This is a genomic window from Tomitella cavernea (assembly GCF_016599145.1).
GTDB classification, from domain to species: domain Bacteria; phylum Actinomycetota; class Actinomycetes; order Mycobacteriales; family Mycobacteriaceae; genus Tomitella; species Tomitella cavernae.
Window position 1 is genome coordinate 1 of sequence record NZ_JAENKO010000008.1, and the last position, 96198, is coordinate 96198.

Annotated in this window: 83 protein-coding genes, 2 tRNA genes and 2 pseudogenes; 58 read left to right on the forward strand and 29 right to left on the reverse strand. The window is 71.4% G+C overall.

Going from position 1 to position 96198, the window contains the following annotated elements:
- Window positions 1-56: 56 nt before the first annotated feature.
- Window positions 57-224 (reverse strand): hypothetical protein, encoded by a 168-nt coding sequence (locus tag JJ683_RS04895; protein ID WP_200171804.1) that lies wholly within the window; start codon window positions 222-224, stop codon window positions 57-59.
- A gap of 154 nt (window positions 225-378) precedes the next feature.
- Between JJ683_RS04895 and JJ683_RS04900 the strand changes: the two genes are divergently transcribed.
- On the forward strand, window positions 379-810 hold the full coding sequence (locus JJ683_RS04900; RefSeq protein ID WP_200171806.1) for an SRPBCC family protein: 432 nt from the start codon (window positions 379-381) through the stop codon (window positions 808-810).
- A 23-nt stretch (window positions 811-833) separates the two neighbouring features.
- Here JJ683_RS04900 and JJ683_RS04905 read toward each other — a convergent pair whose 3' ends face one another.
- The 5 genes from JJ683_RS04905 to JJ683_RS04920 form a co-directional block, all read right to left on the reverse strand.
- Entirely contained in the window at window positions 834-1154 is a 321-nt protein-coding gene (locus JJ683_RS04905) for a hypothetical protein (protein WP_200171808.1), read from the reverse strand.
- A 2-nt stretch (window positions 1155-1156) separates the two neighbouring features.
- Complete coding sequence (locus JJ683_RS19415) at window positions 1157-1291, reverse strand: hypothetical protein (RefSeq protein WP_277952078.1); 135 nt, start codon at window positions 1289-1291, stop codon at window positions 1157-1159.
- 198 nt (window positions 1292-1489) lie between these two features.
- Entirely contained in the window at window positions 1490-1726 is a 237-nt protein-coding gene (locus JJ683_RS04910) for a hypothetical protein (protein WP_200171810.1), read from the reverse strand.
- Between the two features lie 212 nt (window positions 1727-1938).
- The gene (locus JJ683_RS04915) at window positions 1939-2445 is read right to left on the reverse strand and encodes a hypothetical protein (RefSeq protein WP_200171812.1); all 507 of its coding nucleotides are present in this window, start codon (window positions 2443-2445) and stop codon (window positions 1939-1941) included.
- Between the two features lie 297 nt (window positions 2446-2742).
- Window positions 2743-4326, reverse strand: coding sequence for an adenylate/guanylate cyclase domain-containing protein (locus JJ683_RS04920; protein ID WP_207279947.1), 1584 nt, complete (start codon window positions 4324-4326; stop codon window positions 2743-2745).
- A 61-nt stretch (window positions 4327-4387) separates the two neighbouring features.
- Here JJ683_RS04920 and nucS point away from each other — a divergent pair, with 61 nt between their 5' ends.
- Together nucS and JJ683_RS04930 are read left to right on the forward strand one after the other, a co-directional pair.
- On the forward strand, window positions 4388-5047 hold the full coding sequence (gene nucS, locus JJ683_RS04925) for an endonuclease NucS (protein WP_200171816.1): 660 nt from the start codon (window positions 4388-4390) through the stop codon (window positions 5045-5047).
- A gap of 31 nt (window positions 5048-5078) precedes the next feature.
- Window positions 5079-5378 carry an Rv1322 family protein gene (locus tag JJ683_RS04930; protein ID WP_200171818.1) on the forward strand — a complete coding sequence of 100 codons (300 nt, stop codon included), beginning with the start codon at window positions 5079-5081 and terminating at the stop codon, window positions 5376-5378.
- A 12-nt stretch (window positions 5379-5390) separates the two neighbouring features.
- On the opposite strand, the gene JJ683_RS04935 is transcribed toward JJ683_RS04930, so the two are convergent.
- Both JJ683_RS04935 and mce read right to left on the reverse strand, forming a co-directional pair.
- Entirely contained in the window at window positions 5391-6461 is a 1071-nt protein-coding gene (locus JJ683_RS04935) for a coiled-coil domain-containing protein (RefSeq protein WP_200171820.1), read from the reverse strand.
- A 124-nt stretch (window positions 6462-6585) separates the two neighbouring features.
- A complete protein-coding gene (gene mce / locus JJ683_RS04940; RefSeq protein WP_200171822.1) occupies window positions 6586-7059 on the reverse strand; it encodes a methylmalonyl-CoA epimerase in 474 nt (157 codons plus the stop codon).
- A gap of 218 nt (window positions 7060-7277) precedes the next feature.
- On the opposite strand from mce, the gene JJ683_RS04945 reads away from it, so the two are divergent.
- The 3 genes from JJ683_RS04945 to JJ683_RS04955 all read left to right on the forward strand — a co-directional run bounded on the left by JJ683_RS04945 (window position 7278) and on the right by JJ683_RS04955 (window position 9945).
- A complete protein-coding gene (locus JJ683_RS04945; protein WP_200171824.1) occupies window positions 7278-8468 on the forward strand; it encodes an acetyl-CoA C-acetyltransferase in 1191 nt (396 codons plus the stop codon).
- 127 nt (window positions 8469-8595) lie between these two features.
- Window positions 8596-8991: a DUF3817 domain-containing protein gene (locus tag JJ683_RS04950; protein ID WP_200171826.1), complete on the forward strand. Its 396-nt coding sequence runs from the start codon at window positions 8596-8598 to the stop codon at window positions 8989-8991.
- 75 nt (window positions 8992-9066) lie between these two features.
- Window positions 9067-9945 (forward strand): tetratricopeptide repeat protein, encoded by an 879-nt coding sequence (locus JJ683_RS04955; RefSeq protein ID WP_200171929.1) that lies wholly within the window; start codon window positions 9067-9069, stop codon window positions 9943-9945.
- Between the two features lie 36 nt (window positions 9946-9981).
- On the opposite strand, the gene JJ683_RS04960 is transcribed toward JJ683_RS04955, so the two are convergent.
- Entirely contained in the window at window positions 9982-11496 is a 1515-nt protein-coding gene (locus tag JJ683_RS04960) for a neutral zinc metallopeptidase (RefSeq protein ID WP_200171827.1), read from the reverse strand.
- Between the two features lie 8 nt (window positions 11497-11504).
- Window positions 11505-13736 (reverse strand): 1,4-alpha-glucan branching enzyme, encoded by a 2232-nt coding sequence (gene glgB / locus JJ683_RS04965; RefSeq protein ID WP_200171829.1) that lies wholly within the window; start codon window positions 13734-13736, stop codon window positions 11505-11507.
- Window positions 13737-13868: 132 nt separating this feature from the next.
- Here glgB and JJ683_RS04970 point away from each other — a divergent pair, with 132 nt between their 5' ends.
- From JJ683_RS04970 to JJ683_RS04990, 5 genes are all read left to right on the forward strand, one after another.
- Window positions 13869-14690, forward strand: a complete 822-nt coding sequence (locus JJ683_RS04970; RefSeq protein ID WP_182348560.1) for an ABC transporter ATP-binding protein — start codon at window positions 13869-13871, stop codon at window positions 14688-14690.
- Window positions 14691-14767: 77 nt separating this feature from the next.
- Entirely contained in the window at window positions 14768-15574 is an 807-nt protein-coding gene (locus JJ683_RS04975) for an NUDIX hydrolase (RefSeq protein WP_200171831.1), read from the forward strand.
- Window positions 15575-15628: 54 nt separating this feature from the next.
- On the forward strand, window positions 15629-16408 hold the full coding sequence (locus JJ683_RS04980) for an enoyl-CoA hydratase/isomerase family protein (RefSeq protein WP_200171833.1): 780 nt from the start codon (window positions 15629-15631) through the stop codon (window positions 16406-16408).
- Window positions 16409-16431: 23 nt separating this feature from the next.
- Window positions 16432-17412 (forward strand): class I SAM-dependent methyltransferase, encoded by a 981-nt coding sequence (locus JJ683_RS04985; protein ID WP_200171835.1) that lies wholly within the window; start codon window positions 16432-16434, stop codon window positions 17410-17412.
- Window positions 17413-17422: 10 nt separating this feature from the next.
- A complete protein-coding gene (locus tag JJ683_RS04990; protein ID WP_200171837.1) occupies window positions 17423-18622 on the forward strand; it encodes a THUMP-like domain-containing protein in 1200 nt (399 codons plus the stop codon).
- Window positions 18623-18736: 114 nt separating this feature from the next.
- Here JJ683_RS04990 and JJ683_RS04995 read toward each other — a convergent pair whose 3' ends face one another.
- Entirely contained in the window at window positions 18737-20143 is a 1407-nt protein-coding gene (locus JJ683_RS04995) for an outer membrane protein assembly factor BamB family protein (protein WP_200171839.1), read from the reverse strand.
- A gap of 115 nt (window positions 20144-20258) precedes the next feature.
- Here JJ683_RS04995 and JJ683_RS05000 point away from each other — a divergent pair, with 115 nt between their 5' ends.
- Window positions 20259-20996 (forward strand): acyltransferase, encoded by a 738-nt coding sequence (locus tag JJ683_RS05000; protein WP_200171841.1) that lies wholly within the window; start codon window positions 20259-20261, stop codon window positions 20994-20996.
- Between the two features lie 42 nt (window positions 20997-21038).
- Window positions 21039-22412: a GDSL-type esterase/lipase family protein gene (locus JJ683_RS05005; protein ID WP_200171843.1), complete on the forward strand. Its 1374-nt coding sequence runs from the start codon at window positions 21039-21041 to the stop codon at window positions 22410-22412.
- Between the two features lie 36 nt (window positions 22413-22448).
- Here the strand turns inward: JJ683_RS05005 and JJ683_RS05010 are convergent, their stop codons facing one another.
- From JJ683_RS05010 to JJ683_RS05020, 3 genes are read right to left on the reverse strand one after another with little or no spacing between them, the layout of a single operon-like run.
- On the reverse strand, window positions 22449-23717 hold the full coding sequence (locus tag JJ683_RS05010; protein WP_200171845.1) for a glycosyltransferase family 4 protein: 1269 nt from the start codon (window positions 23715-23717) through the stop codon (window positions 22449-22451).
- Window positions 23714-25291: a 1,4-alpha-glucan branching protein domain-containing protein gene (locus JJ683_RS05015; RefSeq protein WP_200171931.1), complete on the reverse strand. Its 1578-nt coding sequence runs from the start codon at window positions 25289-25291 to the stop codon at window positions 23714-23716. Before JJ683_RS05015 ends, JJ683_RS05010 begins: the two co-directional genes overlap by 4 nt.
- 32 nt (window positions 25292-25323) lie before the next feature.
- Complete coding sequence (locus JJ683_RS05020; protein WP_307810686.1) at window positions 25324-26148, reverse strand: class I SAM-dependent methyltransferase; 825 nt, start codon at window positions 26146-26148, stop codon at window positions 25324-25326.
- A gap of 239 nt (window positions 26149-26387) precedes the next feature.
- On the opposite strand from JJ683_RS05020, the gene JJ683_RS05025 reads away from it, so the two are divergent.
- The 5 genes from JJ683_RS05025 (at window position 26388) to JJ683_RS05045 (ending at window position 31875) form a co-directional block, all read left to right on the forward strand.
- Entirely contained in the window at window positions 26388-27173 is a 786-nt protein-coding gene (locus JJ683_RS05025; RefSeq protein WP_200171849.1) for an electron transfer flavoprotein subunit beta/FixA family protein, read from the forward strand.
- Between the two features lie 46 nt (window positions 27174-27219).
- Window positions 27220-28179, forward strand: a complete 960-nt coding sequence (locus tag JJ683_RS05030; protein WP_200171851.1) for an electron transfer flavoprotein subunit alpha/FixB family protein — start codon at window positions 27220-27222, stop codon at window positions 28177-28179.
- Between the two features lie 137 nt (window positions 28180-28316).
- Window positions 28317-29657 carry a cysteine desulfurase family protein gene (locus tag JJ683_RS05035; protein ID WP_200171853.1) on the forward strand — a complete coding sequence of 447 codons (1341 nt, stop codon included), beginning with the start codon at window positions 28317-28319 and terminating at the stop codon, window positions 29655-29657.
- Window positions 29654-30745 carry a tRNA 2-thiouridine(34) synthase MnmA gene (mnmA, locus tag JJ683_RS05040; RefSeq protein WP_200171855.1) on the forward strand — a complete coding sequence of 364 codons (1092 nt, stop codon included), beginning with the start codon at window positions 29654-29656 and terminating at the stop codon, window positions 30743-30745. Before JJ683_RS05035 ends, mnmA begins: the two co-directional genes overlap by 4 nt.
- The gene (locus JJ683_RS05045) at window positions 30742-31875 is read left to right on the forward strand and encodes a uroporphyrinogen decarboxylase/cobalamine-independent methonine synthase family protein (protein WP_307810687.1); all 1134 of its coding nucleotides are present in this window, start codon (window positions 30742-30744) and stop codon (window positions 31873-31875) included. Before mnmA ends, JJ683_RS05045 begins: the two co-directional genes overlap by 4 nt.
- A gap of 93 nt (window positions 31876-31968) precedes the next feature.
- Here JJ683_RS05045 and JJ683_RS05050 read toward each other — a convergent pair whose 3' ends face one another.
- A complete protein-coding gene (locus JJ683_RS05050; RefSeq protein WP_200171857.1) occupies window positions 31969-33204 on the reverse strand; it encodes an MFS transporter in 1236 nt (411 codons plus the stop codon).
- A 115-nt stretch (window positions 33205-33319) separates the two neighbouring features.
- Here JJ683_RS05050 and JJ683_RS05055 point away from each other — a divergent pair, with 115 nt between their 5' ends.
- Together JJ683_RS05055 and ligA are read left to right on the forward strand one after the other, a co-directional pair.
- Window positions 33320-33685 (forward strand): ArsR/SmtB family transcription factor, encoded by a 366-nt coding sequence (locus JJ683_RS05055; RefSeq protein WP_200171859.1) that lies wholly within the window; start codon window positions 33320-33322, stop codon window positions 33683-33685.
- 47 nt (window positions 33686-33732) lie between these two features.
- On the forward strand, window positions 33733-35829 hold the full coding sequence (gene ligA / locus JJ683_RS05060; RefSeq protein WP_200171935.1) for an NAD-dependent DNA ligase LigA: 2097 nt from the start codon (window positions 33733-33735) through the stop codon (window positions 35827-35829).
- A gap of 46 nt (window positions 35830-35875) precedes the next feature.
- On the opposite strand, the gene JJ683_RS05065 is transcribed toward ligA, so the two are convergent.
- Window positions 35876-36532 carry an ACT domain-containing protein gene (locus tag JJ683_RS05065; protein ID WP_200171860.1) on the reverse strand — a complete coding sequence of 219 codons (657 nt, stop codon included), beginning with the start codon at window positions 36530-36532 and terminating at the stop codon, window positions 35876-35878.
- A gap of 225 nt (window positions 36533-36757) precedes the next feature.
- Between JJ683_RS05065 and gatC the strand changes: the two genes are divergently transcribed.
- Window positions 36758-37057, forward strand: a complete 300-nt coding sequence (gatC, locus tag JJ683_RS05070; protein ID WP_200171862.1) for an Asp-tRNA(Asn)/Glu-tRNA(Gln) amidotransferase subunit GatC — start codon at window positions 36758-36760, stop codon at window positions 37055-37057.
- Window positions 37054-38538, forward strand: a complete 1485-nt coding sequence (gene gatA, locus JJ683_RS05075) for an Asp-tRNA(Asn)/Glu-tRNA(Gln) amidotransferase subunit GatA (protein WP_200171864.1) — start codon at window positions 37054-37056, stop codon at window positions 38536-38538. Before gatC ends, gatA begins: the two co-directional genes overlap by 4 nt.
- A 114-nt stretch (window positions 38539-38652) precedes the next feature.
- Here gatA and JJ683_RS05080 read toward each other — a convergent pair whose 3' ends face one another.
- A complete protein-coding gene (locus tag JJ683_RS05080) occupies window positions 38653-40038 on the reverse strand; it encodes an alpha/beta-hydrolase family protein (RefSeq protein WP_200171866.1) in 1386 nt (461 codons plus the stop codon).
- Window positions 40035-40820 carry a hypothetical protein gene (locus JJ683_RS05085; RefSeq protein ID WP_200171868.1) on the reverse strand — a complete coding sequence of 262 codons (786 nt, stop codon included), beginning with the start codon at window positions 40818-40820 and terminating at the stop codon, window positions 40035-40037. Before JJ683_RS05085 ends, JJ683_RS05080 begins: the two co-directional genes overlap by 4 nt.
- 333 nt (window positions 40821-41153) lie before the next feature.
- Between JJ683_RS05085 and JJ683_RS05090 the strand changes: the two genes are divergently transcribed.
- The 5 genes from JJ683_RS05090 to gatB all read left to right on the forward strand — a co-directional run bounded on the left by JJ683_RS05090 (window position 41154) and on the right by gatB (window position 46926).
- Window positions 41154-42344: a sensor histidine kinase gene (locus JJ683_RS05090; RefSeq protein ID WP_372435243.1), complete on the forward strand. Its 1191-nt coding sequence runs from the start codon at window positions 41154-41156 to the stop codon at window positions 42342-42344.
- A gap of 4 nt (window positions 42345-42348) precedes the next feature.
- A complete protein-coding gene (locus tag JJ683_RS05095) occupies window positions 42349-43011 on the forward strand; it encodes a response regulator (protein WP_200171872.1) in 663 nt (220 codons plus the stop codon).
- A 284-nt stretch (window positions 43012-43295) separates the two neighbouring features.
- Complete coding sequence (locus JJ683_RS05100) at window positions 43296-44159, forward strand: glycine-rich protein (protein ID WP_200171874.1); 864 nt, start codon at window positions 43296-43298, stop codon at window positions 44157-44159.
- Between the two features lie 150 nt (window positions 44160-44309).
- Complete coding sequence (locus JJ683_RS05105) at window positions 44310-45344, forward strand: ATP-dependent 6-phosphofructokinase (protein WP_200171936.1); 1035 nt, start codon at window positions 44310-44312, stop codon at window positions 45342-45344.
- 73 nt (window positions 45345-45417) lie between these two features.
- Entirely contained in the window at window positions 45418-46926 is a 1509-nt protein-coding gene (gene gatB / locus JJ683_RS05110; protein ID WP_200171876.1) for an Asp-tRNA(Asn)/Glu-tRNA(Gln) amidotransferase subunit GatB, read from the forward strand.
- Between the two features lie 27 nt (window positions 46927-46953).
- Here the strand turns inward: gatB and JJ683_RS05115 are convergent, their stop codons facing one another.
- The gene (locus JJ683_RS05115; RefSeq protein ID WP_307810689.1) at window positions 46954-48120 is read right to left on the reverse strand and encodes a PQQ-dependent sugar dehydrogenase; all 1167 of its coding nucleotides are present in this window, start codon (window positions 48118-48120) and stop codon (window positions 46954-46956) included.
- A 113-nt stretch (window positions 48121-48233) separates the two neighbouring features.
- On the opposite strand from JJ683_RS05115, the gene JJ683_RS19600 reads away from it, so the two are divergent.
- Window positions 48234-49208 carry a DoxX family protein gene (locus JJ683_RS19600; RefSeq protein WP_200171880.1) on the forward strand — a complete coding sequence of 325 codons (975 nt, stop codon included), beginning with the start codon at window positions 48234-48236 and terminating at the stop codon, window positions 49206-49208.
- 130 nt (window positions 49209-49338) lie between these two features.
- Here the strand turns inward: JJ683_RS19600 and ilvD are convergent, their stop codons facing one another.
- Together ilvD and JJ683_RS19605 are read right to left on the reverse strand one after the other, a co-directional pair.
- Complete coding sequence (gene ilvD / locus JJ683_RS05125) at window positions 49339-51180, reverse strand: dihydroxy-acid dehydratase (RefSeq protein ID WP_200171882.1); 1842 nt, start codon at window positions 51178-51180, stop codon at window positions 49339-49341.
- A gap of 82 nt (window positions 51181-51262) precedes the next feature.
- On the reverse strand, window positions 51263-51772 hold the full coding sequence (locus JJ683_RS19605) for a PH domain-containing protein (RefSeq protein ID WP_200171884.1): 510 nt from the start codon (window positions 51770-51772) through the stop codon (window positions 51263-51265).
- Between the two features lie 370 nt (window positions 51773-52142).
- Here JJ683_RS19605 and JJ683_RS05135 point away from each other — a divergent pair, with 370 nt between their 5' ends.
- From JJ683_RS05135 to ilvC, 3 genes are all read left to right on the forward strand, one after another.
- On the forward strand, window positions 52143-54134 hold the full coding sequence (locus JJ683_RS05135; protein WP_200171886.1) for an acetolactate synthase large subunit: 1992 nt from the start codon (window positions 52143-52145) through the stop codon (window positions 54132-54134).
- Window positions 54131-54634 (forward strand): acetolactate synthase small subunit, encoded by a 504-nt coding sequence (gene ilvN, locus JJ683_RS05140; protein ID WP_182348531.1) that lies wholly within the window; start codon window positions 54131-54133, stop codon window positions 54632-54634. Before JJ683_RS05135 ends, ilvN begins: the two co-directional genes overlap by 4 nt.
- Window positions 54635-54736: 102 nt before the next feature.
- Window positions 54737-55750, forward strand: coding sequence for a ketol-acid reductoisomerase (gene ilvC, locus JJ683_RS05145; RefSeq protein ID WP_182348530.1), 1014 nt, complete (start codon window positions 54737-54739; stop codon window positions 55748-55750).
- A 113-nt stretch (window positions 55751-55863) separates the two neighbouring features.
- Here the strand turns inward: ilvC and JJ683_RS05150 are convergent, their stop codons facing one another.
- Window positions 55864-56535: a S1 family peptidase gene (locus JJ683_RS05150; RefSeq protein ID WP_200171888.1), complete on the reverse strand. Its 672-nt coding sequence runs from the start codon at window positions 56533-56535 to the stop codon at window positions 55864-55866.
- A gap of 273 nt (window positions 56536-56808) precedes the next feature.
- On the opposite strand from JJ683_RS05150, the gene serA reads away from it, so the two are divergent.
- The 6 genes from serA (at window position 56809) to JJ683_RS05180 (ending at window position 62551) form a co-directional block, all read left to right on the forward strand.
- The gene (gene serA, locus JJ683_RS05155; RefSeq protein ID WP_200171890.1) at window positions 56809-58404 is read left to right on the forward strand and encodes a phosphoglycerate dehydrogenase; all 1596 of its coding nucleotides are present in this window, start codon (window positions 56809-56811) and stop codon (window positions 58402-58404) included.
- A 121-nt stretch (window positions 58405-58525) separates the two neighbouring features.
- On the forward strand, window positions 58526-59533 hold the full coding sequence (locus JJ683_RS05160; protein WP_200171892.1) for a 3-isopropylmalate dehydrogenase: 1008 nt from the start codon (window positions 58526-58528) through the stop codon (window positions 59531-59533).
- Window positions 59534-59639: 106 nt separating this feature from the next.
- Window positions 59640-60440 (forward strand): fumarylacetoacetate hydrolase family protein, encoded by an 801-nt coding sequence (locus tag JJ683_RS05165; RefSeq protein ID WP_200171894.1) that lies wholly within the window; start codon window positions 59640-59642, stop codon window positions 60438-60440.
- A gap of 74 nt (window positions 60441-60514) precedes the next feature.
- Complete coding sequence (gltX, locus tag JJ683_RS05170; protein WP_200171896.1) at window positions 60515-62005, forward strand: glutamate--tRNA ligase; 1491 nt, start codon at window positions 60515-60517, stop codon at window positions 62003-62005.
- Window positions 62006-62200: 195 nt separating this feature from the next.
- Window positions 62201-62272: transfer RNA gene (locus JJ683_RS05175), tRNA-Gln, on the forward strand.
- 203 nt (window positions 62273-62475) lie between these two features.
- Window positions 62476-62551, forward strand: a tRNA-Glu gene (locus JJ683_RS05180).
- Window positions 62552-63033: 482 nt separating this feature from the next.
- On the opposite strand, the gene JJ683_RS05185 is transcribed toward JJ683_RS05180, so the two are convergent.
- Window positions 63034-63735: an IclR family transcriptional regulator gene (locus JJ683_RS05185; protein WP_200171898.1), complete on the reverse strand. Its 702-nt coding sequence runs from the start codon at window positions 63733-63735 to the stop codon at window positions 63034-63036.
- 92 nt (window positions 63736-63827) lie between these two features.
- Here JJ683_RS05185 and leuC point away from each other — a divergent pair, with 92 nt between their 5' ends.
- The 3 genes and pseudogenes from leuC to JJ683_RS05200 all read left to right on the forward strand — a co-directional run.
- Window positions 63828-65270, forward strand: a complete 1443-nt coding sequence (leuC, locus tag JJ683_RS05190; protein WP_200171900.1) for a 3-isopropylmalate dehydratase large subunit — start codon at window positions 63828-63830, stop codon at window positions 65268-65270.
- Between the two features lie 64 nt (window positions 65271-65334).
- Complete coding sequence (gene leuD / locus JJ683_RS05195) at window positions 65335-65940, forward strand: 3-isopropylmalate dehydratase small subunit (protein ID WP_200171901.1); 606 nt, start codon at window positions 65335-65337, stop codon at window positions 65938-65940.
- 180 nt (window positions 65941-66120) lie between these two features.
- Window positions 66121-66843: pseudogene (locus tag JJ683_RS05200) on the forward strand (HU family DNA-binding protein); the annotation flags it as partial.
- A gap of 279 nt (window positions 66844-67122) precedes the next feature.
- Here JJ683_RS05200 and JJ683_RS05205 read toward each other — a convergent pair.
- The 3 genes from JJ683_RS05205 to JJ683_RS05215 all read right to left on the reverse strand — a co-directional run bounded on the left by JJ683_RS05205 (window position 67123) and on the right by JJ683_RS05215 (window position 71231).
- Window positions 67123-68043 carry an NUDIX hydrolase gene (locus JJ683_RS05205; RefSeq protein ID WP_372435244.1) on the reverse strand — a complete coding sequence of 307 codons (921 nt, stop codon included), beginning with the start codon at window positions 68041-68043 and terminating at the stop codon, window positions 67123-67125.
- A 75-nt stretch (window positions 68044-68118) separates the two neighbouring features.
- Window positions 68119-70395, reverse strand: a complete 2277-nt coding sequence (locus JJ683_RS05210) for an RNA degradosome polyphosphate kinase (protein WP_200171903.1) — start codon at window positions 70393-70395, stop codon at window positions 68119-68121.
- A 44-nt stretch (window positions 70396-70439) separates the two neighbouring features.
- A complete protein-coding gene (locus tag JJ683_RS05215; protein ID WP_200171904.1) occupies window positions 70440-71231 on the reverse strand; it encodes a CofC family guanylyltransferase in 792 nt (263 codons plus the stop codon).
- A 167-nt stretch (window positions 71232-71398) separates the two neighbouring features.
- Here JJ683_RS05215 and JJ683_RS05220 point away from each other — a divergent pair, with 167 nt between their 5' ends.
- Together JJ683_RS05220 and JJ683_RS05225 are read left to right on the forward strand one after the other, a co-directional pair.
- Window positions 71399-72397 carry an NAD(P)H-dependent glycerol-3-phosphate dehydrogenase gene (locus JJ683_RS05220; protein ID WP_200171905.1) on the forward strand — a complete coding sequence of 333 codons (999 nt, stop codon included), beginning with the start codon at window positions 71399-71401 and terminating at the stop codon, window positions 72395-72397.
- 40 nt (window positions 72398-72437) lie between these two features.
- Window positions 72438-73571 carry a D-alanine--D-alanine ligase family protein gene (locus tag JJ683_RS05225; RefSeq protein ID WP_200171906.1) on the forward strand — a complete coding sequence of 378 codons (1134 nt, stop codon included), beginning with the start codon at window positions 72438-72440 and terminating at the stop codon, window positions 73569-73571.
- Window positions 73572-73627: 56 nt separating this feature from the next.
- On the opposite strand, the gene JJ683_RS05230 is transcribed toward JJ683_RS05225, so the two are convergent.
- Window positions 73628-74311, reverse strand: coding sequence for a DUF3515 domain-containing protein (locus tag JJ683_RS05230; protein WP_200171907.1), 684 nt, complete (start codon window positions 74309-74311; stop codon window positions 73628-73630).
- A 216-nt stretch (window positions 74312-74527) separates the two neighbouring features.
- Here JJ683_RS05230 and JJ683_RS05235 point away from each other — a divergent pair, with 216 nt between their 5' ends.
- Genes JJ683_RS05235 through JJ683_RS05245 form a run of 3 tightly spaced genes read left to right on the forward strand, consistent with a single transcriptional unit; the run spans window position 74528 to window position 76820 of the window.
- On the forward strand, window positions 74528-75589 hold the full coding sequence (locus JJ683_RS05235; protein ID WP_200171908.1) for a thiamine-phosphate kinase: 1062 nt from the start codon (window positions 74528-74530) through the stop codon (window positions 75587-75589).
- Between the two features lie 17 nt (window positions 75590-75606).
- A complete protein-coding gene (locus tag JJ683_RS05240; protein WP_200171910.1) occupies window positions 75607-76128 on the forward strand; it encodes a gamma carbonic anhydrase family protein in 522 nt (173 codons plus the stop codon).
- On the forward strand, window positions 76125-76820 hold the full coding sequence (locus JJ683_RS05245) for a uracil-DNA glycosylase (RefSeq protein ID WP_200171912.1): 696 nt from the start codon (window positions 76125-76127) through the stop codon (window positions 76818-76820). Before JJ683_RS05240 ends, JJ683_RS05245 begins: the two co-directional genes overlap by 4 nt.
- An 80-nt stretch (window positions 76821-76900) precedes the next feature.
- On the opposite strand, the gene rpmB is transcribed toward JJ683_RS05245, so the two are convergent.
- Window positions 76901-77092 (reverse strand): 50S ribosomal protein L28, encoded by a 192-nt coding sequence (rpmB, locus tag JJ683_RS05250; RefSeq protein WP_182348511.1) that lies wholly within the window; start codon window positions 77090-77092, stop codon window positions 76901-76903.
- Between the two features lie 326 nt (window positions 77093-77418).
- On the opposite strand from rpmB, the gene JJ683_RS05255 reads away from it, so the two are divergent.
- The 13 genes from JJ683_RS05255 (at window position 77419) to JJ683_RS05315 (ending at window position 95411) form a co-directional block, all read left to right on the forward strand.
- The gene (locus tag JJ683_RS05255) at window positions 77419-79080 is read left to right on the forward strand and encodes a DAK2 domain-containing protein (protein ID WP_200171914.1); all 1662 of its coding nucleotides are present in this window, start codon (window positions 77419-77421) and stop codon (window positions 79078-79080) included.
- 42 nt (window positions 79081-79122) lie between these two features.
- Entirely contained in the window at window positions 79123-81489 is a 2367-nt protein-coding gene (gene recG, locus JJ683_RS05260; RefSeq protein WP_200171916.1) for an ATP-dependent DNA helicase RecG, read from the forward strand.
- Window positions 81490-81551: 62 nt separating this feature from the next.
- Window positions 81552-84956 (forward strand): pyruvate carboxylase, encoded by a 3405-nt coding sequence (locus tag JJ683_RS05265; protein WP_200171918.1) that lies wholly within the window; start codon window positions 81552-81554, stop codon window positions 84954-84956.
- Window positions 84953-85516 (forward strand): 16S rRNA (guanine(966)-N(2))-methyltransferase RsmD, encoded by a 564-nt coding sequence (gene rsmD / locus JJ683_RS05270; protein WP_200171938.1) that lies wholly within the window; start codon window positions 84953-84955, stop codon window positions 85514-85516. The genes JJ683_RS05265 and rsmD overlap by 4 nt, the downstream gene beginning before the upstream one ends.
- The gene (coaD, locus tag JJ683_RS05275; RefSeq protein ID WP_200171920.1) at window positions 85513-86001 is read left to right on the forward strand and encodes a pantetheine-phosphate adenylyltransferase; all 489 of its coding nucleotides are present in this window, start codon (window positions 85513-85515) and stop codon (window positions 85999-86001) included. The genes rsmD and coaD overlap by 4 nt, the downstream gene beginning before the upstream one ends.
- Before the next feature lie 247 nt (window positions 86002-86248).
- Window positions 86249-87004, forward strand: a complete 756-nt coding sequence (locus JJ683_RS05280) for a DivIVA domain-containing protein (protein ID WP_200171921.1) — start codon at window positions 86249-86251, stop codon at window positions 87002-87004.
- Between the two features lie 204 nt (window positions 87005-87208).
- A complete protein-coding gene (locus tag JJ683_RS05285) occupies window positions 87209-87898 on the forward strand; it encodes a YceD family protein (RefSeq protein ID WP_372435242.1) in 690 nt (229 codons plus the stop codon).
- A gap of 3 nt (window positions 87899-87901) precedes the next feature.
- Window positions 87902-88084, forward strand: coding sequence for a 50S ribosomal protein L32 (gene rpmF, locus JJ683_RS05290; RefSeq protein ID WP_143908691.1), 183 nt, complete (start codon window positions 87902-87904; stop codon window positions 88082-88084).
- On the forward strand, window positions 88081-88833 hold the full coding sequence (gene rnc, locus JJ683_RS05295; RefSeq protein ID WP_200171922.1) for a ribonuclease III: 753 nt from the start codon (window positions 88081-88083) through the stop codon (window positions 88831-88833). The genes rpmF and rnc overlap by 4 nt, the downstream gene beginning before the upstream one ends.
- A 15-nt stretch (window positions 88834-88848) precedes the next feature.
- Window positions 88849-89832, forward strand: a complete 984-nt coding sequence (mutM, locus tag JJ683_RS05300; RefSeq protein WP_200171923.1) for a bifunctional DNA-formamidopyrimidine glycosylase/DNA-(apurinic or apyrimidinic site) lyase — start codon at window positions 88849-88851, stop codon at window positions 89830-89832.
- Between the two features lie 514 nt (window positions 89833-90346).
- A complete protein-coding gene (locus tag JJ683_RS05305; RefSeq protein ID WP_200171924.1) occupies window positions 90347-91258 on the forward strand; it encodes a MarR family transcriptional regulator in 912 nt (303 codons plus the stop codon).
- 40 nt (window positions 91259-91298) lie between these two features.
- A complete protein-coding gene (gene mutM, locus JJ683_RS05310) occupies window positions 91299-92138 on the forward strand; it encodes a bifunctional DNA-formamidopyrimidine glycosylase/DNA-(apurinic or apyrimidinic site) lyase (RefSeq protein ID WP_200171925.1) in 840 nt (279 codons plus the stop codon).
- 180 nt (window positions 92139-92318) lie between these two features.
- Window positions 92319-95411 (forward strand): hypothetical protein, encoded by a 3093-nt coding sequence (locus tag JJ683_RS05315; protein WP_200171927.1) that lies wholly within the window; start codon window positions 92319-92321, stop codon window positions 95409-95411.
- A gap of 376 nt (window positions 95412-95787) precedes the next feature.
- On the opposite strand, the pseudogene JJ683_RS05320 reads toward JJ683_RS05315, so the two are convergent.
- Window positions 95788-96063 (reverse strand): annotated as a pseudogene (locus JJ683_RS05320) (ATP-binding protein); the annotation flags it as partial.
- Between the last annotated feature and the right edge of the window lie 135 nt (window positions 96064-96198).

Here is a 96198-nt window from a genome sequence, read left to right on the forward strand (position 1 = left end):
CCTCCCTGGAAGGCTGGTGTGTGGTCAGAGACCACCAGCATCCAGGGAGGCCCGCCTCATGCGACGGAGCGACCCAGACTGGGGAATTTCGGTGAGCACAACTGGGGAATTTCAACGAGCGTCATCACCAGCGCGGTGTCGGCGCTGTCGGCTGCCGCAAGGATGACGGGCAGGTCCGCCAGACGCAGATCTCGGCGGTACCAGATGATGGCACAGGTGGTCATTGCTGCAGTATCGTCCCCAAACTACAGGCGCCGGTAGATCCGGTACGGCGACAGCCGGGGCTTGGGGCCGGATCCTTCAGGCGACCCTGGCAAGGGCTCAGGCCGCCTGCGGCGGCGGCTTGCCTGGGCTGCAGATCACGTCAGGGGTTCTTTGATGATCACGATGCACCGAACCGTCAGCACACGTACCGCGCCGAAGGCGGTGTTCGACTACCTCGCTGACTTCACCACGACCACCGAGTGGGAGCCCGGCACCGTCACGACTGTGTTGCTCGACGGCGATGGCGGTGTCGGCACCCGCTACGCCAACACGTCGCGATTCGCCGGACGCACCTCCAAGCTCGTGTACACCGTAGTGGCGATCACTCCTGGCCGACTGATCGCGCTGCGCGGGGAGAACGCGGCAGTGACTGCCTACGACACGATCACCGTCTGCGCTGACGGCGCAGGATCCCAGGTGCAATACAAGGTGGAGTTTGCCTTCCACGGGGCCTTGCGGTGGATCGAGATACTTCTGCGTCCCGCTGTCGCCTCACTGCTCGCAAAAGGCGCACGCGGGCTGCGGGAAAAACTGGAGGCGTTATAACAACAGCGCTGGCGGCGAGGCGGTCAGGCGACGTCGGTGCGGGCGGCGATGCGGCGTAGGCGTTCGGTTTCACTGGCGAGATGGTCGATGGCGTCCTTCAGCGATGTGCCGCGTTCCGCAGCGAGGGCGTGGAGTACCCATCCGCGGATCAGGGCACTTGTGGGGACGCCGGCCTCTTCGGCACAGTGCTCGATTTCGGTGAACGCGTCCGCAGGCAGGCGCACCGATTGCACCACCGACCGCGGCGCACCGCGCCGTTCGCCCTTGGTGTCAGCCGGTAGCGTCTGGTCACGCGTGTTTTCCGATTCCGCCTGCACGAGACGTACATCTTCTGGTGTACCCACTGCTACTCGCCTTCTTCGTGCCGCCGTCGATCACTGCTGTTCGATGCCCAGCCGTTGGCGCCGTAGTAACTGCTGCCGTGGCGGTGGACCAGGATCACCGTCAGCACCTGCCGACGGGTGTGGCTGTATCCGAGCACTCGAACTCCCAGACCGGACGTGCTGGCTGGGTCTGGGGCAAACCGCACGGCGGCGACATCGGCAATTGCTTCGTCGGCCTCAGCGGTCCGTACCTGGTGACGTTGCCACATGTGTTCGCTACGGTGCCGCCAATCCGCCGTGACAATACTACAAATCTACTACATCTGTGAGGTGCATGATGTGCACTAGTGTCGTTCTCAGAAGTCGGCTGCACGGATGTCAGAAGTGCTCTGCACACGCCCTGTTGTCGCTGCCTCCTCGTCGAGGATGGCTAGGGTGCGTTCGAGGATCTCGTCGGCTCGTGTGCCGATGTCGTCGATGAGTTCGTCGAGTCCGGCCAGGCGGGCGGCTCGCCGAGCATGGAGCAGTTCCCGACCGCGGCTTCGTGGAAGGTATTCGTCGGCGTAGGCGCTCTGGCCGCGGATGTCGTTCACGGGGAGGACATTGGGGTGTGGGCGGGCACCGTCGGGATCGTGTCAGGGGCGCGATGCAAGTCCATGGTCCGTCGGATTGCCAACGCAGCGCTGGCGGTCGTGTTCGCGTCGACGGTCGGACGCATGCAGGCGCCGTCAACTGTCACTCGTCGCCCACTGCGCAATTGTATCGGCGGCGCTGGCTGGGCATTCCGTGACGATGCGGAAGAAGCTCAGTGCGCAGCGCGGCGGCGCCCCTCGGCCAGCATCAGGAGCTCGGCGCGTGCCAGCGCGAGAGGGTCGTACCCGCCGGTGGCCGCGTGGATGTCCCGGGCGAGCTCGACGAGGTCGAAGTTTTCGGTGACCCCCGGTCCGTCCGCCAGCGACAGGAGCGCGGTCAGGCGTGTGCGGCATCCCGCGAGGCTCTCCTCGTCGAAGAGCGCCAGGTCATATTCGTCGTCTATCGAGGCGTCGCCGAGGCCGCAGTCCTCGTCGACCTCGTAGAGGATGGGAAGCCAGCGGTTTCCGGCCAGCGCTCCACGATGTGCGGACCAGTCGACCCGGGCGTCGCGACGCGCGATGCCCTCGAACGTCAACCACAGCAGGCCCGGGTCGCTGGCGGGCGAGGCGGTGCCGGCGGCCAGCTCGGCCGAATACTGCGCCAACATGAGCTCGTAGAACGCGGTGTTGGATGCGGTGCCGTAGTTGTAGCCGGTCCCCGCGTCGATCTCGAAATCCATGAGGCTTCCTCCCGAGGCCGTAAGCTGCCGCCCGCACCGTCGTCGGCCCGACGGCGTCGGACCGCTGCCGCCGTGGCGATCCTGCACGAGCGAGGCGCAATGCGATGCGGGGCGGCACATGTCCCGGCAACGCTGTACGTCCCGACTGGGCTGCAGGCGCCGAGAACGGCGCAGGCATCGGTATCGGGCGGCGACCGGCCGGCCGCCTTGGTGTCTATGAAGTAGATTGTGCACCCCGTCACCGACAGAATGTCCGTATCGGTTCCCGAATCGGGGAGTCGATGTCAGCCGAACGGCCTAATCGTTGGTCCGGGCTCCGCCGTCGCACGGAACGAACAGTGCGGTGGGGGCCGTGCGCCCGCGCAGTGCGGTCTCACCGGCCGCCCGCCAGAGTCGCTGCTCGGCGGGGTTCGCCTCCTGCCACGACGCCTCCGCCGCGACGGTGTGCGGATTGAGGCGCTTCGCGTACTCCGACAACCGGGCGGCCTCGTTCACCGCGTCGCCGATCACCGTGTACTCATAGCGGCGGTGCGCGCCGATGTTCCCGGCCACCGCGGAGCCGTAGGAGACTCCGATGCCGGCGGCCAGCTCGGGCACCTCGGCGCGGAGGCGGTCGCCGATGGTCCGCGCGGTCTCGAGGGCCGCCGTGCACGGGTCAGCGACAGGTGCCGGGGCGCCGAACACCGCCAGGGCGGCATCCCCCTCGAACTTGTTGATCAGTCCGCTCCGAAGGTCGACCTCGTCGACGACAACGGCGAAGAAGCGGTTGAGCAGCGCGACCACCGTGGCCGGCGGCCGGTGCGCCGCGAGTGCGGTGGACCCGATGAGGTCGACGAACAGCACGGCGACCTCGACCTCGCGCCCGGCCGCGTCGAAGTCGCCGGACAGCGCGAACGCGGCGACCTCGTGCCCCACGTGCCGCCCGAACACTTCGCGGATGCGCTCGCGCTCGCGCAGTCCGCGCGCCATCTCGTTGAAGCCGCGCTGCAGCTCGCCCAGTTCGGTGCCGTCGAACACGACCGCCTCGGCGTCCAGTCGCCCGCGCTCGACCTCCGCCATCGCCGAGCGGACCGAATTGATCGGGGCGAGGGTGGACGCGCACACGAGCAGGGTCAGCAGCAGTCCCACCGCGAGTGTGACGCCGCCCAGGGCGAAGACGGGGATCGCCAGGTCGGCCACCGACCGGGAACCGACGGTGAGTGTGGTGACCGCGATGATCATCAGTCCCAGCACCGGGATGCCCGTGCCGATCAGCCATGCGGCCACCATCCGCGTGGTCACGCCGGTGCGGCGCACGCGCGTGGGCGGGGCCGACGCCAGGGCCTGGGCGGCGGTGGGGCGCAGGGCGAACTCGCTGAACAGATAGCTGGTGGCGCACGTGACGGTGCCGGAGAAAACGACGGTGAATGCGATCGGGGCGATGTAGTCGAGGTCTCGGGTGGCGTAGGCGGCCGTGATGATCGCCGCGCTCGCGTACCACAGCACCGCCTGCCGCACAGTGATCCGGAACGGCATCGCGAGGGTGGTCCGCAGGTCCCGCGCGGTGGCGGGTTCGCCCCGGATGGCCCACCGCAGTCGCCGCAGCGAGCCCCGGGTGATCCAGACCAGCCCGATCACGAACGCGGCGACCGTCACCGCGGGCACGAGCGCGAAGTCGAGCAGCCACAGCCGTGAGGCGAAGACGGGCGGGCCGGGGACGACCACGGCGATGAGCACGATCGCGGTGGCCGCGCCGACGAGATTGCAGGTGAGCAAGACGACGGTGAGCAGTGTCTGAACCCGGATACGGCGTCGCGCGATGGACTCGTCGCCCGAACCGAGGATGCGCGACCCCAGCGGCGCCCGCGCTCGCCGCCTGATGCTCACCCGCCCCGCCTGCATGATTGCCGAGCATAGGGGAGCGGGTCCCGGTGTGCGGGGCGGCGGGACTTAAGGTGGTCGGGTGCGTCTCGTCATCGCCCGGTGCCAGGTCGACTACAGCGGCCGGCTCACCGCCCATCTGCCCATGGCCCGTCGCCTGCTCATGCTCAAGGCCGACGGCTCGATCAGCGTGCACGCCGACGACCGCGCGTACAAGCCGCTCAACTGGATGACGCCCCCGTGCTGGATCACCGAGGCGGACGGCGAGTGGACGGTGGTGAACAAGACGGGTGACACCCTGCGCATCCTCATCGAGGAGATCGAGCACGACTCCACGCATGAGCTGGGCGAGGATCCCGGCCTGATCAAGGACGGCGTCGAGGCCCATCTCCAGGAGCTGCTGGCCGAGCATGTGACGACACTCGGCGACGGGTACTCGCTGGTGCGCAGGGAGTTTCCCACAGCGATCGGCCCTGTGGACCTGATGTGCCGGGATTCGGGGGGCGGATCCGTCGCGGTCGAGATCAAGCGCCGCGGGGAGATCGACGGGGTCGAACAGCTCACGCGCTACCTCGAGCTGCTCAACCGCGACCCCCAGCTGGCCCCGGTGCAGGGCGTCTTCGCTGCACAGCAGATCAGGCCGCAGGCGCGCACGCTCGCCGAGGACCGGGGGATACGCTGCGTCGTCCTCGACTACGACGAGCTCCGCGGCATCGAAAGCGACGAGTTCCGGCTGTTCTGAGCGCGCGGCGCCGGACGGTTACACTCGGCCCGTGTCCAGGAGGAAGCATCGTCGTGGTGCGGCGCGGCCGGCGGCTCCGCTGCGCGTCGACGCGTTCGCGCACGTCGAGCCCGGCCCGGACGGCGCTGATTTCCACGTCCGGCGGATCCCGGCCGCGCGCGCGGTCAAGCGCTACCGGTGCCCGGGGTGCGACCACGAGATAGCGCCGTCGGTGGCACACGTCGTGGCCTGGCCGGAGGACGCCTTCGGCGGGGCCGGCGAGCGCAGGCATTGGCACTCCGGCTGCTGGCGTTCCCGCCGCACCCGCGGCGTCACCCGTCGCTGGTCGTGACGGCCGACCTCGTCAGCGGCGCGCGGAGGTGGCCGTGGCGATGGTGCGGGTGGACGGTTCGTCGCCGCCCGAGTCCCCGTCCTTGTCGCCGGGGGTGCGCGGTTTCCGGCCCGTGGACGTTCCGGGGCCCGGTGCGGTCCGATCATCCACGCGGGTCGGAGCCGGCGCGTTCTGCCCGCCGGGCTCCTGCACCGTTGATGCCTTCGCTGGGGCATCCTGCACCGGGGAGACCTGCGCTGCCGCTTCCTGCCCGGCGGGCTCGGCGGCGTTCTGTTCGTACCAGTCGAAGTCGGATTCGGCCGGAGCGCGCTCGGTCCGGACCCGCTGATGCACGGCGGCGACGTCGTCGAGCGAGGTCCGCACCTCCATGAGCTGCTCCAGGGCGTGCGAACGCATGGTGCGGAGCGTTTCGAAATCGGCCCGCGCGCGGGTGATCCGCCGGCCGGCCTCCTGGGTGGCCGCCTTGATGCGCCTGTCGGCCTCGGCCGCCGCGACGCGTTTGGTCTCCTCGATGTGCTTCTGCAGGTCCTCGTAGGTGCGATCCCTTCGCACCCGGGCCTCCTCGTCGAGCCGGTCGCGCTCCGCCTCGGCCGCCTCGAGGGTGCGGCCGGCCTGGGTGCGGGCGAGCTCCATGGTGTGCTCGTGCTCCGACTCGAGCGCCTCACGGCGGCGTTCGAGATCACGCAGACGGCCCTCGTGCCGCTTCTGCAGCTCGTCGGCGTCCTGGGCGGCCACCGAACGGATCTCCGCGGCCTCCGCCTCCGCGCGGGCGCGCATCTCCGCGGTCTCGTCCGAGGCGAGCCGCAGCATGCGCGAGATGCGGTCGCTCATGCCCTCCGCCGTGGTGGGAGGCACTGAGAGTCTGTCGATCTCGCTGCGCAACTGGTCGATCTCGTCGCGCGCGTCGTCGAGTTGCGCGGCGAGGTCGCTCGCCTGCGCGGCCGCGGCGTCCCGGTCGGTGGCGGTGAGGCGCAGCTCGGCGTCGAGGCGGCGCAGAAACTCGACCACCTGGTCGCGATCGTAGCCCTTGCGCACGACGTCGAAGCGGTTGGAGAAGGCCGACGGATCTGGCGAGTACGACATGCCTGCCACGGTACCGCCGGGAGGCGCGGCGGCGCCGGAGGCGCGTGCGGATCGCCGGACGGGGCGGGAAGACCGTGACCTCGCCGTGCCTGCCCCGTGACCGGCCTGTACCCGGCGCGGCGGTTCAGTGCGCGGCGGCCGCCGGCTCCACGAGTTCGATGAGCACGCCGCCGCCGTCCTTGGGGTGGATGAAGTTGATGCGCGAGTCCGCGGTGCCGTGCCGCGGGGCGTCGTAGAGCAGACGGACCCCCGCTGCGCGCAGCTCGGCGGACAGCGCCTCGACGTCGGTGACCCGGTAGGCGAGCTGCTGCAGGCCGGGCCCGGAGCGGGCGATGAACTTCGCGATCGCGCACTCGTCGTCGAGGGGCGCCAGGATCTGGATCGCGGTGTCGGTGCCGAACGCGGTGCCGGCGGGCGAGAGCATTCCCTCGCGGACGCCCTGCTCCTCGTTGATCTCCTCGTGGGCGAGGACGAGGCCCAGGTGATCGCGGTGCCACTGGACGGCGGCGTCGAAATCGGGGACGGCGATGCCCACGTGGTCGATGGCGGTGACGTAGCGCCCTGTGATGCTGCCCGCGGTGGCGGTGTTCTCTGTCATGGCCCCGACGGTATCGTGGCGGGTGGGGCAGTCGCGCGCGCCCACCCGCGTTCCGCGGTCGAGCCCGGCCCGGACGAACGATCCAAGCCCGGACGGACGATCCAAGCCCGGACGGACGATCCAAGCCCGGACGGACGATCCAAGCCCGGACGGACGATCAGGGAACGACCCCTCCGGTGCCGCGCCGCGGCCGCAGTCGAAACACGAGAGGATTCTTCGTGAGCAGTTCAGTCATCGTCGCCGGGGCCCGCACCCCGGTGGGCCGCCTGATGGGCGCCCTCAAGGATTTCTCGGGGGCCGATCTCGGCGGAATCGCCATCGCCGGGGCGCTCGAGAAGGCGCGTGTGCGCCCGGACCAGGTCGAGTACGTGATCATGGGGCAGGTGCTCACGGCGGGCGCGGGGCAGATCCCTGCGCGCCAGGCCGCGGTCAAGGCCGGTATCCCGATGAACGTCCCCGCGCTGACTGTCAACAAGGTCTGCCTGTCCGGGCTGGACGCGATCGCGCTGGCCGGTCAGCTCATCCGCGCCGGGGAGTTCGACGTCGTCGTGGCGGGCGGTCAGGAGTCTATGAGCCAGGCCCCGCACATGCTGCTGGGCAGCCGGTCCGGGGTGAAGTTCGGGGACACCGCGCTGGTGGACCACATGAACCACGACGGCCTCGAGGACGTGTTCACCGACCAGTCGATGGGCCTGCTCACCGAGCAGAAGAACGATTCCGACCCCATCGCGCGTGCGGACATGGACGCCTTCGCCGCGGCGTCGCACCAGAACGCGGCCCGCGCGTGGAAGGACGGGCTCTTCGCCGACGAGGTCGTTCCGGTCTCGGTGCCGCAGCGCAAGGGCGAGCCGCTGGAGGTCCGCGAGGACGAGGGCATCCGGGCGGACACCACAGCGGAATCGCTGTCGCGGCTGCGGCCGGCGTTCCGCCCCGAAGGCGCCATCAGCGCGGCCACCGCCTCGCAGATCTCCGACGGCGGCTGCGCCGTGGTGGTCATGAGCAAGGAGAAGGCGCAGCAGCTGGGGCTGAGCTGGATCGCGGAGATCGGCCGCCACGGCGTGGTTTCGGGGCCGGACGATTCGACGCTGCAGCAGCAGCCCGCCAACGCGATCGCCAAGGCCTGCGCCCGGCAGGGGATCGAGCCGGGGGATCTCGACTTGGTGGAGATCAACGAGGCGTTCGCGGCGGTCGGCATCGCGTCCACGCGGCAGCTGGGCATCGACCCGGCGAAGGTCAACGTCAACGGCGGCGCCATCGCCATCGGCCACCCGCTGGGCATGTCCGGAGCGCGCATCGTGCTCTCGCTGGTCAACGAGCTGCGTCGCCGCGGCGGCGGCACCGGCGCGGCAGGCTTGTGCGGCGGGGGCGGGCAGGGCGACGCCCTCATCGTGACGGTTCCCGCGCAATAGCTCCGACCGCACGGCCGCGATACCGCTCGCACAGCCGCCCGCCGCGTACGGCGGGCGGCCGTGCGTTGACGCACATCACACGCCGGAGGCGTATCCGGCCCGAAGCCGGCCGGGCACAATGGACGCCATGGCCGAATTCTTTGACCTCTCGACCCCGGCGAAGCGTTTTCGCCTCGTCGCCTTCTGGGAGGCGGTCACCTGGCTGGCCCTGCTGGTGGCGATGGTGTTCAAGTGGGGGTTCGGATACGACGAAGCCGTCAAGATCCCCGGGATGCTGCACGGGATCACCGGCTTCATGCTCTTCGTGCTGGTCACGTTGGCCACTGCACGCGCGCTCAAGTGGAATGCCAAGGTGACGCTGCTCGCGCTGATCTCGTCGGTACCGCCGTTCGGCACCATCGTGTTCGAGCGCTGGGCGGTGCGCAACGGGCTGCTCGCCGAGCTGTCGCTCACCACGCCGCAGGGCGCCACGGGCGAGCAGGACGGTGACGCGCAGAAGGACCAGGCCGGGGCGCGCGCCTGAGCCGGCGCTCGTGGCAGACTGGCATCCGTGACTAGTCCAGGTTCCAGGCCCCCGTCCGCGTCGATGGCGGCAGCGATGTCCGGCGCTGTGGATCTCGCCGGGCTCGCCCAGCCGCAGCGTCCCCCGCAGGAGCAGCCCCCGGCGGGCGCCGATGGCATTCGCCCGGTCGTGGCCGTCGGCGAGGCCGACTTCGAGACGGAGGTCCTGCAACGCTCCATGCAGGTCCCGGTGGTCGTGTCGATCGGCGCGGCGGAGTATCCGCAGTCCGTGCAGCTTGACGCGACGCTGGAGCATGCGGCGGTGGCCGCCGCGGGCCAGTGGGTCCTGGCCACGGTGGACATCCGCAGCGCGCCGCGCATCGCGCAGGCGTTCGGGGTGCAATCGGTGCCGACGGTCCTCGCCGTCGCGGCGGGACGGCCGGTGGACGCGTTCGCCGGGATGATCTCCGAGGCGGAGCTGGACCAGTGGATCTCCGGGATCCTCGACGCCACCGCGGGCCAGCTCTCCGGCCTGCCCCAGGCGGAGGAGGAGGGCGAGCCCGCCCGCGACCCCCGGCTGGTCGCCGCAGAGGAGCTCATGGACGCGGGCGACCTGCCCGGCAGCATCGCGGCCTATGAACAGGTCCTCGCCGACGAGCCCGGCCACGGGGAGGCGACCGCGGCCGTGCGGCAACTGCGTTTCCTCGTGCGGGCGCAGGAGGCTCCCGGCGACGCCGTCGCGACGGCGGACGCCGCGCCAGGCGAGGTGGACAAGCAGCTGCGCGCGGCGGACGCCGAGCTGCTCGCGCAGCAGCCGGACGCCGCGTTCGGCCGGCTCATCTCGGTGGTGCGCACCGGTGCACCCGAGGACAAGGCGACGGCCCGGACGCGGCTGCTCGAGCTCTTCGACCTGTTCGACCCTGCGGACGAACACGTCATCCGAGCGCGGCGGGGCCTGGCCAACGCCATGTACTGAGCGGAGCCCCGGCGTCGAGGGTCGCCATCGTGGGCGTCACGGATAGATCGTGCGGCATGTGTGCACGCCTCCGGTGAAGCCGTCGCGGAACGCGTCGAGCCGGGCGAACGCGCTCGGCACGGTGGTGCCGTCGATGTCGGCGGCGATGAGCCCGCCGTCGAGCAGCCCGGCCACCGCCTCGTCCAAGTCGCCGGGGCGCAGTCGGAGCCCTTCGCCCCGGGGCGCGCCGCCTGCCTGCGGCCCGCCGGCGCTCGTGGCCGCGCCTCCTGAGGTCTGTCCCAGATAGGCGGACCAGGCGCCGGTCGTGCAGGCCGTGCGCAGGGCGGCCCGGCCACCGGCCAGCGTGGCACCGCGCGCGTCGGCGGCGGCCAGCGCATACCGGGACACGACGGCGCTGAGCGCGGTGAAGTCGCCGCCGAGCCCCTGCGGCCCGCCGTCGGCCAGCGCGGCCAATGCGGGCAGGTCCGCGGCGACGGCGCCGGTGGAGGCGCAGAAGGTCGCCGGCGAGGTGGACCGGTCGCATCCGCCGGTGGGGTCGTCGGTGTCGGGCTCCGGGAGCCGCACATCGGGGAGCCGTGAATCGGAGAGCATCGCCGCGAACGACGCGGCGACGGCGTCGAGCACGGCCTCGTCGACCGGCCGCGGGGCGGGGTCACCGGCCCCGAGCGCCGCGAGCGGCACCGCCACCCGGCGCGCGTCCACGTCCGCGGCGTCGAGTTCCGCGCACGCCGACGCGGAACCGCTGAAGCCCTCCTGGAACGCGGTGATCCGTTCGAAGGCGGACCCGTGCTCGGAGCCGCCGAACCCCGCATCGTCGGGCGCATCGCGGATACCGACGAGCACCGCCAGCGCGGACTCCAGGCCGTCGGTGGTGTTCATGGTGAAGTGCGTGGAGCCGCCCTCGGCGACGTGGCGCAGGAACACCCCCGCGTAGCAGTCCGCCTGCTGCTCGAGCACGATCGTCGGCGCCTGCGTGGTGCGCACCCCGGTCTGGTACTGCACCACGTGGCCGTATTCGTGGGCGAGCACCACCACAGGGGCGAGGTCGCCGTACTGAGCGACGAGGTCCGATAACAGCGGCCCGCGGTCCCAGCCGATCTCATTGCGGGAGAGGCAGAAGCCGGCGTTGGCGACGCCGTCGGTGGGGTCGCCGCAGAACAGCGGTCCCGGCGCCTGCGGGTCCGCCGAATCCCACGAGACGAACCGCGCGACCGGGGTGAACGGGCGGTGGAAGGCGCGGGGGAACGTCTCGGCCCAGAATCTGCCCAGGTCGTCGACAGCGTCCGCGGCGAGCGTGTCGATGCGGCCGTGCGTGCCTCCGGCCACCTGCACCTGCGGGGCGGGCGCGTCGGCACGGGGGCCGCTGGGACCGTCAGTGACCGGCATGCCGGCGACGGTGTCGGTCGATGCGGCCTGCGGGCGGGCCGAGCCGTCGGTGGTGACGGTGCACGCCGATCCCGCGGCGATGAGGGCGCACGACGCTGCCGCCGCCGCGGCCGCACGGGCCGACGGGCGCCGCGGACGGCGGGCTCGCGGGGGCCTCGTCGGCATGGTGCTCCTCAACGGGGTGATCGGCCCGCCGGGTCGCGGACCAACCACACGGTACTGCGGGCGGGCAGGGCGACGCGGATCCGGAGCGCCCCCGCCTCGTCCGCGCCATCGCCGCTGTCGACTTCCCCGTCGATGCGGACACGGGCGGGCTCGCGGTGTCCGGTGTCGACTGCGACCCGCCAGGCGCCGGCGAAGGGGGACCGGATCCGCGTGTCCACGGGGAGGTCCGACAGGTTCGCCACGCAGATCACCGAGGACGCGAGCGCCGGGGCGTGCGCGGTGTGGCGGGCGAAGGCGAGCACCCGGGGGTCCTCGGCCGCGGTGAGACGGGCGACGCCGCCGGGCGTGCCGTCGTCGAGCCACAGCGCAGGGATCGACCGGTACAGCGCGTTGAGCCGGGCCACCAGCGCGCGCACGCCGTCGTGGAGCGGGTCGCGCAGTTGTCCCCAGTCGGGGCCGTAGAGGTCGGACCACTCCGAGGCCTGGCCGTATTCCTGCCCCATGAACAGCAGCTTTTTGCCCGGGTGCGCCCACATGGCCGCCAGCAGCGCGCGGACCCGCTCCGCACGTTGCTCGGGCGGTCCGGAGAACCGTTGCCACGGCGTTCCTTTGCCGTGCACCACTTCGTCGTGGCTGATCGGCAACACGTAGTGCTCGTCGCAGGCGTAGTCGAGGGTGCGGGCGGCGCGGGCGGGCGGGCCTCCACCGGGCAGCGGTCCGCCCGCACCCAGGGTGTCGTGCATCCACCCGAGGTTCCACCGGAAGGTGAACCCCAGGCCGCCTCGCGCGGCGGGGGCCGTGGTGCCCGGCCGCAGCGACGAATCCTCGGCGATGAGGCTCACCCCGGGGTGCAGGCGGGAGACAGTGGCGGTGAGCTCGCGCAGGAAGCCGGCCGCCGCGAGGTCCTCGCGGCCTCCGCGCGCGTTCGGCGTCCAGCGCCCTGCCCGGCGCGAGTAGTCGCGGTAGATCATCGACGCCACCGCGTCGACGCGCAGGCCGTCGAGGTGGAACCGTTCGATCCAATACAGCGCGGAGGACAGCAGGAACGCGCGGATCTGGGGACGGGCGAGGTCGAAGGTGAGCGTGCCCCAGTCCGGATGGTCGGCGCGCAGCGGATCGCCCGGCTCGTACAGTGCCTCGCCGTCGAAGCGGGCGAGTGCCCAGCCGTCGCGCGGGAAGTGCGCGGGGACCCAGTCGGCGATCACCCCGATTCCGGCCGCGTGGAAGGCGTCCACCAGCCTGCGGAGGCCGTCGGGGTCGCCGAAGCGGGCGGTAGGAGCGAACTGCGAGGTCACCTGGTAGCCCCACGAACCGCCGTAGGGGTGCTCGGCCACCGGCAGCAGCTCCACGTGGGTGAACCCGAGGTGTGCGACATACGGCACGAGTTCGGCGGCCAACCCGTCGTAGTCGAGGCCGGGGCGCCACGAGCCCAGGTGCACCTCGTAGACGGACATCGGGCGGCGCCGCGGATCGACGGCGGCCCGGCGCCGCAGCCACGCGTCATCGCGCCACCGGTGCCGCTCCGCGGTCACGCGCGACGCCGTGTTCGGCGGCGCCTCCGCCCACCGGGCCATCGGGTCGGCACGGTCGGCGAGGGTCCCGTCGGGGGCACGGATGCGGAACTTGTAGAGCTCGCCCGGGCCGACGCCGGGGACGAACACCTCCCACACCCCGGTGCCCGGCAGGCGGCGCATGGGGGCGCCGAGCTCCGACCAACCGTCGAACCCGCCGATGACCGCGACCCCCCGTGCATGCGGGGCCCACACGGCGAAGGCGGTTCCGGACACCGCGCCCGTGGGCGTGCCCATCATCGTCGGGCGTGCACCCAGGGCCTCCCACAGCCGGCGGTGCGTGCCCGCGGCGAGGCGGCGGGGCGTGTCCCCCGGGACGGTGGTGGGCATGGTGTATCCGTCGGGCGTCACATAGGTGCGGCCCGGCGGATAGGTGACGACGAGCCGGTAGTCCTCCCCGGCTGCCACCGGGAGGACCGCGGCGAACGTGCCAGGATGCGGGCCGCCGCGCCCGTCGGCGGGGCGCGGGTCGACGGGCGCGAGCGGGTGCAGCGCGTCCGCGGTGCGCACCGACACCGCGGTGGCGCCCGGTTTGAGCACCCGCACGACGGTCCCGCCGGGGTGCGGGAAGGCGCCGAGCACGGCGTGCGGATCCGGGTGCTCGAGGCGCAGGACGCGGAGCAGCGCGGCGGCGTCGCCGGGCGGGGGCTCTGCGGGCGGGCGGGTCATGTCGGTGCGCTTCCGGGTGCGGACGGGCGGGTGCGGTCGAACGGGGGCTGGCACGGCGGCGGGTGAGGGGGGCGACACGTGCAACCGGGCACCGTCCGCGCCGCCGATTCCGTACTGGTCCAAGATGGGGGTGTGCGTGAACCTGATCCCGATCTTCTCATCGACCTGCAGGACGTCCACCTGCGCCGCGGCGGTGCCACGCTCGTCGGCCCGCTGAGCTGGCGCGTGGAGCTGGACGAGCGCTGGGTGGTGCTGGGCCCCAACGGCGCCGGCAAGACCTCTCTGCTGCGGCTGGCGGCGGCACAGGAGTTCCCCTCCGCCGGCTCCGCGCACATCCTCGGCGAGGTGATGGGGCGGGTCGACACCTCCGAACTGCGCCCCCGGATCGGGCTGTCGTCGTCGGCGCTGGCGGCCCGCATCCCGGGCGAGGAGACGGTCTTCGACCTCGTCATCTCCGCGGGCTATGCGGTGCTGGGGCGGTGGCGCGAATCCTACGACCGGATGGATGTGGACCGCGCGCACGAGCTTCTCGAGAGCCTGGGCGCCGAGCATCTGGCGGACCGCATGTACGGCACGCTGTCGGAGGGCGAACGCAAGCGCGTCCTCATCGCCCGCGCGCTGATGACGGACCCCGAGCTGCTGCTGCTGGACGAGCCGGCGGCCGGGCTGGACCTGGGCGGGCGCGAGGACCTCGTGGCGCGTCTGGCAGTGCTGGCCGCGGACCCGGACGCGCCCGCGACGGTGCTCGTCACCCACCACGTCGAGGAGATTCCGCCGGGGTTCAGCCATGCGCTGCTGCTCAGCGAGGGCGGCGTGGTGGCCCAGGGGCTGATCGACGACGTGATCACCGCCGAGAACCTTTCGGCCGCGTTCCGGCAATCCATCGCGCTCGACGCGGTGGACGGCCGCTACTTCGCCCGCCGCAGCCGGGTGGCCGGCCGCCACCGGGCGTGAGCCGCGCGGGCCGGGCCGCCGCGCGCGGATCACCGCACGGCCCGCGAGACGGATCGGACTCCAGAGGAAGGTGCCACATGTCACTGCCGCTCAACGTCGACGCGGACGCCCCCGTCCCCGAGCCCAAGGACGCCTCCACCGTGATGCTCCTGCGCGACGGTGCGGCGGGCATCGAGGTGTTCCTGGTGCGCCGGGTGGCGGGCATGGCGTTCGCGGGCGGGATGACGGTGTTCCCCGGCGGCGGGGTGGACGGGTCGGATTCCGACGCCTCGCTGGCATGGGCCGGCCCGGAGGCGCACTGGTGGGCCGGGCGGCTGGGCGTGGACGAGGCACGCGCGCGCCGGCTCGTGTGCGCCGCGGCGCGCGAGACATTCGAAGAGTGCGGCGTCCTGCTGGCGGGCGCGGAGCCGGGCACGGCCGTGGTGGACACGGCCCCCTACGCCGGCGCGCGCCCGGAGCTGGAGGCGCACAGCTACGGTTTCGCCGAGTTCCTCACCCGTGAGGGCCTGACCTTCGACACCGAACTGCTGCGGCCATGGTCGCACTGGATCACCCCGATCGGCGAGAAGCGCCGGTACGACACCTACTTCTTCGTCGCGGCGCTCCCGGACGGGCAGCAGGCGGACGGCCAGACGTCCGAGGCGGCGGAGGTGCTGTGGAGCACACCGGCCGCGGCCATCGACCATTGGCGGGCCGGCGGTTCGATGCTGCTGCCGCCCACCTGGTCGCAGCTGGACACGCTGGCGCAATTCGACTCGGTCGCCGCGGTGATGGCCGCGGAACCCGAGATCTCCGCCGTCCAACCGGACCTGGTGCGCACCGACACCGGGTGGCGTGTCGACTTCGACGGCGGTGAGCGGTACCTGGCGGCGATGCCGCGTTGAACGTGCCCGCGGGTACCGGAAAGCCGCCCCGGCGGCGGCGGGTAATCTGCGTGCATGGCTGAATTCGTAACGCTCGAGGTCGACGCCGGCATCGGCACCATCCGGTTGCACCGACCCCCGATGAACGCACTCAACCGCCAGGTCCAGCGCGAGCTGGTCGCGGCGGCGCGGGAGGCCGACGAGCGTGACGACGTCGCCGCCGTCATCGTCTACGGCGGCGAGAAGCTCTTCGCCGCCGGCGCCGACATCAAGGAGATGGACGGCATGACGGCTGCGGAGATGGACCGCCTGGCGCTCGGTCTGCAGCGCGCGATCGGCGTCGTCTCCGAGATCGCCAAGCCCACCGTCGCCGCCGTCACCGGGTACGCCCTGGGCGGCGGTCTCGAGGTGGCGCTGAGCGCGGACCGCCGCATCGCCGGCGACAACGCCAAGTTGGGCGTGCCGGAGATCCAGCTGGGCATCATCCCCGGCGGCGGCGGCACGCAGCGCCTGGCCCGGCTCGTGGGCCCCGCGAAGGCCAAGCAGATGGTCTTCACCGGCAGGCACGTGGGCGCCGAGGACGCGCTGGCGATGGGGCTGGTCGACGAGGTCGTCGCCCCCGACGACGTCTACGAGGCCGCCCGCCGCTGGGCGGGGCGGTTCGTCGGTGCGGCGGGCCGTGCGCTCGCCGCCGCCAAGGCTGCCATCGACGAGGGGCTCGACACCGACCTCGAATCGGGGCTGCGCATCGAGGCGCGCCTGTTCGCCGCACTGTTCACCACCGAGGACCAGAAGATCGGCATGCAGTCGTTCGTCGAGAACGGTCCCGGAAAAGCCGAATTCACCGGGCGCTGAGCGCCGCCGAGGAGGGTGAAAGCATGACAGTGGATTCCATCGCCGGCGCGTCCGACCCGGCTCCCAATCCGCACGCCACCGCCGAACAGGTGGAGGCCGCCTATCAGGACACCAAGCTGGCCCAGGTGCTCTACCACGACTGGGAGGCCGAGACCTACGACGACAAGTGGTCGATCTCCTACGACGAGCGCTGCATCGAGTACGCGCGGGGGCGCTTCGACAAGGCGGTGCCGCAGGCCGAGCTGCCGTACGGGCGCGCCCTGGAACTGGGCTGCGGCACTGGGTTCTTCCTGCTCAACCTGATGCAGAGCGGCATCGCGGAGAAGGGCTCCGTCACCGACCTGTCGCCCGGCATGGTCAAGGTGGCCCTGCGCAACGCCGAGAACCTGGGGCTGGACGTCGACGGACGCGTGGCGGATGCGGAGACGATCCCGTACGACGACGAAACCTTCGACCTGGTGGTGGGCCATGCAGTGCTGCACCACATTCCGGACGTCGAGAAGTCGCTGCGCGAGGTGCTGCGGGTGCTCAAGCCCGGCGGGCGGTTCGTCTTCGCCGGCGAACCGTCCACGATGGGTGACTTCTACGCGCGCTGGCTCAGCCGCGCCACGTGGGCCGCGGCCACCAACGTGACCCGCCTGCCCGGGCTGGGGCAGTGGCGGCGCACGCAGGAGGAGCTCGACGAGTCGTCGCGCGCCGCGGCGCTCGAGGCGGTCGTGGACATCCACACCTTCGACCCCGCCCACCTGGAGGCTCTCGCACGCTCGGCGGGCGGCGAGGACGTGCACGCGGTCACCGAGGAGTTCGCCGCGGCGATGCTGGGCTGGCCGGTGCGCACCTTCGAGGCCGCCGTGCCCGCGGGGAAGCTGGGCTGGGGCTGGGCGCGGTTCGCCTTCGGCGGATACAAGCGCCTCACCTGGCTGGACGAGAACGTCCTGCAACGGTTCGTGCCGCGCGCGTTCTTCTACAACGTGCTCATCACCGGCGCCAAGCCGCAGGGCTGACACCGCACCGGTGGGATTCGCGTTCACCGGCGACGATGTCGCCTATCTGCGCTCAGACGAGGGCGGCGACGCGCTCGCAGAGGTGGCGCGGCACCCGTTGACCACGCGCACGCACCTGGCCGACCTGGCCGCGGTGCGTGCGCGTTTCGGTTCCCGGGCGCCCGCGCTGATCGAGACGGTGCGCCTGCGCCGCAAGGCGACGGTGAAGTTGGAGCAGGCGGACCGCTGGCTGCTCACCGACGACGCGCTGCAGCAGGCGACACCGCATCCGGTGGCAGCGGCACGGGCACACCGGCTCGCCGGGCGCCGGGTGCACGACGTCACTTGTTCGGTGGGCGCCGAGCTGGCCGCGCTCGCCGGGCGGTGCGCGTACGTCGTCGGCAGCGATATCGACCCGGTGCGGCTGGCGATGGCGCAGCACAATATCGGCTCCGTCCCCGCCCCCCGTGCCGGTGCCGGTGCGGATATCGCCCTGCTGCGGGCGGACGCGCTGGCGCCCGTCACCGCGGGCACCGTGGTGCTGGCCGACCCCGCCCGCCGCGCGGGCGGGCGCCGGAAGCACGACCCGGCGGCCTTGACGCCGCCGCTGCCGGAGCTGATCGACGTGTACGCCGGCCGCGACCTCGTGATCAAGTGCGCGCCGGGGCTGGATGCGGAGGCGCTCGGCTGGCGGGGCGAGGTCGAGGTGGTCTCGCTCGACGGCGGCGTGCGCGAGGCATGTCTGTGGTCGGAGTCGCTCGTGGAGCATGGCGTGCGCCGCAGGGCGACGGTGCTGCGCAGCGTCGGCGCGGACGAGCGGTACACCGACGCCATGCCCGACGGCATCCCGGAGGCGCCGCCCGGTCGGTGGATCGTCGACCCCGACGGCGCCGTGGTGCGTGCCGGGCTCGTCCGCCACTACGCCGCCGCGCACGGGCTGTGGCAGCTGGATCCGCGCATCGCCTATCTCACCGGCGACGCCGTGCCGGACGGGGTGCGTGGGCACCGGGTGCTCGAGCATGTGCGGTTCGCGGACAAGCCGTTGCGGCAGGTGCTGCGGGCGCACGACTGCGGGGCGCTGGAGGTTCTGGTGCGCGGGGTGGACGTCGACCCGGACGCGTTGCGGCGCAGGCTCAAACCCCGCGGATCACGGTCGCTGAGCCTGGTGGTGACCCGGGTCGGGCGCGCCGCGACGGCGTTCGTGTGCGAGCCCACGGTGGGCGGGAACTGACCGGAGTGCGTCTGGCCGGGCAGACCAGTCCAGCAGACCAGCCCAGCAGACCAGCCGTGCCGCTCAGAACCAGCCGCGCCGCTCCGAACCAGGCGCGCCGCTCAGGGGCCGGCTCTACTCGAAGGTGGAGACGAGTCCGCCGGCGCCGACGACGACGACCCGTCCGGCATTGGTCACGACGACGACGCCGCTCGCCCCGGTGCCCGGCGCGAGCGGCGCGGTGGACAACGTGCTGCCGGCACTCAGGTCGAGGACCGTCAGCGCGGTCCGGCCCTCGTCCGTTCCGGTGACCAGATAGCCATGGCCGTTGCCGGAGATCGCGACTGGGCCGGTGGCCCGGATCTCCGGACGCTGCCAGGCGACGCGCGCGGCGTCGCCCTCGTCGCGCACCGCGATCACCGCACCGGCTCCGGATCCGGCGCCCGCTTCGGCGTCGGCGGCCGCCTCTTGTCCGGTGCCCGTGCCCGCAGGCCGTTGCGGGGCGGCGAGCACGAGCCCGTCGGGTGACACCGACACGGTGGACGGCTCTGTGAGGTGCAGCGGCGTCCGCCAGCGCGGGGAGCCGTCGTCGGCGCGGAGCGCCCACAGCGTGCCGCGCCCGTCGAGCACGTAGACGGTGTCGCCGTCCGGCGACAGCGCGGGGGCCGACGACACGCCGCCGGGGAGGGGGTGCGAGCGCCACAGCTCGGCGATGGTCCCGTCGGCGTCGGCGTTGCTGTCGGAGCGGTTGATGTCCGCCTCGTGCCCGGCGCCGGGCGTGTAGTTCATCGCGACGAGCGCCGCGCCGTCCACGCCGGGTGCGCGGAAGGGGAAGTAGAAATCGTCGGTCCGGGTGTCGACGGCCGGTGCGAACGCGACAGGGCAGCCGGGGCCGGCAGTCGCGCAGTCCGCCAGGCCTTGGTCGGGCGGCGGCGGCCAGTCCGTCGGTGCGAGTGCGACGGAGGCCGCGAGCTTGCGGCCCGTGACGGTGCTGAGCACATTGACCTGTCCCAGGTGCGTAACGGCGAGCACCGCGCGGTCGGCCAGGAACTGCAGCGGCTGCGGCGTGCCGATGACGGGGGTATGCCATCGGACCGACCCGAACACGTCGAACGAGTCGGCGCTGCCGATGTTGCCCGTGTACACGCCCGCCATCTGGTCGACCAGCGGCGACATCGACCCGGCTCCGATGTTCTGCCAGGTGCACCACTGCTTGCGGCCGGTGTCCAGGTTGAACGAGAACATCTGGCAGCCGGTGTCTGTGTGCGCGGAGACGATGAGCTGCCCGTCCGGACCCGACGCGGCGAATCCCGTGGGCTGCGCACCCACGTCGCGGGACCACTGGAAGGCGGGTGCGCGCGGTGCGTCCACCCGCACGGCGTTGGAGCCGTCGGCCTGGCCGTGCACCGCCGACCACCCGTCCTGGTAGGCGGGGATCGGTTCCGCCACATCGGCGCACGCGCCCGTCAGCAGGACGACGCCGGCCGCGGCCAGCGCGGAGACGACGGCACGTGCGGCCGGGCGGTGCGACAATGGCGGCATGCAGGGCTCCTCGGACGGCGGCAATGCGCAGTGAGCCTATCGCGCGGGGGTCGCCGGGCTTCCGGACGTGGGCGTGTGGCGGCCGGACGCGGCAGTGGGTTTAGGCTGGCGGACCATGACGAGCATGTGGGGCGCACCATTCCGTACGCGTTGGCAGGGTACGCGGCGCGGTGATCCGCAGCAGGCGCGCTTCCTCTCCCCGGCCTCGCTGCGCTGGGTTCTGCGCAACAAGGCCTACACCCCCTGGTATCTGGTGCGGTACTACCGGCTGCTCCGGTTCCGTCTGGCCAACCCGCACGTGGTGCTGCGCGGCATGGTGTTCCTGGGCAAGAACGTCGAGATGCATTCGATGCCGGGCCTGTCGCGCCTGGAGATCGGCAGGTGGGTGCACATCGGCGACGGCAACGCGATCCGTTGCCACGAAGGTTCGCTCCGCATCGGCGACAAGGTGGTCTTCGGCAAGGACAACGTGGTCAACTGCTACCTGGACATCGAGATCGGCGCCTCCACGCTGGTGGCCGACTGGTGTTACATCACCGATTTCGACCACGTCACCGAGAACATCCACCTGCCCATCAAGGACCAGGGGATCGTGAAGTCGCCGGTCCGGATCGGCCCCGACAACTGGCTGGCGGCCAAGGTGTCGGTGCTGCGCGGGACCATTGTGGGCCGCGGCTGCGTGCTGGGCGCCCACGCCGTGGTCAAGGGGGAGATCCCGGACTTCTCCATCGCGGTGGGTGCGCCCGCGCGCGTGGTGCGCAACCGGGTGCAGGACTGGGAGGACGCTGCGGACAAGCGTGCTGAGCGCGCGGCGGCGCTGGCGGATATAGAAAGGAAGAAGTCCGCGAGGTAGCGGCGCGGCAGGGGTCGCTGCCGACCCGGAGAGGAGCGCGGCATGTCGCGAGTTCTGCGCCGAACGGCGATCACTGCGGCCTGGATCGTGCTCATCGTGGGGGTCGCCGCGGGGGCGATCGCAGTGGCACTGTGGCTGACACCGATGCAGCAGGTCAGCGCAGCGGGGCAGACGGTCCGGGTGGGCGTGACGGCCCCGTCGTGGTCGCTGTCCGGTCCGGGCGAACTGGACTTGTTCGGCCAGCGGATCGCCACGGCGATCGACTTCGCCGGCCCCGTGCGTCCGCGCTTGGCGCTCGACCGGATCACCATGGGGGCGCAGCTGAGTCAGTTCGTCGGCGATCCCGCCGCGGCAGCCGGGCGGCTGCAGGACGCGCTGGTGGACGGGTGGAAGCGGTTCTTCGTCTGGCAGGTCGTCGTGGCCGGGCTGGCCGCGCTGGTGCTCTTCGGCGCGCTGGCGGGGTGGGCGCGGCGTGGGTGGCGGCGCAGCGTGGCCCTAATCGTGGTGGGCCTGGCGGTGACGGAGGGCCTCAACCTGGGCGCGATCATGGTGACCGCCTACAGTGCGCCGGAAAAGCTGCGGCAGGTCGATTCGCTCACCGCGCTGACGGGGGCAGTGCCGTTGCCCGAAGTGGCCGGGCCCCCGCAGCCCGTGGGCGAGGAGGTCTCCCGGGTCGCGGTGATCGGCGACTCCACCGCTGCCGGCCTGGGAAACCCGCCGCTGCAGAACCCGACCGCGGCGGACACGGCCTGCGGGCGCAGCCGCAACGCGTTCGCGGTCAGCCTGGCGAGCGCGGACGGCTGGGATGTGACCAACCTCGCGTGCTCGGGCGCGACGATCCGCGCGGGACTGCTCGGGCCGCAGCAGGCGGGCGGAATGAACCTTCCCCCGCAGGTGAGCGCGGACGCGGTGGCGCGCGCGGACCTGGTGGTGGTGAGCGTGGGGGCGAATGACGTGAACTGGTCGTGGATGCTGCGCCTGTGCGCGGGCACCGGCGACTGCGCCAGCAGCGCGCTGCAGGCCTACTACCAGCAGCAGCTGGCCGACTTCAGCCAGGACCTGCTGCAACTGGCGGCGCAGCTTCAGCAGCTGCCGCGCCATCCGGCGGTGATCATCAACGAGTACTACGACCCGTTCTCGGGCGGCACCGACTGCCTCAAGGGGCTCGGGGTGACCGACGAGAAGGTGGACGCGCTGCACAGCGACCTCGACGCGCTCAACCAGGTGCTGTCCAAGGCGGCCGCGGCCGCGGGATTCCGTACCGCGTCGCCCGATTTCGGCGGCCACGGGGTCTGCAGCTCCCAGCCGTACGTTCAGGGCGTCGACGATCCGGCGCCGTTCCACCCCACGGCGGCGGGGCAGCTGGTCATCGCGCTCGCCGTGGAGCAGGCGCTGCGCACGGCGCCGGGCGGCTGACCGTGTCCCGGCGGTCGCCCGGCGCGGTGCGCAGCGTCACCGGTCGGGCAGCGGCCGGGCGACGATGACCGGCCGGCCCAGCGGCTTCGGTGCGTGCCACGCGGCGGCGGCGTAGACGTCGGATGTCTGCGCCGCCACGTGCTCCCAGGTGAACTCGGTGGTCAGGCGCACGTGGGCGGTGCGCGCGAGGTCCTGGGTGCGTTCGGGGTCCTCCAGCGACCGGCATACGGCCTTGGCGAGGTCGTCGGGGTCCGAGGGGGCGAACGAGTAGCCGGTGCGCCCGTCCACCACCGCCTCGCCCAGGCCCCCCGCGGTGGAGGCGACCAGCGGCGTGCCCGTGGCCGCCGCCTCCAGGGCCACGATGCCGAAAGGCTCGTAGCGACTGGGCAACACCGCTGCGTCGGCGGCGTGCAGCTGCTCGAGGAGCTCTGCGTGGTCGAGCCTGCCGAGGAACCGCACCGCGTCCGCCACGTCGTGTTCGGCCGCGCAATCGGCCAGCCATTGGCGCTGGGTGCCCTCGCCGGCGATGGTCAGCGTGGTGCCGGGGTGTTCGTCGTGGATGGCGGGCAGCGCGGCGATGGCGTCCTGCACGCCCTTCTCGTACTCCAGGCGTCCCACATACAGCAGGCGTGGCGGGCCCTCGGACGCGGCGGACCGGCAGCGGGGCCGGAACGACCACGTCTGCAGGTTGATGCCGTTGCGGATCGTGGTGATCTCCGGCAGGTCCGGACCGAAGAGCGTGGTGACCTCGTCGTGCATCGACTCCGAGCAGGTGATGAGCGAGTCCGAGGCGTTGGCCAGCCACCACTCGACCGAGTGCACCTGCCGGTTCATGTTGGACGAGACCCAGCCCGCGTGGCGTCCGGCTTCGGTGGCGTGGATGGTGCTCACCAGTGGCACCCGGAAGTCCTCGGCCAGCGCGATCGCCGGGTGGGCCACCAGCCAGTCGTGCGCATGCACGATCTGCGGGGTCCAGGGCGCGCCGGCGCGAGGCCCGTCCAACAGGCCAGCGCCCAGGGCCAGGCCCGCACGCACCATGGCGTGCCCCATTGCGAGGGTCCAGGCCATCATGTCCTCGCCGAACACGAAGTGCGGCGGGTCCTCGGCCACCGCCACCACGCGCACGCCCTCCGCGGTGCGGTCCACGGTGGGGTGCGAGTGCGCGTCGGTGCCGGAGGGGTGTCGCGAGAGCACCACCACGTCGTGCCCCTGGGCGGCCAGGTGCGTCGCCAGGTGGTGGACGTGCCGGCCCAGCCCACCGACGATGACAGGCGGATACTCCCACGAGACCATGAGGATCCTCACCGCGCCGCCTCCTGTGCGCGTGCGGCCGCAGGCGCGGCGGCGGTCGCCGCCGTGTGCCGCAGCCGGCGCGCGTCGAGGTCGGGGAAGAGGCCGTCGGCGTTGCGCCAGGCCGCGGCCAGCGCCGCGGCCCGCCGGTCGTCGCCCGCGGCGGCGGCAGCGGCGATCTCCCGCATCGCGTGCGCGTGCTTGTGTGCCCGGTCGCGCGCGTAGCCGGCGGCGGTGTCCTTGCTGACCATGAACGCCCAGTCGCTGGCGATGGCGAGCAGCGCCTCGCGTACCAGTTGGTCGGAGACCGGGTCCCGGCGGCGCAGGCGGGCGGGCATGGCGTCGATGTGGGCCAGTGCCTCGGACACCACTTCCGCATTGAGGGCCACCAGGTCGCTCACCTGGTCGCCGGCCCACACCCGCCAGTCCTTGCCGGAGCCCCAGGACGATTCGGGCAGGTCGATGGGCTCGCCCACGTAGCCTTGTGCGCGGGCGTCGGCGAGGGTGCCCACGCGGATCCCGGCCTCCGGCAGCGCGCGCAGCAGCTTCTCCAGCCACATCGGTCCCTCGTGCCACCAGTGCCCGTACAGTTCCGTGTCGAAGGCGGCGACGACGAGCGCGTCGCGGCCGATGCGCGCCGACTCGGAGCGCAGCCGGGCGCGGATCACCTCGATGAAGTCGGCGACGTGCTTGTCGACCGCGGCCGCGGCCAGCGCGGGATCGTAGGGCTTCTTGTCCGGTGGCGGTGTCGTCTTGCCCGTCACGCGCGCCGGCTTGAGGCCGGTGTCGTGGTCGTAGGTGTGGAAGTCCCGGTACGCGCCGTGCCCGGGATATCCGGACTTGGGCGACCACACCTTGTAGCTGACGGTGAGGTCGCGGCCGAAGGCGACGACGTCGGTGCCGCGGACGGGGCGCCCCAGCGCCGTGTCGCCGCGCAGCGACGGCCCGTCCACCATGAAGTGGTCGATGCCGCTGCGCGCGTAGTCGCCTTCCATGCCGGGGGTGAAGGCGCATTCGGGGGCCCACAGGCCCCGCGGGCGGTGATTCCAGCGGCGGTGGGCGTCTTCGAGGCCCTCCTCCAGGGAGAACGTCCGCATGCGCGGGTCCAGCAAGGGCTGGAACGGGTGCGCCAGCGGCCCGCCGAGCAGCTCGATCACCCCGGACTCCACTAGCGGCCGGATCACGGGGGAGGCGCCGTGCCGCCAGCGCGATTCGAATTGGCCCAGGGCCCAGTCGGATGCGCGATGTTCCCGGGTCCCGAGCTCGCGCAGTGCGGCGACGCTGCTGGCGGTGCCGGCCGCTCCCGCCGCGCTGTCGATGAGGGCGGCCTCGTGGGCGCGCAGCTGCCAGTTGCCCAGCCAATGGTGCATGCCGGTGAGGCAGTGGGGGTCGTCGAGCTGCGCGGCGAGCACGGGCGTGATGCCGAAGGTGAGCAGGTTCGTGTGCCCCTCGTCGGCCAGGCGGCCGAGCGCGTCGAAGACGGGAAGGTACGACGCCGACCACGACTGGTAGAGCCACTCTTCGCCGACAGGCCAGCGGCCGTGATGCGCCAGCCAGGGCAGGTGGCTGTGCAACACCAGCGCGAACATGCCCGGCTCGGTCGCCGGCGCCCCGGCGCCCGTCACGGCGCCTTCACCGCCGTCGCCACCAGGTCCAGGCTGGCATCGATGCTCGAATCGCCGCCGCTGTCGCGGTTGTCCCTGTCGTCGTCGGGGCGCAGGACGAAATCGTCTGCGGCCACCCCCGCCACGTCGGCGCAGAGGTCGGCGGGCCACGGCTCGCCGGCGAGCGCACGCTCGATCTGCGCGTCGATGATCGACCCGCCGTACTTGGCGTCGAGGGTCGCGAGGCGGGGCCCGTGGTGCACGCCGCGCATCGACTCCACCGTGAAGCCGGCGTCGGTGAGCAGCGCGGTCAGCTCGGCGGCGTTGAGCTCGCGGGTGTGGAACGGGTTGAGGGGGGTGTCCCGTCCGGGGGAGAACGTGATGCGGTTGGGCGTGCTGATGTGCAGGCGTCCGCCGGGGGCGAGCACGCGGTGGCACTCGCGCAGGAACTGGTCCTGGTCCCACAGGTGCTCGATGACCTGCAGGTTGACCACGGCTCCCACCGCGTCGTCGGCGAGGGGCAGCGCGGCGAGGTTGCCGCGGGTGGCCTGGACCAACGGGTAGCGGCGCGCCACGTGGGCGGTGGCGGAGTGGTCGTAGTCGACGCCGATCACGCCGGCGGCGACGCCGGCGAGCAGTGCCGCCCCGTAGCCCTCGCCGAAGCCGGCGTCGACGACGACGCGCCCGCGGCACGCTTCGACGAGGTCGAGGTAGACGACCTCGTGCCGGCGGAACCAGTAATTCTCCTCGGCGAGGCCGGGCACGGTGCGCTCACCGGTGAGGGGGAGTGCGGGCGGGGCGCCGGCAGCGGCGCGCGCCGCATGATCTGCAGAGTCGGTCACTCGTTGCACGCTAGTAGGTCCTCGGCTTCCGGGTGATTCAAGGTGTCGCACGTACGGCGATCGGGGGTTGCAATCATGTTACCCATCGGTAACATATGGGTGGGGGTTGCGTGGCGGAAAGACTGTGACATGCGCTAGAACTGGCAGTGGCAGTTTCACCCCACCGGCACGCCCGCGCAGGCGTTCAACCATGCGGTGCGAGGGTGACCGCAGACACCACAGGAGGTCGGAGAAGACCGATGCCAAACATTGTCGTACTGATCAAGCAGGTTCCGGACACCTGGTCCGAGCGCAAGCTCTCCGAGGGCGATTTCACCCTGGACCGTGAGGCTGCGGACGCCGTGCTGGATGAGATCAACGAGCGCGCGGTCGAGGAGGCCCTCCAGATCAAGGAGGCGCAGGGCGGCGAGGTCACCGTGCTGTGCGCCGGTCCCGACCGCGCCACGGAGGCCATCCGCAAGGCGCTGTCGATGGGCGCCGACAAGGCCGTCCACCTCAACGACGAGGCCCTGCACGGCTCGGACGCCATCCAGACCTCCTGGGCGCTGGCCGCCGCCATCGGGCAGATCGAGGGCGCCGAGCTCATCATCGCCGGCAATGAGGCCACGGACGGCCGCTCCGGCGCCGTGCCGGCGATCATCGCCGAGTACCTGGGCATCCCGCAGCTGACGCACATGCGCAGCCTCACCGTGGCCGACGGGAAGGCCACCGGCGAGCGCGAGACCGACGAGGGCACCTTCGAGCTCGAGGCCGCCCTCCCGGCGATCGTGAGCGTCACCGAGAAGATCAACGAGCCGCGTTTCCCGTCCTTCAAGGGCATCATGGCCGCGAAGAAGAAGGAAGTGCAGGTCTTCTCCCTCGCCGACATCGGCGTGGACCCGGATACGGTCGGCGTGGCCAACGCGGGCTCCGCGGTGACGGCCTCCACCCCGAAGCCGCCGCGCACCGCCGGCGAGAAGGTCGCGGACGAGGGCGAGGGCGGCAACGACGTCGCCAAGTACCTGGTCGGCCAGAAGATCATCTGATCACGGCCCTCGCCACACCACCAGACCGTTCAAGGAGTTAACGAAAATGGCAGAGGTACTCGTCCTCGTCGAACATGCCGATGGTGCACTGAAAAAGGTCACCACCGAACTGCTCACCGCGGCGCGCGCGCTCGGTGAGCCCGCCGCCGTCGTCGCCGGGCCCGCGGGCACGACAGACGCGCTGGCCGACGCGCTCGCGGCCGCGGGCGCAGAGAAGATCTACTCCGCCGAGTCCGACACCGTCGACGGCGTACTCGTCACGGCCAAGGTCGACGTGCTCGCCGGGCTCGCCGAGTCCGCGTCCCCGGCCGCGGTGCTCATCCCGGCCAGCGTCGAGGGCAAGGAGGTCGCCGGCCGGCTGGCCGCGCGCATCGGCTCCGGCCTGCTCGGCGACGTCGTCGAGGTCAAGGGCGACGGGTCCGTCGTGCACTCGATCTTCGGCGGTGCGTTCACCGTGGATGCCAAGGCCACGGGCGACCTGCCCGTGATCACGGTCCGCCCCGGCTCGGTGGAGGTGCAGGCCCAGGCCGGCGCCGGCGCCCGCGAGGACGTCGCCGTGCCCGAGGCCGCGGAGAACGCCACCGTCATCACCAAGCGCGAGCCGGTCGTCGGCGGCGACCGTCCCGAGCTCACCGAGGCCACCATCGTCGTCTCCGGCGGACGCGGCGTGGCGTCGGCGGAGAACTTCGAGAAGGTCATCGAGCCGCTCGCGGACGCGCTGGGCGCCGCAGTGGGCGCCTCGCGCGCCGCGGTGGACTCCGGTTACTACCCGGGCCAGTTCCAGGTGGGCCAGACCGGCAAGACGGTCTCGCCGCAGCTGTACATCGCCCTGGGCATCTCCGGCGCCATCCAGCACCGTGCGGGCATGCAGACGTCCAAGACGATCGTTGCGATCAACAAGGACGAGGAGGCCCCGATCTTCGAGATCTCCGACTACGGCATCGTCGGCGACCTGTTCAACGTCGCCCCGCAGCTCACCGAGGCGGTCAAGGCGCATAAGGGCTGACACCCGGCGCACCGTCCGCGGCCCCGCACCCTGGTTGCCAGGGGCGGGGCCGCGGCGTTCGTCGGGCAGGCGCGGGCCACGCGGCTACGGGCCCGCCACGACGGGTGGGGAGCGCACACGGTTATGCTGGTCGGGCAATGATTCCGTCCGAACCGGCCACCGGCGGCGGGGATGGCGTGTCGCCCCCCGTCAAGCCTGCTGGCGCCGCATCCGCACGTGCCGTCTCCCCAGATGAAGACCGGTCCGCGCGCGGACCGGTCTACCTCGATCACGCCGCCACCACCCCGATGCGCCGGGCCGCCGCGGAGGCGATGGCCGAGGCGTTCGGACGGGTCGGCAACCCGGCATCGCTGCACGGTTCGGGCCGCGCGGCCCGGCGGCGCGTGGAGGAGTCCCGCGAGGCGCTCGCATCGGTCCTGGGAGCGAGGCCGTCCGAGGTGATCTTCACCGCCGGCGGCACGGAGTCGGACAACCTGGCCGTCAAGGGGATCTTCCGGGCACGGCGCGACGCGGACCCGGCGCGCCGCCGCATCCTCGTCGGCGCGGTCGAGCATCACGCGGTGCTCGACGCGGTCGAATGGCTGGCCGAGCACGAGGGCGCCGAGGTCGCCTGGCTGCCCGTGGACGCCCGGGGGCGCGTCCTGCCGCCGGTCCTGCGCGAGGCTCTCGCCTCCCATGCCGACGAGGCCGCGCTGGTCACCGTCATGTGGGCCAACAACGAGGTGGGCACCGTCAACCCGGTGCGCGAACTGGCGTCGGTGGCCGCCGGGTTCGGCGTGCCGATGCACACCGACGCCATCCAGGCGGTGGGCCACGTCCCGGTGGATTTCTCGATCCCCGGGCTGTCCGCGTTGAGCGTCGCTGCACACAAGTTCGGCGGCCCGCAGGGCACCGGCGCGCTGTTGCTGCGGCGGGACGTGCCGTGCGTCCCGCTGATGCACGGCGGCGGGCACGAGCGCGAGGTGCGCTCCGGCACAGTCGATGTCGCGGGCGTCGCCGGCATGGCCGCGGCCGCGGCGGAGGCCCGCAGTGAGCGCACCGCCGAAGCGCGCAGACTGGTCGCGCTGCGCGACGCGCTGGTGGCCGGCGCTCAGGAGAGGATCCCGGACATTCTCGTCAACGGTGCGCGCACCGCAGAGGATCTGCCGACGATCGCCCACCTGACCTTCCCCGGCTGCGAGGGCGACTCGCTGCTGATGCTGCTCGACGCGGCCGGTATCGAGTGCTCCACCGGGTCCGCGTGCACCGCGGGCGTCCCGCAGGCCAGCCACGTGCTCATCGGCATGGGAATGGAACCGTCGACCGCCCGCGGTTCGCTGCGGTTCTCGCTCGGCCACACCTCGACTGCGGCGGACGTCGACCGACTGCTGGAAGTGCTGCCGGCGGTGGTGGAACGGGCGCGTGCGGCGGGCATGGCAGACGGGCACCGGCGACGCGGTGCGGAGCAGTCGGGCGAACGACGAGAGAGTGTGCGATGAGGGTTCTTGCGGCGATGAGCGGCGGCGTCGACTCGGCGGTGGCAGCGGCGCGGGCGGTCGACGCCGGCCACGACGTGGTGGGCGTGCACCTGGCTCTGTCCAGCGCGCCGGGCGCGTTGCGCACCGGGTCCCGTGGGTGCTGCTCGCGGGAAGATGCGGGGGACGCGCAGCGCGCCGCGGACGTGCTGGGCATCCCGTTCTACGTGTGGGACTTCGCCGAGCGGTTCCGCGAGGACGTGATCGATGACTTCGTCGCCGCCTACGCCGCGGGCGAGACCCCGAACCCGTGTTTGCGCTGCAACGAGAAGATCAAGTTCGCGGCGGTGGCCGAGCGCGCCTTCGCCCTGGGCTTCGACGCGGTGGCCACCGGCCACTACGCGCGCCTGAAGGGCGGGGTTCTGCGCCGGGCGGTCGACGCCGACAAGGACCAGTCCTACGTGCTCGGAGTGCTGACCGGAGCGCAGCTGGGCCGCGCGATGTTCCCGGTGGGGGACACGCCCAAGCCGCAGATCCGCGAGGAGGCGGCGAGCCGCGGCCTGGCGTTGGCGGACAAGCCCGACAGTCACGACATCTGCTTCATCCCCACCGGGGACACCCGCGCGTTCCTCGGTGCCCGGATCGGGGTGCGGCCGGGCGCGCTGGTCGACGCGGAATCGGGGGCAGAACTCGGCCGCCACGACGGCGTGCACGGATTCACGGTGGGACAGCGCAAGGGGCTCGGCCTCGAACGGCCCGCGTCCGACGGCCGGCCGCGGTACGTCACGGGGATCGACCCGGACACCGGCACGGTGTCCGTCGGCGGGGCCGAACAGCTCGACGTGTGGTCGATCAGCGCACGCGAGCCGCGGTGGACCGGCGCCGCGCCGGAGGGGCGGTTCGAGTGCGTCGTGCAGGTCCGCGCGCACGGCGGGCTGGCGCGTGCCGAGGCCGAGGCCGACGGCGACGCGATCCGCATCGACCTGTCGGAGCCGCTCACCGGGGTCGCCCGCGGCCAGGCCGCCGTGCTCTACCAGCCCGATCCGGCCGGCGACATCGTGCTGGGCAGCGGCACCATCAGCGCCGCGGCGCCCGCGGCGGTACATCGGTGACGCTTCCAGTGACTCCGCCGGGGGCGGCGGCCACGGGTGTCGGCTCGTGGCCCGGCACCGACGAACGCGAGGCGGCCCGCACCGTCGTGGGCGAGCTGGGGGAGCTGCCGCACCTGGTGGAACTGCCGGGGCGGGGCATCGGCGCGGACATGGTCGGCCGCACGGCCGCCCTGCTGGTGGACCTGCCGGTGGACCGCTCCGTCACCGGATACCGGCTCGCCGACCGCCCGGGGTCGGTGTTGCGGACGGCGCGGGCACACCTGGCCCGCGACCTGGACGCTGCGGAGGAGGCCTGCGAGCGTGCGGGGGTGCGCGGCAGCGGAGCGCCGATCAAGCTGCAGGCCTGCGGCCCGGTCACCGCGGCCGTTGAGCTGGAACTGCGCACCGGGCGGCGGGTGCTCACCGACCGCGGCGCCGTGCGCGACCTGAGCGCGTCGCTGGCCGAAGGGCTACGTGAGCACGTGCGTACCGTGCGCCGACGTTTCGGCATGGAGCCGGTACTGCAATTGGACGAGCCGCGGCTGCCGGACGCGCTCGCCGGCGCGGTGCCGGGGCCCACGCGGTTCGACCCGGTGCGGATTCTGCCGGAGCAGGAGGCGAGCGGCCTGCTGGACGGCGTGATCGGCGCGGCCGACGGGGCGCCGGTGCTGGTGCACTGCTGTGCTCCCGGCGTGCCACTGCGGTTGCTGCGGGGGCTGCCGGTCGCCGGGGTGTCGGTGCCGATGACGGACGTGGGGTCGGCGCAGGACTCCACAGGATCGAACTCCACAGCGCCGAACTCCACAGGATCGAACTCCACAGCGCAGGATTCTGCAGCGGCGAATCCTTCGGTGCCGGACCCTTCGGTGCTGGACGCGCTGGGGGAGTGGCTCGACTCCGGCCGGACGCTGGCGCTGGGCCTGGTGCCCGCCCGGCGCCCCGGCGGGCCGCCGCCGGACTGGCACCCGCTGGCCGTGCCCGCGGTGCGGTTGGTCGACATGCTGGGCTTCGCGCGGCGGATTCTCGCCGACCAGGTGCTGGTGACCCCCGAGTGCGGGCTGGCGGGCGCCGACCCGGACTGGGCGCGCACGGCGGTGTCGCTGGCGGGACGGATCGCCGGGGAGTTCGTCGGCGACCCGGACGCGCTGTAGAGGGACGCGCTGTAGAGGGACGGGCTGTAGAGGGACGGGCTGCAGGCGGGCGGCACCCCCCGTCGGACGGAGCCGCGCGCGAACGGTCGGGGATCAGTAGCGGACGACGAAGGCGCGGCTCACACCGGCGGTCGCGGCGGCCGCGATGACGATGATGCCGTAGATGACGGTGGCGGTGGACAGCGACAGTGCCGAAACCAGCGCCCCCGCGATCACCGTCGGCACGCCGAACGACAGGTACGCGGTGGTGTAGAGGGCGGCGAACAGCGCGCCGCGACGGTGCGGCGGCACGACGGGGGCGATCGAACCGATGACCCCCATGAAGCCGGTGCCGAAACCGGTGCCGGTGACGGCGACGGCGGCGACGTAGAGCGGAAGCCACCCGGTTTGCAGGGCGATCAGGCTCACCAGAGTGCCCGCGCCCAGAGTGCAGGCCGCGAACACCATGGCGGTGCGCGGCGGGCGGGCGTGCATGGCGAACACGGCGAGCATCCCGGTGACGGGAAGCACGGCGATGACGGCGGACTGCGCGAGGGGGCCGTGGACGCCGAGCTGTTCGGCGGCAATGTCGGGGCCCAGCGAGAAGAACAACCCGCCCGTCGCCCAGCCGGCCACGATGATCGGGATGCTGATGAGGAACAGGCGGCGCACGCCGTGCGGTACGGACATGCGGGGGACCAGCGACCGCCGCCACCCCGCGACGCGCGCCGAGGTCTCCGGCACCAGCCACACCGTCGCGGCCACGACGCAGTACGCGGATGCCAGGGCGCCGAACACGATCGCCTCGGCGTGCGCGGAGACCGCGAGCGCGACCCCCGCGGACAGCGCGCCGAGCGACAGGCCCACCATCGGCGCGGCCGCATTGAGCAGGGCGGCGCGCAGCGGGCGCACCGGAGGGGCGAAGTCGCTGATCGACGCGGACAGCGCCGACAATAGAAAGCCGCTGGCCAGGCCCTGCACGGCCCGGCCCGCGAACAGTCCTGTGGACGACTGCGCCGTCCACAGCAGCACCATGCCGCCGGCGAGCACCAGGAATCCCGTCGTGATCACGGGACGTCGCCCGATGTGGTCCGACAGTGAGCCGACGGTGAGCAGCGTCGCGAGCAGCGCCATCGCGTACACCGCGAAGACGAGGGTGATGCCGACAGGGGAGAGGCCGAAGCTCTCCTGCATCCGCGGGTAGAACGGCGACGGCGCGGAGGCGGCCATGAGCAGGATGGTGAGTGCGGAGCCGGAGAGCGCCAGCCCGGCCCGCCGGCGTGGCGGTGTCGTGGACGCTGCGGGCGGCGCACCGGCGGGCGGGTCGCTCCGGGCGGCGAGTGAAGTCACGGGACCTCCGTCGTTTCGGAGAAGGCTGTCGGTTCGGAGAAGGCTGTCGGTTCGGAGAAGATCGAACCGTTTCAGCCTAACCGGCCGGACCCGTTGGTTCAACTATGATGGAACCATGGTGGGTGGAACCGATCTTCAACACCCGGCGCGCGACGAGATCGACCTGGGCGACGTTCTCTTCGCGCTCAGCGCGCCGGACCGGCTGTCGATAGTCCTGCAGTTGCAGCAGGGGCCGCTGACCGCGGCCCGCTGCACGGCGGACGGCGGCCCGGTGCCCAAGTCGACCAAGTCGCACATGCTCAAGGTGCTGCGCGAGTCCGGCGTGATCCGCAACGAACCCCGGGGCCGCAACCGAGTGCTCACGCTGCGCCGCGTCGACCTCGATGCGCGGTTTCCGGGGTTGCTCGATGCGGTGCTCGGCGCCGGCGCGGCGGCAGCCACGAGTGCGGTGGGGCGTTCCGGCGCTAACCTGGACCGGTGACCGACCGCCACGCTGAGACCGCACCCGACACTGTTCCGGCGCCGGACGTGGGCGCCGGAGCCGAGCAAGGCCCCACTCCCGGCGGAGCCCGGGCACGCTGGCGGGAACTGGCCGATGAGGTGCGTGAGCACCAGTTCCGCTACTACGTCCAAGACGCGCCCACGATCTCCGACGCCGCCTTCGACGGACTGCTCCGCGAGCTCACCGCGCTCGAAGAGCGGTACACCGATCTGCGCGTGCCGGATTCGCCCACCCAGCTCGTCGGCGGCGCCGGCTTCACCACGCAGTTCGCGCCCGTCGAACATCTCGAACGGATGCTCAGCCTGGACAACGTCTTCAGCGTCGAGGAGCTGGCGGCCTGGATGCACCGCACGGAGGCGCAGGCCGGCAAGGCTGTCGACTACCTGTGCGAGGTGAAGATCGACGGCGTCGCGATCGACCTGGTCTACGAGGCGGGACGCCTCACCCGGGCGGGCACGCGCGGTGACGGGCGGGTGGGGGAGGACGTCACCCTCAACGCCCGCACCATCGGCGACATCCCCACCCGGCTCGCCGGCACCGACGAGTTCCCCGTGCCGGAGGTGCTGGAAGTGCGTGGCGAGGTGTTCTTCCGCCTCGAGGACTTCGAGGAGCTCAACGCGTCGCTGGTCGCGGATGGAAAGGACCCGTTCGCCAACCCGCGTAATTCGGCGGCGGGTTCGCTGCGGCAGAAGGATCCCGCCGTGACCGCGCGGCGCAGGCTGGGGATGATCTGCCACGGCATCGGGCGCCGCGAAGGCTTCTCACCGGTGTCCCAGTACCACGCCTACGAGGCGCTGGCGGCCTGGGGCCTGCCGGTGTCCACCCACACCACTCGCGTGCGCGGCGCGGACAAGGTGCTCGAGCGGGCCGACTATTGGGCGCAGCACCGCCACGACATCGAGCACGAGATCGACGGCTTCGTCGTCAAGGTCGACGACATGGCCCTGCACGACGAGTTCGGCGAGACGGCGCGTGCGCCGCGGTGGGCCATCGCGCTGAAGTTCCCGCCGGAAGAGGTGAACACGCTGCTGCTAGACGTACGGGTGGGGGTGGGGCGCACCGGTCGGGTGACGCCCTTCGCGCTGATGAAGCCGGTGCTGGTGGCGGGCTCCACGGTGGCGCAGGCGACGCTGCACAACGCTTCCGAGGTGGACCGTAAGGGCGTGCGCGTGGGGGACACGGTGGTGATCCGCAAGGCCGGCGACGTCATCCCGGAGGTACTCGCGCCCGTGGCGGACGCGCGCCGCGGCGACGAGCGCGCGTTCATCATGTCCACGCACTGCCCCGAGTGTGGAAGTCGGATCGCCGCCGGTAAGGACGGCGACGTGGACCTGCGCTGCCCTGACACCCGCCATTGCCCGGCGCAGCTGCGCGAGCGGCTGTTCCACCTGGCCGGGCGCGGCGCATTCGACATCGAGATGCTCGGCATGGAGGGGGCCACCGACCTGCTGCGCACGGGCGTGATTGCCGACGAGGGCGAACTGTTCACCCTCGACGCCGACGCGCTGCGCCGGACGGCCGTCTACACCACCAAGGGCGGCGCCGTGTCGGCGACGGGGAAGAAGCTGCTCGAGCACCTGGCGTCAGCGCGTGACCAGCCGCTCTGGCGGGTGCTCGTCGCACTGTCCATCAGGCACGTCGGCCCCACGGCGGCGCGGGCCCTGGCCACCGAGTTCGGCAGCCTCGAGGCCATCGAGCAGGCAGACGAGGAGCGGCTGGCCGCCACCGAGGGCGTGGGCCCCACCATCGCGGCCGCCATCACCGAGTGGTTCCACGTGGACTGGCATCGCGAACTGCTGGACAAGTGGCGTGCGGCGGGGGTGCGCATGGCCGACGAGCGCGACGAGTCGATCGCCCGCACCCTCGAGGGCATGTCGATCGTCGTCACGGGCGTTGTCGAGGGGTTCACCCGCGACAGCGCGAAGGAGGCGATCGTGAGCCGCGGCGGGCGCGCGGCCTCGTCGGTGTCGAAGAAGACGGCGTTCGTCGTGGTGGGCGATGCCCCGGGATCCAAGTACGACAAGGCGCTGTCGCTGGGGGTCCCCGTGCTCGACGCGGACGGGTTCCGCCGGCTGCTCGCGGACGGCCCGGACGCGGTGCGGCCGGCGGAGCAGGAGCAGTGACCGCCGTCCCGCTGCCGCGAAGACGCCCACCGGCTCCCGGCGCCGGCTACTTGAGGACGGTGCCGATGATGCCGCTGATGTAGCCCAGCCGCGCCACCTCGGCGGGGCGGAACTGCGGACCGCCGTTGCGGCCCAGCAGCAGCACGGCCCCGCCGTCGCCGATGGGCGCGGCCGCGAGCGCGATCTCACCGGCCCGCCAGACTTCCGGCACCCAGTCCGCGTCGGTGCGGACCACCTGGGCCGTGCCCACCTGCTCCGACAGGGGGCGATCGGGCCAGGTCTCCGGGGTGCCGGGGCTCGCATACAGCGGGGCGGCGCCGGCATCTCCGCCGCCGTGATCGAGCACCGCCGCCCAGTGCACCTGGAGGGCGCGGGGCGCGGCGTCGACGAGCCGCTGGAGCCCGCGCCGCGGCGAACCCGCCACCAGCTCGATCAGCTCGAGTTCACGGTGCGTGTCGAGGTTGCCGACGAACGGGCGGATGGCGTCGACGACGGTGTCGTCCAGCGCTTCCGCGGCGGTGATGAGCACGTCCGGCAGCGCCCCGGTCGGAAGGTTCACGACGATGTCGTCCACCGCGTAGCCGCCGCTGCGCTCGATGACGTCGAGGGACTGGATGTCCGCCCCGGCCTCGCCCAGCGCCAGGGCCAGCAGGCCCAGCGTGCCGGGGCGGTCGGGGAGCACCACGCGCAGCAGGTACGACAAAGCCGGCTCCTCAGCAGTTCACTTGCGGTGTCGGTCCATTGTCGCACCGCTGGCACGACGCGGGTCGGCGGCGAGGCCGTGCGCATCGCCGCCGCCGGCGGGCCGTAGAGTTGAGCCGAACCAGCGTCGGGCGGGATCGATGCCGGGCCCGTCAGCGGCGGGCCGCACGGCGGCAGTCGATCCGCCGGTAGGCAGGCCGCTGCGTCGGCCGGAAAGGGGCACCGGGTGCCGGAGATCTCCCGCGATGAGGTCGCACACCTCGCAATGCTGTCGCGACTCGACCTGGCCGAGGGCGAGCTCGACGAGTTCGCCGGCCAGCTCGACGCCATTCTCGCCCACGTCAAGACGGTCTCCGAGGCCGACACGGCCGATGTCCCGCCGCTGTCCGAGCTCACCGGCGTGACGAACGTGGGCCGCGCCGACGTCATCGCTTCGGGCCTCACCGCCGCGGAGGCGCTTTCCGGCGCGCCGTCCGTCGAGGACGAGCGCTTTGTCGCACCGCAGATCCTGGGAGAAGAGCAGTGACCGACCTGACCCGCCTGGCGGCCTCCGAACTGGCCTCGAAAATCCACGCGCGCGAGGTCTCGTCGGTGGAGGCCACCCGTGCCCACCTCGACCGGATCGAGGCGGTCGACGGCACTGTCGGCGCATTCCTGCACGTGGCCGGCGAGCAGGCCCTCGCCGCCGCCGGGCAGGTGGACGCCGATCTGGCCGGCGGCGCCGAGCCCGCATCGCCGCTCGCCGGGGTGCCGTTGGGGCTCAAGGACATCCTCACCACCACCGGCATGCCCACCACGTGTGCGTCGAAGATCCTCGAGGGCTGGGTGTCGCCGTACGAGTCGACGGTCGTCGGCAGGCTGCGCGCGGCCGGGATCCCGATCCTCGGCAAGACCAACATGGACGAGTTCGCCATGGGCTCGTCCACCGAGAACAGCGCCTTCGGGCCCACGCGCAATCCGTGGGGGACCGACCGCATCCCCGGCGGCTCCGGCGGCGGGTCGGCCGCCGCCCTCGCCGCGTTCGAGGCTCCACTCACCATCGGCACGGACACCGGCGGGTCGATCCGTCAGCCCGCGGCGCTCACGGCCACGGTCGGCGTCAAGCCCACCTACGGCACCGTGTCGCGCTTCGGGCTCGTCGCCGCCGCGTCGTCGCTGGACCAGGCGGGGCCCTGTGCCCGCACGGTGCTCGACGCGGCGCTGCTGCACCAGGTGATCGCCGGGCATGATCCGCGCGATTCCACCTCCATCGACACGGCGGTGCCGGCGGTGGTCGACGCCGCGCGCGCCGGCGCGCAGGGAGACCTTACGGGCGTGAAGGTCGGTGTGGTCCGCGAACTGCACTCGGACAGCTACCAACCCGGAGTCCTGAGTTCCTTCGATGCCGCGGTGGCGCAGCTCAAGGCGCTCGGCGCCGAGGTGATCGAGGTGTCCTGCCCGGCGTTCGAACACGCGCTGGCCGCGTACTACCTGGTCATGCCCTCCGAAGTGTCCTCCAACCTCGCGCGGTTCGACGCCATGCGGTACGGACTGCGCGTGTCCGACGACGGCGCGCACAGCGCCGAGCAGGTCATGGCCGCCTCGCGTTCCGCCGGCTTCGGCCCGGAGGTCAAGCGGCGCATAATGATCGGCACCTACGCTCTGTCCGCCGGCTACTACGACGAGTACTACGGACAGGCGCTCAAGGTGCGCGCGCTGATCGGCCGCGACTACGCGAGGGCCTTCGAGTCGGTCGACGTCCTCGTTTCGCCCACCAGCCCCGTCACGCCGTGGAAGCTGGGCGAGAAGGTCGACGACCCGCTGGCGATGTACCTCTCCGACCTGTGCACGTTGCCCACCAACCTCGCGGGCAACTGCGCCATCTCGGTGCCCTCCGGCATCTCCGCCGACGACGGGCTTCCGGTGGGCCTGCAGATCATGGCGCCGGCGCTGGCGGATGACCGGCTTTACCGTGTGGGTGCCGCCTACGAGTCCGCCCGCGGTGCCGTCGCGTACCCGGAGCTGTAGGCGTGTCTGCCGATCCGAGCGCCTGTTGCACGCTCCGCCGCGGGATCCGGCGCTCGGCGTGGGCATCCGGTGCTCGGGTCAGTTCGTGGGAGGACGGTTCGTGACGCGGCGCTCTCATGAGCACGTCGGCAACCCGCGTACCTGCCCGCCCCCGTAGACGTGGCCGGTGCCCGCCGGGCCCGACCGCGACACGACGACGTCCACGCTCCTTTGCAGGAAGCTCACTCCTGGGACCCACGGCGGAGCCGCCGCTTCCGCTGCGCCTTCCGCCGGGTGCAGCGCCAGCGCCGGGTCCCATCGGGGCACCGGGTCCGAGGCGTTCACCACCACGCTCGAGCGCCCGGGAACCGGATCGGTGAAGCGCGCCGGTGGGCCCACCCACAGTGCGCCGCACAGCATTCCGCGGGCCTGCGGGGCATCCGCGAGCGCCCGTGCGCCGGCCGCGGCGCCCATGCTCTCGCCGTAGACGTACAGCTCCGGCCGCCGGGGCGCGGGCACGCTGCTGACGCGGGCGGCGACGGCGGAGATCAGCGCGTGCGCGGCCGAGGCGGCCTCGTCGGGCGCGAAGAGGTAGGACACCCAGCTCGGCGCGCTCGAATACTGCATCCCCACCTCCGCGACGTCGCCGCCGAAGAACTCCTCGAACCCGGCCGCTGCGGTGCCGTCGATCCAACCGGAGCCCGTCGGAACCATCACCACCACGGCCCGTCTGTCCAGACCGCCGGCGCGCACCATGTCGTCGGCGGCGAGGGCGGCGCGGGCCGTCACGTCGGCGGCGGAGCCCAGCCCGGCGTAGGTGCGGATCGCCCCGGGATGCGCGGTGTCGCCGACGAACCGGCGCCCGTGGCCGCCGAGCGAGTCCCACGCGACGAGTGATCCGGGCCCGCCCGAGCGGGTGCTCATCGCGGTCGCGGCGAGGGACGAGGCGGCGGCGGGCGGTTCGTCGAGCGCCACCGCACCCGAGACGGATCCGAGAGCGGCCAACACCACCGCCAGCGCTGCGACAGCCCGTGGCCGGGCGCGGACCAGCCGCACCGCGCCGAGCGCCGTCGCACATACGGCCACGGCGACGGCGAACACGGCAGGCCGGTAGCCGCCGGACGCGGAGAGTTCCGACACCCGGTCCGACTGCGCCGACCACGCCGCCGCCGCGGTCACGGCGCCGAGGCACCCGACGGCGGTGGCGATCGCCGAGCGGGAGCGGCCCGGGGAGCCTCCCAGGCGGCGGGTCGCCCGCGCCCACAGCCACGTCATCAGCACAGTGAGCGCGACGCCGATCACCGCGAACGCGCCCACCGTCACGCCCTCGACCCACACGCTGCGCGGCATGATCCCCGGGTAGACCCCCGCCACGGCGCCCGCGGAGCCGCCGACGACGGTGCGCGTCCGCGGGGCGAGCGCGTGGGCGAGGGCGGAGACGCGCGTTCCCGCGCCGCGGGGGAGTGGACTGCGCGCAACGGCGCCCGGCGTGAGGACGTGCAGAGCCGGGGCGGCCGTCATGCCGTCACCCCCGCGGCCATGCGGGCTGTACGGCGGATGCCGGTCCTCGCGCGTCCTGCACCACCCGCACGCCGGAGAGCCGATGCGCGCCGGGATCCGCGGACCGCCCCCCGCGCCCCGGATCCGGCGGCGAACACGGCGCCCGCGGCGCCGACCCCGCCGAGCGCGTACAACCCGACGTCCTCGTGCAGGGGAACGCCGTAGCCCTGCCGCCAGGAATTGACGTCGACCGCGGCCGCGGCCGCGTCGGCCGCCGCGCGGCAAACGGTCTCGTGCGGTGCGCAGACGGCGTGGAGCCGCTCCGCGAGCTGCGCGTCGAGGCCGCGCCGGGCCCACGGGCCCAGTTGCAGGCCCTGCGCGTCGGCATAGCGCAGCAGGTCGTAGCCCAGGTCGTGCGCGCGGCATGCGCCCGCGAAGGATGCGGGAAGAGGCACCGGCGAGGAGCAGCCGCCGGCGGGGTTCACGAGCATCCCGTCCTCCACGGCCGGCCGGTACCCCGCGTATGCGGGGAATCCCGGGGGCATCCGGCGGAGCGCGGTGTGCGCGTCGGCGTGCAGCAACGCGTCGACGGCGCGGACGGCGTCCGAGGCGGCACCGTCGTCTCCGTCGACCTCCGCGGCCTGGACTGGCAGGGCGAAGGCGAGCGCAAGCGTCGCGGCCGCCGCGATGAGCGTGAATGCGGCCGCGGCGAAGACGATCCGCGCGGCGCGGCGCGTCCGGTGTGCGCGAGTGCGGCGTGGAGAGGCGAGAGGGCAACCCGCGGCCCGCGGTGGTGTGTGCATGCCAGTGACGCTAGGAACGGCCGGCGGAAGGGCACATCACGCGGATGGGCTGTTCCCGGCGGCACCGGCGGGGTGTGCGGGAGCGTGCGGCTCACCCCCCGGTGGCGGGTCGTCTGATACCGGAGAGTGATGTGCGTGCAGGGTGCCGAACTTAGACTCGGGCGCGTGAGGTTTCGGCGGCGGGCGCGCGGACGCGACCAGGACGGCGTGGATCGCAGGCGCCGTCTCCCGCGGCGGCGTCGCGCGGCCGACGGCCCGTCGCGCAGGGAACTCCGCGCGCGGCGGCGTGCGGAGAAGCGCGCGGCCTCGAAGCCCCGACGGGGCGCGCGCCGCGTGCGGGCCGCTTTCGCCGGACGCGGCGAGGTCACCCTCATCGTGGTGGTCACGGCGACCCTCTATGCGGTCGCATGGCCGACGCTGCACCTCACCCATCAGGTGCCCGCGCCGCTGCAGCCGCTGATCGCCGCGCTCGCCGCGTTCCCTTTCCTGGTGGTGCGCGCCAATCCCGTGCTGGGCTGGAGCATCTCGATCGCGGCGGCCATCGTCATCCCGGTGGCGTTCGACTCCACGCCCGAGGCGCCCGGCGGGCCGCCGTGGCAGGTGGTGCACATACTCGTCCTGCTGGCCTTGTACATAGCTGTGTGCCTGACGGAGCAACGCGAGCGGGTGGCCGCCGTGTGGGTCGGCACCGTCGTCGTTTTCGCCGTGTACGCGCCGGGCTCCGACTGGTTCGGCTGGGTGGTGGGGCTCACCACGATCCTCGTGTTCACGGTGCTGTTGCGGCGGCTGTGGCTTTCGCGGCGCCAGCTCGAACGCCAGGAGGAGCTCAGCAGGGCGGAGCGCAGCCGCAGGGCGGTGCTCGAGGAGCGGGCGCGGATCGCCCGCGACCTGCACGACGTCGTCGCACACCACATGTCCCTCGTCGTGGTGCAGGCGCAGACGGCGCAGTACCGGATCGGCGGGCTCAAGCCGGAGACGACAGCCGAGTTCGATTCGATCGCCGGCACCGCGCGCGAGGCGCTCGACGAGGTGCGTGCGATGCTCGGGGTGCTGCGCAGCGACGAGCACATGGCAGAGCGCGCGCCGCAGCCGGGCGTCGACAGGATCGGCGAACTGGTCGAGGGGAGCCGGCGCGCAGGCATCGACGCCCGCTTTGGGGTGACTGGCGACACCGCACGCATCCGTACCGCCGCGGGCGTTGTTCTGTATCGGATCGTGCAGGAGTCGCTGTCCAACGCGTCCCGGCATGCGCCGGGCTCGCGGGTGCGGGTAACGCTGCGGGTGGCCGACGGCGACGAGGAGGCGGTGGTGGAGATCGTGAACGGACCGGCGCGCACGTGGGCGGCGGAACCAGGCGTGGCTGCGGAGACGGACGGTGCGGCGGGCGGCGGCAATGGGATCCGGGGGATGCGGGAACGCGCCGCCGCGGTAGGCGGAACGCTGTCAGCGGAGCCGACCGACGATGGCGGTTTCGTCGTGCGCGCGACGCTCTCGATCGTCGAGACCGCGCGTCAGGCAGGATGATCCGGTGACGACCACGGTGTTTATCGCGGACGACCAGGCGATGGTCCGGCAGGGTTTCGGCGCGCTGCTGGCGGCCCAGCCCGACATCAGCGTCGTGGGGGACGCGGCCGACGGGCGTGCGGCGGTCGCCGAGGTGCGTCGCTTGCGGCCCGACGTGGTGCTGATGGACGTGCGCATGCCGGAGATGAACGGCATCGACGCCGCCCGCGACATCATGGACGCGCACCTCTATCCGCCGGTGCGCGTCCTGATGCTCACCACCTTCGACATCGACGACTATGTCTACGACGCGCTGCGTGCCGGGGCGAGCGGCTTTCTGCTCAAGGACGCGCCCGCCGACGAGCTGGTGCGCGCCGTGCGGGTGGTCGCGGGCGGCGATGCGCTACTGGCGCCGTCCATCACCCGGCGGATGATCAGCGAATCGGTACGCCGGCGCTCCGCAGCCCGGTCCGTGCCGTCGGGGCTCAAAGAGCTCACGCCGCGGGAACGCGAAGTGCTCGAACACGTCGCGCGCGGGCTGTCCAACGGCGAGATCGCCCAGGCGCTGTTCCTGTCCGAGCAGACGGTGAAGACCCACGTGGGAAAGGTGCTCGCCAAGCTGGGTTTGCGCGACAGGGCCCAGGCGGTGGTGGTGGCCTACGAGAGCGGCGTCGTCACCCCGGGGTGAGCGCGTGCTGAGTAGTGCTGCGCCCGACGATCAAGTGTTTTCTGCTCGTTTCAGGCCGTCGGCGTGCACTTTTCGCTTGGTCGCCGCGTGTTCGGCGTCCACCGTTGCGTTATTAGATCGTAATCAAATTCTGTTGAATACATCCGCCATTTGGCGGATGTATCGCGGCCGCGCCCGGCGCATGGTGAAGGAGTCCATCGGAATCCGAGTGTGGGGAGAACGCGATGTATCGACGTCGATCGGCCGGCAGGACGGCCGCGAAGGCGGGGGTGGGGTTCGCGACGATGGCGCTCGCCGGCGCCGCGGCGGTGGCGCTGCCTGAGGCTGCCGGAGCGGCCCCGCTGCCCGAGAACTGCACCTCGTACACGCCGCCGTTCGCCGCGACGCGGGTGGTGTGCGAGTTCGACTACACCGGCGCGGCGCAGACCTTCCACGTGCCCGACGGGGTGAGCGAGCTCGACGTGACGGCGGTCGGGGGGCAAGGGGGTGCAAGCAGCAACGCGAAGGGAGGGGTTGGTGCGAAGGTGTCAGGTACTGTCGACGTCGATTCCGGCACCGACGTCAATGTGATGGTGGCAGGAGATGGGGGCCTGCCTGGTGGTGGATTCAATGGTGGTGGCGAAGGGGGTCCGGATCCGGCTCACATTACCGACTACTACGGCGGCGGTGGCGGCGGAGCGTCGGATATTCGTACGAGCAGTGCGCTTGACTCGAGATTGATTGTCGCGGCGGGTGGCGGCGGTGGTGGCAACTATCGCAACGGCGGCGATGCCGGCCGGCCCGGTGGTGGGGATGGCGGCGGTCAGCCTGGCTCCATGACTTCGGGGGGCGCTGGAGGTGGGAATGTGAATATCGGCAATCCGGGCAGCAAGGGTGTCGGCGGCGACGGAATACACCTCAATGGAGCCTGGCCGTCGTCAGGCGGGGGCGGCGGCGGATTCTTCGGCGGTGGTGGCGGAGGTGTTTCCGACACCGAGCTTTACGGCGGCGGCGGGGGCGGCGGCTCGTCGCTGGTGCCCGGAGGCGGCTCGATGACCCTTGCCGGCGAGGACGAGGCGCCGTCAGTGACCATCTCCTACACGATCTGCACCGGTTCGGTGTGCCAGATGGCCGGGAGCCTGGGGAATCTCTTCGGTTCGCTCAGCTGACAGGATGGACACCGCCGCTCGATCAAGCGATCCGGGTACTTCGCAGCGCCCCGGATGTACCCGGATTGCTTGATCGGCACGCCGGTGCGCGATTCCGCCGACCGCAACCGTGCCGCGCTGGCAGGCTGGGTGCCGGAGGTGGTCATGGCCATGCGTATCGGAATCCTCACCGGCGGAGGCGACTGCCCTGGCCTCAACGCCGCGATCCGCGGCATCACCCGGTCGGCGCTCGACCAGTACGGGTCGACGGTGGTCGGCTTCCATGACGGCTGGCGCGGCCTGCTCACCGATAGCCGCAGGGAGATGTCCGGCGGCCAGCGGCTGGACCGCATCCTGCCGCGCGGGGGCACCATCCTGGGTACGGCGAGGGTGCATCCGGAGCGGCTCCGGGCCGGGCTGGGCGACATCCGCGCCACGCTCGAACGCAACCGGATCGACGCACTGATCCCCATCGGCGGCGAGGGCACGCTCAAGGCCGCCCGGTGGCTCTCGGACGAGGGGGTCCCGGTGGTGGGCGTGCCCAAGACCATCGACAACGACATCGGCGGCACCGACTACACCTTCGGGTTCGACACCGCGGTGTCGATCGCCACCGACGCGATGGACCGCCTGCACACCACTGCCGAATCGCATCGGCGGGTCATGCTCGTCGAGGTGATGGGCCGGCACACCGGGTGGATCGCGCTCCGCGCGGGCATCGCCACCGGCGCGCACATCATCACCATCCCCGAGGACCCGTTCGACATCGACGAGATCTGCGGGCTGATCCGGGCCCGCTTCGAGCGCGGGGACCGGCACGTGATCGGCGTCGTCGCCGAGGGTTCGGTCCCGCGCGAGGGCAGCGGGATGGCGCTGCGCGACGGCGGCGTCGACGAGTACGGGCACGAGATCTTCACCGGTGCGGCCGCGCAGATGGCCCCGCTCATCGAGCGGGCGGCCGGCGTGGAGGTGCGCACCACCGTGCTCGGCTACATCCAGCGCGGCGGCACGCCCAGTTCCTACGACCGGGTGCTGGCCAGCCGCCTCGGCGCGCACGCGGCGCGCGCGGTGCACGAGGGCCGCTTCGGGACGATGGCGGCGGTACGGGGCACGCGGATGGAACTGACCCCGTTGGCGGAGGCGGTGCGCGAGCTCAAGACGGTGCCGCTGGAGCTGTATCGGGAGGCGCGGATCTTCTTCGGCTGAGCGCGCGGGCAGCGCCGTGGGGGAGGGCGCGCCCGGTAGCCGGAGGGCGCCGCCGGGTGAATAGACTCGGGCCATGACTGCAGCCACCGCCGCCAAGCTCATGTCCTACGACGACGTGATCGGACGCTTCGACCCGGTCCTGGGCATGGAGGTCCACGTGGAGCTGGGCACCGCCACCAAGATGTTCTGCGGGTGCCCCACCGCGTTCGGTGCCGCACCGAACACCCAGGTGTGCCCGGTGTGCTTGGCGCTTCCGGGGGCGCTGCCGGTGGTCAACGACAAGGCCGTGGAGATGGCCGTGCGCATCGGTCTGGCGCTGAACTGCTCGATCACGCCGTGGGGCCGGTTCGCGCGCAAGAACTACTTCTACCCCGACCAGCCGAAGAACTACCAGATCTCGCAGTACGACGAGCCCATCGCCACCGAGGGGGTCCTCGACGTGGTGCTCGACGACGGCGAGACGTTCCGTGTGGAGATCGAGCGCGCCCACATGGAAGAGGACACCGGCAAGCTCACGCACGTCGGCGGCGAGACCGGGCGCATCCACGGGGCCAGCCATTCGCTCATCGACTACAACCGCGCCGGCGTGCCGCTGGTGGAGATCGTCACCAAACCCGTCGTCGGTGCCGGCGAGCGCGCGCCGGAGGTGGCGCGCGCCTACGTGACGGCGCTGCGTGACCTGCTCAAGGCGCTCGAGGTCTCGGACGTCCGCATGGACCAGGGTTCGCTGCGCTGCGACGCCAACGTGTCGTTGATGGGCAAGGGTGCCGCAGAGTTCGGCACGCGCACGGAGACGAAGAACGTCAACTCGCTCAAGTCGGTGGAGGTGGCGGTGCGTTACGAGATGCGCCGCCAGGGCGCGGTGCTCGCCGGTGGCGGCGAAGTGACCCAGGAGACCCGCCACTTCCAGGAGGCCGACGGCAGCACCCGCCAGGGCCGCCGCAAGGAGACGGCGGAGGACTACCGCTACTTCCCGGAACCCGACCTGCAGCCCGTCGCCCCCGACGCCGCCTGGGTGGAGGAGCTGCGAGCGACGCTGCCGGAGATGCCGTGGCTGCGCCGGGCCCGCATCCAGGAGCAGTGGGGGCTCTCGGCGGAGGAGATGCGTGACCTCGTCAACGCCGGCGCGCTCGACCTCATCGCGGCCACGGCGGATGCCGGCGCCCCCGCGGACGCGGCCCGCTCGTGGTGGGTGTCCTACCTGAGTCAACAGGCCAATGCCCGGGGCACGGAGCTCGCGGAGCTGCCGATCACCCCGGTGCAGGTGGCGGAGGTGATCGGCCTGGTGGCCGACGGCAAGCTCACGAACAAGCTGGCACGCCAGGTGGTCGACGGCGTGCTGGCGGGCGAGGGCGGCCCCGCGCAGGTGATGGCCGACCGCGGCCTCGAGGTGGTGCGTGACGACGATGCCCTGCAGAAGGCGGTCGACGCGGCGCTCGCCGCCAATCCGGACATCGTCGAGAAGATCAAGGGCGGCAAGGTGAAGGCTGCGGGCAAGATCGTCGGCGACGTCATGAAGGCCACGCGCGGCCAGGCCGACCCGGCGCGCGTCCAGGAGCTCGTCCTCGCGGCCTGCTCCTGAGCGCCGGCGGCGCCCGCCGCCTCCGCGTCAGACCCGGCTGCCCCCGCCGCCGGCGAACGGGATGACCACCACCCGGTCGTCGGTGGCCACCGCGCCGCCCGAGGACTTGTTGACCGTCGCGCCCCAGATGGTGCCGTCGCCGGCGATGAGCGCCGCGCCGAAGTGACCGTACTTGTCCTCGGCGAGCACCAGCGGGTCGCCCGTGACTGCGCCGCTCTCCTTGCTCACGGTCACCGCGGCGACGGACTTCGCGCCGTCGAGGGCGGTGACCACGGTGCCGTCCGCGGCCGCGCAGCCGCCGACCCCCGGCTTGTCCGGCCACGACCACACGAGGGTGGGCGTCGAGCCGTCCGCGGCGATCCGCTGCAGCCGGTCCATTGTCGGCGCACGGTCGGTGATCCACAGCGCGCCGGTCTGCGGATCGCGGCACAACCCGCCCGCAGCGCCGAACCCGGCGGCGACCACTGCCGGATTCCGTGCTCCCGGCGCAGGGTCCTGCACGCGCAGCAGTTTTCCGGAAAGGGACGCCGGATCGGCGCCGCCGCCCGCGTCGCCGGTGAGGACCGTCAGCTGGCGGGGCTCGGTGAATGCCAGGTCGCCAGCGTTGCCGGTGGGCCCCTTGGGGATCCCCGTGAGGATGGGCTTGGGTGCGTCGCCCTGGGTGAAGCGGACCACACGGTTGTCCTGCGGCGTGGTGATGTAGGCGTAGACGAGGTGGTCCTCGGCGAACGTGGGCGACAGTGCAAGCCCGGTGAGCCCGCCGTCGCCGGCCGGGTCGACGGGGATGCGTGCGAACTCGGTGGGGTCGCCGTCGCGCGGGACTGCCATGATCCGCCCCGTGGTCCGCTCGGCGACGAGCGCGGTGCGACCGTCCGGCAGCATCGCCATGGCCCCGGTGGTGTCGAGGCAGGTGGCGATTACCGACGGGTCGGGGTCGTCGCATGGGCCGGCGGGCGGCGGCGGGGTAGGGCTCTGCCCCGGCGGCGGGGGCGGCTGCGGCGCCTGCCCGGGGGGCGGCCGGTCCGGTTCGATCCCCGCGCCGGACACGGTCTCCGGAACGGCGTGGAACGGTGCGGTCTCCGCGCCGCCGAAGCGCGCGCAACCGGTGAGCAGCCCCACCGCCGCGGCGGCCGCGGCGGCCCCCGTGGCCACCGACCTCAAGGTCCGCAGGCGCGTCGACGAGTTCCACTCCACGCCCGCCAACCTTACGGAACCCCCGGCGATCGGGCCCGTGCCGGGCCGTCGGCCGCCCGCCACGCCCTCGCGAGGTCCCCGACGGGGGCGTGCGCCCGTTCTAGTGTGGGGCTGTGAACGACGCATCCCGGCCGTCAGACGGCAACGACGCAGGCGATTTTCCGGCCACCGGCGGCTCCGCGCCGCAGCAGCCGCAGCAGGGCGGCGCCCGGACGGGGGCCGCGACGCACGAGAGCGGTGCGGACACCTCGGCGATGGGCGTGGGCACCAGCCCGTTCGACGAACCCACCGGCGAGTTCCCGCCGGCCACGGGCGGCCCCGGGTGGAGCGGTATCGGTGGGGACGAGCCGGATCCGGAGACCCGGGTGATCCCGCACAGGCAGGTGATCAGCCGCGAGGACGACGTGTTCGGCCCCGGCGGGGACGAGCAGCAGACCACGCGCATCCCCTCGTACGAGGAACTGAGCACGGGGGCGCCGGACCCCGCCCGGCGCGAACCCGCCGACATCGCCGCCGCGATGGACCAGGCGCTGACGGACTCCCCGGCGAAGGCCAAGCGCGGCACCCTCGACATCGGCCTGCTGGTGATCCGCGTGGTGCTCGGCGGCATCCTGTTCGCCCACGGGTTGCAGAAGCTCACCGGCAATTGGGGCGGCCCCGACCTGGACGGGTTCCGCACCGTCCTGGAGTCCGGCGGCTTCAACTACGCGCACGCGCTCTCGATCGCGGGCCCTGTCGGCGAGGTGGTCGTGGGTGCGCTGCTGGTGGTGGGGTTCCTCACGCCGCTGGCGGCCGCGGGCGCGGTGGCGATCCTCATCAACGCGTGGTGCTTCATGCAGGCGTCGACGCCGGGCCTGCAGTTCTTCACGAACCAATCCGGGGCGGCCGGCTCGGGCGTGGAGTTCGAGACGATGCTGCTCGCCGCGGCCGTGGGCATCACCCTCACCGGCGCGGGCCTCCTGTCGCTGGATGTCAAGCGCGGGTGGACGAGGCGGCCGTTCCTCGGCTCGTTCGCGTTCCTCCTGCTCGGCGTCGCGGCGGGCGTGGTGATCTGGGTGGTCTTCAACGGGGCCAACCCCTTCGCCTGACGGCCGGCGCATCCCCGGAGCGGCGGCGACGCCCGGGGCCTGAGGCCTGAGAAGCGGCGACGCCCTTCCCCGCGGGGAAGGGCGTCGCGCTGGTGTCCCGTGCTGTCATCGGCGTCCCGGCGCCGGTGCCTCAGTCGACGACGCGCACCGCGCCCTTATCGGCCGACGAGGCCATTTTGGCGTAGGCGCGCAGCGCCTTGGTGACCGTCCGCTCGCGGCCGACGGGCGTCCACGGCTGTTCCGCGGCCTCCATCGCCTCGCGGCGGCGGGCCAGCTCTTCGTCGGCGACGAGCACCTCGAGCGTGCGGGAGGCGACGTCGATGCGGATCCGATCACCGTTCTCGATCAGGCCGATGGCGCCGCCGGCCGCCGCCTCGGGGGAGACGTGGCCGATGGAAAGCCCCGAGGTGCCGCCGGAGAAGCGGCCGTCGGTGATGAGCGCGCACACCTTGCCCAGGCCGAGCCCCTTGAGGAACGACGTGGGGTGCAGCATCTCCTGCATGCCCGGGCCGCCTGCGGGGCCTTCGTAGCGCACCACGACCACCTCGCCGGGCGTGATCTTCTTGCTGAGGATCTCGGAGACCGCCTCCTCCTGCGACTCGACGACGTGCGCAGGCCCGGTGAAGCTGAACAGGTCCTCGTCGATGCCGGCGGTCTTGAGCACCGCACCGTTCTCGGCGATGTTGCCGCGCAACACGCACAGCCCGCCCTCGGCGGTGTACGCGTGCGCGAGGTCGCGGATGCAGCCGCCCGCAGCGTCGGTGTCGAGTGATGACCACCGGTTGTCGGTGGAGAACGGGGTGGTGGTGCGCACCCCGCCGGGCGCGGCGTGGAAGATCTCGAGCGCCTCGTCGGTGGCGGTGCCGGAGCGGATGTCCCAAGCGCCCAGCCATTCGTCGACGGTGGGGGTGTGGACCGTGCTCACGTCCTTGCTGAGCAAGCCCGCCCGGTGCAATTCGCCCAGCAGCGCGGGGATTCCGCCGGCCCGGTGCACGTCCTCCATGTGGTAGTCGGAGTTGGGCGCCACCTTGGACAGGCACGGCACACGGCGGCTGATGGCATCGATGTCGTCGAGGTCGAAGTCGATCTCGCCCTCCTGCGCGGCGGCGAGGATGTGCAGCACGGTGTTGGTGGAGCCGCCCATGGCCACGTCCAGCGACATGGCGTTGGCGAAGGCGTCGCGCGAGGCGACGGAACGGGGCAGGACGGACTCGTCGTCGCCGCCGTAGTAGCGCTTGGCGATGTCGACGACGGTCCGGCCGGCGTCGGTGAACAGCGCGCGGCGTGCGGCGTGCGTCGCCAGCGTGGACCCGTTGCCGGGCAGCGCGAGGCCCAGCGCTTCGGTGAGGCAGTTCATGGAGTTGGCGGTGAACATCCCGGAGCAGGACCCGCAGGTGGGGCAGGCGGACGCCTCGACCTCGGCCAGGCCGGCGTCGTCGACGGCGTCGCTGGCGCTCGCGGAGATCGCGGTGATCAGGTCCGTGGGGGCCTGGGCCACGCCGTCGACCACCACCGCCTTGCCGGCCTCCATGGGGCCGCCGGAGACGAAGACGGCGGGGATGTTCAGGCGCATCGCGGCGTTGAGCATGCCGGGCGTGATCTTGTCGCAGTTGGAGATGCACACGAGGGCGTCGGCGGTGTGCGCGTTGACCATGTATTCGACCGAGTCGGCGATGATCTCGCGGCTCGGCAGCGAGTAGAGCATGCCGCCGTGGCCCATGGCGATGCCGTCGTCCACGGCGATCGTGTTGAACTCCTTGGCCACTCCGCCGGCGGCGCGCACGGCCTCGGCGACGATCTCTCCGACGTCCTTGAGGTGCACGTGGCCGGGGACGAACTGGGTGTAGGAGTTGGCGATCGCGACGATGGGCTTGCCGAAGTCCGAGTCGGTCATACCGGTGGCACGCCACAGGGCGCGCGCGCCCGCGGCCCCGCGGCCGGCGGTGGTGGTTCTGGAGCGGAGTGGTGGCATGCTCGACCTCGTCGTCTCGTGGCTCGTCGTTCTGGAACCCGGGTCGTCCCGGAACCCGGGGTGTGATTGCCTGCTGCGGAGGTTACTCGGGGTCCTCTTCGATCCGGTCGCCGCGGGCCCGGCCGTCGTCGCCGGGCTCGTCGGCCGGCGACTGCGAGCGCAGCACAGTGGGGTCGGGGAGGCGTCCGCCGCTGGCCTCCGAGACCCGTGGGATGTCGTTCCAGGTGACGGCGGACAGCCGCACCACCGTCCCGTCCCGCAGATACGCGCGCGCCCAACTGATGCCGAACACCCGGGGGTGCGGGAACACTACGCCGCGCACCCGGTCCCATGGCACGGTCCGGTGGCCGGTGGTCGTGCGGACCTCCGCACCGGCGGGCGAGACGGTGGTGCGCATGCGCGCCACCCACCACACGAGGAAGAGCGGGACGAGCAGCAGCCAGCCCGTGTAGGCCGGCCAATTGAGGACGGGGACGAGGATGATGGCGGCCAGGCAGGCGACGGCGAAATAGCCGCTGCCGGGGATGCGGAACACCACGGAGTCGGCACCGGCGCGGGGCCGTTCGCTCGCCGGGTTATCATCTGGGGGCACGTCATGCGAGGGCGACACGATCCCGATCCTCGCATCCCGGCCTCGGGTTCCCTCACCATGGGACACCGCTCGTGCGGGTTCGGTATTCGATCGCGTCCGGCACGCCCGGCCGTCCTCCGATGCCGCTGGAGTTGACTATGCGTCCGCTGCGCGCCTACTGTCTTAGGCATGAAGCACTCGGAATTGCTCGTAATCGGCTGGCGCGTCCAAGCGTGAACCGACCAGTCATCTGAGCCGTTCCCGCTTCGACGCGCCACCCTCGTACAGCAGCTTCTGCTGGCGGGGGTTTTTTGTTGTCCCCAGCACCGACCACCCACCGTCCCCGCGCACGGAAACTCTGCGCGGCGGGCCCGACCAGAGGAAGCATGCAGTGAGCGCACCCACCGCGCGGCCGCAGCCGCAGCCGCGGAAGGCCACGTCCACCAGTGCCGATGATTCGACGTCCGACGGCACGCTCGTCGCCGCCCAGGAGACCGCTACGGCGGTATCCGGACGCCGCAGCGTGCCCCCGGAGACCGTGACCGGCGCGCAGTCGGTCGTCCGGTCGCTCGAGGAGCTCGGCGTCGACACGGTCTTCGGCATTCCGGGCGGTGCGATCCTGCCGGTCTACGATCCGCTGTTCGACTCGCGGCGCGTGCGCCACGTCCTCGTCCGGCATGAGCAGGGCGCCGGCCACGCGGCCACCGGGTTCGCCCAGGCGACGGGCCGCGTCGGGGTGTGCATGGCCACATCCGGACCGGGCGCGACCAACCTGGTGACCCCGCTGGCGGACGCGCAGATGGACTCCGTGCCGGTGGTGGCGATCACCGGCCAGGTTGCCCGGACCCTCATCGGCAGCGACGGGTTCCAGGAGGCGGACATCGCGGGTATCACCATGCCCGTGACCAAGCACAACTTCCTCATCGGCGACGCGGCGGACATCCCCCGGGTGATCGCCGAGGCCTTCCACATCGCGTCGTCGGGCCGGCCCGGCGCGGTGCTGGTGGACATCCCCAAGGACGTACTGCAGGCGCAGACCACCTTCATCTGGCCGCCCGAGATGAATCTGCCCGGGTACCGCCCGGTCACCAAGCCGCACGTCAAGCAGGTGCGCGAGGCGGCGCGGCTCATCGCCGCCGCCAAGGCGCCCGTGCTCTACGCGGGCGGCGGCATCATCAAGGCGGAGGCCTCGGCGGAGCTGCTGGAATTGGCCGAGCTCACCGGGATCCCCGTGGTCACCACGCTCATGGCGCGTGGCGCCTTCCCGGACAGCCACCCCCAGCACTGCGGCATGCCCGGCATGCACGGGGCCGTGTCCGCGGTGGCGGCGCTGCAGCGCGCAGACCTGCTCGTCACCCTCGGCGCGCGGTTCGACGACCGCGTCACCGGCAAGCTCGATTCGTTCGCGCCGCATGCGAAGGTGGTCCACGCGGACATCGATCCGGCGGAGATCGGCAAGAACCGGCACGCGGACGTCCCCATCGTGGGCGACTGCCGCGAGGTGATCGTCGAACTGCTGCGCGCCATCCGCGAGGAGCGCACCTCTGCGCCCGCGCCGGACCTGTCCGAATGGTGGGCCTACCTCGACGGCCTGCGTGCGACGTACCCGCTGAGCTACGACCGGCCGGCCGACGGCGCGCTGTCCCCCGAGTACGTCATCGAGGCGGTCGGCAAGGCCGCCGGGCCGGACGCCGTCTACGTGGCGGGCGTGGGGCAGCACCAGATGTGGGCCGCACAGTTCGTGCACTACGAGAAGCCGCGCACGTGGCTCAACTCGGGCGGTCTGGGGACCATGGGCTACGCCATCCCGGCGGCGCTCGGCGCCAAGATGGGCATGCCGGACACCGAGGTGTGGGCCATCGACGGCGACGGCTGCTTCCAGATGACCAACCAGGAGCTGGCCACCGCCGCCATCGAAGGGGTGCCGATCAAGGTCGCGCTGATCAACAACGGCAACCTGGGCATGGTCCGCCAGTGGCAGACGCTCTTCTACGAGGAGCGGTACTCCAACACCGACCTGGCCACGCACTCGCGGCGCATCCCCGACTTCGTCGCCCTCGCCGAGGCGCTGGGCTGCGTGGGGTTGCGGTGCGAACGTGAGGAGGACGTCGAGGAGGTGATCGCGCAGGCCCGCGCCATCGACGACCGTCCGGTGGTCATCGACTTCATCGTGGGCGCCGACGCCCAGGTGTGGCCGATGGTCGCCTCCGGCACCGGGAACGACCAGATCATGGCGGCCCGCGACATCCGACCGCTGTTCGACGACGACGAGACCGCGGAGCCGGCCGCCATCGAGGCGGCCGCCGACGCGCAGGAACAGCACCGGCTCACCGCCGCCGGCGGCGACACGGCGCAGACCGAGACGGAGGGAACCGACAAGTGAGCACCACCCACACGCTGAGCGTCCTGGTCGAGGACAAGCCGGGCGTGCTCGCGCGCGTGTCTTCGCTGTTCTCGCGACGCGGCTACAACATCGCCTCGCTCGCGGTCGGCAGCACCGAGGTGCCGGGCATCTCACGGATGACCATCGTCGTGACGGTCGAGGACTTCCCCCTCGAGCAGGTGACCAAGCAGCTCAACAAGCTCGTCAACGTCATCAAGATCGTCGAGCAGGACCCGGCCAACTCGGTGGCCCGTGAACTCGTGATGATCAAGGTACGCGCCGATGCCACCGTGCGCTCACAGGTGATCGAGGCGGTGGGCCTGTTCCGCGCCAAGGTCATCGACGCGTCGCCGGAGGCGCTCACCATCGAGGCCACCGGCACCCGCGACAAGCTCGAGGCCTTGATGCGGATGCTCGACGACTACGGCATCCGCGAGATCGTCCAGTCCGGTGTGGTCGCGGTGGGCCGCGGCCCCAAGTCGATCACCGCGACCCGATAGATTCACCGGTACACGGCCGGAGACTCCGGTCACGCACCGCACGCACAATGCTCGTCCTCGGCACAGGCAGCACCGCCGAACACACTATGAAGGGAAATCAACGTGGCAGTCGAGATCTTCTACGACGACGATGCCGACCTGTCGATCATCCAGGGCCGCAAGGTCGCTGTGATCGGCTACGGCAGCCAGGGACACGCGCACTCGTTGAGCCTGCGCGACTCCGGCGTGGACGTCCGCATCGGCCTCAAGGAGGGGTCGAAGTCGCGTGCCAAGGCGGAGGAGCAGGGGCTCACCGTCGGCACCCCCGCAGAGGTCAGCGCGTGGGCCGACGTCATCATGCTGCTCGCGCCGGACACCGCGCAGGCGTCGATCTTCACCAATGACATCGAGCCCAACCTCAAGGACGGCGACGCTCTGCTGTTCGGGCACGGCCTCAACATCCACTTCGAGCTGATCAAGCCCGCGGCGAACATCACCATCGGCATGGTCGCGCCCAAGGGGCCCGGCCACCTGGTGCGCCGCCAGTTCGTCGACGGCAAGGGCGTGCCCTGCCTCATCGCCGTCCAGCAGGACCCCAAGGGCGAGGGCCAGGCGCTGTGCCTGTCCTACGCCCGGGGCATCGGCGGCACGCGCGCCGGCACGATCAAGACCACTTTCAAGGAAGAGACCGAGACCGACCTGTTCGGCGAGCAGGCGGTGCTGTGCGGTGGCACGGAGAAGCTGGTGCAGACCGGCTTCGAGGTGATGGTCGAGGCCGGTTACGCGCCGGAGATGGCCTACTTCGAGGTGCTGCACGAGCTCAAGCTCATCGTCGACCTGATGTACGAGGGCGGCATCGCGCGGATGAACTACTCGGTGTCCGACACCGCGGAGTTCGGCGGCTACCTGTCCGGTCCGCGCGTCATCGACGAGTCCACCAAGGAGCGCATGCGTGAGGTGCTCGCCGACATCCAGTCGGGCGAGTTCGTCAAGCGCCTCGTCGCCAACGTGGAGGGCGGCAACAAGGAGCTCGAGGCGCTGCGCAAGGAAAACGCCGAGCACCAGATCGAGGTCGTCGGCGGCAAGCTGCGCAGCCTCATGAGCTGGGTCGACCGCCCCATCACCGAGACGGCCTGACGCTCCTCCGCGCACAGTCGCAGGCGCACCGCGCACATGCGACGCCGCCCGCCCCCTGCAGTGGGGGCGGGCGGCGTTGTTCGTGACTGTTCGAGATCGTGTGTGCGCGACGGTCAGATGGGCCGGAACCCGGCGCCGACGCCGCCGGCCGCGTTGATCGCGTCCAGCGCCGCGACGATGGTGGTGCCCACGGTGGGGCTCAGGCACGGCACCTGGATGAAGGCGTTGACCATGCCGACGAGGGTCGTGCCTACCACCACGGGCGCGCCGGAATCGCCCTCCATGACGCAGATCTGGGTCCAGGTCTCATGTCGCACGGTGTCGGTGAGCCAGGTGACGCCGCACGTGACTCCGGTGGTGCGCCCGTCCTTGCAGGCGACGCCCGGGAAGTTCACCGGGCTGCCGGTGCGGGTGATCGTGATGCCGCCCACCTGGTTGACGGGGGCGACCAACGCGGGGTCGAACTGCACGACGGCAACGTCGAGCGCCGGGTACTCGTCGACGATCGTGCCGACAGGGGTGCCGTTCCAGCCGAATTCCGGGACCACCGCGTCGCCCGGATCGCCGCAGTGCCCGGCGGTGAGACCCACGAGCCTGCCCCCGCCGTCGTGCCCGATGGTCGTGAGCGTGCACGCGGCGACGTCTCCTGCCGCATCCGTCAGGAGGATGCCGGACCCGCCGCCCAATGCGGCCTGGGCGGGCGCGGCCGTGGCGGGTGCGGCCAGTGAGACCGCCGACGCCGCAGTGACGACCGCAGCGGCCGCGGCCGTCCACGCCCTGCGCATCCGGTGCGAACGCACATTGCGCGCGCGACCGAGCGGGCTGCGCGCGGGGGGGCGCGGGCTGTGTGTGCGGGAAAGAACGTGCACGGGTGATCCCCTCGTCTCGACCGGTCCGCACTCGTCGCGGATGGTGCCATCGTATGGGAGCACAATCCGTGTCACCCCTACAAGAGGCGCGCGGGGGCGGGCGGCGCCGGATGCGACGTCGGGACCGCGGCCGCGGGGCCGTAAACTGGGGCGGTCCGAATATTCCACTACCGCAGGGGAGACACACCCGTGACCCAGTCAGGCCGGCCCGTAGTCCTGATCGCTGACAAGCTAGCCCAGTCGACCGTCGAGGCGCTCGGGGGAGATGTCGAGGTCCGCTGGGTCGACGGCCCCAACCGGCCCGAGCTGCTCGCCGCGGCCCCGGCTGCGGACGCGCTGCTGGTGCGCTCCGCGACCACGGTGGACGCCGAGGTGCTCGCCGCGGCTCCCAACCTGAAGATCGTGGGACGCGCCGGGGTGGGCCTGGACAACGTCGACATCCCCGCCGCCACCGAGCGCGGCGTGATGGTGGTCAACGCGCCCACCTCCAACATCCATTCGGCGGCGGAGCACGCCATCGCGCTGCTCATGTCCACGGCGCGGCAGATCCCCGCGGCGGACAAGACGCTGCGCGACGGCGAGTGGAAGCGCAGCAGCTTCAACGGCGTCGAGCTGCTCGACAAGACCGTCGGCATCGTCGGCCTCGGGCGCATCGGCCAGCTGGTGGCGCAGCGGCTGGCGGCGTTCGAAACGAAGATCGTCGCCTACGATCCCTATCTGCCGGCCGCGCGCGCAGCGCAGCTCGGGATCGAACTGCTCAGCCTCGACGAGCTTCTCGCGCGTGCGGACATGATCACCGTGCACCTGCCGAAGACGCCGGAGACCAAGGGCCTCATCGGCGCCGAGCAGCTGGCGGGCATCAAGGAGGGCGCCATCATCGTCAACGCCGCGCGCGGCGGCCTCATCGACGAGGACGCCCTGCACGACGCCATCGTCTCCGGGCGGGTGCGCGGCGCCGGCTTCGACGTCTACGCCACCGAACCGTGCACGGATTCCCCGCTGTTCGCCCTGGACCAGGTCGTGGTGACCCCGCACCTCGGTGCGTCCACCGCGGAGGCGCAGGACCGCGCGGGCACGGACGTCGCCAAGTCCGTGCTGCTGGCGCTGGCCGGCGAGTTCGTCCCCGACGCCGTCAACGTCTCCGGAGGCCCTGTGGGCGAGGAGGTCTCGCCCTGGCTGGAGTTGGTGCGCAAGCTGGGTCTGGTCGCCGGGATCCTCTCGGAGGGCGCGCCCAGCACCGTGCAGGTGGACGTGCGCGGCGAACTGTCCTCTGCCACAGTCGAAATCCTCGGGCTCGCCGCGCTGCGCGGCATGTTCTCGGCGATCACCGACGATGCGGTCACGTTCGTCAACGCGCCGCAGATGGCCGAGCAGCGCGGGGTCACCGTCAGCGTGGATACGCACACCGAGAGCAGCACGCACCGCAGCGTGGTGGAGGTCAAGGCAGTCACTGCGGACGGCGGTGTGGTGTCGGTGGCGGGCGCGCTCACGGGGCTGCAGCAGGTGGAGAAGCTGGTCCAGATCAACGGACGCAGTTTCGACATCCGCGCGGAGGGCAACAACGTGCTCATCAGCTACGCGGACGCCCCCGGCGCGCTGGGCAAGATCGGCACGGTGCTGGGCGACGCGGGCATCGACATCCAGGCCGCGGCCCTGTCGCACGACGCGGAGGGCACCGGCGCCACGATCATCCTGCGGCTCTCCGAGACGGCGTCCGACGACGTGCTCACCGGTCTCAAGGACGCCGTGTCCGCCTCGCGCGTCGAGCAGGTCGAGCTGTCCTGACGACGCGGCGGGGCAGCAGTCCCGTGCCCACCGCTGCCGCCGCGGACCGGCGGCGTGTCCTACCGACAATTGCACGGCGCGCCGCCCCGGCGGGCCGTGGACCATGCGAAGTGAGGAAACGATGAAGCTCGCCGTCATCGCAGGCGACGGGATCGGCCCCGAGGTGGTCGGCCAGGCCCTGGGGGCGCTGCGCGCCGTGGTTCCGGGCGTGGAGACCACCGAATACGACCTGGGCGCCCAGCGGTACCACCGCACGGGCGAACTCATGCCGGACGGCGTGCTCCACGAAATTCGCGGGCACGACGCGATCCTGCTCGGCGCGATCGGCGACCCGTCCGTGCCCAGCGGCGTGCTCGAGCGCGGCCTGCTGCTCAACACGCGGTTCGCGCTGGACCACCACGTGAACCTGCGCCCGTCCAAGCTGTACGCGGGCGTGACGAGCCCGCTGTCCGGGGCGCCGGCGATCGACTTCCTCGTGGTCCGGGAAGGCACCGAGGGGCCGTACACCGGCACGGGCGGCGCCATCCGGGTGGACACCCCGCACGAGGTCGCCACCGAGGTCAGCACCAACACCCGGTTCGGCGTGGAGCGCGTGGTGCGCTATGCGTTCGAGAAGGCGGCGGCGCGCCGGGGGCACCTCACGCTGGTGCACAAGAACAACGTGCTGGCCTACGCGGGCACGCTGTGGACCCGCACCGTCGAGGAGGTCGGGGCCGAGTACCCGGACGTGGAACGGGCCTACATGCACGTCGACGCCGCCACGATCCACATGGTGACCGACCCCGGGCGGTTCGACGTGATCGTCACCGACAACCTGTTCGGCGACATCATCACCGACCTCGCGGCCGCGGTCAGCGGCGGGATCGGGCTGGCGGCCAGCGGCAACATCGACGCCACGGGCACCAATCCGAGCATGTTCGAGCCGGTGCACGGCAGCGCGCCGGACATCGCGGGCCAGGACAAGGCCGACCCCACCGCGGCGATCCTTTCGGCCTCGCTGCTGCTCGAACACCTCGGGCGCACCGGGGAGTCCGCACGCATCGAGCAGGCCGTCGCCGAGGACCTGCGCGAGCGCACGGGGGCCGCGGGCACCGCGGAGACCGGCGCGCGCATCATCGCGCGCATCTGAGGCGCGGCAACAGGCATCCACGGCACGGCGACGGCCCGCCCCCGCACGATGGGGGCGGGCCGTCGCCCTCGTACGCCGTCCGGCGGGGCGCCGTTAGGATGTGCGCATGCGACTGGGACGAGTGATCAGCACGGACGGTGTCGCCTTCGTCAAGATCGATGAAGGCGACGTGGACATGACCAGCGGCCGCGTGCCCGCCGAGATGCGCGCGCACGAGATCAAGGACCACCCGTTCGGCACCCCCACGTTCACGGGCCGCAGCTGGTCGCTGGCGGAGGTCCGGCTGCTTGCGCCGATCCTCGCCAGCAAAGTCATCTGCGTCGGCAAGAACTACGCCGATCACGCGGCCGAGATGGGCAGCGCGCCCCCGGCGGACCCGGTGATCTTCATCAAGCCGTCCACCTCGATCATCGGGCCGGACGTGCCGATCAACCGGCCGCCGACCTCGCAAGAGGTCCACTTCGAGGGCGAGCTCGCCGTCGTCATCGGCCAGGTGGCCAAGTCGGTGCCGGCCGAACGTGCACTGGAGGTGGTGCTGGGGTATTCCTGCGCCAACGATGTCACCGCCCGTGACCAGCAGCGCCACGACGGCCAATGGACACGCGCCAAGGGCCACGACTCGTTCTGCCCCATGGGCCCCTGGATCGAGACCGACCTCGATGCCTCCGCGGTGCGTCTGCGCACGACGCTCGACGGGAAGGTCGTGCAGGACTCGAACACCTCGCTGCTCCTGCACGACATCCCGACCCTGATCGCCTGGATCTCGGACGTGATGACCCTGTTGCCCGGCGACGTCATCCTCACGGGCACTCCTGCCGGGGTGGGGCCGATGACGGCGGGACAGACGGTGGGTGTGGCGGTCGACGGCATCGGCCTGCTGCGCAATCCCGTCGCGGACCGGGCCTGAGCGTCGGGGCCGCGACGGGCTGGCGGGGACCACGGCTGCGGGGCACGTGACATGCGCCGACTAGGCTTCCGGGAATGAGCACTCCGTCTGAAGTCCGCGTCAGATTCTGCCCGTCGCCCACCGGCACTCCGCACGTGGGGCTCGTGCGCACCGCGCTGTTCAATTGGGCCTACGCCCGTCACACGGGGGGCAAGCTGGTCTTCCGCATCGAAGACACCGACGCCGCGCGGGACAGCGAGGAGTCATATCACGCGATCATCGACGCGTTGCAGTGGCTGGGGCTCGACTGGGACGAGGGGCCGGACATCGGCGGCCCGCACGCGCCGTACCGGCAGTCGCAACGGCGCGACCTCCACCTCGACGTGGTGCGGCGGCTCGTCGAGTCGGGCGACGCCTACGAGTCGTTCTCCACCCCAGAGGAGGTTGAGGAGCGGCATCGCGCCGCCGGACGCGACCCCAAGCTGGGCTACGACAACTTCGACCGCGACCTCACCGCGGAGCAGCGGGCGGCCTTCGTGGAGCAGGGGCGCAGGCCGGTTGTCCGCCTCCGGATGCCCGACGACGACCTGACGTGGACCGACCTCGTCCGCGGGGAGGTCTCCTTCCGTGCCGGCAGCGTCCCGGACTTCGCCCTCACGCGGGGCAACGGCGTGCCGCTGTACACGCTGGTCAACCCCGTCGACGACGCGATGATGGGCATCACACACGTGCTGCGCGGCGAGGACCTGCTCTCCAGCACGCCGCGGCAGCTCGCGCTGTACGCGGCTCTGCAGCGGATCGGCGTGGCGGAGTTCACCCCGCGGTTCGGGCACCTGCCGTTCGTGATGGGCGCGGGCAACAAGAAGCTGTCCAAACGCGATCCCGAGTCCAGCCTGTTCCACCACCGCGACCGCGGGTTCATCCCCGAGGGGCTGCTGAACTACCTGGCGCTGCTGGGCTGGGGGATCTCCGATGATCACGACGTGTTCTCCATGGACGAGATGGTCGCGGCCTTCGACATCGGCTCGGTCAATTCCAATCCGGCCAGGTTCGACCAGAAGAAGGCCGACGCGATCAACGCCGAGCACATCCGGCTGCTCGACCCGGCCGACTTCGCGGAGCGCCTGCGCGCGTTCCTCACCGCCGCAGGGCAGCTCCCCGTGGACGTCGACGAGGCCGCGTGGCGGGCGGCGGCGGACCTGGTGCAGACGCGGATCGTGGTCCTGTCCGACGCATGGGGGCTGCTGCGCTTCCTGTTCGCCCCGGACGCCGAGTTCGTCGTCGACGAGAAGTCCGCGGCCAAGAACCTCAAGGCGGAAGCGGTGCCGGTGATCGCGGCCGCCACCTCCGTGCTCGAGGGGCTGGGGGAGTGGAGCACCGACGCGATCGAGCAGGCTCTCAAGGGGGCGCTCGTCGACGGTCTGGGCATCAAACCCCGCAAGGCTTTCGGCCCGGTCCGCGTGGCCGTGAGCGGCTCGCATATCAGCCCGCCCTTGTTCGAGTCGATGGAACTGCTCGGCCGGGAGCGGAGCCTGCGCAGGCTCGCCGCGGCCGGGGAGCTCGCGGCGGCCGCGGCCGCAGACTGACCTTCCGGGTCGGCCGTGGTCCCGCTCCGCCGGGCCCCGGCCGGCGCGGTCCGGCCCAGCGCGCCACCGGGTGACGGGCGCCACCGCCTGTCGATTTGTGTAAACAGGGGGAGGCCCTGGTAGTGTTCTGATCGTTCGAGCGGGAGCGCGGGACACCGGCGAAGGCCGGATCATTCGTGTGCCTGTTCGAAGTGATGGGGTATGGTGTAATTGGCAACACAGCTGATTCTGGTTCAGCCATTCTAGGTTCGAGTCCTGGTACCCCAGCGAAGAGTCCGCTCTCTCCGTCTCCGGGGTTCACAGCCCGGTTGCGCCGCGCGTAGAGTCTCGGCGCGGAGGCGATTTGGAGAGCGGATTCAAGCCGGTTAAACTGGCTGGGGTTCACCGAGTGCAGCGCAATGGTTCGCTTTGTGTCTGGATGGTGCCGCGGCCGGGAATGCCGGCGACAAAAGAAGATACGGCAAGTTCCTGGCCCCGTCGTCTAGCGGCCTAGGACGCCGCCCTCTCAAGGCGGTAACGCGGGTTCGAATCCCGTCGGGGCTACCACAAGAGAGCTCACCCCATCTCCGGGGTGGGCTCTTTTTCTGTTTCGGGGATGACCCGCCGCGTAGCCAGATCCGAGCGCCGTATGGGCGGACCGCACACGGATTCCCCGGCGTTCCTGCGCAGCGGGTGCTCGAGCTCGCAGGGGCGTCCGGCCGCTGCCGCCCGCGCAATCACGAAGGTCCCCCGAAATCACGGACGCCCCCAACGGCCGGGGCCGGTGGGGGCGGTGATCTGCGCACCTGTCAGCTCAGCAGCGAATCCAGCCCGGCCCGCCCCTGGATGACGACGGAGAGCTGAGCGAGCTTGACGATGAAGAAGGAGGGGATACCGAGACTGGAGCCGACGATCTCATCAATGGGCATGGGCGGGTCCTTTCCTGACTGCACTTCGGTGCGTACGGATACTGGAGCGACGTCACCGCAGCCGCGCCGCCCGAAGAGTATATCGGTGCGGTTACCGCTTCGTTACCGGCGTCCGGCGGCTCAGAGCCTGCGTTGCAGGGCGTCGGCGGCCGCGAGGAGGTCGTCCGCCCAGCGCGTGCCGGGGCGGCGGCCGATCCTGTCGGTGGGGCCGGACACTGAGATCGCGGCCACGACGGCACCGCGCGGATCCCGGATGGGTGCGGCGACGCTGGCCACTCCCTGCTCCCGCTCGGCGCTCGACTGCGCCCATCCGCGGCGGCGGACCTCGGCGAGGGTCCGCTCGGTGAACCGCGCCCCCGCGAGCAGGTCCTTGCGCACGTGGTCGGCGCACCATGCTGTGAGCACCTTTGCGCCGGAGCCGGCCGTCATGGGAAGTCGTGTGCCGGTCGGAACGGTGTCGCGCAATCCGGACGGCGGCTCGGCGCTCGCGATGCAGATGCGTTCGGTGCCGTCACGGCGGTAGAGCTGCACCGATTCACCCGTGATGTCGCGGAGCCGGGGCAGGACGTGTGCGGCGGCGTCCACCAGCGGGTCCTGCACCGCGGACGCGAGCTCGCCCACTCGGGGGCCGATTTGCCAGAGGCCGTCCCCGTTGCGCAGCAGCATGCCGTGCGTCTCCAGCCCCACTGCGAGCCGATGCGCGGTGGCCCTAGGCAGCGCGGTGCGCTCGCAGAGGTCGGAGAGGTTGCAGGGGCGTTCGGCGGCCGCAAGGAGGACCCCCATGGCCTTGTCGAGGACTCCGATACCGCTATGATGTCTCACAGAACGATATTATCGTCTCGCATGTTGAGACACCACGGTCGGGGTCCGGACGACCGGACCGCGGGACGGCGCGTTGAAGGGATTTGAGTGGCATGAGTGATGGAGCAACTCGGGCGTCGGCGCCTCGCACTCTCGCGGAGAAGGTCTGGGACGAGCACGTCGTCGTAAAGGGGGAGGGCGAGGGCGCGCAGCGCAAGCCAGACCTGGTCTACATCGACCTGCACCTGGTGCACGAGGTCACGAGCCCGCAGGCGTTCGAGGGTCTGCGCCTGGCGGGACGGAAGCTGCGCCGGCCCGACCTCACGATCGCCACCGAGGACCACAACGTGCCTACGATCGGCATCGACAAGCCGATCGCCGATCCCACCTCGCGCACACAGGTGGAGACCCTGCGCCGCAACTGCGAGGAGTTCGGCGTGCGTCTGCACTCCATGGGGAACATCGAGCAGGGCATCGTGCACGTGGTGGGACCCCAGCTGGGTCTGACGCAACCGGGGATGACCGTGGTCTGCGGCGACAGCCACACCTCCACGCACGGGGCGTTCGGCGCGTTGGCCATGGGTATCGGCACCTCCGAGGTCGAGCATGTGATGGCGACGCAGACGCTGTCGCTGCGCCCGTTCAAGACCATGGCGGTCACGGTCGACGGCCTCCTGCCCGACGGGGTGACGGCGAAGGACCTGATTCTGGCCGTGATCGCGCAGATCGGCACCGGCGGCGGCCAGGGGCACGTCATCGAGTACCGGGGCGAGGCCATCCGGGCACTGTCGATGGAGGCGCGGATGACGATCTGCAACATGTCCATCGAAGCCGGCGCCCGGGCCGGCATGGTGGCGCCGGACGAAACCACCTTCGAGTTCATCGAGGGCCGCGCGCACGCGCCGCAGGGGGCGGACTGGGACGCCGCAGTGGCGCATTGGCGGAGCCTGCGCACCGACGAGGGCGCCGTTTTCGACAAGGAGGTCCGCATCGATGCCGCCGCGCTGACGCCCTTCGTCACGTGGGGGACCAACCCGGGCCAGGGGGCGCCGCTGGGCGGCTCCGTGCCCGACCCCGAGGCCATCGCCGACGCCGACGAGGCGGCCGGCGTGGCGTCTGCCCTGGAGTACATGGACCTGCGTCCGGGAATGCCGCTGCGCGACATCGCCGTCGACACCGTCTTCGTCGGGTCGTGCACGAACGGCCGCATCGAAGACCTCCGCGTGGTCGCCGACGTGTTGCGCGGACGCACGGTCGCCGAGGGGGTGCGGATGCTGGTGGTGCCGGGATCGATGCGCGTGCGCGCGCAAGCGGAGGAGGAGGGCCTCGGCGAGGTCTTCACCGCGGCGGGCGCGGAGTGGCGTCAAGCCGGATGCTCGATGTGCCTGGGGATGAACCCGGATCAGCTCTCGCCCGGCCAGCGGTGCGCCTCCACCTCCAACCGAAATTTCGAAGGCAGGCAAGGAAAAGGGGGGCGCACGCACCTGGTGTCGCCGGCCGTGGCGGCGGCGACCGCCGTGCGCGGCACGCTCTCCGCGCCCGCCGACCTCTGCTAGCCGCGCCGCGCGCCCGGCGCCCACACCCTGATCCGCACGCACAGTACAGACGGGAATCGAGACTATGGAGCCCTTCATCACCCACACCGGTATCGGTGTGCCACTGCGACGTTCCAATGTCGACACCGACCAGATCATTCCGGCGGTGTACCTCAAACGTGTCACGCGCACCGGCTTCGAGGACGCGCTGTTCGCGGCCTGGCGCAGCGATCCGCAGTTCATTCTCAACACGCCGCCGTACGACCGCGGGTCGGTACTGGTGGCGGGCCCGGACTTCGGGACCGGATCCTCGCGTGAGCACGCGGTGTGGGCGCTGTCCGATTACGGCTTCCGCGTGGTCATCTCGTCACGTTTCGCCGATATCTTCCGGGGAAACGCCGGCAAGCAGGGGCTTGTCGCGGCCGAGGTGGAACAGCATGACGTCGAACTGCTGTGGAAGACCATCGAAGAACATCCCGGCACGGAATTGACGGTGGACCTGCAGGCCAAGACCGTGACCGCGGGCACCCTGGTCGTCCCCTTCGAACTGGATGATTACACCAGGTGGCGACTGCTCGAGGGGCTGGACGACATCGGCCTGACAATGCGCGTCGAGGAGTCGATCGGCGCATTCGAACGTCAGCGCCCGCAGTGGAAGCCGCGCACGCTGCCGGATCCCGCCGCCGGCTGAGCCCGGCCGCGGGCTGCGGCCGGTCGATAGGGAAAGACCGCCGACAACCTGCCCAGAACGCATTTGCGCGTTAGAATTCCGGACCAAGTTTGCTGCGGAAGCCCACGGGCGCGGCGAACCCGGTTTATCGTGGCGTGCAAATGGTCCGAGACAGGACCACGGTCAGGGGAGGTCTTTCTGATGAACAAGGCAGAACTCATCGATGGTCTGGTCGACAAGCTGGGCACGGATCGTCGCACGACGACGGCGGTGGTCGAAGGATTCGTCGACGCGGTGGTCCGCGCCGTCCACGCCGGCGAGAACGTGACCATCACCGGTTTCGGCGTCTTCGAGAAGCGCGCGCGAGCACCGCGTGTCGCACGGAACCCGCGCACCGGCGAGACGGTGCGGGTCCGTGCCACACGGGTTCCCTCCTTCCGCCCCGGGGCGCAGTTCAAGGAACTCGTTGCCGGCAAACAGAAGCTGAGCGCCTCCGGGGTCGCGGTCAAGCGCGGCTCGGGTGCGCCTACGCTGCCCGCGACGTCGGCGCCCGCGGCGACGTCTGCGGCCGCCAAGAAGACCACGGCCGCCAAGAAGACCACGGCCGCCAAGAAAACCACTGCTGCGAAGAAGACCACGGCCGCGAAGAAGACCACTGCTGCGAAGAAGGCGGCGGCCAAGGTATCTCCGGCGAAGAAGTCGGCGGCCAAGGTATCTCCGGCGAAGAAGTCGGCGGCCAAGGCGGCCACGGCGAGAAAGACCACCGCAGCCAAGAAGTCCACCGCAGCCAAGAAGACCACCGCAGCCAAGAAGACCACGGCCGCGAAGTCGACTGCTGCGAAGAAGACCACTGCTGCGAAGAAGCCGGCGGCCAAGGCGACCCCGGCGACGAAAACGGCGGCCAAGAAGTCCACCGCCGATAAATCCACCGCAGCCAAGAAGTCCACCGCAGCCAAGAAGACCACGGCCGCGAAGAAGACGACCGCAGCCAAGAAGACGGCCGCTACGAAGTCCGCCGCAGCCAAGAAGACGACCGCAGCGAAGAAGACGGCCGCTACGAAGTCCGCCGCAGCGCAGAAGACGACTGCAGCCAAGAAGACGGCCGCTACGAAGTCCGCCGCAGCGCAGAAGACGACCGCAGCCAAGAAGACGACTGCAGCCAAGAAGACGGCCGCGAAGAAGACCGCCGGAAAATAGTCGTCGTCAGCGCGGGCCGAGAGCGGGTGCCGGGAGCCGGTCGGCGGCGATGAGCCGACCGGCGCGCAGTGTCAGCACCCAGGAAGCGGCCTTGCGCGTATCAGTGGACGGCAACACCAGCCCGTCGCGGGCGGACCACCACCGCAGCAGGTCGGGGATCACCCCCGACTGGCTGCACACAGCCGCGACCCGTCCTGCGCCGGCGATCTCGCGCATGCGCCGTCGCCCCTCGTGCGGGTTGAGCGCGTAGGCCTCCTCCGACAGTGTCGGCTCGGTCACGACCTCGGTGCGCAGGTGCTCGGCGAGCGGCGCGACGGTGTCCACGCACCGTACGCGGTCGGCGGAATGCACGGCCGTGGGAAGGAACGCGGCCGTCTGCGGGACGAGCAGGCGGGCCTGCTCTGCTCCCTTGGCGTCGAGCGGCCGGGCGGTGTCGGGGCCACCGAATGCGCCGCGGCGTCCGGCGCGGGCGTGGCGGACGAGCAGAATCGTGGCGTCGCCCGGGCGCCGCGCACGAAACCGTGCGAGGACGGCCCGGTCGAGGTCGTGGGTCACCAGTTCGACGGCGTCCCGGAACCGCACCCAGTGCAGCTCGTCGACCTCCGAGCTGGGACGGAACCCGCCGCCGACGGCCTGCGCCTCCCAATAGTCGACGACTTTGGTCCGGCGCGCGTTGAGCGGGTAGGACACCGATTGCAGAAACCGCCCGAGCGCTGCGGTGTATCCGGTCTCCTCGACGGTCTCGCGCGCGGCCGCAGCCGCTGCCGGCTCGCCAGGATCGAGCTTGCCCTTGGGCAGGGACCAGTCGTCGTACTCGGGCCGGTGCACCACCGCGAATTCCCTCTTCGGCCCGGCCCCGCGGTACCGCCACAGCACCGTCCCGGCCGCGTGGACGGTGTTGGATCGAGGTGCCGGACCGCTTTGGATGCTCACGGTCCGATTGTGCGGGATGGTCCGGTGACCGGCGGCATCCGGCCCTACGTCGGATCCGCGGCGCGGGAATCAGTCGGCCGGCCCGCTGCGGCTGGCCTGCAGGAGCGTCTCCTGGTAGTCGCGCACGTCGGTGCCACCGGACGGCGATGCGCTCCACGTGCCGTCGGCGTCCAGCACCCAGCAGCGGGTGTCCGCGCTGAGGGCCAGGTCGAACACGTTGCCGAGGACGGGCGTGAGCTCCTCGGACGTGACGCGGGCCATGACCTCCACCCGTCGGTCCAGATTGCGGTGCATCATGTCGGCACTGCCGATCCAGTATTCCTGTGCGCCGACGAAATGCAGGATGCGCGAGTGCTCGAGGAACCGGCCCAGGATCGAGCGGACGTGGATGTTGTCGCTCAGCCCGGGCACGCCCGGCTTGAGGCAGCAGATGCCGCGGACGACGATGTCCACCGGCACGCCCGCCTGCGACGCACGGTACAGCGCGTCGATGATCTGCTCGTCCACGAGGGCGTTGGCCTTGAGCCTGATGCCGGCGGCGCGCCCCGCGCGGTGGGCGTCGATCTCCGCTGAAATGCGCTCGACGATGCCGCGCCGGATTCCGTGCGGCGAGACCATCAGATTCCGGTAGCGGTTGACCCGCGAATAACCGGTGAGCGAGTTGAACAGGTCGGTGAGGTCGGCGCCGATCTCCGGATCGGCGGTGAACAGGCCCACGTCCTCATAGAGTCGTGCCGTCTTGGGATTGTAGTTTCCGGTGCCCATGTGGCAGTAGCGGCGGATGGCCGCGCCCTCGCGCCGCACCACCAGGCAGGTTTTGCAGTGCGTCTTGAGGCCGACCATCCCGTACACCACGTGCACGCCGGCCTCCTCGAGCTTGCGCGCCCAGCGGATGTTGGCCTGCTCGTCGAAGCGGGCCTTGATCTCCACGAGGGCGACGACCTGCTTCCCGGCCTCCGCGGCGTCGACGAGCGCGTCGACGATGGGCGAATCGCCGGAGGTGCGGTACAGGGTCTGCTTGATCGCGAGCACCTTCGGATCGGCCGCGGCCTGTTCGATGAACCGCTGCACCGAGGTGGAGAACGAGTCGTACGGGTGGTGCACGAGCACGTCGCCGCGGCGCAGGGCCGAGAAGACGTTCCTGGCGGTCTCGCGCTCCCCGAAGGGGGGCGGGGTGGCGGGGACGAAGGGGGTGTCCTTGAGCGCGGGCCGGTCGAGGCCGTGCAGCTGCCACAAGCCCGTGAGGTCGAGCATGCCCGGGATACGGATGACGTCTCCGGGGCTGACGTCGAGCTCGCGCAGCAGCAGTTCGAGCATGTGCTCGCTCATGTCGTCGGTCACCTCGAGGCGCACGGGAGAACCGAACCGGCGACGGGCGAGCTCGCGTTCGAGGGCCTGCAGCAGGTCCTCATCCCGGTCCTCCGACACCTCGAAGTCCGCGTTGCGCGTCACGCGGAACACGTGGTGCTCCACCACGTACATGCCGTGGAAGAGCACGTCGAGGTGGGCGGCGATGAGGTCCTCGATGGGCAGGAAGGTCGTCGCGTCGGCACGGCCCGCCCCGCCGGCGTCGGTACCGGTGCCGACGGGCACGAAGCGGTCGACGTTCTTCGGGACCTTCACGCGGGCGAAATGCTCGCTGCCCGTGGTGCCGTCGCGGACCGTCACGGCCAGATTGAGGCTCAGCCCGCTGATGTAGGGGAACGGGTGGGCGGGGTCCACCGCGAGCGGGGTGAGCACGGGGAAGACGCGCTCGTGGAAGTACTCGGACAGGCCCTTGCGGACGTCGTCGTCGAGCGCCTCCCAGCGGGTCAGGCGGATGCCCGCGTCTGCGAGCTCGGGCAGCACGTGGTCGAGGAACACCCGCGCGTGCGTGATGGCCGTGACCTGCGTGCGGCGGCCGATGAGCTGCAGCTGCTCCCTCGGCGTCAGGCCGTCGGCAGAGCGGACGGGCAGCCCGGCCTCGTCGCGGCGGCCGAGCCCCGCGACGCGGACCATGTAGAACTCGTCGAGGTTTGACGCGTGGATCGCAAGGAACTTCACGCGTTCGAGCACCGGAAGCGAGGAGTCCTCGGCGAGGGCGAGCACCCGCGAGTTGAAGTCGAGCCAGCTCAGCTCGCGGTTGAGGTACCGGTCATGCGGCAGGTCCGTGTCCGGGCGGGGGGTGCGCATCGTCGCGGCGGGGGGCGCCGACGGGGTGGTCGCCGGCGGCAGAGTGTCATGGGCGGGGCCGACGGCGGGCACACCCGTGCCCGCCGCCGAGGCGGCATGGTCGAGGGCTGTGGATCCGGCCCCGGCGGGCCGGGCCGCGTCTGTTTCGTCGTGCACGTCTCGATCCTTCCGCATCGCGGCCTGTCGTGCATGGTGCCCGGCCCGATTTTCCGCACTGTTCATCGCGTCTTCGCGCCCGGGACGCCGATGCGTCGCAAGAGTGTTCCGGTCGAGGCCCCGGTGCCGAGTCGGCGGACGTGGCGCAGGTCCGCGACGGTGTCGACGTCGGCGCGGAGGCCCGGCCACGATCCCCGCAGGGCGATGGCGCCCTGTGCTTCGTGCCGCCGCGCGGATCCGCCGCCGAAGCCGAGGCGCAGGCGGGTCGCCGCACCGCACACGAACACCGCGGTGGTGCCGTCCCCGGACCGGTCGGCGATGTACGCCCGGCCGTGCCCGTGCGCGTCCCCGTCTCCAGGGCGGCCAGGGACGGGCAGCCCCGGATACGCGATGGCCGCTGCGGCGGCCGCGGTGAATTCGCCGGGGCGCAGCGACGGCAGATCGGCCTGCACGAAAGCGAGGTGGTCCGGCGCGACGGCGTCGCGCACGCGGTAGGCCGCGCCGGTGAGCGCGGCGTTGAGCGCAGCATGCGGTCCACCCTCGGATGGGTGACCGCCGACCGCCAGGCCATCGCCGGCCGCACCGGCGCGGGCGAGCGCCTGCCGTTCGTCGACGCTGCACGCGCCGCACCGGATCGCCGCGGCGGCGGCCGCGGCGTCGGGGGTGACGACCGTGACGGCGGAGACTGCGGAGGACTCCAGCAACGCCCGCAGCGTGTCCTCGAGCATCGCGAGCACCAGCTCACGGCGCAGTGATTCGTCCACCGCTGCGGACAAGCGCGACTTGGCGTCGGCGAGGCTCTTCACCGGGACCACGACGTGCACGCACGGGGCGGCGGTTGCGTGCGTCGGCATGGTTCCGATGATGCCAGCATGCGGGGCCGCGGCCGCACTGCGGGATCTGCGCCGAACGGACGCGACGCCGGGCCGGTACGGTCAGGAACGTCGGGAGGCGCACGGCGTCCGCCGGCGGCCGGCACACGGTGCGGCCGTGAGCGGCGCGCCAGGAAGGACGGGGACGGGTGGTCAAGGCGGCGGTGATGGGGGCGGGCTCGTTCGGCACCGCCTATGCGAAGGTGCTGCGGGATGCGGGCACCGAGGTGACGCTGTGGGCGAGGCGCGCGGACGTCGCGGACGCCGTCGCGCAGCGACGCGTCAACCCGGACTATCTTCCGGGGGTGCGGTTGCCCGAGGGGCTGCGTGCCACGCACGACCACGCGGAGGCCCTCGACGGCGCGGATGTGGTGGTCCTCGCGGTGCCGTCGCAGTCGTTGCGCGGCAACCTCGCCGCGTGGTCTGGGGATCTTCCACCGTCGGCCACGCTGCTCAGCCTCGCGAAAGGGGTCGAGGTCGGCACGCTGATGCGGATGAGCCAGGTGACCGCGGAGGTCACGGGCGCGGAGTCCGACAGGATCGCGGTGCTGTCGGGGCCGAACCTGGCCAAGGAGATCGCGGCGGAGCAGCCCACCGCGACGGTGATCGCGTGCCCCGACTCGGTGCGCGCGGTCGCCGTGCAGCGGGCGTGCGCCACCGGGTATTTCCGCCCGTACACCAATACCGATGTGACCGGATGCGAGGTGGGCGGCGCGTGCAAGAACGTGATCGCGCTGTGCAGCGGGATGGCCGCCGGAATCGGATTGGGCGAGAACACCTCCGCGGCGATCATCACCCGCGGCCTGGCGGAGATGACGAGGCTGGGTGTGGCGCTCGGCGCGCGGCCCGAGACGCTCGCCGGGCTCGCCGGGGTCGGAGACCTGGTGGCCACGTGCGTGTCGCCGTTGTCGCGCAACCGCTCCTTCGGCGAGCGCCTGGGCCGGGGGGAGACCCTCGAACAGGCGCAGCAGGCCACGCACGGGCAGGTCGCCGAGGGCGTCAAGTCGTGCTCGTCGATCCTCGAGCTCGCCCGCAGCTACGGGGTGGAGATGCCGCTGACCGAGGCCGTGCACTCGGTGTGCCACGGGCGGATTCCGGTGTCGCAGGCGCTGGTGCAGCTGCTCGGACGGCGGATCAAGCCGGAATAGGCGGATCGGGCCGCGCGGGGCGGCAGGTACGGTGCTGGACGTGAACAATCGTCGTACAAGGGTCGCGGTCGTCTACGGCGGGCGCAGCAGCGAGCACTCGGTGTCGTGCGTGTCGGCGGGCAGCGTCCTCGCGCACCTCGACCGCGACCGGTTCGAACCGGTCGCGGTGGGGATCACGGAGGACGGACGGTGGGTGCTGGGGCCGGACTGTGCGCACGGTCAGGTGCCGGAGCTGGCCCCCCAGGGGCGGCGGCTGCCCGCCGTCGACGCCACCCGGACGCCGGTCGCCCTCAGCACCGACCCCACCCGCGCCGGTGCGCTGCTGTCGCTGGCGGACGGAGCCGCCGGCGACGTGCTGCATGAGATCGACGTGGTGTTCCCCGTCCTGCACGGCCCGTTCGGCGAGGACGGAACCATCCAGGGGCTGCTGGAGCTCGCCGGCGTTCCGTACGTGGGCCCGGGCGTGCTGGCCAGCGCGGCGGGCATGGACAAGGAGTTCACGAAGAAGCTGCTCGCCGCGGACGGTCTGCCCGTGGGCACCCAGGTGGTGCTGCGCCGCGGCGACGATGACCTGACTGCGCCGCAGCGTGAGCGCCTCGGCCTGCCGGTGTTCGTCAAACCGGCTCGAGGCGGATCGTCGATCGGCATCACGCGCGTGGTCTCCTGGCAGCAGTTCCCGGCGGCGCTCGCCGAGGCGCGGCGCCACGACCCGAAGGTCATCGTCGAGGCCGCGATCGTCGGCCGCGAGGTCGAGTGCGGCGTGCTCGAGCGCGCGGACGGGACGGTGTCGGCGAGCGTGCTGGCCGAGATCCGCATGCCGGAGGTCGACGCCGATGCGGACGGATCCGATGACGGGGCCTTCTACGATTTCGATACGAAGTACCTCGACGACGTCTGCGAGTTCGACATCCCCGCCAAATTCGACGACGCGGTGGCGGACGAGGTCCGGTCCATGGCGGTCCGCGCGTTCCGGGCGCTCGACTGCCAGGGGCTGGCCCGCGTGGACTTCTTCGTCACCGCGGGCGGGCCCGTCATTAACGAGATCAACACGATGCCCGGCTTCACGGCCATCTCGATGTATCCGAAGATGTGGGCGGCGGCCGGTACCGGCTACGCCGACCTGCTCACCGAGATGATCGACACCTCTGCCGCGCGCGGCACCGGCCTGCGCTGAGCGCTTTCCCGTCCTGCGCGGGCCCCGCGGGGCGGTGCCGGGCGGAACGGGTGCGCTCAGTTGCCGCCGGCGGGCGGCGCGGGCGCGGCGGGGGCCGGGTCGATGGGTTGCGCCGGCAGGGCCTGCGCGATGATCGACGACATCTCCTGGATGGGGGCGGGTCCGGAGCCGTTCGGGAGCGTCAGCGCCACGTACACGGGACGGTCGACGGCGAACCATGTGGACGACGCCAGGCCGATCTCCGCGCCGGAGACCTCGAACCATTGCACCGCGTCCACCTGCTGGATGCCGACGCCCTGGCGGAACCCGGCGGGCCGGTCCAGCCCGCAGCGCAGCACGATCGGCTCGGCGGCGGCGGGGTCCGCGGAATCGTCGGCGCCGGAGTCCGGCCGCCACGCGGCCGCGCCCTCCGGGGCCGGCTCGGCCAGTTCGGCGCGGGTGTAGTCGCCGAGGGTGTCCGGCATGGCCGCCAGAAGCGTTGAGCACGCGTCGGATCCGGACTCCGGGGCGGGCACCGCGCCGCTGACGGCCACCGGCCCGGCGTCGTCGGAAGCGTCGTCGGAGCCGGCCACCAGCACCCCGGCGACGACGATGCCGACGATCAGCGCGACGGGCAACGCGATGGCGGTGGCGATCACGGCCGGGTGGAAGCGGTGCTCCCCGGCCGTCGGCTCCCCGGCCGGGGTCCCGGGCGGGTCCTGGGGGTCGTCAGGGCCGGAGCTGCCGTCGGGTTTCGTCATGGGTGGGCGGGTTTCGTCATGGGTGGGCGGGTTTCCTCGTGGGTGCGGGGGTTCCTCGGAGCCCCGGGCCGGGTGCGGCGCGGGGCGGTCGATCGGCGGCCGCGCGGGCACTGGGCGGTCCCCGGCTAGTATCGCGACCGGCGACCACGGTACCCGTGTAGGCGGGATCACCCCGGCGTGCACCATGCCCGCCGGCGCCGCCCGCCATGGAAGGGGATGCGCACAGCAGTGGACGAAGCGACGGTGGCCGAGGTGGGGGAATTCGACGTCATCAGACGGCTGGTCGGCGAGCGCCCGCCTGCCGCGGATCGGACCGTGCTCCTGGACACCGGCGACGACGCCGCGGTGCTCTCCGCCGCGGACTCCCGGGTGGTGACGTGCACGGACATGCTCGTGGAAGGCAGGCACTTCCGGCTGGACTGGTCGGCGCCCGCGGACGTGGGCGGCAAGGCGATCGCCCAGAACGCCGCGGACATTGCGGCGATGGGCGGCGGCTGCACCGGTTTCCTGGTGGCGATCGGCTGCCCGCCGTCGACTCCCGTCCGGGTGCTGGAGGAGATCTCGGCGGGGGCCCGCGCGGAGGCGGCGCGCGCGGGGGCGGCGATCGTCGGCGGTGATCTGGTGCAGGCGCGGCAGTTGGTGCTGAGCGTGACCGCGCTCGGCACCCTGGACGGGCGGCGTGCGGTGCGCCGCGCCGGCGCGCGCCCTTCGGACGTGCTCGCCGTGTGCGGGGGCACCGGCGCCTCCGCGGCCGGGCTGGCGCTGCTGCAGGCCGGATGGGGCATGCCGGGTTGCGCCGTGGCACTCGACGATGCGGTGGCGGCGCGACTGATCGCCGCGCACGTCCGTCCGCGTCCCCCGTACGCGGCGGGGCCGCAGGCGGCCGCCGCGGGGGCCACGGCGATGATCGACGTCTCCGATGGACTGGCCGCAGACCTGGGGCACATAGCGGAGGACTCCGGGGTGGTGCTCCGGGTCGATCCCGCCCGTCTGCGGGGGGACGCCGGCGGTGGCGCGGGGTTCGACGATCTGCGGTCCGCTGCGGACGCGTTCGGGGCGGACCCGTGGGAATGGGTGCTCGGCGGCGGCGAGGACCATCCGCTCGCGGCGACGTTCCCCGCGGCCGGGCCGCTACCCGAGGGGTGGCGGGCGGTCGGCACGGTGCACGCCCCCGGGGACGCGCCCGCGGGCAGCGGCCGGACGCCCGCAGAGCCGGCGGTGCTTTTCGGGGACTCCGCCTACGGCGGCGCACCGGGGTGGGTCGCCTTCGGGCGGTGAGGCGATAGATTGCTGGAATGGCGATCTACGCACTGGACGACAGAGTCCCCGACGTCCACCCGTCCGCGTACGTGCACCCGGACGCGGTGGTCATCGGCGCGGTCACCCTGGCCGCCGGCGCCTCCGTGTGGCCGCACGCGGTGCTGCGCGGCGACTATGGCCGCATCGAGGTGGGCGAGGCGACGAACATCCAGGACGGGACTGTGGTGCATTGCACACCCGTCGACCCGACGATCATCGGGGCGCGCTGCGTGCTGGGCCATAACGCGCACGTGGAGGGGGCGGTGATCGAGGACGACACCCTCATCGCGTCCGGCTCGGTGGTGCTCAACGGGGCGCACGTGGGCGCCGGATCCGTCGTGGGGGCCGGTGCGGTGGTGCCGTTCGGCGCCGTGGTGCCGGACCGGTCGATGGCACTGGGAGTGCCCGCCCGCGTCCGCGAGGACTTCACGGTGCCGGAGGGCCATCTGCATGTCAACGTCGACATGTACGCCGCGAACGCGGAGCACTATCGGACCGCGCTGCGCAGGATCGGGTGACGGCCGTGCAAAGTCCCGCACCGCTGCCGCTCGAGCGTCTCGTCCACCCCACCTGGGTGCCGGCACTGCAGCCGGTGGCCCAGCGGATCACCGCGATGGGCGAGTTCCTGCGCGCGGAACTGGCCGACGGCCGCGGCTACCTGCCCGAGGGCGACGCAGTGCTGCGCGCGTTCGCGGAGCCGATGGACCGGGTCCGAGTCCTCATCGTGGGGCAGGACCCGTACCCCACGCCGGGGCACGCGGTGGGCCTGAGCTTCTCCGTGGACCCGTCGGTGCGGCCGATCCCGCGGAGCCTGACGAACATCTATCGCGAATACTCCGAGGACCTCGGCCTGCCGGTGCCGGACGGCGGCGATCTGTCTCCGTGGAGCCGCAACGGGGTGCTGCTGCTCAACAGGGTGCTCACCGTGCGGCCGGGCGAGGCGGGGTCGCACCGCCTCAAGGGCTGGGAGGAGGTGACCGAGCAGGCCATCCTGGCGCTGGTCGCGCGCGGCGGGCCGCTCGTGGCGATCCTCTGGGGACGCGACGCGCAGAGTCTCAAGCCGTGGCTGGACGACGTGCCCGTGGTGGAGTCGGCCCACCCGTCGCCGCTGTCCGCGTCGCGGGGGTTCTTCGGCTCCAGACCGTTCAGCCGGGCCGACGACCTGCTGATCGCGCAGGGGGCCGACCCCGTCGACTGGGCGCTGCAGTAGCGCGCCCGTGAACGGAGAAACCCCCGTCACCGTGCGGTGGCGGGGGTCCGGGGCACCGGGACACGGTGCCGATGTGCGGATCAGGCGCGCGCGACCTTGCCGGCCTTGATGCACGAGGTGCACACGTTCATGCGCTTACGGGTGCCGTTGCCCAGGCGTGCGTGCACGGTCTGGATGTTGGGGTTCCAACGGCGCTTGGTCCGCCGGTGCGAGTGCGAGACGGACATTCCGAAGCCGGGTCCCTTGGCACAGACGTCGCAGACGGCAGCCATAGTCGTCGAACTCCTCGAATAGTCTGGATGGTTGTTGTCAGGTCTTTCCTGCAAGCAGGTAAGTCGATCTCTTCCTACCGGCGGAGCAGTCGAGCCTTCCCGGCAAAGAGGATAGCGGCCCCGTGCGGTACGGCCGCACGCGGGTGGCGCGCAGCCGTGCTCGGGTCGAGGCAACCGTGCAAGAATAGCGCCCCGCGGCCGTCGGCGCCAAACCGCGCCCGCCACCACTAGCCTTGCGGTGCGGGCGGCAGCACCGTCCGCCACGGCGCGAGCATACGTGTCCGCCGCGGTACCCGGACAGGATCAGCGAAGGGGGGAATCCGGCAGTGCGCGATCACGTATTCGATGCGGCGGCGGTCCGGCGCTGGGCGGAGGCGAGCGTGGACGCGCTCACCTGCAGGCGCCGGGAGATCGACGCGCTCAACGTGTTCCCGGTGCCGGATTCGGACACGGGGACCAACGTCATGCACACCTTCACCGCCGCGGCCGAGCAGGTCTCCGGGGGTTCCGGGGGGGGTGCGGCGGCGCCGACGGCCGCGGCCGCTCTGCAGGATCTCGCCGCGGGCGCGGTGGACGGGGCGCGCGGGAACTCCGGCGTGATCCTGTCTCAGGTGCTCATGGGCCTTGCACAGGAGGCGGCCGCCGACGGCCGGGCGGGCGGCCTCGACGGCCGGGGGCTGAGCGCGGGACTGGCGCGCGGGGCGCTGCTCGCACGCAACGCTGTGAGCATGCCGATGGAAGGCACCGTCCTCACCGTGATCGACGCGGCCGCGCAGGGGTGCGCGGGGGAGGAGACGCTCACGGCCGCGGCGCGCGCCGCGGCCGGGGCCGCATACGAGGCGCTCGGCAGGACGACACGCCAACTCGACGTCCTCGAGGCGGCCGGCGTGGTGGATGCGGGCGGTCTTGGGCTGCTGGTGGTTCTCGACTGCCTGGCCGAGACGCTGTCGGGGCAGCGGGTGCAGCGGCCGACGTTCGTCCGGTCGGTCGACGCGGCGCTGGGGCGATCCGGCGCAGCGATAACTAGGCTGGATCTGTCCGCGGCGGCGGACCCGGAGTCCGCGCACGGTTGCGCGGCGGGTGCGGACGAGTACGAGGTGATGTACCTGCTCGACGACGCCGACGACACGGCCGTGGCCGCGCTGCGCCGCAGGCTGGAGGCGGTCGGGAACTCGGTGGTGATCGTGGGCGACGGCACCGGCGGCCGGTCCGTGCACGTGCACCTGCGGGACGCGGGGCTGGCCGTGGACAGCGGGCTCGAGGCCGGCCGGATCCGGAAGGTCCGCATCACGCATCTGGGCGTGCAGCAGCGCCGGCAGACGGGCCTGCGCCCCGGGCGCGCGGTGCTGGCGGTGGTCGACGGTGCGGGCGCGGTGCCGCTGTTCGAGGCGGCGGGCGCGCGGGTGCTGCCCGTCGACGGCTCCGCCTCGGGCTCGGCTCTGCTCGCCGCCGTCGGGGACACCGACGCCGGCGAGGTCCTCGTGCTGCCGAACGGACTCGTGCGCTCCGAGGACCTGGTGGTGGTCAGCGCCGCCGCCCGGCGCCAGGGGCAGCAGGTGCTGCCGTTGCCGTGCTCGTCCGCGGTGCAGGGGTTGGCCTCGATCGCGGTGCACGATCCGCACCGCCCGTCGAGCGACGACACCTACGCGATGGCGGAGGCCGCCGCCGCGACGCGCTGCGCGCACCTGCGCGTCGCGGACACGCGCGCGTTGACGTGGTCCGGAACATGCGAACCGGGCGATGCGCTGGGAGTGATCGGCGGCGAGGTGATGGTGGTCGAGCCCCGCGCGTCGACGGCGGTGACGACCCTGCTGGACTTGATGCTCGGCACGGGTGGGGAACTGGTGACGCTTCTTGTCGGTGCCGCGGCGGATGATGAGCTGGTGTCGGCTGCCCGCGCGCACGTGGAGCAGCGGCATCCGGCGGTGGAGCTGTCGGTTTTCCCTGGTCTGCAGTCGGGCGACGTGCTGCAGATCGGGGTCGAGTGACGGCCCCGCGGATCCCGACGCGGGAGAACGGAGGGGGCGGCGGTGGCGACGCTCACGGACAGGCTGGACCTGCTGCTCGGTGACGCGACGGCGGCGGTGCTGGCGGACCAGTTCGAGCTGCGCACCGCCGGGGACCTTCTGCGGCACTATCCGCGCAGGTATCTGCGCGCCGGCTCCCTGATGGCGCCGGAGGACCTCGCCTCGGGCACACACGTCACCATCGCGGCGCGGGTGGTGGAGGCGGATATCAGGCCCATCCGCCGCGATCCACGCCGCAAGCTGCTCCGGGCGGTGCTCGACGACGGCCGCAACCGCCTCGGCGTGACGTTCTTCAGCCCGCACAAGGTGCGCCATCACATCGCGGTGGGGCGGCGCGGTCTGTTCTCCGGGCAGTTGGGCACCTTCAACGGCCGGCTGACGCTGACCCACCCCGACTATCTGCTGTTGCCGGAGTCCGCGCAGGCGCGCGCCGGCGACGGGGCGCTGCTGGCCCCGGGCCAGCGGGTGCAGGGCGGCGGGTCGCTCGCCCGGATGGCGGAGGCCCTGCAGGATTCGGGCGACGGCCTGTCCGCCGCGGACCTCGACCGTGCCCTGCTGCCCATCTATCCCGCGTCCGCCAAGGCGCAGACGTGGACGATCATGCGGTGCGTGCGCCAGGTGCTCGATCAGCTCGAGCCGGTGGCGGACCCGGTGCCGCAGGACATCGTCGCGCGGTACGGGCACGTGTCGCTGGATGCCGCGCTGCGCGGCATCCACCGGCCGTCGTCGGAGGGCGAGGCGGCGGCCGCGCGGGGCCGGCTGCGTTTCGATGAGGCCGCATCGATGCAGCTCATGCTGGCCCGGCGGCGCGCCGAAGACCAGCGTGGCAAGGCGCCGGCGGGCGCACGGCGCACCGGGGCGGCGGTGGACGCGTTCACCGCGCGGTTGCCGTTCGAGCTGACCGAAGGGCAGCAGCAGGTGCTCGCCGAGGTGCGCCGCGACCTCGAGGGCGCCGTCCCCATGCGCCGTCTGCTGCAGGGCGAGGTGGGATCCGGTAAGACCGTGATCGCGGTCCTGGCGATGCTGCAGGCGGTCGACGCCGCCCACCAGTGCGCCATGCTGGCGCCCACCGAGGTGCTGGCGGTGCAGCACGCCCGGTCCATCCGGCAGCTGCTCGGTCCGCTGGCCCGCGCGGGCCAGCTCGACGGGGCGGAGGACGGGACGCGCGTCACCCTGCTCACCGGGTCGATGCCCACGGCCGAGCGGCGGCGCGCGTTGCTGGAGATCGCCTCGGGCGAGGCCGGCATCGTCGTCGGCACGCACGCGCTGCTCGAGGACGCGGTGACGTTCTTCGACCTGGGCCTGGTGGTGGTCGACGAGCAGCACCGGTTCGGCGTGCACCAGCGCGACCGCCTCCATGGCAAGGCACGTGCGGGGTTCGCGCCGCACCTGCTCGTGATGACGGCGACGCCGATCCCGCGCACGGTCGCGCTCACCCAGTTCGGCGACCTGGACACCTCCACCCTGCGTGAGCTGCCGCGCGGGCGGTCTCCGATCCGCACGTCGGTGGTGTCGATGCCCGACAACCCACGGTGGGTCAAGCGGGCATGGGAACGGATCGTCGAGGAGGTGGCGGACGGCCGGCAGGCGTACATCGTGTGCGCGCGGATCGGCGACCCGTCCTCCGAGCCGGCGTCCGGATCCGTGTCGACCCCCGGATCCGAGTCGACCCCCGGGTCCGAGTCGACCCCCGGGGCCGCGCCGCCGGAGCCCGCGCGGGGCGCGGGCGGGGCCGACGCGGACAAGGCCCCGCAGCCCGACGCCAACGCCGCGGTGGACGTGTACGACAAGCTGGTGCAGGGCGCACTGTCCCGAGTGAGCGTGGGACTGCTGCACGGCCGGATGCCGTCCGCCGAGAAGGACGCGGTGATGCGCCGATTCTCCGAGGGCGACATCGACGTCCTGGTCAGCACCACCGTCGTCGAGGTCGGCGTGGACGTGCCGAACGCCACCGTCATGGTGATCCTCGACGCCGAACGCTTCGGGGTCAGCCAACTGCACCAGTTGCGCGGACGGGTCGGCAGAGGACAGGCCCCGGGGTTGTGCATCCTCATCAGCGGGCGCCCGGCCGGAGCGCCGTCGAGTGCGCGGCTGGAATCCGTCGCGGCCACCGCCGACGGCTTCGAGCTGGCCCGGCTCGACTTGCAGTTGCGCCACGAGGGCGACGTGGTGGGCACCGCGCAGTCCGGCCGCACCAGCGGCCTGCGGTTGCTGTCGGTGCTCGAGGACGAGGACGTGATCCTCGACGCCCGCGAGTTCGCCGCGGACATGGTGCAGCGGGATCCGGAGCTCACCCGGCATCCCGGCCTGGCGGAGATGGTCTCGACGGTGGAGGGGACCGAGCGCGGGGAGTTCCTCTTCCGCGCCTGAGCCACAGTACGGCTCCTGCGCGCGGGGCGGGGGCCCGGCGCACGGAAGGTAGGTTTGCAGGCATGCTCACAAAGGTTCTGGTGGCCAACCGCGGTGAGATCGCGATCCGCGCGTTCCGCGCGGCGTACGAGATCGGTGTGCAGACGGTCGCGGTGTATCCGTTCGAGGACCGCAACTCGTTGCACCGGCTCAAGGCCGACGAGGCGTACCAGATCGGTGTGCCGGGCCATCCGGTGCGCGCCTATCTGGACGTCGACGAGATCTTGCGGGTGGCCCGCGAGTGCGGCGCGGACGCGGTGTATCCGGGCTACGGGTTCTTGTCGGAGAACCCGGGGCTGGCCGACGCGTGCGCGGCGGCGGGGATCACGTTCATCGGCCCGGACGCGGAGTGCCTGCGGTTGGCGGGCAACAAGGCGCGCGCCATCGAGGCGGCCCGCGCCGCCGGGCTGCCGGTACTCGCCTCGACAGCGCCGAGCATGGACTTCGACGGCCTGGTCGCGCAGGCCGGGGCGATGGACTTTCCGGTGTTCGTCAAGGCCGTCGCCGGCGGCGGCGGGCGGGGCATGCGCCGGGTCGACGATCCGGCGGATCTGCCCGGCGCGCTCGAGGCCGCGTCGCATGAGGCGGCCACCGCGTTCGGGGACGGGGCGGTGTATCTCGAACAGGCCGTCATCGCGCCGCGGCATATCGAGGTGCAGATCCTCGCCGACACCGCCGGCGAGGTGGTGCACCTGTTCGAGCGGGACTGCTCGGTGCAGCGCCGGCATCAGAAGGTCATCGAGCAGGCCCCCGCCCCGGGCCTCGACCCGGGGTTGCGGGCGCGGATCTGCGACGACGCGGTCGCGTTCGCCCGCCACGTCGGCTACACCTGCGCCGGGACGGTGGAGTTTCTGGTCGACGCGGCCGGCCGGCACGTGTTCATCGAGATGAACCCGCGTATCCAGGTCGAGCACACCGTCACCGAGGAGATCACCGACGTGGACCTGGTGGGCGCGCAGATGCGCATCGCCGCCGGGGCGACGCTCGCGCAGATCGGGCTTTCCCAGGAGGCGATCGGTATCCGCGGGGCGGCGATCCAGTGCCGGATCACCACCGAGGACCCGGCCAACGGTTTCCGCCCGGACACCGGGCGGATCACCGCGTACCGCACCCCGGGCGGGGCGGGGATCCGCCTCGACGGCGGCACGTCCGTGGGCGCCGAGGTGGGCGCCTACTTCGACTCGATGCTGGTCAAACTCACCTGCCGGGGCGCCGACCGGGCCGGGGCGCTCACCCGGGCGCGGCGGGCGCTCGCGGAGTTCCGCATCCGCGGGGTGGCCACGAACATCCCGTTTCTGCAGGCAGTGCTCGACGACGGCGATTTCACCGCCGGCGTGGTCGACACCGGTTTCATCGCCGCCCATCCGCAGCTGCTCGGCGCCCGGGGTTCGGCGGACCGGGGCACGAAGATCCTCGAATACCTCGCGGACGTCACCGTCAACACCCCGCACGGGCCCAGGCCCGCCGGAGTGCGGCCCACGGTGAAACTGCCCGCGGCCGAGCAGATGGCGGTCGCCCTGTCGGCGGCCCCGCCGGACGGCTCGCGGCAACGCCTGGCCGCGCTCGGCCCCGAAGGGTTCGCCGCGGCGCTGCGCGATCAGCCCGCCCTGGGCGTGACGGACACGACCTTCCGTGATGCGCACCAGTCGCTGCTGGCCACCCGGGTGCGCACCCGGGACCTGGTGGCGGTGGCCCCGTATGTGGCGCGGACGGCCCCGGAATTGTTGTCGATCGAGGCGTGGGGCGGCGCCACCTTCGATGTGGCGCTGCGGTTCCTCAAGGAGGATCCGTGGGACCGCCTGGCCGCGTTGCGCGAGGCGGTGCCGAACATCTGTCTGCAGATGCTGCTGCGCGGCCGCAACACCGTCGGCTACACCCCGTACCCGGCCGCCGTCTCGGATGCGTTCGTCGCCGAGGCCGCGGCCACCGGCATCGACATCTTCCGGATCTTCGACGCCCTGAACAACGTCGATCAGATGCGCCCGGCGATCGACGCGGTGCGCGCCACCGGCACCGCGGTCGCCGAGGCGGCGCTCGCCTATACGGGGGATCTGGCCGACCCGGCCGAGGACCTGTACACCCTGGACTACTACCTGCGCATCGCCGAGCGACTCGTCGATGCCGGCGCGCACGTGCTGGCCGTCAAGGACATGGCCGGGCTACTGCGCCCCGCGGCGGCCACCGCCCTGGTGGGCGCGCTTGTGCGGGAATTCGACGTGCCGGTGCATGTGCACACCCATGACACCGCGGGCGGCCAACTGGCCACCTACTTGGCCGCCGCGGCCGCCGGCGCGTCGGCCGTCGACGGGGCGGCGGCGCCTCTCGCGGGCACGACGAGTCAGCCGTCATTGTCGGCGATCGTCGCCGCGACCGCACACACCGGCCGGGACACGGGTATCGATCTGGCGGCGGTGTGCGCGCTCGAGCCGTACTGGGAAGCGCTGCGGCGGGTGTATGCGCCGTTCGAGGCGGGCCTGCCCGCCCCGACGGGCCGGGTGTACACCCACGAGATCCCGGGCGGGCAACTGTCGAATCTGCGCACCCAGGCGGTCGCGTTGGGATTGGGTGACCGGTTCGAGGACATCGAGACCGCATACGCCGAGGTGGACCGGATGCTGGGCCGGCTGATCAAGGTCACCCCGTCGTCGAAGGTGGTCGGCGACCTGGCACTGGCGTTGGTCGGGGCGGGCGCGTCGGCGGCGGATTTCGCCGCCGATCCGCGCTCGTTCGACATTCCGGATTCGGTGACCGGATTCTTCCGCGGCGACCTGGGCGTGCCGGCCGGCGGCTGGCCGGAACCGCTGCGCACCGCGGTGCTCGGCGGACGGCGGGCGGCACCCGAACAGATGGCCGAGATCACCGCCGAGCAGCGGAGCGCGCTGGAAGGGGACTCGGCCGGGCGCCGGGCGATGCTCGACGAGCTCCTGTTCCCCGGGCCGGCACGGGGGATGGCGGCCCACCGCGAGCAGTACGGCGACACCGCTTCGATCGGCACGCGCGAATTCTTCTACGGGCTCGTCTCCGGCGAGGAGCATCGCGTGCAACTCGAACCCGGCAAGACGCTGATCGTGGGGCTCGAGTCGATCTCGCCGCCGGACGAACGCGGCATGCGCACGGTGATGTGCACGCTCAACGGGCAGCTGCGCCCGGTGGAGGTGCGCGACCGCGCAGTGGAGGACGCCCGGCCGCAGGCGGAGAAAGCCGACCGCACGGCCACAGGCCAGGTGCCCGCGCCGTTCGCCGGGGTGGTGACCCTCGCCGTGGAGGCGGGGGCCCGGTTGTCCGTCGGCGATGTCGTCGGGAGCATCGAGGCGATGAAGATGGAGGCGGCGATCACCGCGCCGGTGGCGGGCACCGTCACGCGCGCCGCCGTCGCGGAGGTCGCCCAGGTCGAGGGCGGCGACCTGCTGGTGGTGATCGAACCCTGACACGGATCATCACGGGCAGTGCACGGGGACGCAGGCTCGCGGTGCCCGGCGCCGGCACCCGCCCCACTTCCGACCGCGTCCGGGAAGCGCTGTTCAGCGCCCTCGACGCGCGCATCGACTTCACCGGCATGCAGGTGCTCGACCTCTACGCGGGCTCAGGCGCGTTGGCCCTCGAGGCGCTCTCACGCGGGGCGTCGGGCGCATTGCTGGTGGAATCCGGCGTACGGGCGGCGCGCGTGATCGCGGCCAACGTCACGACCACCGGGCTACGGGGCGCACATGTGCGCCGGTCCACCGTCGCGGACGCGTTGGCGAAGCCGGCGCCGCAGCCGTTCGACCTGGTGTTCGCCGACCCGCCGTACGCGGTGCCGGTTGCAGAGGTCGCCGCGGCACTCGAGGCGCTCGCGGCCGGGTGGCTGGCGGACGGGGCGATCGTGGTCGTGGAACGGGCGTCCCGCAGCGCGGCGACGCCGTGGCCCGAGGAGTACGGCGACGTCGCCGTCAAACGCTACGGAGAGACCCGGATCGAGATCGCCACCTGTTACGGTCTGGGCTCATGAGCATTGCGGTGTGCCCCGGGTCCTTCGACCCCGTGACAAACGGTCATCTGGACGTCTTCCGGCGCGTCGCGGCGCAGTTCGGCGAGGTGATCATCACGGTGATGATCAACAAGTCCAAGCAGGGCATGTTCAGCGTCGACGAGCGCATAGCGCTCCTCGAGGACGCGGTGCGCGACCTGCCCAACGTGCGGGTGGACGCCTGGCACGGCCTGCTCGTCGAATACGCGCGGCACAACGCCGTCACCGCTATCGTCAAGGGGCTGCGCGGCGCGAACGATTTCGACTACGAGCTGCAGATGGCCCAGATGAATCGGGCGCTGACCGGGGTGGACACCTTCTTCGTGCCCGCCGACCCGCAGTATGGTTACCTGTCGAGTTCGCTGGTGAAAGAGGTCGCGACCTTCGGTGGTGACGTGGAGGGGATGCTGCCGGAGCACGTGCACGCGGCGCTGCTCCGGCGGCTGGCGGAGCGCGCCGCGCGCTGATGGTGCCGCCGTCGGCCGCGTGATGTGAGGCGTCTCGCGCCGGGCGGGGAGTGTGCGACGCGCCGCCGGGCGACGCTCGCGTTGGCAGGTGGCGCGGCGGTCCATCTGCGGCGGTCCGTGCCGGGGCCGGGACTGCGGGCGCGACACACCGGCGCCGTCGTCGCACGCCGGGGCGGTGATGCGGGCAGACTGGACCGGGAAGCACCGGCGCGGCAAGGCGGACGGGATTCGACGAGAAGGGGTAAGGGTGTACCGGGTATTCGAGGCGCTCGACGAGCTGGTCGTGATCGTGGAGGAGTCGCGCGGGGTGCCGATGACTGCGGGGTGCGTCGTGCCCCGCGGGGACGTCCTGGACCTGCTCGACGACATCAAGGAGGCGTTGCCGCCCGAGCTCGACGACGCGCAGGACGTGCTCGACCGGCGCGACGGGATGCTCGGCGAGGCGCGGGAGAACGCCGACCACCTGGTCGGGCGGGCCAACGAGCACGCCGATGCGACGCTGGCCGACGCGCGCGAGCAGGCCGACAGGATGGTCGCCGATGCGAAAGACCAGGCCGACCGGATGGTCGAGGACGCGCGGGCGCACGCGGCGGAGCTGGTGGCCGCGGCGGAGGCGGACGCCGACCGGGCCGTGGAGTCCGGGCGCCGCGAGTACGAGGCCACCACGGGGCGGGCCCGCACCGAGGCCGACAGGATCATGGAGGCCGGCAACGCCTCGTACGAGCGGGCCATCGCGGAGGGCGCGGCCGAGCAGCAGCGGCTGGTCTCGCAAAGCGAGGTCGTCCAGTCCGCGCACGCCGAGTCCGCCCGCCTCGTCGACGAGGCGCACGAGGAGGCCGAGCGGCTGCGCGGCGAATGCGACGTGTACGTCGATACGAAGCTGGCCGAGTTCGAGGACCTGCTCTCCGGGACGCTGCGCTCGGTAGGGCGTGGCCGTCAGCAGCTGCGCAGCACCGGCCAGCCAGATTTCGGCGCGGGGCAGCGGTACGGCAACTCCCGGTAGGCCTGTGGTGCCCGCAGGAGCGCGAACCGGGCGGATCGAGTAGCCTGGTCCGGCCGCGTTCGATGTCCTGTGCGGCCCTCCGGCACACCACGGCGCAGGCGCCGTGGTGGACACGGCCGTACGCGGGAGGGCTGTCTGGCATCGGACCCGCCTGAACCCTCGCGTCCAAACCGACCATCCACCCCTGATCGTACGGAGAGGCTCGTGCCCCGCAACGCAGATCCCGCAGAACCCCGCTCGGCCGAGGGGCATGGCGCCGCGCGCCCGGACGTGGACAGCCCCTTCGTCTTCGACGTGCGTCCGCTGGGCCGCCGTCCGGGACAGATGGAGGCCGCGCACCGCGCCGTGCGCGCGCCGCAGAGGCTGGGGCTGGACCTCATCGCCATCGAGGAAGGCGCCCCGCTCGACATCGACGTGCGCCTCGAATCGGTGATGGAGGGCGTGCTCGTATCCGGCACGGTGTCCGGAACGGCCGTCGGCGAGTGCGCCCGGTGCCTGAAACCGGTCGAGGAACCGGTGGACCTCGAGCTCACGGAGCTGTTCGCATTCCCGGACAGCGTCACCGAGGAGACCACTGACGAGGACGAGGTTCCTCGCGTGGTCGACGGCCTGATCGACATCGCGCAGACCGTCGTCGACGGGGTCGGGGTGGACCTTCCGCTGCAGCCGCTGTGCCGGGACGACTGCCCCGGGCTCTGCTCTGTATGCGGAATCGACCTGGCGATTGCAGGTCCCGAGCACGGGCATGACACAATGGATCCTCGCTGGGCCGCCCTCGCCGCGAAGTTCGATGATGCGGCGGTGCAGCCCGAGGACCGGGACGTGGAGCGCGGGCGGAGTTCGCCCCGTCGCGACGTCCCGGAAGACACAGACCACCGAACCGAGGAGAGTTAAGCCGTGGCCGTTCCCAAGCGCAGGATGTCGCGTTCCAACACCCGGTCGCGCCGCAGCCAGTGGAAGACCTCCGCGCCCACGCTGGTCACCTGCGCCGGCCGTGGATGCGACGCCAAGATCCCCCCGCACACGGCTTGCCCGTCCTGCGGGACGTACAAGGGGCGCCAGGTCACCTCGGCCGTATGACGCGGCGGGGTGCGTCGACCCACGATGCCGACCACGGTCCACTGGTGACTGCGGTCGGCATCGATGTCGAAGGTGAGTTGCTCACCCTTGCACTGACCCACCGGTCGTTCGCGCACGAGCACGGCGGCCTGCCCACCAACGAGCGCCTTGAGTTCCTGGGCGACTCGGTCCTGGGCGTGGTCGTCACCGAACACCTGTACCGGAGCTTTCCGGAGCGGCCGGAGGGCGAGCTGGCCAAGCTGCGCGCGAGCATCGTCAACATGAACGCTCTCGCCGAGGTGGCGCGCGGGCTGGGGCCTGGCGGGCTCGGCCGGTATGTGCGGCTGGGCAAGGGCGAGGAGCTCACCGGCGGACGCGATAAATCCAGCATCCTCGCGGACGGCATGGAGTCGCTGATCGGCGCCGTCTACCTGCAGGACGGCCTGGAAACCGCGCGTGAGATGGTCCTGCGGCTCTTCGCCGGGCTCATCGAGCGGGCGCCCCGCCTGGGGGCCGGGCTGGACTGGAAGACGAGCCTGCAGGAGCTCACCGCCGTCAAGGATCTCGGCGTGCCGCGGTACGAGATCGAGGGCACGGGCCCGGACCATCAGCGCGAGTTCACCGCCACCGTCGTCGTCGCCGAGCGCGCGTTCGGCGTGGGGGTGGGGAGCACCAAGAAGGTCGCCGAGCAGAAGGCCGCCGCGGAGGCGTGGAACCGGATCACCGAGGAGTTCCCCGCGCCGGACGAGGCCGGCGTGGGCGAAAGCTGACAGGACCGGTGGGCGATGCCTGAGCTTCCCGAGGTGGAAGTGGTCCGCGCCGGGCTGGCGCCGCATGTGCTCGGGCGGCGCGTGGTCTCCGCCGCCGTCCACAGCGAGCGGACGGCGCGGCGGTTCGAGCCGGGCGCGCAGGCGATGGCGTCCTGGCTCGGCGGGGCCGTCGTCACCGGTGTGGGCCGCCGCGGCAAGTACCTGTGGCTGGAGCTGGACGGCGCGCCGCTTCCTTTGCTCGGCCAGCCTGCAGGTGACGACGGGCGGTCCGCGCTGGTCGTGCACCTGGGCATGAGCGGGCAGATGCTCGTCCGCAGCGCGGCAGGCGGCGCCGTGGCGGATGCTCCAGTGCCGGAGGTTCCTGTTCCGGTGGGTGCGGCCCCGGCCGCGCCCGCGGCGGAGCGTGTCACTGCGCACCGGCACCTGCGGGCCGTTCTCGACCTGGGCGGCGGCCCGGAGCCGGGGGACTTGGTGCGCGTGGAGTTCGTGGACCAGCGGACGTTCGGTTGGTGGTTGCCGGCGCCGTTCGTCGACGTGGACGGCACGTCGGTGCCCGCGCCGGTCGCCCACGTCGCGCGCGATCCGATGGACCCGCGGTTCGACGTCGCCGCTGTGGTGCGCGTGCTCAAGTCGAAGCGCTCCGCGGTCAAGCGTCTGCTGCTGGACCAGACGGTGGTCTCCGGCATCGGGAACATCTATGCGGACGAGGCGCTGTGGCGGGCGCGCGTGCACGGCGGCCGGCCGGCGAACTCGCTCACTCGCCCGGCGCTCACCCGCGTCGTCGAAGCCGCACGCGCAGTCATGGCCGACGCGCTCGCGCAGGGCGGCACCAGCTTCGACGCGCTGTACGTCAACGTCAACGGGCAGTCCGGTTCTTCCCACACGGATGTCTATGCCCGTCATGGCATGCTATGTAACCGATGTGGTGCGACCATCGTGCGTGAGAAGTTCATGGGCCGTTCAAGCCATTTTTGCCCTGTTTGCCAGCGAAAACGCTGACACGATTGAGTGCGGCAAAAGGATGTGGGTGCGGCAAGAGGGGCGATCTCCGATTGCGCGAGTCATGCATTGTCATCGCGATTCCTGCCCCTTGGTGAGGGGGTCGTTCGAGTGCCCAAGACCTTGATGTTGACGTACAGTCCGTCGAGGCAGAAGTCGGTCACGGCCTTCCCAGTACCGCGTTGTAGCAGGTCAGTGGGGAGAGAGGCTCCGTCAGTGTGGCTTCGTCGTGGCTCCTTCTTGGTCTGAGTCGGCGGCGATCCAGGGGGTGCCTGGATCGGGTGATCTGCGGCACCCCGTCAGATGTATGTGAATGGCATACATTATCTGTCATGAGATCAGAGCCGGAAGAGGCAGTTGGAGGGTGGCATCGAGCAGAGCGCTCGGGCGACCTTACGTGTGCCGCGACGGTGCTCCGCATCGCAAATGCGAAGGTCACAGCTGCACTGCGATTGCCTGGTCTGAGGTCGTCGCTCGACGTGGACCGCGTCTGTCGTGAGATTGCTGCGTTCAAATGAGCAAGACCGGGTCGGGACAGCTCTTGTTCAGTTTCGTCAGGCACTGGTCACGCCGCTCCACCACTGGCGACGTTGCCACTGCCGAGCAGGGCCGGCTTCTGTTGGTGTTGGAGGCAGTGGCCTCCCTGATCGACCGTGGACGGTCCGCGACGGTGAATGCCGTTGCGAGCGAGATCGGTATCGACCAGAGTGGCGCGTCCCGGTTGGTGAAGAGCGCGGTTGACGCCGGCTATGTGGTGATGGCGACCGCGCAATCCGATGGCCGTAAACGCGAGGTCGCCCTGACGCCAAACGGCGACGCGGTCCTGCGAGAGGCTCACGCGTGGCAGGAGCAGGTGTTCGATGAGCTGACTGTGGGGTGGAGTCGGCTGCGGCGCGAAGAGTTCCACGCTGCGATGACGGATCTCGTGCGACGGTCGTATCTCACGGATGTGGAGCCGCAAGATGGAGATCGCTCTGGAGTCGCAGGTTCCGCCGATCCCACGTCGGGGACGGTGGTGAGCGCCGGAGATGACTGGCTGGATGCTGTTGAGGCGGCGGAGTGGGTCGGTTGCTCTGTGTGGACGATTCGTCGATGGGTCAGAGATGGAAAGCTCTCGGCGTGGAAGAGGGTGGCGTCGGGTACGGATGGCCGTCGGGCGGTGAAGAGCTTCGTCCGCAGATCTGAACTCGATGAGAAGTTCAGGCCCGACAGTCACACTGAGCATGTGAACCGGATCCGCGAGGGGGCAGTGCCATTCAGCGACGGTCAAAAGGAGGCACTCCGGCAGGTGTTCTCAGATCACGTGCTCGAGCGCGAGCATGGCCGATCGCAAGAGCCGAGTGAGCACATGCCAGTGGAGGAAGTAGAGGGTTCGCCTGTGCACAGCGAAGCCCGTGCAGCGTCCAACAGGGGGCAGGGAGCATGACGCATCGGAACTGCTTCGCGGACGCGACAAGGCCCTGACGATGCCTGAACTTCCCGAGGTCGAGGTTGTGCGCAGGGGGCTGGACGAGCACGTGTCCGGCCGTACTGTCGCCTCGGTGGTCATTCGCCATCCGCGGGCCGTGCGTCGCCATGTGGCCGGAACCGAGGATCTTGCATCTCGGGTGGTTGGTGCGACGGTCACGGGGATCGCGCGTCGCGGCAAGTATCTCTGGCTGGTCTTGGGTGATCGGGACGCGCTGCTCATGCATCTGGGGATGAGCGGGCAGATGCTCATCACGTCGCCCGACGCTGCGATCGCTCGGCACGAGCGGGCACGATTCACCTTCACCGATGGCGGCAGCGACCTGCGCTTCGACGACCAGCGCACGTTCGGTCACCTGATGTATCACGAAGGGGGAGCGGCGCTGCCGTCGCCGATCGCTCACATTGCGCGAGACCCGTTCGATCCGCAGTTCGACCAGGCAGCTGCGGTCACGCGAATCAAGACCAGGCGGACCGGGATCAAACGCGCACTGCTGGACCAGACCCTCGTGTCTGGCATCGGGAACATCTACGCCGACGAAGCGCTGTGGGCCGCCAAAGTGCACGGCGAAACGACGGCGTCCTCGCTGTCCAGGCCAAGGATCTCGGCTGTGATCGATGCTGCGCGAGACGTCATGGCCGCCGCACTCGCTCAAGGCGGAACCTCGTTTGATTCTCTCTATGTTGACGTGGCAGGGAGCAGCGGATACTTTTCCCGGAGCCTGAACGTCTACGGACTTGCAGGGCAGCCCTGCACGCGCTGCGGGAGCCCCATCGTGCGGGAGAAGTTCATGAACCGCTCGAGCCACTTCTGCCCGGTCTGCCAACGGAAACGCTAGTTGAGCGCCGCAGTACGTCGGTGCGCTAAGAGCTCTTCCAGTTGGCGAGTGCTGTGCCGACGCCTCGGGTACGTTGGCGACTTCTCAGCGAGGCCCTGCAGTCGACCCTAATGTCCGCAACATCGGATCTGAATGCCTCGTGGCGGGAGTAGGGCCGTCCTGTCGGAAACGGATGGGAAGATGACAGTCCCGCACCTTGGAGGCTCTCTCTTGAACAGTCCGACCCAGCTCGCTACGCAGATTCGCTTCCATCTTGGGTCGCTGGGGGAGACGAATGCTCACCACCCGTTCGAGCAACTGTGTTTGGGACTGACCCGCCGCCGCCTCGTAAGCAACGTCATTCCCGCGACCGGTCCCGTCGCCGCCGGCGGAGACGGGGGACGCGATGCTGAGAGCTTCTGGAGCATGCTGGCGAAGGAGCTACCGGATACTTCGTTCTTCACTGCGCTCGCGACGGAGGAAGCGGTCGTGCTCGCCGTCACGGCACAACGTGACAACGTGCCGTCGAAGGTCCGGGCGGATCTCTCGAAGATCTGCGGCAATGGCGAGCCCGTCGACCGCGTCATCTACTTCACGATCACACCCGTCGACACCGCGAAACGACACGAGCTGCAGGCGCACGCGCGGAATAAGTACTCGATCGGCCTAGAGATCTGGGATGCGCAGGCGATCGCGAACGAGCTCGCGAGTCCGGATCTGTTCTACCTCGCCGTGGACTTCTTGCACGTGCCGTCCACACTGGCACCAGAGCGAGACGAGGCCGACGGCGACCTGCCTGAGTGGTATGTCGAGACCCGCGACGAGTGGCGCACGCGCTCGGAGCATGTGGGGTCGATGGGAGAGTTCCTCGATCTGCGGGAGGCACTTCGGTTCTCCAGCTTTAATCTGGAGGTGCGAGCCGATCTGCCGGATTGGCTTGGGTCGGCTCGAGCTCTGCGCGACGCGGCACGGTCAGATGCAAGCGTGATCAACCGCATCGATTACGAGATCATCATCGCCACCGCGTTCGGGCTCAACACCTTGAAGCCTGTCGATGGCGCACTGCGGGAGTACTTTGATCGGCTCGCGTCGCGTCCGACCGACTCTGGGGTACTCGTCGACGCCATCACACTTCTCCGTCTCGCTCAGGCGAACCAGCCACGCGGAGAGACCACCGTCACGGTCCAAGAAGTGGCGGGGTGGGCCGACAACCTGCAGGCGATTCTCGGGCGCGAGCTCGCCGCAGCTCCCGGCGAGAACACCAGGGTGAGCCTGCTTGGGACGGCAGCGATGCTCGCGCTCGGTCCTCGCGAGTTCACAACGGATGACCTCGATGAGCTCACTGTCGCTGGCCCTAGGATGTTCGACATCTATCACGAGATGAGCGAGGCTAAGCGAGAAGGGCGTCCCCTCTCTGCCTCGCCGGAGATTGGCGAGCTGCGTGACCTCGATGCAGCCATGGCCCACTTAGTCGACTTGGTGACGTCGCTGCCTGAAGCGCCGATGGCACCACTCGAGCAACTCATGTCGATATTCGACCTCACGGCACCTGCCCTAATCGACCACCCGGACTACTTCCGGGTGCGGAGTGCCCTCGATGACGCAACCGTCGAGCGTGAAGGGAAGGCTGCGGCGGGGGATCGGACACAGAGCAGGGCTGTCGCTCTGCTTCAGGCTGACAGGCCTTTGGATGCGCTGCGCGAGATCCATGCCGCGAAGCTGAACTGGCTCAATGGTGACGCAGCGGAGGGTGCTGCGATTATGATGCTGCTTGCCTCGAAGGTGTACAGCGACCTTGGGTTCGCCCTTGCTGCGAAGCAATACGCCATGAGCGCGGCATCGATCGCCAAGGGGACCGACGACCCTGGCCTCGCGGTACTTGTGGCGCGGGGCATCATCCTCACCGCAACGTACGAGCACCAGGCCGGTCAGTGGTTGACCGCGACCCACACGTTTCGGATCGGAATCTGGGCGCAGTCGCAGCTCGCGGGCGACTCGTGGAGCTTCGAGCGATACCCGTACTTCGAGAACATGGTCGTTGACCAGTGCTTCATCATCCGCACCGCGGCAGCTCTTCGGCCGGCGGTGTTGTCGGTGATCGATCCTGTGGTCCAGTCGACAAACCTTGATGCGTTAGTCGAACCGATGCTCGAGACGGTCGCCGGGGTGGAGCCTCTGGATGAACGCGCCTCCGTAGATTCGGCTGATCGCAGCGGACTCGGACGGCCCTTCTCCGATGTGGGAGCGGTCCGCGAATACAGCTGGGCGGCTTTGGGGAACGTGTGGGTCGTCACCACCCCGAACGACAGGGCGCATGTGCTCGCCGCGGAACGGTTCGTTGCCGCGACGCAGATCGTGCTGGCTGAACTCGCCGCCGAGGACCTACTCCTGGTGCCCGGCGAGATCTGCGTCGAGATCGAAGTCTCTGACTCTCGGATGGCTTCTGAGGAGGTGTTCCTTCGGGCAGGGGAGCGCGATCCAGGTGCGAGTGGGCACCGAGTGCGGCTCACGCGCGGCGGCGCTCTTGCTGTCGACGCGGACCAGCTTGAGGTCGTCTCCGCGGCGATACAGGTGCTCGTCACCCAATCTCTCCTCGGTCGACCGGCTTTGACAGCCATGTTGGAGAGGACGTTCGAGCGCGGACTCCCACACATGCTCACCTGCGTACGGCCCTACGACGAGCTCGTCGATCTCCACAAAGACGAGGTCTATGAGGAGATCCGTGTTCTCTCAGCCGGAATCCTTGAACCAGGCCGGCGACGGTCGCCCCAGCCTCCGCCGGAGTTGACGCCGAGGCTTCCCGCACACGCCGCCGCGTACGATCACACCGCCGCGCTCGAAGCAATCGAGGACCGATACGAGATGCTGCTTCGGCCGGTTCGCTTGACGTTGCCGAGACTCGCCGCACACTCGCGGTTTATGGGACTGGTTTCCGATCTCCGCGCTGAGGGCTGGAAGGACTGGCATCTCCTTACGGCGATCGCAAACATCGTGGTAAATAAGCGCGCCGTGTCCCGCGGGCTGAACATGACCCGGTCCATCACTCAAGCCGACATCGACAAGTTTCGGACGATCATGGAGGAGGACGAGCGCTCCGATGACGCCGAGACGCCCGCCGACGCGTTTACCGAAGACCAGATGTGGTTCCACCTCGCCAACGCAGCCGCAACTACCGCCCGCCGACTCGGACTTGAACTCCGTCTCGCCCGGTTTGAGCCGCGCTCCTTCCTCAGCGTCCTCGGCGACCGCTTCAACTATTGGGACGACGACGTTGACCACGAGCCGATCCTGTAGTGGCTTGCGTCTGCAAGATACACCGAATCGCTTAGGGTTACCGCACGTTCATGAGACTCGTCCTGGATCAACCGAGTCGCAGTGTGTCTGGGATTCGCTAGTCAGTATTGATGTGCGGGCGACTCGTTGACGTAACTGTCTAGCCAGTACTTGAATGGGTCAGCGGCGTGCCACACACTGCGAATCGCATCGAGCATGTCAGGAGTGTGCATCCAGTCGTCCTCCGGCCATTCCTGAACGATGGCCGCGCCTTTCCACCTCAAGTATTGAATACGGGTGAGTATGACAACCCCATTTGGCCCCGGCGTGCTGATTTGATTTGGCCCCACCCCGGACACGGTTGATGGCGGGGTCCGATGTGGCCGTGGCGGCCGCGTCAGGCGGGCGTGGTCTCCTTCCTCGGCGGCCGGTTGCCGGCGGTGCTGGCCAGCCGGTAGGAATCGGTGCCGGTGGAGATGATGTGCGCATTGAACGTGAGCCGATCAACCACCGCCGCGGCGAGTCGCGGGTCGGTGAACGTGGCTCCCCACTCGGAGAATGGGGCGTTCGATGCGCACGCGATCGAGGCACGTTCCTCCCGGGCCGTGATCACCTGGAACAACAACTCCGCCCCACGCGGATCGAGATGCACATAGCCCACTTCATCGAGACAGTGATGATGCTCGTTGAAATTCCCCAGTTGTGCTCACCGAAATTCCCCAGTCTGGGTCGCTCCGTCGCATGAGGCGGGCCTCCCTGGATGCTGGTGGTCTCTGACCACACACCAGCCTTCCAGGGAGGCCCTACG

Coding starts and splice junctions, on each gene's coding strand:
- JJ683_RS04995 (WP_200171839.1), bottom strand. CDS start 20,143: ATGCCGCCATTGTCGCACCGCCCGGCCGCACGTGCCGTCGTCTCCGCG.
- rnc (WP_200171922.1), top strand. CDS start 88,081: ATGACGCGGCGGGGTGCGTCGACCCACGATGCCGACCACGGTCCACTG.
- mutM (WP_200171923.1), top strand. CDS start 88,849: ATGCCTGAGCTTCCCGAGGTGGAAGTGGTCCGCGCCGGGCTGGCGCCG.
- JJ683_RS05235 (WP_200171908.1), top strand. CDS start 74,528: ATGCGCACAGCAGTGGACGAAGCGACGGTGGCCGAGGTGGGGGAATTC.
- JJ683_RS04920 (WP_207279947.1), bottom strand. CDS start 4,326: ATGCAGGCGGGGCGGGTGAGCATCAGGCGGCGAGCGCGGGCGCCGCTG.
- JJ683_RS05240 (WP_200171910.1), top strand. CDS start 75,607: ATGGCGATCTACGCACTGGACGACAGAGTCCCCGACGTCCACCCGTCC.
- mutM (WP_200171925.1), top strand. CDS start 91,299: ATGCCTGAACTTCCCGAGGTCGAGGTTGTGCGCAGGGGGCTGGACGAG.
- JJ683_RS04980 (WP_200171833.1), top strand. CDS start 15,629: ATGGCTGAATTCGTAACGCTCGAGGTCGACGCCGGCATCGGCACCATC.
- JJ683_RS05165 (WP_200171894.1), top strand. CDS start 59,640: ATGCGACTGGGACGAGTGATCAGCACGGACGGTGTCGCCTTCGTCAAG.
- ilvD (WP_200171882.1), bottom strand. CDS start 51,180: ATGCCACCACTCCGCTCCAGAACCACCACCGCCGGCCGCGGGGCCGCG.
- JJ683_RS05315 (WP_200171927.1), top strand. CDS start 92,319: ATGACAGTCCCGCACCTTGGAGGCTCTCTCTTGAACAGTCCGACCCAG.
- JJ683_RS04975 (WP_200171831.1), top strand. CDS start 14,768: ATGTCACTGCCGCTCAACGTCGACGCGGACGCCCCCGTCCCCGAGCCC.
- gatB (WP_200171876.1), top strand. CDS start 45,418: ATGACTGCAGCCACCGCCGCCAAGCTCATGTCCTACGACGACGTGATC.
- glgB (WP_200171829.1), bottom strand. CDS start 13,736: ATGACCCGCCCGCCCGCAGAGCCCCCGCCCGGCGACGCCGCCGCGCTG.
- JJ683_RS04955 (WP_200171929.1), top strand. CDS start 9,067: ATGTCCGGCGCTGTGGATCTCGCCGGGCTCGCCCAGCCGCAGCGTCCC.
- JJ683_RS04900 (WP_200171806.1), top strand. CDS start 379: ATGATCACGATGCACCGAACCGTCAGCACACGTACCGCGCCGAAGGCG.
- JJ683_RS05215 (WP_200171904.1), bottom strand. CDS start 71,231: ATGCCGACGCACGCAACCGCCGCCCCGTGCGTGCACGTCGTGGTCCCG.
- JJ683_RS04950 (WP_200171826.1), top strand. CDS start 8,596: ATGGCCGAATTCTTTGACCTCTCGACCCCGGCGAAGCGTTTTCGCCTC.
- JJ683_RS05025 (WP_200171849.1), top strand. CDS start 26,388: ATGCCAAACATTGTCGTACTGATCAAGCAGGTTCCGGACACCTGGTCC.
- JJ683_RS04915 (WP_200171812.1), bottom strand. CDS start 2,445: ATGGATTTCGAGATCGACGCGGGGACCGGCTACAACTACGGCACCGCA.
- JJ683_RS05105 (WP_200171936.1), top strand. CDS start 44,310: ATGCGTATCGGAATCCTCACCGGCGGAGGCGACTGCCCTGGCCTCAAC.
- JJ683_RS05005 (WP_200171843.1), top strand. CDS start 21,039: ATGTCGCGAGTTCTGCGCCGAACGGCGATCACTGCGGCCTGGATCGTG.
- JJ683_RS05305 (WP_200171924.1), top strand. CDS start 90,347: ATGAGCAAGACCGGGTCGGGACAGCTCTTGTTCAGTTTCGTCAGGCAC.
- JJ683_RS04960 (WP_200171827.1), bottom strand. CDS start 11,496: ATGCCGACGAGGCCCCCGCGAGCCCGCCGTCCGCGGCGCCCGTCGGCC.
- JJ683_RS05030 (WP_200171851.1), top strand. CDS start 27,220: ATGGCAGAGGTACTCGTCCTCGTCGAACATGCCGATGGTGCACTGAAA.
- JJ683_RS05160 (WP_200171892.1), top strand. CDS start 58,526: ATGAAGCTCGCCGTCATCGCAGGCGACGGGATCGGCCCCGAGGTGGTC.
- JJ683_RS05055 (WP_200171859.1), top strand. CDS start 33,320: ATGGTGGGTGGAACCGATCTTCAACACCCGGCGCGCGACGAGATCGAC.
- rpmB (WP_182348511.1), bottom strand. CDS start 77,092: ATGGCTGCCGTCTGCGACGTCTGTGCCAAGGGACCCGGCTTCGGAATG.
- JJ683_RS05100 (WP_200171874.1), top strand. CDS start 43,296: ATGGCGCTCGCCGGCGCCGCGGCGGTGGCGCTGCCTGAGGCTGCCGGA.
- JJ683_RS05265 (WP_200171918.1), top strand. CDS start 81,552: ATGCTCACAAAGGTTCTGGTGGCCAACCGCGGTGAGATCGCGATCCGC.
- mnmA (WP_200171855.1), top strand. CDS start 29,654: ATGAGGGTTCTTGCGGCGATGAGCGGCGGCGTCGACTCGGCGGTGGCA.
- JJ683_RS04985 (WP_200171835.1), top strand. CDS start 16,432: ATGACAGTGGATTCCATCGCCGGCGCGTCCGACCCGGCTCCCAATCCG.
- JJ683_RS05085 (WP_200171868.1), bottom strand. CDS start 40,820: ATGCACACACCACCGCGGGCCGCGGGTTGCCCTCTCGCCTCTCCACGC.
- JJ683_RS05080 (WP_200171866.1), bottom strand. CDS start 40,038: ATGACGGCCGCCCCGGCTCTGCACGTCCTCACGCCGGGCGCCGTTGCG.
- JJ683_RS05035 (WP_200171853.1), top strand. CDS start 28,317: ATGATTCCGTCCGAACCGGCCACCGGCGGCGGGGATGGCGTGTCGCCC.
- JJ683_RS05150 (WP_200171888.1), bottom strand. CDS start 56,535: ATGCGCAGGGCGTGGACGGCCGCGGCCGCTGCGGTCGTCACTGCGGCG.
- mce (WP_200171822.1), bottom strand. CDS start 7,059: ATGACAGAGAACACCGCCACCGCGGGCAGCATCACAGGGCGCTACGTC.
- JJ683_RS04895 (WP_200171804.1), bottom strand. CDS start 224: ATGACCACCTGTGCCATCATCTGGTACCGCCGAGATCTGCGTCTGGCG.
- JJ683_RS04935 (WP_200171820.1), bottom strand. CDS start 6,461: ATGTCGTACTCGCCAGATCCGTCGGCCTTCTCCAACCGCTTCGACGTC.
- leuC (WP_200171900.1), top strand. CDS start 63,828: ATGAGTGATGGAGCAACTCGGGCGTCGGCGCCTCGCACTCTCGCGGAG.
- coaD (WP_200171920.1), top strand. CDS start 85,513: ATGAGCATTGCGGTGTGCCCCGGGTCCTTCGACCCCGTGACAAACGGT.
- JJ683_RS05000 (WP_200171841.1), top strand. CDS start 20,259: ATGACGAGCATGTGGGGCGCACCATTCCGTACGCGTTGGCAGGGTACG.
- gltX (WP_200171896.1), top strand. CDS start 60,515: ATGAGCACTCCGTCTGAAGTCCGCGTCAGATTCTGCCCGTCGCCCACC.
- JJ683_RS05230 (WP_200171907.1), bottom strand. CDS start 74,311: ATGACGAAACCCGACGGCAGCTCCGGCCCTGACGACCCCCAGGACCCG.
- JJ683_RS05210 (WP_200171903.1), bottom strand. CDS start 70,395: ATGCGGAAGGATCGAGACGTGCACGACGAAACAGACGCGGCCCGGCCC.
- JJ683_RS05015 (WP_200171931.1), bottom strand. CDS start 25,291: ATGTTCGCGCTGGTGTTGCACAGCCACCTGCCCTGGCTGGCGCATCAC.
- leuD (WP_200171901.1), top strand. CDS start 65,335: ATGGAGCCCTTCATCACCCACACCGGTATCGGTGTGCCACTGCGACGT.